This window comes from Pseudomonas sp. XS1P51 (assembly GCF_054897845.1).
In genome coordinates, this window is the sequence record NZ_CM142707.1 from 3,134,303 (window position 1) to 3,249,645 (window position 115,343).

At 58.5% G+C, this 115,343-nt stretch carries 91 protein-coding genes, 4 tRNA genes and 10 pseudogenes (2 of these 105 running past the window's edge); 51 read left to right on the plus strand and 54 right to left on the minus strand.

From position 1 onward, the window contains the following. Positions 1-2,722 carry the 3' portion of a transporter substrate-binding domain-containing protein gene (locus ACYZUD_RS14470; protein WP_462024616.1) on the plus strand. The gene continues 923 nt to the left of window position 1, outside the view, so only the last 2,722 of its 3,645 coding nucleotides appear in the window; the start codon falls outside the window, past its left edge; it ends in the stop codon at positions 2,720-2,722. Between the two features lie 48 nt (positions 2,723-2,770). Continuing rightward, complete coding sequence (locus ACYZUD_RS14475) at positions 2,771-5,719, plus strand: HD domain-containing phosphohydrolase (RefSeq protein WP_462024617.1); 2,949 nt, start codon at positions 2,771-2,773, stop codon at positions 5,717-5,719. On the opposite strand, the gene ACYZUD_RS14480 is transcribed toward ACYZUD_RS14475, so the two are convergent. Next, positions 5,720-6,202: a GAF domain-containing protein gene (locus tag ACYZUD_RS14480; protein ID WP_462024618.1), complete on the minus strand. Its 483-nt coding sequence runs from the start codon at positions 6,200-6,202 to the stop codon at positions 5,720-5,722. After that, complete coding sequence (locus tag ACYZUD_RS14485; protein ID WP_462024619.1) at positions 6,199-7,089, minus strand: ATP-binding protein; 891 nt, start codon at positions 7,087-7,089, stop codon at positions 6,199-6,201. Before ACYZUD_RS14485 ends, ACYZUD_RS14480 begins: the two co-directional genes overlap by 4 nt. 166 nt (positions 7,090-7,255) lie before the next feature. On the opposite strand from ACYZUD_RS14485, the gene ACYZUD_RS14490 reads away from it, so the two are divergent. Beyond that, positions 7,256-9,577, plus strand: coding sequence for a hybrid sensor histidine kinase/response regulator (locus ACYZUD_RS14490; protein WP_462024620.1), 2,322 nt, complete (start codon positions 7,256-7,258; stop codon positions 9,575-9,577). Here ACYZUD_RS14490 and ACYZUD_RS14495 read toward each other — a convergent pair. The 3 genes from ACYZUD_RS14495 to msrB form a co-directional block, all read right to left on the minus strand. Next, positions 9,561-10,022: a MarR family winged helix-turn-helix transcriptional regulator gene (locus tag ACYZUD_RS14495; protein WP_462024621.1), complete on the minus strand. Its 462-nt coding sequence runs from the start codon at positions 10,020-10,022 to the stop codon at positions 9,561-9,563. The two genes, ACYZUD_RS14490 and ACYZUD_RS14495, sit on opposite strands and share 17 nt — an antisense overlap. After that, a complete protein-coding gene (locus tag ACYZUD_RS14500; protein ID WP_128608283.1) occupies positions 10,019-10,504 on the minus strand; it encodes a glutathione peroxidase in 486 nt (161 codons plus the stop codon). Before ACYZUD_RS14500 ends, ACYZUD_RS14495 begins: the two co-directional genes overlap by 4 nt. Positions 10,505-10,619: 115 nt before the next feature. Beyond that, a complete protein-coding gene (gene msrB / locus ACYZUD_RS14505; protein ID WP_309677132.1) occupies positions 10,620-11,015 on the minus strand; it encodes a peptide-methionine (R)-S-oxide reductase MsrB in 396 nt (131 codons plus the stop codon). Between the two features lie 226 nt (positions 11,016-11,241). Between msrB and ACYZUD_RS14510 the strand changes: the two genes are divergently transcribed. After that, positions 11,242-12,453, plus strand: a complete 1,212-nt coding sequence (locus ACYZUD_RS14510; protein WP_462025043.1) for a pyridoxal phosphate-dependent aminotransferase — start codon at positions 11,242-11,244, stop codon at positions 12,451-12,453. Positions 12,454-12,767: 314 nt separating this feature from the next. Continuing rightward, positions 12,768-13,655, plus strand: coding sequence for a protease HtpX (htpX, locus tag ACYZUD_RS14515; protein ID WP_462024622.1), 888 nt, complete (start codon positions 12,768-12,770; stop codon positions 13,653-13,655). A gap of 187 nt (positions 13,656-13,842) precedes the next feature. Here the strand turns inward: htpX and ACYZUD_RS14520 are convergent, their stop codons facing one another. Beyond that, positions 13,843-14,499: a thiopurine S-methyltransferase gene (locus ACYZUD_RS14520; protein WP_462024623.1), complete on the minus strand. Its 657-nt coding sequence runs from the start codon at positions 14,497-14,499 to the stop codon at positions 13,843-13,845. 103 nt (positions 14,500-14,602) lie between these two features. Between ACYZUD_RS14520 and ACYZUD_RS14525 the strand changes: the two genes are divergently transcribed. Further along, complete coding sequence (locus ACYZUD_RS14525) at positions 14,603-15,370, plus strand: DODA-type extradiol aromatic ring-opening family dioxygenase (protein WP_462024624.1); 768 nt, start codon at positions 14,603-14,605, stop codon at positions 15,368-15,370. Positions 15,371-15,398: 28 nt separating this feature from the next. Here the strand turns inward: ACYZUD_RS14525 and ACYZUD_RS14530 are convergent, their stop codons facing one another. Continuing rightward, complete coding sequence (locus ACYZUD_RS14530; protein WP_282380139.1) at positions 15,399-16,112, minus strand: UTRA domain-containing protein; 714 nt, start codon at positions 16,110-16,112, stop codon at positions 15,399-15,401. A 349-nt stretch (positions 16,113-16,461) separates the two neighbouring features. Here ACYZUD_RS14530 and ACYZUD_RS14535 point away from each other — a divergent pair, with 349 nt between their 5' ends. The 6 genes from ACYZUD_RS14535 (at position 16,462) to ACYZUD_RS14560 (ending at position 21,821) form a co-directional block, all read left to right on the plus strand. Then, the gene (locus tag ACYZUD_RS14535; protein ID WP_462024625.1) at positions 16,462-17,529 is read left to right on the plus strand and encodes an ABC transporter substrate-binding protein; all 1,068 of its coding nucleotides are present in this window, start codon (positions 16,462-16,464) and stop codon (positions 17,527-17,529) included. A gap of 182 nt (positions 17,530-17,711) precedes the next feature. Further along, on the plus strand, positions 17,712-18,518 hold the full coding sequence (locus ACYZUD_RS14540; RefSeq protein WP_462024626.1) for an alkaline phosphatase family protein: 807 nt from the start codon (positions 17,712-17,714) through the stop codon (positions 18,516-18,518). 5 nt (positions 18,519-18,523) lie between these two features. After that, positions 18,524-19,360: an ABC transporter permease gene (locus tag ACYZUD_RS14545; protein WP_462025044.1), complete on the plus strand. Its 837-nt coding sequence runs from the start codon at positions 18,524-18,526 to the stop codon at positions 19,358-19,360. Further along, positions 19,347-20,147, plus strand: a complete 801-nt coding sequence (locus tag ACYZUD_RS14550) for an ABC transporter permease (RefSeq protein WP_462024627.1) — start codon at positions 19,347-19,349, stop codon at positions 20,145-20,147. The genes ACYZUD_RS14545 and ACYZUD_RS14550 overlap by 14 nt, the downstream gene beginning before the upstream one ends. Continuing rightward, positions 20,144-21,133, plus strand: coding sequence for an ABC transporter ATP-binding protein (locus ACYZUD_RS14555; RefSeq protein ID WP_462024629.1), 990 nt, complete (start codon positions 20,144-20,146; stop codon positions 21,131-21,133). Before ACYZUD_RS14550 ends, ACYZUD_RS14555 begins: the two co-directional genes overlap by 4 nt. A gap of 34 nt (positions 21,134-21,167) precedes the next feature. Next, on the plus strand, positions 21,168-21,821 hold the full coding sequence (locus ACYZUD_RS14560) for an HAD family hydrolase (RefSeq protein WP_462024630.1): 654 nt from the start codon (positions 21,168-21,170) through the stop codon (positions 21,819-21,821). A gap of 115 nt (positions 21,822-21,936) precedes the next feature. Here ACYZUD_RS14560 and ACYZUD_RS14565 read toward each other — a convergent pair whose 3' ends face one another. Next, positions 21,937-22,899, minus strand: a complete 963-nt coding sequence (locus ACYZUD_RS14565) for a zinc-binding dehydrogenase (RefSeq protein ID WP_462024631.1) — start codon at positions 22,897-22,899, stop codon at positions 21,937-21,939. Positions 22,900-23,037: 138 nt separating this feature from the next. Between ACYZUD_RS14565 and ACYZUD_RS14570 the strand changes: the two genes are divergently transcribed. Both ACYZUD_RS14570 and ACYZUD_RS14575 read left to right on the plus strand, forming a co-directional pair. Next, positions 23,038-25,119 (plus strand): carboxy terminal-processing peptidase, encoded by a 2,082-nt coding sequence (locus ACYZUD_RS14570; protein ID WP_462024632.1) that lies wholly within the window; start codon positions 23,038-23,040, stop codon positions 25,117-25,119. A gap of 148 nt (positions 25,120-25,267) precedes the next feature. After that, entirely contained in the window at positions 25,268-27,058 is a 1,791-nt protein-coding gene (locus ACYZUD_RS14575; protein WP_462024633.1) for a bifunctional diguanylate cyclase/phosphodiesterase, read from the plus strand. A gap of 10 nt (positions 27,059-27,068) precedes the next feature. Here ACYZUD_RS14575 and ACYZUD_RS14580 read toward each other — a convergent pair. The 6 genes and pseudogenes from ACYZUD_RS14580 to ACYZUD_RS14605 all read right to left on the minus strand — a co-directional run. Continuing rightward, a pseudogene (locus tag ACYZUD_RS14580) lies at positions 27,069-27,338 on the minus strand (hypothetical protein); the annotation flags it as partial. Positions 27,339-27,733: 395 nt separating this feature from the next. Further along, positions 27,734-28,141 carry an SEL1-like repeat protein gene (locus ACYZUD_RS14585; protein ID WP_462024634.1) on the minus strand — a complete coding sequence of 136 codons (408 nt, stop codon included), beginning with the start codon at positions 28,139-28,141 and terminating at the stop codon, positions 27,734-27,736. Beyond that, positions 28,142-28,513, minus strand: a complete 372-nt coding sequence (locus ACYZUD_RS14590) for a hypothetical protein (RefSeq protein ID WP_003223109.1) — start codon at positions 28,511-28,513, stop codon at positions 28,142-28,144. It abuts the gene before it with no gap. After that, positions 28,510-28,851 (minus strand): helix-turn-helix domain-containing protein, encoded by a 342-nt coding sequence (locus ACYZUD_RS14595; RefSeq protein ID WP_462024635.1) that lies wholly within the window; start codon positions 28,849-28,851, stop codon positions 28,510-28,512. The genes ACYZUD_RS14590 and ACYZUD_RS14595 overlap by 4 nt, the downstream gene beginning before the upstream one ends. Positions 28,852-28,965: 114 nt before the next feature. Then, a complete protein-coding gene (locus tag ACYZUD_RS14600; RefSeq protein ID WP_462024636.1) occupies positions 28,966-29,421 on the minus strand; it encodes a YkvA family protein in 456 nt (151 codons plus the stop codon). A gap of 292 nt (positions 29,422-29,713) precedes the next feature. Continuing rightward, on the minus strand, positions 29,714-30,430 hold the full coding sequence (locus ACYZUD_RS14605; protein ID WP_214377591.1) for an FKBP-type peptidyl-prolyl cis-trans isomerase: 717 nt from the start codon (positions 30,428-30,430) through the stop codon (positions 29,714-29,716). A 268-nt stretch (positions 30,431-30,698) separates the two neighbouring features. On the opposite strand from ACYZUD_RS14605, the gene ACYZUD_RS14610 reads away from it, so the two are divergent. The 4 genes and pseudogenes from ACYZUD_RS14610 to ACYZUD_RS14625 form a co-directional block, all read left to right on the plus strand. Next, the gene (locus ACYZUD_RS14610; protein WP_462024637.1) at positions 30,699-32,507 is read left to right on the plus strand and encodes a di-heme-cytochrome C peroxidase; all 1,809 of its coding nucleotides are present in this window, start codon (positions 30,699-30,701) and stop codon (positions 32,505-32,507) included. A gap of 28 nt (positions 32,508-32,535) precedes the next feature. Next, a complete protein-coding gene (locus ACYZUD_RS14615) occupies positions 32,536-33,672 on the plus strand; it encodes a catalase family protein (protein ID WP_462024638.1) in 1,137 nt (378 codons plus the stop codon). Positions 33,673-34,039: 367 nt separating this feature from the next. Continuing rightward, a pseudogene (locus ACYZUD_RS14620) lies at positions 34,040-34,415 on the plus strand (site-specific integrase); the annotation flags it as partial. Between the two features lie 377 nt (positions 34,416-34,792). After that, positions 34,793-35,037, plus strand: a pseudogene (locus ACYZUD_RS14625) (transposase domain-containing protein); the annotation flags it as partial. Here ACYZUD_RS14625 and ACYZUD_RS14630 read toward each other — a convergent pair. Beyond that, positions 35,023-35,904 carry a LysR family transcriptional regulator gene (locus ACYZUD_RS14630; protein WP_462024639.1) on the minus strand — a complete coding sequence of 294 codons (882 nt, stop codon included), beginning with the start codon at positions 35,902-35,904 and terminating at the stop codon, positions 35,023-35,025. The pseudogene ACYZUD_RS14625 and the gene ACYZUD_RS14630 overlap by 15 nt on opposite strands. A 97-nt stretch (positions 35,905-36,001) precedes the next feature. On the opposite strand from ACYZUD_RS14630, the gene ACYZUD_RS14635 reads away from it, so the two are divergent. From ACYZUD_RS14635 to ACYZUD_RS14650, 4 genes and pseudogenes are all read left to right on the plus strand, one after another. Continuing rightward, positions 36,002-37,381 (plus strand): MFS transporter, encoded by a 1,380-nt coding sequence (locus ACYZUD_RS14635; protein ID WP_462024640.1) that lies wholly within the window; start codon positions 36,002-36,004, stop codon positions 37,379-37,381. A 48-nt stretch (positions 37,382-37,429) separates the two neighbouring features. Further along, entirely contained in the window at positions 37,430-38,014 is a 585-nt protein-coding gene (locus ACYZUD_RS14640; RefSeq protein ID WP_462024641.1) for a carboxymuconolactone decarboxylase family protein, read from the plus strand. A 548-nt stretch (positions 38,015-38,562) separates the two neighbouring features. Beyond that, positions 38,563-38,892 (plus strand): hypothetical protein, encoded by a 330-nt coding sequence (locus tag ACYZUD_RS14645; protein ID WP_462024642.1) that lies wholly within the window; start codon positions 38,563-38,565, stop codon positions 38,890-38,892. Positions 38,893-39,023: 131 nt separating this feature from the next. Next, positions 39,024-39,625 (plus strand): annotated as a pseudogene (locus tag ACYZUD_RS14650) (ArdC-like ssDNA-binding domain-containing protein); the annotation flags it as partial. A 170-nt stretch (positions 39,626-39,795) separates the two neighbouring features. On the opposite strand, the gene ACYZUD_RS14655 reads toward ACYZUD_RS14650, so the two are convergent. Next, the gene (locus tag ACYZUD_RS14655) at positions 39,796-39,993 is read right to left on the minus strand and encodes a DUF7740 domain-containing protein (protein WP_007901093.1); all 198 of its coding nucleotides are present in this window, start codon (positions 39,991-39,993) and stop codon (positions 39,796-39,798) included. Between the two features lie 327 nt (positions 39,994-40,320). After that, entirely contained in the window at positions 40,321-41,331 is a 1,011-nt protein-coding gene (gene adhP / locus ACYZUD_RS14660) for an alcohol dehydrogenase AdhP (RefSeq protein ID WP_462024643.1), read from the minus strand. A 487-nt stretch (positions 41,332-41,818) separates the two neighbouring features. Here adhP and ACYZUD_RS14665 point away from each other — a divergent pair, with 487 nt between their 5' ends. From ACYZUD_RS14665 to ACYZUD_RS14675, 3 genes are all read left to right on the plus strand, one after another. After that, entirely contained in the window at positions 41,819-43,210 is a 1,392-nt protein-coding gene (locus ACYZUD_RS14665) for an NAD-dependent succinate-semialdehyde dehydrogenase (protein ID WP_462024644.1), read from the plus strand. 50 nt (positions 43,211-43,260) lie between these two features. Further along, complete coding sequence (locus ACYZUD_RS14670; protein WP_462024645.1) at positions 43,261-43,716, plus strand: VOC family protein; 456 nt, start codon at positions 43,261-43,263, stop codon at positions 43,714-43,716. Positions 43,717-43,887: 171 nt separating this feature from the next. Then, complete coding sequence (locus ACYZUD_RS14675) at positions 43,888-44,688, plus strand: beta-propeller fold lactonase family protein (RefSeq protein ID WP_462024646.1); 801 nt, start codon at positions 43,888-43,890, stop codon at positions 44,686-44,688. Between the two features lie 778 nt (positions 44,689-45,466). Here the strand turns inward: ACYZUD_RS14675 and ACYZUD_RS14680 are convergent. Together ACYZUD_RS14680 and ACYZUD_RS14685 are read right to left on the minus strand one after the other, a co-directional pair. Then, a complete protein-coding gene (locus ACYZUD_RS14680; protein ID WP_462024647.1) occupies positions 45,467-46,828 on the minus strand; it encodes an aminotransferase in 1,362 nt (453 codons plus the stop codon). Positions 46,829-47,001: 173 nt separating this feature from the next. Beyond that, on the minus strand, positions 47,002-47,727 hold the full coding sequence (locus tag ACYZUD_RS14685) for an IclR family transcriptional regulator (protein ID WP_462024648.1): 726 nt from the start codon (positions 47,725-47,727) through the stop codon (positions 47,002-47,004). Positions 47,728-48,074: 347 nt separating this feature from the next. Here ACYZUD_RS14685 and ACYZUD_RS14690 point away from each other — a divergent pair, with 347 nt between their 5' ends. The 5 genes from ACYZUD_RS14690 to ACYZUD_RS14710 all read left to right on the plus strand — a co-directional run bounded on the left by ACYZUD_RS14690 (position 48,075) and on the right by ACYZUD_RS14710 (position 53,651). Next, entirely contained in the window at positions 48,075-49,229 is a 1,155-nt protein-coding gene (locus ACYZUD_RS14690) for an extracellular solute-binding protein (protein WP_462024649.1), read from the plus strand. Between the two features lie 72 nt (positions 49,230-49,301). Further along, positions 49,302-50,393: an ABC transporter ATP-binding protein gene (locus tag ACYZUD_RS14695; protein ID WP_462024650.1), complete on the plus strand. Its 1,092-nt coding sequence runs from the start codon at positions 49,302-49,304 to the stop codon at positions 50,391-50,393. Beyond that, positions 50,390-51,403: an ABC transporter permease gene (locus tag ACYZUD_RS14700; RefSeq protein ID WP_462024651.1), complete on the plus strand. Its 1,014-nt coding sequence runs from the start codon at positions 50,390-50,392 to the stop codon at positions 51,401-51,403. The genes ACYZUD_RS14695 and ACYZUD_RS14700 overlap by 4 nt, the downstream gene beginning before the upstream one ends. Then, complete coding sequence (locus ACYZUD_RS14705) at positions 51,400-52,308, plus strand: ABC transporter permease (protein WP_462024652.1); 909 nt, start codon at positions 51,400-51,402, stop codon at positions 52,306-52,308. Before ACYZUD_RS14700 ends, ACYZUD_RS14705 begins: the two co-directional genes overlap by 4 nt. A gap of 8 nt (positions 52,309-52,316) precedes the next feature. Further along, complete coding sequence (locus tag ACYZUD_RS14710) at positions 52,317-53,651, plus strand: NAD(P)/FAD-dependent oxidoreductase (protein WP_462024653.1); 1,335 nt, start codon at positions 52,317-52,319, stop codon at positions 53,649-53,651. Positions 53,652-53,704: 53 nt separating this feature from the next. Here the strand turns inward: ACYZUD_RS14710 and ACYZUD_RS14715 are convergent, their stop codons facing one another. Beyond that, on the minus strand, positions 53,705-54,349 hold the full coding sequence (locus tag ACYZUD_RS14715) for an MmgE/PrpD family protein (protein WP_462024654.1): 645 nt from the start codon (positions 54,347-54,349) through the stop codon (positions 53,705-53,707). A gap of 40 nt (positions 54,350-54,389) precedes the next feature. Between ACYZUD_RS14715 and ACYZUD_RS14720 the strand changes: the two genes are divergently transcribed. Continuing rightward, positions 54,390-54,587 carry a hypothetical protein gene (locus tag ACYZUD_RS14720; protein ID WP_462025217.1) on the plus strand — a complete coding sequence of 66 codons (198 nt, stop codon included), beginning with the start codon at positions 54,390-54,392 and terminating at the stop codon, positions 54,585-54,587. 40 nt (positions 54,588-54,627) lie between these two features. Here ACYZUD_RS14720 and ACYZUD_RS14725 read toward each other — a convergent pair. The 4 genes and pseudogenes from ACYZUD_RS14725 to ACYZUD_RS14740 form a co-directional block, all read right to left on the minus strand. Then, positions 54,628-54,996: pseudogene (locus ACYZUD_RS14725) on the minus strand (MmgE/PrpD family protein); the annotation flags it as partial. A gap of 317 nt (positions 54,997-55,313) precedes the next feature. Continuing rightward, positions 55,314-55,652: a hypothetical protein gene (locus ACYZUD_RS14730; RefSeq protein WP_462025218.1), complete on the minus strand. Its 339-nt coding sequence runs from the start codon at positions 55,650-55,652 to the stop codon at positions 55,314-55,316. A 383-nt stretch (positions 55,653-56,035) separates the two neighbouring features. After that, the gene (locus tag ACYZUD_RS14735; protein ID WP_462024655.1) at positions 56,036-56,287 is read right to left on the minus strand and encodes a hypothetical protein; all 252 of its coding nucleotides are present in this window, start codon (positions 56,285-56,287) and stop codon (positions 56,036-56,038) included. Between the two features lie 419 nt (positions 56,288-56,706). Continuing rightward, on the minus strand, positions 56,707-59,025 hold the full coding sequence (locus ACYZUD_RS14740) for a molybdopterin-dependent oxidoreductase (protein WP_462024656.1): 2,319 nt from the start codon (positions 59,023-59,025) through the stop codon (positions 56,707-56,709). 215 nt (positions 59,026-59,240) lie between these two features. Between ACYZUD_RS14740 and ACYZUD_RS14745 the strand changes: the two genes are divergently transcribed. Further along, positions 59,241-60,734, plus strand: a complete 1,494-nt coding sequence (locus ACYZUD_RS14745) for an aldehyde dehydrogenase (RefSeq protein ID WP_462024657.1) — start codon at positions 59,241-59,243, stop codon at positions 60,732-60,734. 13 nt (positions 60,735-60,747) lie between these two features. Beyond that, positions 60,748-61,776, plus strand: a complete 1,029-nt coding sequence (locus ACYZUD_RS14750; RefSeq protein WP_462024659.1) for an AbrB family transcriptional regulator — start codon at positions 60,748-60,750, stop codon at positions 61,774-61,776. A 32-nt stretch (positions 61,777-61,808) separates the two neighbouring features. On the opposite strand, the gene ACYZUD_RS14755 is transcribed toward ACYZUD_RS14750, so the two are convergent. Continuing rightward, positions 61,809-62,885 carry an aminotransferase class III-fold pyridoxal phosphate-dependent enzyme gene (locus ACYZUD_RS14755; protein ID WP_462024660.1) on the minus strand — a complete coding sequence of 359 codons (1,077 nt, stop codon included), beginning with the start codon at positions 62,883-62,885 and terminating at the stop codon, positions 61,809-61,811. Continuing rightward, positions 62,882-63,160 (minus strand): hypothetical protein, encoded by a 279-nt coding sequence (locus ACYZUD_RS14760; protein WP_462024661.1) that lies wholly within the window; start codon positions 63,158-63,160, stop codon positions 62,882-62,884. Before ACYZUD_RS14760 ends, ACYZUD_RS14755 begins: the two co-directional genes overlap by 4 nt. 190 nt (positions 63,161-63,350) lie before the next feature. Between ACYZUD_RS14760 and ACYZUD_RS14765 the strand changes: the two genes are divergently transcribed. Further along, positions 63,351-64,313: an NAD(P)-dependent oxidoreductase gene (locus ACYZUD_RS14765; RefSeq protein ID WP_462024662.1), complete on the plus strand. Its 963-nt coding sequence runs from the start codon at positions 63,351-63,353 to the stop codon at positions 64,311-64,313. Positions 64,314-64,328: 15 nt separating this feature from the next. Here the strand turns inward: ACYZUD_RS14765 and ACYZUD_RS14770 are convergent, their stop codons facing one another. Beyond that, on the minus strand, positions 64,329-65,054 hold the full coding sequence (locus tag ACYZUD_RS14770; RefSeq protein ID WP_462024663.1) for an IclR family transcriptional regulator: 726 nt from the start codon (positions 65,052-65,054) through the stop codon (positions 64,329-64,331). 285 nt (positions 65,055-65,339) lie between these two features. Here ACYZUD_RS14770 and ACYZUD_RS14775 point away from each other — a divergent pair. Continuing rightward, positions 65,340-66,548 (plus strand): annotated as a pseudogene (locus ACYZUD_RS14775) (IS3 family transposase). 48 nt (positions 66,549-66,596) lie between these two features. Here ACYZUD_RS14775 and ACYZUD_RS14780 read toward each other — a convergent pair. Continuing rightward, positions 66,597-67,558: pseudogene (locus tag ACYZUD_RS14780) on the minus strand (tyrosine-type recombinase/integrase); the annotation flags it as partial. Positions 67,559-67,757: 199 nt separating this feature from the next. Between ACYZUD_RS14780 and ACYZUD_RS14785 the strand changes: the two are divergent. Then, a pseudogene (locus ACYZUD_RS14785) lies at positions 67,758-68,388 on the plus strand (aminotransferase class III-fold pyridoxal phosphate-dependent enzyme); the annotation flags it as partial. Positions 68,389-68,490: 102 nt separating this feature from the next. Here the strand turns inward: ACYZUD_RS14785 and ACYZUD_RS14790 are convergent. Further along, positions 68,491-69,108, minus strand: coding sequence for a helix-turn-helix domain-containing protein (locus ACYZUD_RS14790; RefSeq protein ID WP_462024664.1), 618 nt, complete (start codon positions 69,106-69,108; stop codon positions 68,491-68,493). Positions 69,109-69,141: 33 nt separating this feature from the next. Then, complete coding sequence (locus tag ACYZUD_RS14795) at positions 69,142-70,560, minus strand: FAD-binding oxidoreductase (protein WP_462024665.1); 1,419 nt, start codon at positions 70,558-70,560, stop codon at positions 69,142-69,144. 141 nt (positions 70,561-70,701) lie between these two features. On the opposite strand from ACYZUD_RS14795, the gene ACYZUD_RS14800 reads away from it, so the two are divergent. From ACYZUD_RS14800 to ACYZUD_RS14820, 5 genes are read left to right on the plus strand one after another with little or no spacing between them, the layout of a single operon-like run. Then, positions 70,702-71,793 (plus strand): extracellular solute-binding protein, encoded by a 1,092-nt coding sequence (locus ACYZUD_RS14800; RefSeq protein WP_462024666.1) that lies wholly within the window; start codon positions 70,702-70,704, stop codon positions 71,791-71,793. A 20-nt stretch (positions 71,794-71,813) separates the two neighbouring features. Continuing rightward, a complete protein-coding gene (locus ACYZUD_RS14805; RefSeq protein ID WP_462024667.1) occupies positions 71,814-72,908 on the plus strand; it encodes an ABC transporter ATP-binding protein in 1,095 nt (364 codons plus the stop codon). Continuing rightward, entirely contained in the window at positions 72,905-74,713 is a 1,809-nt protein-coding gene (locus ACYZUD_RS14810; protein ID WP_462024668.1) for an ABC transporter permease subunit, read from the plus strand. Before ACYZUD_RS14805 ends, ACYZUD_RS14810 begins: the two co-directional genes overlap by 4 nt. A gap of 24 nt (positions 74,714-74,737) precedes the next feature. Beyond that, positions 74,738-75,640 (plus strand): 4-hydroxy-tetrahydrodipicolinate synthase, encoded by a 903-nt coding sequence (gene dapA, locus ACYZUD_RS14815; RefSeq protein ID WP_462024669.1) that lies wholly within the window; start codon positions 74,738-74,740, stop codon positions 75,638-75,640. After that, entirely contained in the window at positions 75,637-76,716 is a 1,080-nt protein-coding gene (locus ACYZUD_RS14820; RefSeq protein ID WP_462024670.1) for a malate/lactate/ureidoglycolate dehydrogenase, read from the plus strand. The genes dapA and ACYZUD_RS14820 overlap by 4 nt, the downstream gene beginning before the upstream one ends. Before the next feature lie 85 nt (positions 76,717-76,801). On the opposite strand, the pseudogene ACYZUD_RS14825 reads toward ACYZUD_RS14820, so the two are convergent. The 7 genes and pseudogenes from ACYZUD_RS14825 to ACYZUD_RS14855 all read right to left on the minus strand — a co-directional run. Beyond that, a pseudogene (locus tag ACYZUD_RS14825) lies at positions 76,802-77,146 on the minus strand (IS630 family transposase); the annotation flags it as partial. A gap of 301 nt (positions 77,147-77,447) precedes the next feature. After that, positions 77,448-78,176 carry a sulfite exporter TauE/SafE family protein gene (locus ACYZUD_RS14830; protein WP_462024671.1) on the minus strand — a complete coding sequence of 243 codons (729 nt, stop codon included), beginning with the start codon at positions 78,174-78,176 and terminating at the stop codon, positions 77,448-77,450. 128 nt (positions 78,177-78,304) lie between these two features. Then, on the minus strand, positions 78,305-79,066 hold the full coding sequence (locus tag ACYZUD_RS14835; RefSeq protein WP_462024672.1) for an SDR family NAD(P)-dependent oxidoreductase: 762 nt from the start codon (positions 79,064-79,066) through the stop codon (positions 78,305-78,307). 44 nt (positions 79,067-79,110) lie between these two features. Continuing rightward, entirely contained in the window at positions 79,111-79,884 is a 774-nt protein-coding gene (locus tag ACYZUD_RS14840; RefSeq protein WP_462024673.1) for an amino acid ABC transporter ATP-binding protein, read from the minus strand. Then, positions 79,877-80,539 carry an amino acid ABC transporter permease gene (locus ACYZUD_RS14845; RefSeq protein ID WP_462024674.1) on the minus strand — a complete coding sequence of 221 codons (663 nt, stop codon included), beginning with the start codon at positions 80,537-80,539 and terminating at the stop codon, positions 79,877-79,879. The genes ACYZUD_RS14840 and ACYZUD_RS14845 overlap by 8 nt, the downstream gene beginning before the upstream one ends. A gap of 12 nt (positions 80,540-80,551) precedes the next feature. Further along, positions 80,552-81,193 carry an amino acid ABC transporter permease gene (locus ACYZUD_RS14850; RefSeq protein WP_462024675.1) on the minus strand — a complete coding sequence of 214 codons (642 nt, stop codon included), beginning with the start codon at positions 81,191-81,193 and terminating at the stop codon, positions 80,552-80,554. 121 nt (positions 81,194-81,314) lie between these two features. Beyond that, a complete protein-coding gene (locus tag ACYZUD_RS14855; RefSeq protein WP_462024676.1) occupies positions 81,315-82,208 on the minus strand; it encodes a transporter substrate-binding domain-containing protein in 894 nt (297 codons plus the stop codon). A gap of 314 nt (positions 82,209-82,522) precedes the next feature. On the opposite strand from ACYZUD_RS14855, the gene pdxR reads away from it, so the two are divergent. Further along, positions 82,523-84,019: a MocR-like pyridoxine biosynthesis transcription factor PdxR gene (gene pdxR / locus ACYZUD_RS14860; protein ID WP_462024677.1), complete on the plus strand. Its 1,497-nt coding sequence runs from the start codon at positions 82,523-82,525 to the stop codon at positions 84,017-84,019. A gap of 30 nt (positions 84,020-84,049) precedes the next feature. Here pdxR and ACYZUD_RS14865 read toward each other — a convergent pair whose 3' ends face one another. Further along, a complete protein-coding gene (locus ACYZUD_RS14865) occupies positions 84,050-85,372 on the minus strand; it encodes an aminotransferase class III-fold pyridoxal phosphate-dependent enzyme (RefSeq protein WP_462024678.1) in 1,323 nt (440 codons plus the stop codon). Between the two features lie 233 nt (positions 85,373-85,605). Here ACYZUD_RS14865 and ACYZUD_RS14870 point away from each other — a divergent pair, with 233 nt between their 5' ends. After that, a complete protein-coding gene (locus ACYZUD_RS14870) occupies positions 85,606-86,391 on the plus strand; it encodes an aldolase (RefSeq protein WP_462024679.1) in 786 nt (261 codons plus the stop codon). Between the two features lie 625 nt (positions 86,392-87,016). Here ACYZUD_RS14870 and ACYZUD_RS14875 read toward each other — a convergent pair. From ACYZUD_RS14875 to ACYZUD_RS14900, 6 genes and pseudogenes are all read right to left on the minus strand, one after another. Continuing rightward, positions 87,017-88,037, minus strand: a pseudogene (locus ACYZUD_RS14875) (IS110 family RNA-guided transposase). 110 nt (positions 88,038-88,147) lie between these two features. Beyond that, positions 88,148-88,528 carry an Arm DNA-binding domain-containing protein gene (locus tag ACYZUD_RS14880; RefSeq protein WP_462024680.1) on the minus strand — a complete coding sequence of 127 codons (381 nt, stop codon included), beginning with the start codon at positions 88,526-88,528 and terminating at the stop codon, positions 88,148-88,150. Positions 88,529-88,761: 233 nt separating this feature from the next. Continuing rightward, positions 88,762-88,838: transfer RNA gene (locus tag ACYZUD_RS14885), tRNA-Asp, on the minus strand. 15 nt (positions 88,839-88,853) lie between these two features. After that, a tRNA-Val gene (locus ACYZUD_RS14890) sits at positions 88,854-88,929 on the minus strand. Between the two features lie 187 nt (positions 88,930-89,116). After that, positions 89,117-89,193 (minus strand) — tRNA-Asp (locus ACYZUD_RS14895). A 19-nt stretch (positions 89,194-89,212) separates the two neighbouring features. Beyond that, positions 89,213-89,288 (minus strand) — tRNA-Val (locus tag ACYZUD_RS14900). A gap of 160 nt (positions 89,289-89,448) precedes the next feature. Between ACYZUD_RS14900 and rdgC the strand changes: the two genes are divergently transcribed. The 3 genes from rdgC (at position 89,449) to sugE (ending at position 91,911) form a co-directional block, all read left to right on the plus strand. Continuing rightward, positions 89,449-90,369 carry a recombination-associated protein RdgC gene (gene rdgC / locus ACYZUD_RS14905; RefSeq protein ID WP_462024681.1) on the plus strand — a complete coding sequence of 307 codons (921 nt, stop codon included), beginning with the start codon at positions 89,449-89,451 and terminating at the stop codon, positions 90,367-90,369. A 143-nt stretch (positions 90,370-90,512) separates the two neighbouring features. Further along, positions 90,513-91,478 carry a bile acid:sodium symporter family protein gene (locus tag ACYZUD_RS14910; protein ID WP_462024682.1) on the plus strand — a complete coding sequence of 322 codons (966 nt, stop codon included), beginning with the start codon at positions 90,513-90,515 and terminating at the stop codon, positions 91,476-91,478. Between the two features lie 118 nt (positions 91,479-91,596). Next, complete coding sequence (sugE, locus tag ACYZUD_RS14915; RefSeq protein WP_027922462.1) at positions 91,597-91,911, plus strand: quaternary ammonium compound efflux SMR transporter SugE; 315 nt, start codon at positions 91,597-91,599, stop codon at positions 91,909-91,911. Positions 91,912-91,992: 81 nt separating this feature from the next. On the opposite strand, the gene ACYZUD_RS14920 is transcribed toward sugE, so the two are convergent. Together ACYZUD_RS14920 and ACYZUD_RS14925 are read right to left on the minus strand one after the other, a co-directional pair. Next, positions 91,993-92,754, minus strand: a complete 762-nt coding sequence (locus ACYZUD_RS14920; protein ID WP_462024683.1) for a TenA family transcriptional regulator — start codon at positions 92,752-92,754, stop codon at positions 91,993-91,995. 78 nt (positions 92,755-92,832) lie between these two features. Next, positions 92,833-95,292: an EAL domain-containing protein gene (locus ACYZUD_RS14925; protein ID WP_462024684.1), complete on the minus strand. Its 2,460-nt coding sequence runs from the start codon at positions 95,290-95,292 to the stop codon at positions 92,833-92,835. Between the two features lie 219 nt (positions 95,293-95,511). On the opposite strand from ACYZUD_RS14925, the gene ACYZUD_RS14930 reads away from it, so the two are divergent. Further along, complete coding sequence (locus tag ACYZUD_RS14930; protein WP_462024685.1) at positions 95,512-99,678, plus strand: hypothetical protein; 4,167 nt, start codon at positions 95,512-95,514, stop codon at positions 99,676-99,678. Between the two features lies 1 nt (position 99,679). Here the strand turns inward: ACYZUD_RS14930 and ACYZUD_RS14935 are convergent, their stop codons facing one another. The 5 genes from ACYZUD_RS14935 to ACYZUD_RS14955 form a co-directional block, all read right to left on the minus strand. Further along, complete coding sequence (locus ACYZUD_RS14935; RefSeq protein ID WP_462024686.1) at positions 99,680-101,497, minus strand: ABC transporter ATP-binding protein; 1,818 nt, start codon at positions 101,495-101,497, stop codon at positions 99,680-99,682. Then, positions 101,490-102,092 (minus strand): DsbA family protein, encoded by a 603-nt coding sequence (locus ACYZUD_RS14940; protein WP_462025045.1) that lies wholly within the window; start codon positions 102,090-102,092, stop codon positions 101,490-101,492. Before ACYZUD_RS14940 ends, ACYZUD_RS14935 begins: the two co-directional genes overlap by 8 nt. A 39-nt stretch (positions 102,093-102,131) precedes the next feature. Further along, the gene (gene trhO / locus ACYZUD_RS14945) at positions 102,132-103,073 is read right to left on the minus strand and encodes an oxygen-dependent tRNA uridine(34) hydroxylase TrhO (protein WP_462024688.1); all 942 of its coding nucleotides are present in this window, start codon (positions 103,071-103,073) and stop codon (positions 102,132-102,134) included. A 219-nt stretch (positions 103,074-103,292) separates the two neighbouring features. Beyond that, positions 103,293-103,592, minus strand: coding sequence for a BolA family protein (locus ACYZUD_RS14950; protein WP_008151216.1), 300 nt, complete (start codon positions 103,590-103,592; stop codon positions 103,293-103,295). Positions 103,593-103,604: 12 nt separating this feature from the next. After that, entirely contained in the window at positions 103,605-104,129 is a 525-nt protein-coding gene (locus ACYZUD_RS14955) for a DUF2059 domain-containing protein (protein ID WP_033055281.1), read from the minus strand. Positions 104,130-104,321: 192 nt separating this feature from the next. On the opposite strand from ACYZUD_RS14955, the gene ACYZUD_RS14960 reads away from it, so the two are divergent. Beyond that, positions 104,322-105,716, plus strand: a complete 1,395-nt coding sequence (locus ACYZUD_RS14960) for a class II fumarate hydratase (protein WP_462025046.1) — start codon at positions 104,322-104,324, stop codon at positions 105,714-105,716. A 123-nt stretch (positions 105,717-105,839) separates the two neighbouring features. Here ACYZUD_RS14960 and ACYZUD_RS14965 read toward each other — a convergent pair whose 3' ends face one another. From ACYZUD_RS14965 to pap, 3 genes are all read right to left on the minus strand, one after another. Then, positions 105,840-106,799 (minus strand): DMT family transporter, encoded by a 960-nt coding sequence (locus ACYZUD_RS14965; protein ID WP_462024689.1) that lies wholly within the window; start codon positions 106,797-106,799, stop codon positions 105,840-105,842. Positions 106,800-107,107: 308 nt separating this feature from the next. Then, the gene (locus ACYZUD_RS14970; protein ID WP_462024690.1) at positions 107,108-108,292 is read right to left on the minus strand and encodes a thiolase family protein; all 1,185 of its coding nucleotides are present in this window, start codon (positions 108,290-108,292) and stop codon (positions 107,108-107,110) included. 102 nt (positions 108,293-108,394) lie between these two features. Beyond that, entirely contained in the window at positions 108,395-109,909 is a 1,515-nt protein-coding gene (gene pap / locus ACYZUD_RS14975) for a polyphosphate:AMP phosphotransferase (RefSeq protein WP_462024691.1), read from the minus strand. 160 nt (positions 109,910-110,069) lie between these two features. Between pap and mnmC the strand changes: the two genes are divergently transcribed. The 3 genes from mnmC to ngg form a co-directional block, all read left to right on the plus strand. Further along, complete coding sequence (gene mnmC, locus ACYZUD_RS14980) at positions 110,070-112,052, plus strand: bifunctional tRNA (5-methylaminomethyl-2-thiouridine)(34)-methyltransferase MnmC2/FAD-dependent 5-carboxymethylaminomethyl-2-thiouridine(34) oxidoreductase MnmC1 (protein WP_462024692.1); 1,983 nt, start codon at positions 110,070-110,072, stop codon at positions 112,050-112,052. A 123-nt stretch (positions 112,053-112,175) separates the two neighbouring features. Beyond that, entirely contained in the window at positions 112,176-113,948 is a 1,773-nt protein-coding gene (locus ACYZUD_RS14985) for an N-acetylglutaminylglutamine amidotransferase (RefSeq protein WP_462024693.1), read from the plus strand. 2 nt (positions 113,949-113,950) lie between these two features. Continuing rightward, positions 113,951-115,343 carry the 5' portion of an N-acetylglutaminylglutamine synthetase gene (gene ngg / locus ACYZUD_RS14990; protein ID WP_462024694.1) on the plus strand. The gene runs 356 nt beyond the window's last position, so 1,393 of the gene's 1,749 nt are visible here — the first part of the coding sequence; its start codon is at positions 113,951-113,953; its stop codon lies beyond the right edge, outside the window.

Genomic DNA, 115,343 nt, shown 5'->3' on the forward strand with positions numbered 1-115,343 from the left:
GGTGGTCAATGAGGCCTTTGCACCGCTGACGTTTTTCGACAGCGATGGCAACTTTCGTGGGGTTACCGCCGATCTGCTCGAACTGATCAGATTGCGCACGGGCTTGCGCTTCGATATCCGTCGCAGCCGAAGCGATGGCGAGATGATCGAGCAGATCAGAAACAATCAGGCCGACCTGATCGCCGCCCTGCTCCCCAGCGCCCAACGTGAAATGACGTTGAACTTCACCCGTCCCTATTTGCAAAACTCCTTTGTCCTGCTGACGCGCAAAGCCGCCGACAGCCCGTCAAGCCTTGCGCAGTTGCAGGACAAACGCTTGACCATTCCTCAAGGCAACCCACTGGTGGACTACCTGCGCAGCGAGTTCCCGCGGATCAAGCTGATCGAAACCCCGGACACATTCAGCGCCGTGGAGTTACTCGCCGAGGGCAAGGCGGAAGGTGCCGTGAACTCGCTGGTGATTGCCAACCATTTCATTTCTTCGCGGCTCTTCGAACATACCCTTCAGATCAGCACCACCATCGGTACCCGGCAGGCCGCTTTCTCGCTGGCGACCGGCCTTGATGCCAAAGAACTGAACGCCATCCTCAACAAGGCGTTGCTGAGCATCGCCCCGGAAGAACTGGGCATCATCAATAGCCGCTGGCGTGGCTATTCGGCGTCCTCGCAAAGTACCTGGCGCAACTACCATCGACTGTTCTTTCAAATCGTCACCGCTGCCGGCGTGCTGCTGCTGATTTCCGTGGCCTGGAACGCTTACATGCGCCGCCAGATAAAGCAGCGTCAGGCGGTCGAGCGCGCGCTGAACGATCAATTCGAATTCATGCGCTCGCTGGTCAACGGGACGCCTCATCCGATCTACGTGCGTGATCGTCAGGGCTTGCTGCAAAGTTGCAACGACAGTTACCTGCAGGCCTTCTGCGCAAAGCGAGAAGAGGTCATCGGCAAAAGCGTCATGCAGGGCAATATGAGCAACATATTCGAAGCCAGGGAATACCAGGCCGACTACCAGCGCGTCGTGGCCGAGGGCAAACCGCTGATTCTCGACCGTCCGCTGCACATTGGCGGTCGCAGGTTGACGATTTATCACTGGATTCTCCCCTACCGTGATTCGAGCGGCGAAGTGCAAGGCATCATCGGCGGCTGGATCGACATCAGCGAACGCCGGCAATTGTTCGATGATCTGCGCCGCGCGAAAGAGCGCGCCGATGACGCCAACCGGGCCAAAAGCACGTTTCTGGCGACCATGAGCCATGAGATCCGCACGCCAATGAACGCGGTCATCGGCCTGCTTGAGCTGACGCTCAAGCGTATTGAACAGGATCACCCGGACCGTCCGGCCATCGATGTGGCATACCACTCGGCGAAGGACCTGCTGGAACTGATCGGGGACATTCTCGACATTGCACGGATCGAATCCGGGCGCCTGAGCCTGAGCCCTGAACGCGTCAATCCAGCCGATATCGTGGGATCGGTGGTGCGAATCTTCGATGGACTGGCCCGCCAGAAAAATCTCGAACTGCTACTGGAATTTCACCCTGCCAATCCGGCGATCGATGTCTTGCTGGACCCGATGCGCTTCAAGCAGGTGTTGTCCAATCTGGTCAGCAACGCCATCAAGTTTACGGTGCAAGGCCAGATCAGGATCACCGTCGACCTGCGACCGACCGGCGAACCCGAGCGGGTTCAGATGCTGCTGCAGGTTCAGGACAGCGGCATGGGGATCAGCGAACAGGATCAGCAGCGGTTGTTCGAGCCTTTCGCCCAGGCCGACCACTCCGGGCAGTCAGGCAGAGGGGGGACCGGGCTTGGTCTGGTGATCAGCCGCAGTTTGTGCGAAATGATGGGCGGCAGCCTCCAGTTGAGCAGCCAGCCGGGGGTCGGCACCCGGGTTGAAGTTTCGCTGCATCTGGAAACCCTGCCGCTCGAACAGACACCGCAAACCGCTGAAGCGCCCATTCACACCACGATGGCTCCGCTGAACGTCCTGGTGGTCGACGATCATCCGGCCAACCGTTTGCTCATGTGCCAGCAACTGGAGTTTCTGGGTCATCGATTCAGCGTCGCACCGGACGGCGAGGCAGGATTCGAGGCGTGGAAAACCGGCTCGTTCGATCTGGTGATTGTCGATTGCAACATGCCCATCATGAGTGGTTACGAACTGGCCCGTGCCCTTCGCCAACAGGAACAACAATCGCACCGCCCACCCTGTACCCTTCTGGGCTTTACCGCCAACGCACAGCCGGAAGAAATACAGCGCTGCAAGCAAGCCGGGATGGACGACTGCCTGTTCAAGCCCCTGACCCTGACAGCCTTGAGTCAATGGCTTGAAGGCATCAAACCGGCCACCTGCGACCCGGCGTTCAGCCTGCAAGGGTTGCACCTGCTGACGGGGGGCAACCCGGTATTGAACCAGCGACTGTTGACCGAACTGTTGAGCAGCAATCGCCTGGATCGACAAGCGTTGCAGGCGCTGTCCCGGTCCAAGGACCCGCAGTCATTCCTCGATATCGCTCACAAAATCAAGGGCGCCGCCCGAATCGTCCAGGCGTCCAGGCTGATCGACAGCTGCGAGGCGCTCGAAAAAGCCTGCCATGCAGTGTTCCATCACGACGAAGTGGTCGACTGCAGTAACGCCATGGTGCGCGCCATGTTTGAACTGGAGCAGGCGTTGCAGCAACAGATTGGAGAAAACGACAAAAGCAGAATCAACGAGCCTTAACTATGCTTGGACGCTGAGCAGTGAGTAACCTTCATGGAGAGACCTGCAATGCCCAGCCCACTGCACGCGGATCAACGCCGCTTTCCCCTGCACGTGCATATCAGCGTGATGTTCACCTTCCTGCTGTTGCTGACCGGGGTGGTGCTGGGCATTTTCAACTATCGGCAGACCACGCAGATCATCCTGTCCGGCAGTGAAAAGCTGTTCAACCGCATCGAGCAGGACGTCCGCCTCGACCTGCACAACACCTACGAGCCTATTCGTCATTTGTTGAGCCTGCTGGCAGACAATCCGGCGGCGCAGGCGCCCGACCTGGAGCAACGCCTGGCGCTGCTCAAACCCTTCAGCCAGTCACTCAAGGACAACCCCGATCTGGCATCGCTGTACCTGGGTTACGGCAATGGCGATTTCTTCATGGTTCGTCCCTTGCGAACTTCCGACCTGAAAGCGCTGCTCAAGGCCCACGCTACCGCCGCGTATCAGGTGTGGAGCATCGAGCGAAACGACAGCAGCGGCCAAGTGCATTCCCGATCATTGTTTTTCGATCAGGACCTGAAGCTCATCAGCCGCGAGGACAACCCCGACGAAACCTACGATCCGCGTACCCGTGCCTGGTTCACCAGCGCCCGCAGCGACAACGATCAGATCACCACCGAACCCTACCTCTTTTTCTCCACCCACAATGTGGGCACCACCCTCGCCCGACGCAGCGGCGAGCGCGCCGTCATCGGCGCAGACCTGACCCTGGCCGAACTGTCCGCAACCCTGGCCAAACATGTCGTGACCCCCAGTACCGAAATCGTGCTGTTCGATGCCGAGGGCAATGCCATCGCCTATCCCGACAGCCGCAAGCTGATCGTCGACGATCAGACCGCCGGCCTGATCAAAGCGGCTGATCTGAGCCCCAGCCTCGGCGCGTTGCTCAACAGTCCCCCCGAAGGCAACCGGCTGGACGCCGCGGGGCGTCAATGGATCGTTGCCCGCAGCAGCATGCAGGAGGGCGGCCCCCAGGGACTGCAACTGGCCCTGCTGGTGCCGGAAGACGAGTTGCTCGCCGACGCTTACCGCATGCGCTGGCAAGGTGCACTGATTACCCTGGCCACGCTGCTGTTGTGCCTGCCACTGGGGTGGTTGACCTCCAGAATCCTGGTCAAACCCCTGCGCTCGCTGGTGCAGGAAGCCGATGCGATTCGCAGTTTCGATTTCAATTTTCCGGCCTCCCGTCGTTCCCCCGTGCTCGAAGTCGACCAACTGAGCGTGTCGATGGCCCGCATGAAGGACACCCTGGCGAGTTTTTTCCAGATCACCGACAGCCTGAGCGCAGAGACCCGTTTCGCTCCCTTGCTGGAACGGGTGCTGTTTGAAACCGTGAACATCGGCCAGGCCCAGGCCGGCCTGATCTACCTGCGCGAAAATGATGGCGATCGCATGGAGCCCCATGGGCTGGTCATCAATGGCACCTCACAGGCATTGCCGTCATTCGATGTTCAAGGCCACGACCTCAAGGATCCGCAGAGCCCTCCCTGGATGCAGCAACTGTCGAACGCCGACAATGTCGTCACCGGCCTGGGTTTCGAACAGGCGGCGGATTTGCAGAAAGTATTGCTCGCGCTGGAATGTCCGCGGGTTCATCTGATCGGGATCCGACTGCACAATCGTCATAACGAAACCGTGGGCCTGCTGGTCCTGCTGTTGGCCGACAGCGGCGCGCACAGCGATCTGGAAAAACTGCGTCCGGACCGTATCGCGTTTCTCCAGGCCGTGTCCGGCGCGGCCGCCGTGAGTATCGAAAGCCAGCGCCTGCAAGCCAAACAGAAACAGTTGCTGGACGCCTTCATTCAACTGCTGGCCGGTGCGATCGACGCCAAAAGCCCCTACACCGGCGGGCACTGCCAGCGGGTGCCGGCGCTGACGCTGATGCTTGCCCAGGCCGCCGCGGCCAGCCAGGCACCGGCCTTCAGCAGTTACCAACCCACTGAAGATGAGTGGGAGGCGTTGCACATCGCCGCCTGGCTGCACGACTGCGGCAAGGTCACCACCCCGGAATACGTCGTCGATAAAGCCACGAAACTGGAAACCCTGAACGACCGCATCCACGAAATCCGCACCCGCTTCGAAGTGCTCAAGCGCGACGCCTGGATCAGCTATTGGCAAGCCATTGCCCAGGGCGGTGACGAGCAGCACCTGGCCGAACTGCGCAATGCCACGCTGGCGGGGCTGGACGATGATTTCGCATTCGTTGCCCGCTGCAATCTGGGCGGCGAGGCGATGGCCGAATCCGATCTGCAACGCCTGCGTAGCCTGGCCCAACGCACCTGGACCCGAACCCTGGATGACCGGTTGGGCGTTTCCTGGGAAGAGAACCGCCGCCAGGCGCGAACACCGGCGCCAACCCTGCCGGTCAGCGAACCGCTGCTGGCGGACAAACCCGAGCATCTGTTCGAGCGCGCCGAAGCCGAACTGATTCCGCAAGACAATCCCTGGGGTTTCAAACTCGATGTGCCGCGCTACAAGTACAACCGTGGCGAGCTCTACAACTTGAGCATCGCCCGAGGCACCCTGACTCGCGAAGAGCGTTACATCATCAATCACCACATGGTGCAGACGATCCTGATGCTCAGCCACCTGCCCTTCCCCGGCCACCTCGACAACGTCGCGGAAATTGCCGGCGGCCACCATGAAAAAATGGACGGCACCGGTTATCCCAAACAACTGAAGCGCGAAGAAATGAGCCTGCCGGCACGGATGATGGCGATAGCCGATATTTTCGAAGCCCTGACCGCCGCCGATCGCCCCTACAAGAAAGCCAAGTCCTTGAGCGAAGCGCTGGGCATCATGGCCACCATGTGCCGTGACGCCCACATCGACCCGGAGCTGTTCGGGCTGTTCATCAACGCCGAAATCTATTTGCAGTACGCCGATCGATTCCTCGATCCGCAACAGATCGATGCGGTGAATCCTTCAAGCGTGCTGCTCAAGGCAGGCTTGAAGGCATGATCAGCAGTCGGTCAGGCGCAGGAAAATCGCCGCCAGTTGCTCGATACCGGCCTGATCGTGCTCGGTAAAACGCGCCAGTTTCGGGCTATCGAGGTCCAGCACGCCGATCAGCCGGCCGTCCTTGACCAGTGGCACCACGAGTTCGCTGTTCGACGCGCTGTCGCACGCGATATGCCCGGGAAACGCGTGGACGTCTTCGACACGCTGCGTCTGCAAGGTCGCCGCAGCAGCCCCGCACACACCGCGAGCGAATGGAATCCGTACGCAGGCGATCTGCCCCTGAAACGGGCCCAGCACCAGTTCTTCGTTGCGATTGAGGTAGAAACCGGCCCAGTTCAGGTCATCGAGCTGGTTGAACAGGAAGGCCGAAAACTGCGCCGCGTTGGCGATGAAATCCCGCTCGTCCGCCAGCAAGGATTCCAGTTGCGCGTGCAGCATGCCGTAGCCTTCGAGGCCCTGGCCGCTCTTTTGTAAATCGATCATGCCTTGTGCTCCAACAGCTTGAGCCCGACCCAATAGCGGGCAAATTGATAGGCGCAACGTCCGTTGCGATTGCCCCGGCCCGTGGCCCAGCGCACTGCGAGGATGTCCAGCTCCTCGTTTCGCTGCCACTTGAGGCCAGCCTTGTCGGCCAATTGGCCGATCCAGTGCTCGACCACGTTGAGGAAGTGTTCCTGGGTAAACGGATAGAACGACAGCCACAGGCCAAAGCGGTCCGACAGTGCGATCTTGTCTTCCACCGCCTCGCTGGGGTGCAGTTCGCCGTCGACCCTTTTCCAGTTTTCGTTATCGCTTTCCTTTTCCGGCACCAGGTGGCGACGGTTAGACGTGGCGTACAGCAACACGTTGTCCGGCGCCTGTTCGAGGGAGCCGTCGAGCACGCTCTTGAGCACGCGATAGTCGCCCTCGCCCGACTCGAACGACAGGTCATCACAGAACAGCACGAAACGCTGGGGCAACCTGGCGATCTGTTCGACCACTCGCGGCAAGTCGGCCAGGTGATCACGCTCGATCTCGATCAGTCGCAGACCGGCCTCGGCGTGTTCGGCCAGCAAGGCGCGCACCAGCGATGATTTGCCGGTGCCACGCGAGCCCCAGAGCAACGCGTGGTTGGCCGGCATGCCGTCGAGGAACTGCTGGGTATTGCGCCCCAGTTGCTCCACTTGTCGGTCGACACCGATCAGGTCGGTCAACCGCGTGTCGAGGCTGACTTGCAGGGGCAGCAGAAAACCGCTGCGCCCTTCGCGCTGCCAGCGTGCGGCCAGGCAATGCGTCCAGTCGATGGCTTGCCGAGGTGCGGGCAAGAGCGGTTCGATACGGGCCAGAACGGCATCGGCGCGTTCAAGAAAAGCATTCAATCGGGAATCCACGTCTTCTCCTCGGGCACGTTCACAGTAATGATGGCGGTACAGCGACGAAACTCAGCGCTTGGTGTCCGCAGCCCCCAGGTTACAAGGGCTGTGCGAGAACCTCGGTATCCATGCATGATCGACTATGCTTGAGCAGCGAAGGGAAACGGAAGTGGTTCAACACCCCATGGATATCAAGTTCACCAACCGGCTGTCCTACAAGCAAGCCCGGCTTACCGTGCTGGTCGGTTTCATTCTGGGCACGCTGCTCAGTCTGCTGCAAATAGGCATCGATTATGCCAGTGAAGACGCCTCCATCAACCGTGAAATCCTGTCTTTGCTGGAAATCAGCCATAACCCCGCGTCCCGCATCGCCTACAACATCGACGCCGAACTGGCTCAGGAACTGACCCTGGGCCTGCTGCGCTCGCCAGCGATCATCGGCGCGCAATTGATCGACAACAACGGCACCGTGCTGGCCAGCGTCAAGCGCCCTGGCGTGCAAAGCAATTATCGGGTGATCAGCGACTTCCTGTTCGGCGCCAACCGCCAGTTCGAAGACCGCCTCTATCTGGATCATTTGCCCAGCGAATCCCTCGGCACGCTGCGACTGGATGTGGACACTTACTCCTTCGGCAACCGGTTCCTGCGCCGGGCCGAAGTGACCCTGCTCAATGGCTTCGCCCGCAGCCTGCTCCTGACCGGCATTCTGCTGGCGCTGTTCTACGTGATGCTGACCAAACCGTTGGTACGGGTCATCCGCGAACTCAGCAGCCGCGATCCGCGCAGCGCGGAGCCGACGTCGCTGGAGTGTCCTACGAATCATGAAAACGATGAAATCGGTGTACTGGTCAAGGTGGCCAACCAGCAATTCGAAAACATCGCCACCGAAATCCAGCAGCGGCGCAACGCCGAAAACCGTTTGACCGATTACCTCGGACAACTGGAAAACATCGTCTCGGCCCGCACCGCGGAACTCAAGGCGATCAACACCCGGCTCAGCCAATCCAACGATGAACTGGAAGTCGCCCGCAGCACCGCCCTGGACATGGCTGAAGCGCGCTCGGTATTTCTGGCCAACATGAGCCATGAAATCCGTACGCCCCTCAATGGTCTGCTGGGGATGATCGCGCTTTCCCTCGACGGCCCGCTCAACGCCGAGCAACAGCAGCAACTGTCCATCGCCCATGACTCGGGCAAAGTGTTGGTGGAGTTGCTCAACGATATTCTCGACCTGTCGAAGTTCGATGCCGGCCAGCTCGAACTCGAACACATTCCGTTCGACCTCGGCTCACTGATCGAGGACACCGCCAACCTGCTGTCGCAGAACGCCGCACCAAGCGTCGAGCTGACCTGTCTGATTGATCCGTATTTCCCGGCGCTGGTACTTGGTGACCCGACTCGCGTGCGGCAGATCGTCAGTAATCTGTTGTCCAACGCCCTCAAATTCACCCGTTTCGGTCGGGTCGATGTGCGCCTGTCGACGTTCGAAGAGGGCGTCAGAATCGAAGTCTGCGACACCGGCATCGGGATCGCCCAGGATGCTCAGGTCAAGATCTTCCAGCCGTTTACCCAGGCCGGCGCTGGAATAACCCGGCAGTTCGGCGGTACCGGGCTGGGCCTGGCCCTGACCTACAACCTTTGCGAAGCGATGCAAGGGCGCCTCACCATCAGCTCGGAAGCGGGCTTCGGCAGCCAGTTCTGCGCCGACCTGCCACTGCCTTGCCACACCCGAGCCCTGCCTCCGGCCTCTTTGCGGGGCAACGTCATCGCGATCACCGCCGCCAGCAGTGGCCTGGCCGAACTGTTGAAGAGCCTGTTGCCGGGGTGGGGACTCGATTATCAGCAGCGCTCGATCGATGACTCGATGATCGGCCTGGAGCCCGACATGGTGATCACCGATTGCCCCGAATGCCTGTTTGGCCTGCGCCCTGCCTGTACCGCGCCGATTCTGTTGGTGACTGCTTACGGCAGTTTCATGCCCAGCGAACAAGCCAGCGCCCTGGCACCCTTGCAGCAGCAGGCACGCCCCCTGGCGCGCAATGCCCTGTACCAGACACTGCGGCGAATCCTGCAGCCGGAAATCAACACCATTAACGATGCCAGGCTGGAGGCGCTCTCCCCCCAACGACGCGGACGCGTGCTGCTGGTGGAAGACAACCCGGTCAATCAACTGGTGGCCAAGGGAATGCTCGGAAAACTCGGCTGCGAGGTGATCGTCGCCGCTCACGGTGGCGAGGCGCTGGATCAGCTCGAACACAGCGAATTCGATCTGGTGCTGATGGATTGCAACATGCCGGTGATGGACGGCTACGAGGCCAGTCGACAAATCCGTCGCAGCGGGCGCTGGCCGCAGTTGCCCATCGTCGCCCTGACCGCCAACGCCATGTCCGAAGAACGCGAACGCTGCCGTGCCGCGGGCATGAGCGACTACCTGGCCAAACCCTTTCGCCGGGAAGAACTGGCCGCCCTGCTGGACGTGTGGATGCCGACTATGACAGTCCTTTGATTTGCCCCAACAGGTGATCCAGGCCATCGCGCAGATCATTCAGGCGATCCAGATCAACGCCGCTATCGCACAGCAAACGAGCCTTGAGCGGCCCGACCTGATCGCGTAAGGCCTTGCCGGCCGGCGACAGGCTCAGGTGCACTTCACGCTCATCCCGCGCCGAGCGCTGGCGCTGAACCAGTTGCAGTTGCTCAAGACGCTTGAGCAGCGGCGTCAGCGTGCCGGAATCCAGCGCCAGGCGCTCGCCCAACGCCTTGACCGTCGGCTGCTCCGGTGCCACCTCCTGCCATTCCCACAACACCAGCATCGCCAGGTATTGCGGGTATGTCAGGCCAAGCTGATCGAGCATCGGCTTATAGGCGCGGATCACCGCCCGGGAGGCGGCGTACAGCTTGAAGCAGAGCTGGCTGTCGAGCTTCAGGGAATCGACTGACAACGTGTTCATTTGAGCAAGGCTTCGATCTCGCGGCTCAGGTCCTGCGGCTTGGTCGCCGGAGCGAAGCGTTTGACCAACTGACCGTCCTTGCCGATCAGGAACTTGGTGAAGTTCCACTTGATGCCTTGGGAACCGAGCACGCCTGGTGCGCGTTTTTTCAGTTGAACGAACAGCGGATGGGCGCTGGCGCCATTGACCTCAATCTTCTTGAACAGCGGAAAACTGACACCGTAGTTCAGCTCGCAGAACTCGGAAATCGCCCCTTCGTTGCCCGGCTCTTGCTTGCCGAACTGATTGCAGGGAAAGCCCAGCACCACCAGCCCCTGATCCTTGTAGGTCTGCCACAGTTCTTCGAGGCCCTTGTATTGCGGGGTGAAGCCGCACTTGCTCGCGGTGTTGACCACCAGCACGGCTTTGCCGGCGAAATCCGCCAGGGTCTTTTGCTCACCCTTGATGGTGGTGCAAGGGATGCTCAGCAAATTGTCGCTCATGGCACAGGCTCCATAGGAAGGAAGAGAAGACAAACATAGCGAGCAATTGAATTGCGTGCAATTTAATAAATCAATCTGATCGGTTGTGAACGACAAATCCGGTACGGGGCCCGCATTACCCGCGCGGTACCAGGTCCAGGCACACCGAGTTGATGCAGTAACGCAGACCGGTCGGCGGCGGACCATCCGGGAACACATGCCCCAGGTGCGCATCGCATTTGGCGCAGACCACTTCGGTGCGGATCATGCCGTGGCTGACGTCACGGATCTCGACCATGGCGCTGTCGCCGATCGGTGCGTAGAAGCTAGGCCAGCCGCAGCCGGAGTCGAATTTGGTCTTGGAGTCGAACAACGGCTCGTTGCAGCAGATGCAGTGGTAAACACCGTCGACCTTGCTGTCATTGTATTTGCCGGAGAACGGCCGTTCGGTGCCCTTGAGGCGGCAAACGTTGTATTGCTCCGGATCGAGCATGGCTCGCCATTCTTCCAGGGTTTTTTCCAACTTTTCCATCGTCACACCTCGGCAGCTGAAAAAGCCCGATCTGTACCTTTTCCACAGATCGGGCGGCACGTATGATTGCGCCTCGTCAAACGCCAGTCTGGCAGCCAGACCACGCGCATTCAAACGGATTTATGGGTGCTGCTTCTCAAGGCGTCAGGCCTGTGTGAGTACGCAGGATTCCCAGTACGGTCGTTCATACGCCGCCTGGATCGTTCATTTTCGGGAACACATCGCCATGCAGGTCAGCAAATCGAACAAGCTCGCCAACGTCTGCTACGACATTCGCGGCCCAGTGCTCAAGCACGCCAAACGCCTGGAAGAGGAAGGCCATCGCATCCTCAAGCTGAACATCGGCAACCCGGCGCCTTTTGGTTTCGAAGCGCCGGATGAAATCCTCCAGGACGTGATCCGCAACCTGCCGACCGCCCAGGGCTACAGCGACTCCAAGGGCCTGTTCAGCGCCCGCAAGGCCGTGATGCAGTACTACCAGCAAAAGCAGGTGGAAGGCGTCGGCATTGAAGACATCTACCTGGGCAACGGCGTTTCCGAACTGATCGTGATGTCGATGCAGGCCCTGCTCAATAACGGCGACGAAGTGCTGGTACCGGCTCCGGATTATCCGCTGTGGACCGCTGCGGTGAGCCTGTCCGGCGGCAACCCGGTGCATTACCTGTGCGACGAGCAGGCCAACTGGTGGCCGGACCTGGCCGACATCAAGGCCAAGATCACGCCGAACACCAAGGCGCTGGTGATCATCAACCCGAACAACCCGACCGGTGCGGTGTATTCCAAAGAAGTCCTGCTGGGCATGCTGGAACTGGCCCGCCAGCACAATCTGGTGGTTTTTTCCGACGAGATCTACGACAAGATCCTGTACGACGATGCCGTGCACATCTGCACCGCTTCGCTGGCGCCGGACCTGCTGTGCCTGACCTTCAACGGCCTGTCCAAGTCCTATCGCGTGGCCGGTTTCCGTTCCGGCTGGATCGCCATCTCCGGTCCGAAACACCACGCCCAGAGCTACATCGAAGGCATCGACATGCTGGCCAACATGCGCCTGTGCGCCAACGTGCCGAGCCAGCACGCCATCCAGACCGCCCTCGGTGGTTATCAGAGCATCAATGACCTGATACTTCCGCAAGGTCGCCTGCTGGAACAGCGCAACCGTACCTGGGAACTGCTCAACAACATTCCGGGCGTGAGCTGCGTCAAGCCGATGGGCGCGCTGTATGCGTTCCCGCGGATCGACCCGAAAGTCTGCCCGATCCACAACGACGAGAAATTCGTGCTCGACCTGCTGCTCTCCGAGAAGCTGCTGGTGGTTCAAGGCACGGCCTTCAACTGGCCATGGCCGGATCACTTCCGTGTCGTGACCCTGCCGCGGGTGGACGATCTGGACATGGCCATCGGGCGTATCGGCAACTTCCTCAAATCCTATCGCCAGTAAGTGGCCCGTCACCGTGCGACGTTTGCAAGTCGCACGCTGATTGATTCAGCAACATATCTTTCTGCCTTGTCGGACATTGCAGCTTCAATCGCTGGCTGATGCCATGCCGCATGCTCGTCTCCAGCAACGACAGGGGCTGCGACGTTAATTGGCTGACAAACCCTTCCTGTATCGACGTCGGAAATACCCTGCAGGCAGCTAGACTGTTGCTGTAGGACACAGTTTGAAATAGTCACCCGGTTGAATAGCCCGGTGCAGCACCTTATATACCCCGCAGTACGCTACATCTTTAGTATGAGGAGATTTCTACAACCATGATGCGCATCCTGCTGTTTTTGGCCACTAACCTGGCGGTCGTGCTGATTGCCAGCATCACCCTGAGCCTTTTCGGCTTCAACGGGTTCATGGCGGCCAACGGGGTTGATCTGAACCTCAATCAGCTGCTGATTTTCTGTGCGGTCTTTGGTTTCGCCGGTTCCCTGTTCTCGCTGTTCATCTCCAAGTGGATGGCGAAGATGAGCACCAGCACCCAGATCATCACCCAGCCGCGCACACGTCATGAGCAATGGCTGCTGCAAACGGTCGAGCAACTGTCCCGCGAAGCCGGGATCAAGATGCCGGAAGTCGGGATTTTCCCGGCCTACGAGGCGAACGCTTTCGCCACTGGCTGGAACAAAAACGACGCACTGGTCGCGGTCAGCCAGGGCTTGCTCGAGCGATTCTCGCCCGATGAAGTGAAAGCCGTCCTGGCCCACGAAATCGGCCACGTGGCCAATGGCGACATGGTCACCCTGGCATTGGTCCAGGGCGTGGTGAACACCTTCGTGATGTTTTTCGCGCGGATCATCGGCAACTTTGTCGACAAGGTGATCTTCAAGAACGAAGAAGGCCAGGGCATCGCCTACTACGTGGCGACCATCTTCGCCGAACTGGTCCTGGGTATCCTGGCCAGCGCCATCGTCATGTGGTTCTCGCGTAAACGCGAATTCCGTGCAGACGAAGCCGGTGCACGTCTGGCCGGCACCGCCGCCATGATCGGCGCCCTGCAACGCCTGCGTGCGGAACAGGGTCTGCCGGTGCACATGCCGGACACCCTGACGGCTTTCGGCATCAACGGTGGCCTGAAACAAGGTTTCGCCCGCATGTTCATGAGCCACCCGCCGCTGGAAGAGCGCATCGACGCACTGCGTCGTCGGGGCTGAGAGGCTCGGCACTAAAAGAAAAGGCCCGCAGCGATGCGGGCCTTTTTTTGTCTGCTGATTGATGAGGTGTTCATTCTGCCCTCATCGCGAGCAGGCTCGCTCCCACATTAGACAGCGCCCGCCTGAACGGCTCGGTCAACTGTGGGAGCGAGCCCGCTCGCGAAGGGGCCAGCACTGACAACATCAATTACCGAGCAGAAATCCGATAAACCCGCTCCTCAAGCCGCGTCACCCCGCTCTCGATAAACTTCCAGCTCTCACCCAGAACATCCTGATCTTCCAGAATCTTCAGCGCCCACGAAGCCCCGAACAATCGCTGCACTTCATCATCGAGTACGGCAAACGGCGGCCCGTCCTTTTGCGTCTGGTCGTAATCCAGGGTAATCAACAACCCCAGCGCGTCCTTCGGCAGAATCCGGTTCAGATGAGCGGCGTATTGCTCACGCATCGCGGGTGGCAGGGCAATCAACGCGGCGCGGTCATACAGCGCGCTGCAATCGGCAACATCACCCGCCGTCAACTCGAAGAAATCGCCACACCACAGCTCGATCGACCCCGCGCGGTAGACCTTGAACGGCCCCTGCTCACTGACGTCAGGATCAAATTGATGCTCACTGAAGAAGTCCTCAACGGCCTTTTCCGACAGTTCGATCCCCAACACCTCATGCCCCTGGTGTGCGAGCCACAACAGATCCAGACTCTTCCCACACAACGGCACCAGCACGCGCGCGCCCTCTTCCAGCTCCAATTGCGGCCAGAACCGTTGCAGATAAGGATTCACTTGCGTCAGATGAAAGCCGATCTGATTCGACTGCCACCGCTTGTGCCAAAACTCCGGCTGCATAAATAACCCCGAAAATTCGATCAAAACACCCTAAAACTTATATTAGATTTAGATCAATGATCTGACTGAAGATGACGCCATCTTAACTCTCAGGAGCTCATTCATGTTCCCTAGCCTGTATATCTCTCATGGTTCCCCCATGCTGGCCCTGGAACCCGGTGCCAGCGGGCCGGCACTCGCGCGCCTGGCCGCCGAATTGCCGAAACCCAAGGCCATCGTGATTGTTTCCGCGCATTGGGAAAGCAATGAGCTGCTGGTCAGCGGCAACCCTCAGCCTGAAACATGGCATGACTTCGGTGGCTTTCCGCAGGCCTTGTTCAACGTGCAATACCCGGCGCCCGGCGATCCCCAACTGGCGGCAGAGGTCGTCGAACTGTTGAAAACCGATGGTCTGCCTGCGCGCATCGACACCAAACGGCCGTTCGACCATGGCGTTTGGGTGCCGTTGTCGTTGATGTATCCGCAGGCAGACATTCCGGTGGTGCAAGTCTCGCTGCCCACCCGCGGCGGCCCGGCCCTGCAAACCCGCGTCGGTCATGCACTGGCCAGCCTGCGCGAACAGGGTGTGCTGTTGATCGGCTCCGGCAGCATCACCCATAACCTGCGGGAACTGGACTGGCACGCCGGCCCGGAAAGCGTCGAGCCCTGGGCCAAGGCATTTCGCGACTGGATGATCGAAAAACTCCAGGCGGACGACGAAGCCGCGCTGCACGACTACCGCCAGCAAGCACCGAACGCCGCGCGCAACCACCCGAGTGATGAACATTTGCTGCCGCTGTATTTTGCCCGCAGCGCCGGAGGAACCTTCAGCGTGGCCCATCAGGGATTCACCATGGGTGCCCTGGGCATGGACATTTACCGCTTCGGATAAAGAAAGGAGCGTCCTGTGGCGGCCAGGCTCACACCACATCGACCCCGACATGAATCGCATCGTGCCGCCAAAACTCCAGATCACAATCGATCAGCCGTTCATGCTGATCGTAGTTGACCCGCGCAATCCGCAATCCCGGGCTCCCCACCGTCACCCGCAAGGCCGCCGCCGCATCCACCGACAACGCCGTCGGCACAATCTCGAAACGCACCCGCCCATAGTGCAAATCGTAATGCCGTGCGTACAGCTCGGTAATCGACTGATTCAAATCGAACTCCAGGATCCCCGGAAAAAACTGCGGATTCAGATAGTGCTCCACATACAAAACCAGTCGTTCATCGATCCGCCGCGCCCGGCAGATCTGAATCACGCTCGACAACGCCGGCAACTGCAGCCAGGCACAGACCGCCGCCGACGCCGGCTGCAACCGCGCTGAAATCACCTCGGTGGACGGCACCCGTCCCTGAGCGCTGACCATCGCGTGAAAGTGACTGCGCTGCATCAGGTTATAGGCCAGGCGCGGTGGCGAGACGAACCAGCCCCGACGCTCCTCGCGATAAATCTGGCCCTGGGCCTCCAACTGCAACAACGCCTCACGCACGGTGATCCGGGTAGTGCCAAACAACTCACTGAGTTTGCGCTCGGCCGGTAACTTGCTGCCGGGCGCCAACAACCCGTGATCGAGCTGTTCCTGAAGAACCTGCCCGATGGCTGTCACCGCTTTGGTTGTCTCGATGCGCATCAACGTTACCTATCTGGACTAGACCAGCACTGTTTCGGGGCAGAACCGTGACTCCAAACGGCTCCATCAACTTCCTGCAAGCCTAGGCACTGCTTATGACTGGCAGATGACAAAGCCGCCGAACGGTTGCGCCAGAGGCCTGCAATTTCACGGCCAAGTCCTTTCATATCAGCCCTTTAGCCATGGTCTACGCTTACTGCGAAGCCTGAGCATTGTCGTGCAAAAAATATAGGCAGACCGGTGGTCGACATCAAAATGTCATCAGAGGCGCTTAGATTGGCTCAGGTATTGCTGACCTAGACCAACACAACCGCAATCGCAGCGTTGAAAACGCCCAAAGGAGCTTCGGATGAAAAAGCTTTTCCTGGCATCACTGTTAGGCTCGACCATTGCCATGTGCACCGCCGCCATGGCCGCTGATACCGATTTGAAAACTCTGGAAGCCGCTGCGAAAGCGGAAGGTGCGGTCAACAGTGTCGGGATGCCCGATGACTGGGCCAACTGGAAAGGCACCTGGGAAGACCTGGCCAAGAAATACGGCCTGAAACACATCGACACTGACATGAGCTCGGCCCAGGAAATCGCCAAGTTTGCCGCCGAGAAAGACAACGCCAGTGCCGACATCGGCGATGTGGGTGCAGCCTTCGGCCCGATCGCGGTCAAGCAAGGCGTCGTGCAACCTTACAAGCCAACGACCTGGGAGCAGATTCCGGACTGGGCGAAGGATAAGGACGGCAACTGGGCGCTGGCCTACACCGGCACCATCGCGTTCATCGTCAACAAGAAGTTGCTACACGGCTCCGACGCACCGACCAAGTGGGCTGACCTCAAGACCGGCAAATACAAGGTCTCTATCGGTGACGTGAGCACCGCCGCACAGGCTGCCAACGGTGTACTGGCTGCCGCGCTTGCCAACGGTGGCGACGAGAAAAACCTTCAGCCGGCCCTGTTGCTGTTCGCCGACATCGCCAAACAAGGTCGTCTGTCGATGGCCAACCCGACAATCGCCACCATGGAAAAGGGTGAAATCGAAGTCGGCGTGGTCTGGGACTTCAACGGCCTGAGCTACAAAGCCAAGATGGCCAATCCGGATGACTACACCGTGCTGATTCCATCCGATGGCTCGGTGATTTCCGGTTACACCACCATCATCAACAAATACGCCAAGAACCCGAACGCCGCCAAGCTGACCCGCGAATACATCTTCAGCGACGCCGGCCAGATCAACCTGGCGCGCGGCAACGCCCGTCCGATCCGCGCCGAGCACGTCAAACTGCCGGATGACGTCAAGGCCAAACTGCTGCCTAACGAGCAGTACAAAGGCGTGACACCGATCAAGGATGCGGACGCGTGGGAGAAAACCTCCAAGGCCCTTCCTCAGAAGTGGCAGGAAGAAGTCATCATCAACATGCAATAACGCTGTAGCCCACCCTTTGGAGGGCTAGTGGAGATCCCTGTGGGAGCGAGCCTGCTCGCGATAGCGGACTTGGATTCAACATCAATGTTGAATGGACAACCGAGATCGCGAGCAGGCTCACTCCCACAGTGGACCGTGGTGAATCCAAGTTTCTGACACCTGTTTTGCGGAGTTCCGCCCCTATGAAGCACAACGTCATCCTTGTCGTGCTCGACGGCCTCAATTACGAGGTCGCGCGCCACGCCATGGGGCACCTGCAGGCTTACGTTGGCGCAGGACGCGCGGCGCTCTACAAACTGGAGTGCGAACTGCCGGCCCTGTCCCGACCACTTTACGAATGCATCCTGACCGGCGTCACGCCGATCGACAGTGGCATCGTCCACAACAATGTCTCGCGCCTGTCCAACCAGCGCAGCATCTATCACTACGCCACCGACGCCGGCCTTAAAACCGCCGCCGCGGCCTATCACTGGGTCAGCGAGCTGTACAACCGTTCGCCGTTCGTTGCCGCCCGGGATCGTCACACCGACGACCCCAAACTGCCGATCCAGCACGGTCACTTCTATTGGAGCGATCACTACCCGGACTCGCACCTGTTCGCCGACGCAGAAAACCTGCGCCTGCGTCACGCACCGAACTTCCTGCTGGTGCACCCCATGAACATCGACGACGCCGGGCACAAGCACGGTCTCGACACCCCGCAATACCGCAACAGTGCCCGCTTCGCCGACATATTCCTCGCCGACTACCTGCAAGGCTGGCTCGATGCCGGATACCAGGTGCTGGTGACCGCCGACCACGGCATGAACAACGACCGTTCCCACAACGGCCTGCTGCCGGAAGAACGCGAAGTGCCGCTGTTCGTCCTCGGCGACGCCTTCAGTTTCAACGCCGGCGCCGCACCGAAACAGACTGAAATCTGCGGCACCGTCTGCGAACTGCTGGGTGTGGCTCACGACAAACCTGTGTGCCGGGAGCTACTCAAGTGAACGCCATGACTCGCGGCAAATGGCTGGCGGCGCTGTGCCTGGTGCCCTTCGCCCTGTTCTTCATCGTGTTCCAGATCGCCCCGCTGCTCTGGGTGATGATCAACAGCCTGGAATCGGAAGAGTTCGGCTGGGGCCTGGCCAACTTCACCAAGATCTTCAACTCGAAGTTCTATCTGCAGGCGATCCAGTACAGCCTTGAGATCAGTTTCTGGTCCAGCGTGTTCGGGATCATTATCGCGGTGCTCGGCGCCTACTCCCTGCGCCGGGTCGACTCGAAACTGCGTAATTTCGTCAACGCCTTCGCCAACATGACCAGCAACTTCGCCGGCGTGCCCCTGGCCTTCGCGTTCATCATCCTGCTGGGTTTCAACGGCAGCATCACCATCATGCTCAAGCAGGCCGGGATCATTCAGGACTTCAACCTGTACTCGAAAACCGGGCTGATCATCCTCTATACCTATTTCCAGATTCCCCTCGGCGTGCTGTTGCTCTATCCGGCTTTCGACGCCCTGCGCGAAGACTGGCGTGAATCCGCTGCGCTGCTGGGCGCCAACGGCTGGCAGTTCTGGCGACACATCGGCTTGCCGGTGCTGACGCCTGCGCTGCTCGGCACGTTCGTGATCCTGCTGGCCAACGCCCTCGGCGCCTATGCCACGGTGTATGCCCTGACCACCGGTAACTTCAACGTGCTGCCGATCCGCATCGCGGCGATGGTCTCTGGCGACATTTCCCTGGACCCGAACCTGGCCAGTGCCCTGGCCGTGGTGCTTGTGGCGTTGATGACCCTTGTGACCATCGTCCATCAGCTGCTGTTGAAGAGGAGCTACCATGTCTCGCGCTGAACTGGGCCCTGTCGGTGTCTACCACCGGGTCGTGGTCTACCTGCTGTTTGCCATTCTGCTGTTGCCGCTGTTCGGAACGCTGATCTACTCGATCGCCAGCAGTTGGTCAGCGACTATTCTGCCCAGCGGCTTTACCTTCAAGTGGTACATCCAGCTGTGGAGCGATCCACGGTTCCTCCACGCGTTCGGGCAATCGCTGTTGGTCTGCGTCGGCTCGCTGATTCTGTCGGTGGTGCTGATTCTGCCGCTGCTGTTCGTGGTGCATTACCACTTCCCGAAACTCGACGCGCTGATGAACATCCTGATCCTGCTGCCCTTTGCGGTGCCGCCGGTGGTGTCGTCGGTGGGGCTATTGCAGCTCTACGGCTCGGGGCCGTTCGCGATGGTCGGGACGCCGTGGATTCTGATCGGCTGCTACTTCACCGTGGCGCTGCCGTTCATGTATCGGGCAATCACCAACAACCTGCAAGCGATCAACCTGCGCGACCTGATGGACGCCGCCCAACTGCTCGGTGCCAGCACCTGGCAAGCGGCATTCCTGGTGGTGCTGCCGAACCTGCGCAAGGGCCTGATGGTGGCACTGCTGCTGTCGTTCTCGTTCCTGTTCGGTGAATTCGTGTTCGCCAACATCCTTGTCGGTACCCGTTACGAAACCCTGCAGGTCTACCTCAATAACATGCGCAACAGCAGCGGCCATTTCACCAGTGCGCTGGTGATTTCCTACTTCTTCTTCGTGCTGGTTCTGACCTGGGCTGCCAATATCTTGAACAAGGACAAAAGCGAATGAGCTATGTCAGCGTCCAACACCTGCAAAAAAACTATGCAGGCACTACGGTTTTCAGCGACATCAACTGCGAAATCCAGAAAGGCGAATTCGTCACCCTGCTCGGCCCGTCCGGTTGCGGCAAGTCCACGCTGCTGCGGTGCATCGCCGGGCTGACATCGGTGGATGGCGGCAAGATCCTGCTCGATGGTCACGACCTGGTGCCGCTGAGCCCGCAAAAACGCGGGATCGGCATGGTGTTCCAGAGCTACGCACTGTTTCCGAACATGACGGTGGAACAGAACGTCGCCTTCGGTTTGCGCATGCAGAAGGTCAACGGCGACGACAGCCAGAAGCGTGTCGCCGAAGTGCTGAAACTGGTGGAGCTGAATGATTTTGCTGCGCGTTATCCGCATCAACTGTCAGGCGGCCAATGCCAGCGAGTCGCGTTGGCCCGGTCCTTGGTGACCCGACCGCGGCTGTTGTTGCTCGATGAACCGCTGTCGGCCCTCGATGCGCGGATTCGCAAGCACTTGCGCGAACAGATCCGTCAGATCCAGCGTGAACTCGGCCTGACAACTATCTTCGTCACACACGATCAGGAAGAAGCGCTGACCATGTCTGACCGGATTTTCCTGATGAATCAGGGAAAGATCGTACAGAGCGGCGACGCCGAAACCCTTTACACCGCCCCCGTGGATGTTTTTGCCGCCGGCTTCATCGGCAACTACAACCTGCTGGACGCCGACAGCGCGACGAAACTGTTACAACGGCCGATCTCCCATCGCATCGCTATTCGCCCCGAGGCCATCGAACTGAGCCTGAACGGCGAACTCGATGCACACGTGCGCAGCCACAGCCTGCTGGGCAACGTGATTCGCTACCGGATCGAAGCCCGGGGCGTGGAGTTGGTGGTGGATGTGCTGAACCGCTCGGCGGCCGACCTGCATCCCGATGGTCAGCGCCTGGCGCTTTCCATCGATCCGACGGCCCTGTGTGAGGTAGCCTGATGCCTTTGCTGATGTTGAAGAGAGAACTGCACTGATGGCCCTGGCAATTTTTGATCTGGACGAAACCCTGATCCACGGCGACTGCGCCACCCTCTGGAGCGAGCAAATGGGCCGCCTGGGCTGGGTCGACCCCGAGTCGTTCATGCGTCAGAACAACGAACTGATGGACGCTTACAGCCATGGCAAACTGCGGATGGAGGACTACATGACCTTCAGCCTGGAGCCGATGATCGGGCGCACGCCGGAAGAGGTCGACCATTTGGTCGGGCCTTGGGTGGAAGACTTCATCGAGCCGATCATCTTCAGCGACGCCACCAAAGCCATCGCCGCGCACCGCAAGGCGGGTGACCGGATTCTGGTAATCTCGGCATCGGGCACGCACCTGGTCAGGCCGATTGCCGACCGGTTGGGCATCGACGAAATTCTCGGGATCGAGCTGGAAGTGACGCATGGGGTTTATAGCGGCAACACCGTCGGCACCCTGACCTACCGCGAAGGCAAGATCACGCGCTTGCTGGAATGGCTGGATGCGGAAGAAGAAAACCTGGAAGGCGCGAGTTTTTATTCCGACTCGCGTAATGATTTGCCGCTATTGCTGAAGGTAGATTTCCCACACGTTGTGAACCCGGATCCGGTATTGCTTGAGCATGCCGAAAAAGCCGGCTGGCCCATCCACCTCTGGAAGTAACCTGGCCCATTGTGGGAGCGAGCCTGCTCGCGATTCAGGCGACGCGGTTTATCTGTAAGACCGCGTTATCGTTCATCGCGAGCAGGCTCGCTCCCACAGGTGCAGCGCATTGTCGTCAGGTGAGGCTTTCGTCGATCACCAGCACCAGTTTTCCAGCCACCTTGTTGCTCGCCAATTCGGCAAACGCCGCTTCGGCATCCTTGATCGGGAACGTCTTCGCCAACTGCGGGCTCAAGCGCCCTTCGGCAAACAGCGGCCAGACATGCTGACTCAGATCACTGAACAAATCGGCCTTGAACTGCTCGTCGCGGTTGCGCAGGGTCGAACCCAGCAATTGCACGCGCTTGGCCAATACCTGCGCCAGATCCAGTTTTGCCTCACGCCCCCCCATCAGGCCAATCAGCACCCAACGGCCATCACGGGCCAGCAGCTTAAGGTTGAGCTCTGCATAGTTGCCGCCGACCGGATCGAGAATCACATCGAACGGTCCCAGGTCGCTCAAACTGTCCAGATCTCCGGTGCGCACCACCCCTCCCTGTGCCCCCAGCGCTTCGCAATAAGCCAGACGCCCGGCCGAGCCGACGCTGACCCAGCACGGATTACCAAATGCCTTGCACAGCTGAATGGCAGCTGAACCGATTCCACTTGCTCCGGCGTGCAGAAGAACTTTCTCACCGGGCTTGAGCGCAGCCAGTTGAAACAAATTCAGCCAAACGGTCGCGTACACTTCCGGCAACGCCGCTGCTTCGGCCAACGACATTTCGTCGGGAACCGACAACACATGCCGTCCGTCGACAACCACTTCCTCAGCCATCCCGCCCCCGGCCAGCAAGGCGCAGACCCGATCACCGACCTGCCAGGACGACCCGGGACCGACCTCGCTGATCACCCCCGAACACTCAAGACCCAGCACCTGACTGGCTCCCGGCGGTGGCGGATAAAGGCCGGCCTTCTGTAACAAATCGGCGCGATTGAGACCCGCTGCCGCCACTCGGATACGAACTTGTCCTACATCACATGTAGGACTCGGCTCTTCAAGCCACTCCACTTGACCTTCCACGCCTTGCAATGCTTTCACAGTGCCTCCATAGTGAGTCTGGACTGAGCCCGAAGCTGTATCGCCGGGCTTTTTGCATTATGCGACCGGCCCTTGTGGAACCGGCGACTTCAAAGACGGCCTAATATGCGTTATCAATTGTCCCCGCGTCGAATCAGCATGAAGCATTTGTTCCCCAGCACCGCCCTCGCCCTATTTATTGGTATCGGCCTGATGCCGATGTCGAACAATACGTTCGCAGCCAATAGCTGGGACAAGCTTCAGCCCGATCGTGACGAAGTGATCGCCAGTCTGAACGTCGTCGAGTTGCTCAAGCGTCACCATTACAGCAAGCCGCCGCTCGATGACGCGCGCTCCGTGATCATCTACGACAGCTACCTCAAGCTGCTGGATCCATCACGCAGCTACTTCATGGCCAGCGACATTGCCGAATTCGACAAGTGGAAAACCCAGTTCGACGACTTCCTCAAAAGCGGCGACCTCAACGCCGGGTTCACCATCTACAAGCGCTACCTGGACCGCGTCAAGGCGCGTCTGGACTTTGCCCTTGCCGAGCTGAACAAGGGCGTCGACAAGATCGACTTCACCACCAAGGAAACCTTGCTGATCGATCGCAAGGATGCCCCTTGGCTCAAATCCAATGCAGAACTCGACGACCTGTGGCGCAAACGCGTCAAGGATGAAGTCCTGCGGATGAAAATCGCCGGTAAAGACTCCAAGCAGATTCAGGAAACGCTGACCAAGCGCTACAAGAATCAGCTGGCACGTCTGGACCAGACCCGTCCGGAAGACATCTTCCAGGCGTACATCAACACCTTCGCCATGTCCTACGATCCGCACACCAATTATCTGTCGCCGGATAACGCGGAGAACTTCGACATCAACATGAGCCTGTCCCTCGAGGGCATCGGCGCCGTGTTGCAGAGCGATAACGACCAGGTCAAAGTCGTGCGTCTGGTACCTGCGGGCCCGGCCGACAAGACCAAGCAGGTTGCACCGGCCGACAAGATCATCGGTGTTGCCCAGGGCAACAAAGAGATGGTCGACGTGGTCGGCTGGCGCCTGGACGAAGTGGTCAAGCTGATCCGTGGCCCGAAAGGCACCGTGGTGCGCCTGGAAGTGATCCCGGCCAGCAATGCGCCGAACGACCAGACCACCAAGATCGTCCCGATCACCCGCGAAGCGGTGAAGCTTGAAGACCAGGCGGTGAAGAAGTCGGTCCTCAACCTGAAACAGGACGGCAAGGACTACAAGCTCGGCGTCATCGAGATCCCGGCCTTCTATCTGGACTTCAAGGCCTTCCGCGCCGGTGATCCGGACTACAAGAGCACCACTCGCGACGTCAAGAAACTGCTGACCGAGTTGCAGAAAGACAAGGTCGACGGCGTGGTCATCGACCTACGCAACAACGGCGGCGGTTCCCTGCAGGAGGCCACCGAGCTGACCAGTCTGTTCATCGACAAAGGTCCGACCGTTCTCGTGCGTAACGCCGACGGCCGGGTCGATGTACTGGAAGATGAAAACCCGGGCGCGTTCTACAAAGGCCCGATGGCGTTGCTGGTCAACCGCCTGTCCGCCTCGGCCTCGGAGATTTTTGCCGGCGCCATGCAGGACTACCACCGCGCACTGATCATCGGCGGCCAGACCTTCGGCAAAGGCACGGTGCAGACCATTCAGCCGCTGAACCATGGCGAACTGAAGCTGACCCTGGCCAAGTTCTACCGGGTTTCCGGTCAGAGCACCCAGCATCAGGGCGTACTGCCGGACATCGATTACCCGTCGATCATCGACACCAAGGAAATCGGCGAAAGCGCCCTGCCGGAAGCCATGCCGTGGGACACCATCCGTGCGGCCATCAAGCCTGCGCTCGACCCGTTCAAACCGTACATCTCGCAGCTCAAGTCCGAGCATGACGTACGTACAGCCAAGGACGCAGAGTTCGTGTTCATCCGCGACAAGCTGGCCTTGGCGCAGAAACTGATGTCGGAAAAAACCGTCAGCCTCAATGAAGCCGACCGTCGTGCACAACACGCCGACATCGAAACCAAGCAGCTCGCCATGGAAAACCTGCGTCGCAAGGCCAAGGGTGAAGAGCCGCTCAAAGAGCTGAAGAAAGAAGACGAAGACGCCATTGCGGCCGAGCAGGACAAGACCAAACCAGAAGACGATGCCTACCTGAGCGAGACCGGGCGGATTCTGCTGGACTACCTGAAACTCAACACCGCGGTCGCCAAGCACTAAGTTGTTACAAGCAAGATGATGGCAATTTAATGCTGACGCTCCCTGGAGCGTCATCAAACAGTCATCATTCTGTCGTGAAATAAAGGACTGGGAGCCCTCTTCAACCAAGAGTGTGCTCCCAGTCCTTTTTTTATCGCCAGAGATCGCCATGACCACGACCGAACAGCTGAGTGCGTTGAGTTCAATACTGGCTCAAAGCGGTTTGCACAGCCTGTTCCAGCCAATCATCTCCCTCTCTGAACGACGAATTATCGGCTACGAAGCCCTCAGCCGAGGCCCCTCCAACAGTCCGTTGCACTCCCCTGTCGCGCTGTTTGCCGTTGCACGTCAGGCAGGCCGCCTGAACGAGCTGGAAATCGCTTGTCGCGAGAGCGCTTGCCGACGCTTCAATGAACAACAGCTGCCCGGCAAACTCTTCCTTAACGTTTCACCGGAATCCCTGCTCGAAGCCGCCCACCAACCTGGGCGCACACTGCAATTGCTGCAGGACTTCGGCATACCGCCGAGTCAGGTGGTGATCGAACTCACAGAACAGACCCCGACCGACGATTTCCAGTTACTGCAAAACGCGCTGCATCACTACCGGGCGATGGGCTTTTCCATTGCGCTGGATGATCTGGGTGCGGGTTATTCGAGTCTGCGCTTGTGGTCCGAACTGCGGCCGGACTATGTGAAGATCGACCGGCACTTCATCGACGGTATTCATCAGGATGCCCTCAAACGCGAATTCGTCGGTTCGATCCTGCAAATCGCCAAGGCCTCGCGGGCGAAAGTGATCGCCGAAGGCATCGAGTTGCCAGAAGAACTCGCGGTGTTAACCGAGATGGGCGTCGATCTGGTCCAGGGCTATCTGCTTTGTCGCCCGCAAGAGCACCCGCCCCGGGATGCACGAACCTTGATGCCCAAACACGACAGCTCCGCCGTGGCGCTGAACGACGAAGGCAGCGACCTCAGCGCCCTGCTCAACGACCAACCGGCAGTGGGCCGCAACACTCCGACCGCCACGGTCCTGGAAGCCTTCCGTCGCCAGGCCAACCTGAACTCGCTCGCGGTGCTCGACGAGCAAGGCCAGCCCTGCGGCATCGTCCACCGACATTCGCTCTCTGACGCCCTGCTCAAGCCCTTCGCCACCGACCTGTTCGCCCGCAAGCCCATCAGCCGTTTGATGAACGACGACTTTCTCGCCGTCGAGATGAGCCAGTCGCTGCAACAGGTCAGCCGCCTGATCACCAGTCGCGCCCGACAGCGCATCGAAGAAGACTTCATCATCACCCTCAACGGCGGCTATCTGGGCCTGGGCCGGGTAATCGACGTGCTCAAGCTGATTACCGAACTGAAGATTCAGCAGGCTCGCTATGCCAACCCGCTGACCCTGCTGCCGGGCAACGTGCCGATCCAGCAATGCCTCACGCGGTTGCTGCAACAGAAACGGGAATCGGTGATCTGCTACGTGGACATCGACAGTTTCAAACCCTTCAACGACATCTACGGCTACGGTCGGGGGGATGAGGTCCTGCTGTGCCTGGCGCAATGTCTGAATGATCGCGTCGACCCGTCCCGCGACTTTGTCGGCCATATCGGCGGTGATGACTTTTTGCTGGTGCTCGGCCCGGAAGACTGGCGCAAACGCCTGAACCAATTGCTCGACGACTTCCAGAGCCAGTGCCGGCGGTTCTACCGCAGTGAACACCTGGAGGCGGGTTGTTTCATTGCCCCCAATCGCCAGGGTGTGCGGCAGGAATTTCCGTTACTGTCGCTGTCGATCGGCGTGGTGCATTTGCATCCACAGGCCTGTGGACAACTCGATGCGAGCCAGTTGGCGGAGATGGCGTCTCAGGCCAAACACCACGCGAAGAATGTGCCGGGGTATAGCGTGCATGTGATTGATAGCCTGGCGGTGCCTGGACGAGAGGATGAATTGCTGATGGGGCAGCGCTGAATCTGCTGACGCCATCGCGAAGTGGGATGGCGCAAAGCAAGGCAAAGTCGCTGAGGATGAAGGATTCGCACTCGATCGATCCACGCATGGACAGGTTCTCAAGCACTTGGGTTACAGCGCGAATTCGATAGCCGGCGGCATCATACAAAACATCAAGCGGCGCTTGCGTATCGACGAACAGGGTGGGCATGTCGGTGCAGTTGCTGGTGAGCGCCATGAAGCGGTTTTCGGGGTGGGGAATGGGTTTTTCGTAGGGTGGATCGGGATGCAGTGTTGGCATTTGGAACCCCTAAAAGTGTGATAGGAACTACCATCCGCCTTCCTACAGGTTAGGGCGGGGTAGGAATATCGAGACTTTTAGGGCGAAAACTCGACCACGCCGAAGCGTGCCCACACATAGCCGCCGCAACGAATCTTACGGACGCATTTCAACGGCCGCAATCAAGTATCGACGCCATGTCACCTTAAAAGTCTTGAAGGGTTCCTACACCCTGTCACTGAATATGCAGCGACCACCAAAGCCTATCGATTGAACTCCCTGCGCACCAGTTCACGAAAACCGCCACAACTTGAAGGACACTTCCGAGGACCTTGCCCAGAAATTTCGCGCCCCAAACGCAAAACGTGGCGGGAGGTTTCCCTCACGCCACGTTTGCTTATCGGACAATCAACGAATTACTGCGAAGAACCACCAGCCGCCAACTCTTTAAGTTTGATCTCGGCCAATGGATGTCCGGCTTTGGCAGCTATTTGCCAAAACCGCGCCGCTTCAGCCGCATCCGGCGCCTTGCTCGCCGTCCCCGCCAGGCTGATCATGCCCACCTGATATGCCGCTTTGCCATCGCCCGCCAAGGCCGCCAGACGCAGCAATCGGACACCTTCCTCACGAGCCCCAAGGCCGACACCGCGGAAGGTCAGGATGTGGCCATAGAAGCTCTGAGCGCCGACATCACCTAGGTTGGCCATGCGCGCGAACTGACCCTCGAGCCAGCTCCAGCCGCGCGGCTGGCGCACAAACCACGACCAGTGAAACAGCCTGCGAGCCAGCCAGTAACCCGCCCGCGCCTTGAGTCGTAAAAACACTCAGGCCTCCGCCGATTCGGGGTACTCGTATTCGAACACTCTCACCACTTCCGAGGCATGCCAGGACGCGGCGGCAACACCATCAGACGGCCCGGAGAAACGCCCCAGACGCTCGACACATTCAAAGAAACCGGTGCGCGGCAGACGACTGGCGCCCTGGCTGATCACCAGCGAACTACGCAAGGGCTGTTCGGCCTTGGCGTCCAGCGCGGCCAGATGCTCAAGGGCAGCGGTCAACGTTTGCATGGCGGGCGTCGGGAGTTGCAAACGCTCCAGCAACGCTCGATAAGTCAGCAGATGGCGCTGGCGGCGCGCCTGATCCAGCTCGCCCAGCAATCCGTCCCAATGTTGACGACTGATGCGTACGCTCACGATTCTTCCCTCCACCCTGGCACCGTCAATTCCCAGGCCAGGCTGCGGCGAATCGCAGCGTCGGGTTGACGCTCGCCACTTTCGATCAAGGCCAGATAAGACGGGCTGATGCCTACCGTGCGGGCGAGCGCCTCGATGGCGATGCCCTTCCCTTCGCGCAAACTGCGTAGTTGATCCAGACCCGGAAGAATCTGGTCTGGTGTTGCTGCGTGACGCTCTGGGGCGACCCGCGGCGGTTGCTCGTTGATGCCTGCTGCTTTCAGTAACGCTTGATACTGAGCCCACGGCAGAACCGCATATTCGGGCTCGCCTTCGCGTGTGATTATCTGAATATCCATGACTTCCCCGTAGGACAACGACACTTAGCGAGTCGGCACTTTTCCCTAGAAGTGTAATCCTAACAGCGGCCAAGGTCGCGAGGGGTTTGAATATAAGGATGATCCTGAATCGGCTCAGTTTTTCTTCGGTCCCTGAAGCTGAAGTTGCTCAGGTGTATCGGGCAACCGTTCGACCACGGCGAGCTTCTCCGGCAATTGGCGATTGCGCCAGGCACGGAACGCGTTGAGTTCGTCGTCGAGGACTTTCATCAGCCACGCCAACACGGCGATGTCATCAAGCATGCCGAACACCGGAATGAAATCCGGAATCGCATCCACCGGGCTCAGGAAATACATCAGGCCTGCGACCACCGAGATCAGCGCTTTCGGGCTGATGGCCCGGTACTCACCGCGCCAGTAGGCAAGGCAAAGAGCCTGCAACAAGCGAAGGTCATCCTTGAGTTTACCCAGCCGGTTGCCTTGGCTGGCACCTTTGCTGGCCACCGCGAACAACAGCGTCGGCAATCGTCCACGGGCGAGCAGGCGTCCGGCCAGTGGCAGGAAACGAGCAAAATTCCAGGGTGTTTTCATGATTCCTCCCGCCTAAATGTTATCCACACAAATTGTGGATAACCTTGTGAACAGAGCTGCTTTTCACGGCTGAAAGCCCCGTTTCATAAGGGCCTGACTCAGATCGGGCATTTTTTACTCACATAAAAAAACCCAAGATTTCATTGACTTGGCGCTCTGGCGCGGATAGCCCAGCGCCCTCAATGGCTCTGACTCCAGCGTACAGCATCCGTTCGCTTTGTTTACCCTCGCTGAACGCCAGATGCAACAACGCCCCGCATAAGCGGGGCGTTGTTTTTAGAACAGACGCTGATTACTTGGCGGCGTCGTCTTGCTTGGCTGGATCCTTGATCGCCAGCAGTTCCAGGTCGAATACCAGCACGGAATTGGCTGGAATCGCCGGGCTTGGGCTCTGGGCGCCGTATGCCAGTTCGCTAGGGATGTACAGTTTGTACTTCTCGCCAACGTGCATCAGTTGCAGGCCTTCGACCCAACCCGGGATCACACCGCTGACCGGCAGATCGATCGGGCTGCCGCGCTCGACGGAGCTGTCGAAAACGGTGCCGTTGGTCAGGGTGCCGGTGTAGTGAACAGTCACTACGTCGGTCGGCTTAGGCTGTGCGCCATCGGCTTTTTTGACCACTTCATATTGCAGGCCCGAAGCGGTGGTCGTTACACCGGCTTTCTTGGCGTTGTCTTCGAGGAATTTCTTGCCAGCGGCTGCCGACTCTTCGCTCATTTTGGCCATACGCTCTTCAGCACGCTTTTGCAGCGCTGCGAAGGCTTCGACCAGCTCTTCATCCTTCAGCTTCTGTTCTTTCTTGCCGACGGCATCTTCGATGCCCTGGGCAACGGCTTTGGAATCCAGATCATCCATGCCTTCCTGAGCCAGGCTCTTGCCCATGTTCAGGCCAATCCCGTAGGAAGCTTTTTGCGCCGGGGTTTTCAGCTCTACGCTGGTCTGCGAATCACAACCCGCAAGTACCAGGCTAACCAGGGCCACCGCCGCCGCCAACCGATGCTGTTTCATGCTATTTCCTTGTTCATGCGCCTAAAGGGCAATCGAGTAAAGCCGCGAGCTTATCAGGCGGCCACGACCAATGGCTACCGGCATGAGAGCAGGAAACTTCTGATAAGTTCAGGTGTTTTAACGCATTTCCAGAATCGGAGGATGAAGCTTCTGTCATCTTCGCCTCACAGAGGCAACTGTCCTGCCCACGACATCTGACGTAATGGCCACTTGCCCCTTCTTTGCAGCTGAGGCATAAGAGAACAATAAATCGACAAGGACGTTTATCTTGCGCCTCTTTTACCGCTTGCTGGTTCTGATCGCTGCGCTGCTGGGGCTGCTCCTGGCCGTGGTTCTGTACTATGTCGCCAACCCGAAACTCCCGGACTGGCCACCCGCGCAACAGGTGCATTACCTGGAGCAGTGGAGCGCGGCTGACCGCCAGACCTATTACTTCACCCCTCAGGGCACTCAAGTCAAAGGCTTGCGCTACGACTGGTTCAACGCCCTTGAACTGCCCTTTTCGCAACAGCGATTCGCCGCCCCCGAATACCTTGCGCGCTTCGGTTTTCTGATCGACCCCAACCAGAAAGCGACGCCGAACAACCCCGGCAACCTGCCAGTGGGTTTTGCCCGTCATCAAAACCCTGGCAGCCCGGATCAGTTTCTGGACATCACCTGCGCCGCCTGCCACACCGGCGAATTGCGTTTCAAAGGCCAGGCGGTGCGCATTGACGGTGGTTCGGCGCAGCATGTTCTGCCGTCCAGCGTTCCTACCCTGCGTGGCGGCAGTTTCGGACAAGCACTGGTAGCCAGTCTGACCTCGACTTACTACAACCCGTGGAAATTCGAACGTTTCGCACGCAACGTGCTGGGCCAGGACTACGACACCCGCCACGAACAACTGCGCAAAGACTTCAAAACCTCTCTCGATACGTTCCTGAAAGTAGCCTGGAACGACACCCACCGAGGGCTCTACCCGACCGAGGAAGGCCCCGGCCGTACCGACGCTTTCGGGCGCATTGCCAACGCCAGTTTCGGCGACGCGATTTCCCCCGCCAATTACAGGGTGGCCAACGCGCCGGTCGACTATCCACAGCTGTGGGAAATGTGGACCTTCGACTGGGTGCAATGGAACGGCTCGGCGCAGCAGCCGATGGCCCGCAACATCGGTGAGGCCCTGGGCGTGGGCGCCACGCTGAACTTCTTCGACAGCAACGGACAGCCGCTCAAAGGCGACAACCGTTATCCATCGAGTGTCCGGGTGCGCGATTTGCACCTGATCGAAGAAACCCTGCAACGACTCAAACCGCCAGCCTGGCCGGAAGAGCTGCTGGGCGCGATCGACAAGCCCTTGGCCACCAAAGGTCGCGCACTGTTCACCGAGAACTGCGCCGGCTGCCACGTACCGCGCGTCACCCATAGCGACGGGCGTCCGGTGCAAGAGCTGAAAATGCTTCCGGTGGAAGTCATCGGCACAGACCCGGGTGCGGCCAACAATATCGCCGACCACCGCTTTGATCTGACGGCTTTGCAGTGGAGCCCCGCAGAACTGGCGCAACTTGACGTTCAGTTGCATCCAGCCCCCACCGAACCACTGGACCTCAGCAAATTATCGGTCGCCAAAGGGCTGGCCTACGTCACGGCATTCGTCGAGAACCGGGCGTATCGCGACGCGGCCATCACCCCGGCCGAGCGACCGGCGATGGATGGCTTCGGCCTGCCGATCGGTGTCCGTGAGTTGCGCGCCTACAAGGCCCGGCCACTGGCGGGGGTATGGGCGACAGCGCCGTTTCTGCACAACGGTTCGGTGCCGAGCATTTATCAGTTGCTCTCACCTCAGGACGAACGCGCGACCACCTTCTACAAAGGCACCTTCGAGTACGACCCGAAACATCTGGGCTATCGCACCGAAGCCTTCACCAATGGTTTCGTTTTCGACACGCGGATCACCGGCAATCACAACAGCGGCCACGAATTCCGCGCAGGCAAGCGCGGCAACGGCGTCATCGGGCGCTTGCTGCAGCCCGAAGAGCGTTGGGCGCTGCTGGAATACCTGAAAGTATTGGGCGGTCCGCTGGAGTCACAACTGCCATGACCGTCGCCATGACCAAAAGGACTTACCCATGCTGATCACCCTCTGGCTGCGCCTGGGCGCTTTTCTTGGCAAGGCGCTGCTTTGGTTGCTGACTATTGGATTACTCGGCTGGGCGCTGGCCGCGGCGTGGTTCGCCTGGCAGCAGCGCGGACCGGTGTCGGCCGAAGAACTGATTCCTGACGGTGAAGCGGCGATGACCCGGGACATCATTCAGACGGCCGTACGCATCGTCGACCAACACCGCGAAAGCACTCGCTATCTGCGCGATGCTCACGCCAAGGCCCATGGCTGCGTGAAAGCCGAGGTTCAGGTTTTGCCGGATCTGGCGAACGAACTGCGCCAGGGCGTATTCAGCGAACCCGGCAAAACCTGGCAAGCGACGATGCGCTTATCCAACGGCAATGCTTACCCGCAATTCGACAGCATTCGCGATGCTCGGGGCATGGCGATCAAGTTGCTCGATGTGCCGGGCAAACAACTGCTGAGCGATCAGCAAAGTCGTGGCGAACAGGATTTCGTGATGTTCAGCCATCCGAATTTCTTCGTCAGTGATGTCGCCGAATACCGCCAGAATGTGGCCGCCCAGGCTGACGGCAAGAAAGTGATGGCGTTCTTCCCGGGTTGGGACCCGCGGACCTGGCAGATTCGCCACCTGTTTATCGCCCTGGCGACACTGTCACCCGCCCCTGACAGCCCGACCCGGACCACTTACTTTTCGGTTTCGCCGTACAAATTTGGTGAGGCCAATGCCAAATTTCGCGTCATGCCGGATCCTGATAGCTGCCCGGCCTACACCCTGCCTGCGCAAAACCAGAAGTTGCCGAACTTCCTGCGCAGCGCGCTGAACCAGCAGCTGTCGACCGATCGGGTGCCGGCGTGTTTCGTCTTGCAGATCCAGCATCAGGACCCGGACAAGTACATGCCAATCGAAGACACCAGCATTGAGTGGCGTGAAAGCGATGCGACCTTCCAGACGGTGGCGCGGATCAACGTGCCCGCCCAGGACTTCGATACACCCGCGCTGAACCTGCAATGCGATAACCAGTCGTTCAATCCATGGTTTGGCCTCGAAGCACACCGCCCAATTGGCGGCATCAACCGGTTGCGCAAAGCCGTGTACGAAGCGGTCAGCGATTACCGACACAGTCGTAACGCCGAACAATAAGAAAGCAGAAACGAAAAAAGCGACCCAAGGGTCGCTTTTTCAATGAGGCTGGCACAAAGCCAAACCCCAGACAGCAAAAAGCCCGCATCAAGCGGGCTTTTTCCGTGGTGACCTGGCGTTCAGCGTTCCAGGTTACCGAATATAGCGCAGCGGACGGGATCATAACTCATCCTCTAAATCACTGAAAGATTGAGGTTTCCATAGTCTAGCGTGTCGTTGATGGACTTGATTATGTACTTCTAATGAACGGCTGGCAATCTGAGGACCGCATCGTCTCGATGCAATGCCCGAGCGTATATAGAACCTCAAACCATCAGAACCAACCGCACGCACTATGATCCGGTGTAATCCAAGAACCTGGACCGGCAAGCAGGTGGGTGACCGCCAGGCCCGATTCAAAAACCGCAAAGCCTCTCAAGACGTCGTCATAACGATACCCTGATGCTTGCCGTCGGCCAGAACGGGTGACTGGACGCCTCATGACCTGCGCCGCACAGGCGCTAAGATGATGCAGGCTTTGAGGTCAGCCTGGACGTTATCGATCGCTGTCAAAATCATGTACTGGCCGGCTCCCGGGTGAGGCGCCACTACCTGCATCAGGACTATGCAGAAGAGAAAAACGCGCTTGGAACTTATCGGGTGATCGACTCAGCGAGGTTTTGTCCTCGACCTACGAATATCAACCCTCCCAGATGATGAGATTTCCAGCGTACGCCGCCACTGGATCCCCGCCGCCTTCATAGGAAAGATTCTTTAATACTTAATCTTTCCTAGTTTTTGTAGAGATGCGATACGTAATGGAGAATTGCCCTATGGCTGTCTCGGTATTTCCGTTCCCAGGGGAGGTTACGTGGAGCCCTTTCAACTGACGATACGCCACTCTGATTTGCGCCACTGGATGCAGGTTTACTATCCCGATCAGAAGCCCGGCTTTCTGTTTGAGTCCGGCAGAGACGCTGATCAAAAATTCAGTTTCGGAACCTTCCTTGCGCTACAAGCGGATAGGGATACCCTCCTACGAGAGCTGAACACGCTACAGCATCACCTCCAAGATATTTTGGTAGACCTCCGGGCAATCGGACTTGAACGAGATGACCTCAAAGCAATGGTCAAGACGCATGGGCGCTCGAACTGGCTGTTTGCTGGATCGCTACGCATCGGGAAGCGGGCGGCGGCGATCATGAGTTTGATCCAGTCCGCACGCATGAACGGACATTATCCGTATGCTTATTTGAAGGACGTGCTGAATGTTTGCCGACGCAGCGAGCCAGTATGATTAATCAACTGCTGCCGCATCAATGGAGCGCGTCTGAGTCAAGAAAGGGTCGGCGTGTTGGCAACAGCTGGGGCTCAACTAGCATTTGAAGGCAACCCCAAGCCAAGGGGTTCAAGTAACTGCAAAATTTCATCTGCGGTCTTGCGTACCACCGTGTCGCTACGGCGATCAGGGTGCATGGCGACCCAAATGTCGAGGCTGAGCATAGGAAGATTGCTGTCGAGCTTAACTAGGCGATTGTCCCGATCACCGATAAAGCATGGCAGTCCTGCAACGCCAATTCCGGTACAAGCCGCTTCGTATTGGTGGCTCAAATCAGTGACCTCGCAGGCAACGCGCTTCGAACCGATTACTTCGTAAAGCCAACGCTTGTGCGCAAAGTCACCTTGCCGGTCGGTGTAGCCGACGAACTCCCATTTTTGCTCATCCAGTGCATTCGAATAGTCTCGCTGCGCGTAAAGAGCAAACTGCATGAGGCCCACCTTTTTGACGATGTCCGTATCTTCAATTGGTGGCGACAGACGCAACGCCAAATCTGCCTCCATGCGCGACAGAGACACGAAATGAGGCTCGCTAAGAATTGAAAGCTGCACCATCGGTGACATTCTGGCCAACGCAGCCAAATTAGGGGTTAAAAAATGCCTGGCGAGGATCGGGGGGGCCGTGATCGTTACCTTCGTCCGCACAGCAGCCTTGGACGATGAACACTTTCGCTCAATGGCGAAAGCCTTTGCTTCAATGTCCAAAACGTCCTGGAAGATCTGCTGGCCTATCGCAGTCAGGCGCGACTCACGCGGGAGTCGATCAACCAAACGTACATTGAGTTGAGCTTCCAATGCGGCCAACCTTCGGCTAACGGTGGCTTGATTGACGTTGAGCACACGTGCAGCTCCCGACAGACTGCCTGCCGTTGCAACGGCTAAAAAAAATCGCAGATCTTCCCAGTCCATAGCCATGCAAATATGCAATGAATGTGTGCGAATTCTAGTATTTACGCATGACTTGTCAACGGTTACCGTCCAGTCATTGATATAACACTGCGACTCCAAACTCATGACCAGCACTGCACGTAAGACCACCTCATTAGCCGCGATCCAGATCGCAGCTTGCTTGGGTTTTCTAGTCGTCCAACTCGATGTCAGCGTGGTCAACGTCGGTTTAGGCGCGTTAAAAACCGCATTTGATACAAACTTGACGGGGCTGCAATGGGTCATCAACAGCTATGCACTAGCCTTCTCGGCATTGCTGATCCTTGGGGGCGCGGCGGGTGACAAGTTTGGCGCCAGAACCGTGTTCGCGTTCGGATTCGCACTGTTTACCGTGGCCTCCATAGGCTGTGGCTTGTCAAATAGCATGAGCATGCTCATCTGTATGCGTGTGGTTCAAGGGGTGGGGGCAGCCCTGTTGGTGCCTACCTCCCTGACGCTGATAAGGCTAGCTTTCGACGATCCTGCCAAACGCAGGTCAGCCGTGGCAATGTGGGGAGCTTGTGGCGGTATCGCTTTGGCTGCTGGGCCGGTCATGGGCGGCCTGCTAATCGAGTGGCTCGGGTGGCGGAGTGTTTTTCTACTCAACGTCCCCATCGGCATTCTCGCCATCGGATTGATCATGCGGTATGCACCGTCTTCCCCTCGCATCGATAAGAAAGTGGACGTACCGGGGCAAATCAGTATTGGTATTTGTCTCGCGTCGTTGACGTATGCGCTGACCGAATCAAGTTCTAAAGGCTGGGTGACTGAAACCATCTCGACCATGGCCGTTGCCGTGTTTTGCGCAATTGCGTTCGTTTTAATTGAGCAACGTGTAAAAAACCCAATGCTCCCAACACGATTGGCCCGAAACAAAACCCTGGCAACCACGGCATTGGCCGGCGCCGCCATCAACCTCACCTTCTACGGCACGGTGTTCGTATTCAGCATCTACTTCCAGTCGTTTCTACACTACGACGCTTTTAGAACCGGCCTGGCATTTATACCGCTCACAGCGGTACTGACTATCTCCACGATGGCCTCGTCTCGGATTGCCAAGAGAGTCAGCGCACAACGCATCATCAACGTAGGCTTCTTGATTCAGGCAGTCGGCTTCCTGGCGCTGGCCCGCGTCACTTCAGAGACTTCGCTTTGGTACCTGAATATTGCTTTGATGATAGTGGGTATCGGCAGTGCCTCGTCCGTGCCCTCTATTACCAATTCGATGCTAGCGTCGGTGTCTTCGCATGACGCCGGTATGGCGTCGGGATTGATGGCGTCGGCCAGACAGCTAGGCGGCGTGATCGGTGTTGCCGTGTTTGGGGCCATGATCACCAGCACCGACCCTGCTGCTTTTTCCAAAGGGTTATCTACTGCGATGATAGTCTCAGCATTGGTTTTGTTGGTCTGCATCGCTGTGAACCATTGGGTCAGCCGTACGTCCCAACTGCCAGTCAGCACCTGATTACCAATAAACCTCTCAACCATCAACTTGAGTTTACAGGAGTACCTTATGGCCAACCCAACCGGCTCCAATGACAAAATCAGTTCGAAGGTCGAAATCGATTACCCCGATTTTACGAAGTTGCCTGATCACGTCCGGGAAAAGTTCGAAAAGCTGCCAACGAAGGTCAACTTCTTCCGGATGCTGGGTTACAGCCCAGGAGCATTCGTTCCGATGATTGATCTGACCAATGCAATATTCAGGGATCTGACCATCTCTGATTATCACAAGGAGATGATGGTTCTACTCTTGGCTGCACATGAAAATGTTGCCTACGAATGGGAGCAGCATGTCTCCATCGCGCAGGCTGCGGGCGTTCGCCAGGATCAGTTCGTTGCCATAGCAGAGGGCTGTCTGGAGGATGTCAAAGCGTTTAAAGAGGACGAGCGCGTCCTGCTCCGGTTCGGCCAAGCGATTCTCGACAAAGGTAAAGCCCCGGGCGTGCTGTTCAAACACGCCTTGGAACATTTCTCGCTTCAGGAATTGAGCGATGCAATTATCGTCATCGGGTACTACCGGATGTTATCAGGCTATATCCAGACCTTCGATATCGCCATTGATGCACAAAAGGATGGAAACTGGATCAAGGGTTGAGACTGATCCGAGCACGGTGTTCAGGGCGGCAGTGATGACTGCATCAATATCCGCTTGACGGGCTAGGACGGGCGCGCACCTACTTTGACCCCTAGCCCGTCCGCGCCTCAGGGGCTTAGATAGGCGCCTGTGTCTAAGCCCCTGTGTCGGAAGGTCACTCCGAGCCTAACCGTTTGTCAGTCAATCCGGCCAAAAAAACAAGGCTGGCCTTCAGTAGGCTTAGTTCGTCTAACGCGTTGGTTTATCTCGTTGCTATTCACGAACAGCTCGGCTAAACCCGAGGTATGGATCGCTGTGATCGACAGCACCTGCCCAGGTAGCCAGAACCTTCAAGGCTACGTCACTTCGGTGATGGTTCTCCCCAAGTGCGATTAGCGTTCGGTGGCTCGCACGGTGACCGTTGCTACGGTGATGAACGCCTACTGCTCTCCTGAGCGCCTTTCGAGCGCTGCTCGTGAGATAAGCCCTCTTGATTTTCTTCAACCCACTGCGGGGAAATCTTTCCCCGCACAGGACAGGTTTCTTCGCGTTTTCAACGGAGACATACCATGCCCGACTCACTTACACCGGAAACACTGAACACCCTTCGGTTGCCCATCGTGTTCACTCCTGGCGCGTGGCAACGCGCAGTACTGCTCGAGCGTTCCGATCACGCTGAGAAGCTGAAGGTCGATCGGCTGAGCCACGTATTGCGCGCAGCCTTCGAGGCTCACCTCGCCTCTCCACACGAGCCCTATGTGCTGTTCGAGGTAGTCCACATTGAGCCAACCGATCACCTCAACCACGACCCGTTGCTGCAATTGAGCCTGAGCCTACTCCAGGAACTGGGTCAGCCTGGCGCCTTGCTGATAGCGCTTGCAGGAGAACACCAGCGCTAAGCGCAATTGGCGGCGCCCACCTCCACATTCGGACGGCATGCAAGACCTGCATCAATCCAGTACATCACCCAACCGGGGACCCCTCCCCGACGGGCAAGGCGTTCCTCCGTTTTTCTCTCGAGGAAAATGCCATGCGCGATATCTACCAAGACGTGACTGACAAAATCGTTGCCGCTTTGGCCCACGGCGCAGCTCCCTGGATCAAACCCTGGTCCTCCAGTGGCTCCGCTTACATCGGTCATCAACCCTACCCCATCAACGCCATCACGCGACGTCCGTATTCGGGCATCAATTTACCGCTGCTCTGGCCGAGGCCAGGTTGCAGGGGCTCACTCAAGATCGTTGGCTGACCTTCAACCAAGCCAAAAAGGCCGGTGGGCATATCCGTAAGGGTGAGCACAGCACTCTGGCGGTGCTCTACAAGCCGATGGAGCGCGAGGAACAGACCGAGTCAGGCCAACCCGTACTCGATGAAAACGGTCAGCCTAAGGTCGCTCACTTCGGCATTCTCAGGACGCATTTTCTGTTCAACACCGAGCAAACGGAGGGGCTCGAAATGCTCAATGAAACCCTACTCGAGACGAAACAGAGTGATCCCTTCCAGCCCAACAGCGCCGCGGAAAATCTGCTGTTACGTTCGGGTGCACACATCGTTCATCGATCTGCCGACGAAGCCTTTTACCACCCGATCAGGGATCTCATCCAACTGCCGACAAAAGCACAATTTCACGATGTAATGGATGACTCACGATGCATGAACGATGGAGTTTGATCGTTACCTCACCGTTGCAATCGCATCACAGGGCCCAACGCGAGTTGGGCCCTTTTTCTGCGCCCAGAAAAATCCCCATGCCGCGGGGCTCTGATGCAAAGAGTCAGGGATGGGCACACACCCGCAGCCTGTCATTCCGCATCCAGGTTCTGCGCCAGAAAATCCACCAACTCGAGCGGACTTCGGCTATCGATTACCTTGTAGATCAGATCACGCTTACTGCGCGGCAACTTCTTGACCACGCTCTTCGCCGAGGCACGGACGGCTTCGTCAGTCCCATGGATACGTGCCGCGAGCAGCAGCACGAGCGTGGCGTCAGTGAGGTTCATGGCAAGACCCAAAAATTTGCCCTTCAATGTACCTACAATTGTGTGCGCCGTAATCCCCGCAACAACCTTTGCCTGGTAGACTAAGGTCTCTTGCCTTCACCTCAATCAACCAGTCGGGGCGGTGACCATTTCTTGGAGTTGCCCGGTGGCTACCGCAAGATGCGGCATATGCCAGCGCGTGCTTTGAATATGTGCAGATCAAGCACCTTATCCTTGCCAAGCGCAGCGGGCGAAATTGTGTGAAAGTTGAAAATCATGTAGTAATCAAAGATACGTGAGCCAATAGAATTGGCATTGGCAGCCGGTTTAGCGACTGCCAATGGCCCCTTAATTACTTAAATCAATCACCATACGACCTTTGATTTTACCCTGCTGCATTTCGTCGAAAATCTCATTGATATCCTCGATAGGGCGCAATGTCACTTTAGGCACCACCTTGCCTTGCGCGGCAAACTCGAAGGCTTCAACGAGGTCTTGTCGCGTGCCGACCAGTGAACCAACCACCTCGATCCCGTCAAGCACCAACCGAGGAATATCGAGGCTCATGGCTTCAGGCGGAAGCCCGACTGCGACCAGGCGTCCACCGGCACGCAGGGCATCCACCGCAGAGTTGAACGCGACCTTGGCGACGGCCGTCACGACAGCGGCGTGGGCGCCGCCGACCTTCTCCTGAATAACTTTTGCGGCATCCTCGTTACGTGAGTTGATGACCAGATCGGCGCCCATGTCCCTGGCGAATTGAAGTTGATCGTCGTTGATGTCCACGGCAATCACTCTGGCGTTGAACACATTTTTTGCATACTGCAACGCCAGATTCCCCAAGCCGCCCAGCCCGTAGATCGCGATCCATTGCCCGGGGCGAATATTGGAAACCTTCACGGCTTTGTACGTCGTCACTCCGGCACAGGTCACGCTGCTCGCTGCAGCAGAATCAAGCCCATCAGGCACTTTCACGGAGTAATCGGCGACGACAATGCACTCTTCGGCCATGGCGCCATCCACGGTATACCCGGAGTTTTTTACCTCGCGACAGAGTGTCTCGTTGCCGCTGTTGCAGTATTCACAATGCCCGCACCCTTGGAAGAACCACGCGACGCTGGCCCGATCGCCGGGTTTCAGCGAGGTGACGCCTGGCCCTACCTCCTGCACGATACCGATGCCTTCATGGCCCAGGATCACCCCGGTTTTGTCACCGAAATCGCCATTCTTGACGTGCAGGTCAGTGTGGCAGACGCCGCAGCACTGCATTTTGAGGAGCGCCTCACCATGCTTCAGAGGCTGTAATGTTTTTTCGGTCACATTCACGCGATGCCCTTGGGCAACAACTGCAGCTTTCATACTTATCTCCTTGTATTCGTGAGTGAGCTTGCGTTACAGCAGTCCAACAAGTGCCAGAACAGTACAGCACCACCCTTCAAGCGGTCCGAGGTCTGGCGCAATGCCCGCAACCCGGCCCAGGATCGGGGAGTCAATGGATGCTATTGCTGCGCCATCGGGTCGCCGACGCTACCGTTCTTATGGCACAAGTCGCGGAAAAGGGGGATGCCTATTAGTCAGGCAACCCGCGCAAGGACGCCTCTTCTTTGCCTTTCTATGACAAAGATCAACTGGCGAGGCTGATCGGCAGAGCATCGTGGCCTCTTTCAGTGACCGTCGCCGCGGCCCTTGAAGCCAAGTGATGTCCCAGGCATGTCGCGCTTACAGGCACGTGCGACCTTACGTTCCATGCTTGAAACCTGTTACCGGTGTACCTTCGTCAGTCCCGGCACATGCACTCAGCGGTGGGTTGACCCATTAGTCGAAACGGTTATGGAGTAGCGTTTACATGGCGTACGCAACGATCAATCCCTATACGGGCGAGACACTGCAAACCTTTCCCGATGCCACCGATGCAGAGGTGACCGAGGCCATCGGCAAGGCCCACGAGGCTTTTCTGGTCTGGAAGGACACGCCTTTCGCCGAGCGTGCACGCATCCTGCAGAATGCGGCCCATCTTCTGCGCAAGGACAGCGACGCCTTTGCCAAGGTGCTGACGCTGGAGATGGGCAAGCTGTTTGCCGAGGCGAAAGCCGAGGTCGAGTTGTCGGCAAAAATCTTCGAATACTACGTGCGCAATGCTGAAACCTTGCTCAAGCCGGAGAAACTCCCGGTTCTCGATCCTGCCGAGGGCGAGGCGGTGGTCGTGTGCGAACCGCTCGGCGTGCTGCTGGCGATTGAGCCGTGGAATTTCCCTTATTACCAGATCGCCCGCATTCTGGCGCCGCAGCTTTCTGCCGGTAATACCGTGCTGCTGAAACACGCGGCGAATGTGCCGCAAAGCGCGGCGCGCTTTCAACAGTTGATGAAAGATGCCGGTCTGCCCGACGGCGCCTTCCGTAACCTGTATGCCACGCGCTCGCAGATCGAGCTGATCATCAACGATGCCCGAGTGCAGGGCGTCGCCTTGACCGGCTCGGAAGGCGCCGGTGCGGTGGTTGCGTCACAAGCGGGCAAAGCGCTGAAAAAATCCACCCTGGAACTCGGCGGCGCCGACGCCTTCGTCGTGCTGGCTGACGCCGACCTGGCGAAAACAAGCCAATGGGCGGTGTTCGGCCGGCATTGGAATGCCGGGCAGGTCTGTGTGTCCTCCAAGCGCATGATCGTGGTCGATGCGGTCTATGACGACTTCCTCGCGCTCTATCGCAAGGGCGTTGCGGAACTGGTGGCCGGCGATCCCTTCGATGCGAAGACGACCCTGGCGCCGCTCTCCTCGCAAAGCGCCGCCAATGAGGTCAAGCAAAAGATCCTCGAAGCCGTGAAGCTTGGCGCCAAGGCCGAAGAGGTCGGGCCGCCCGTACCGGTCGAAGGGGCATTCGTGCAGCCGACGATCCTGACCGATGTCGCTGAGGACAACCCCGCTCGCTACTGGGAGTTCTTTGGCCCGGTGTCCATGGTGTTCCGCGCCAAGGATGAGGACGATGCGGTGCGCATCGCCAACGACTCGCCCTTCGGCCTCGGCGGTTCGGTGTTCACCTCGGATACGGCGCATGGCGCAGAAGTCGCGAAGAAAATCTCCACGGGTATGGTGTTCGTCAACCATCCGACCAAGGTCGAAGCCGATCTGCCTTTCGGTGGCGTGCGCCGCTCGGGGTATGGCCGCGAGCTGATCGGGCTGGGGCTCAAGGAGTTCGTCAACCACAAGCTGATTGTCGTGGTCGATATCGACGCACCGTTCTGAGTTCCAACGCAGCCCTTTGTCCCTGGAAATCGAAATCGAGGAGACCTGACATGGTGAACGTCATCGGCATCGATCACTTGGCCATTCGTGTCAGTGATCTGGAACGCTCCAGGGCGTTCTACGATCAGGTACTCGGTTTCCTGGGATTCACCATGGAGTGGGAGTTCGACCGGGTTATTGGTTGGACCAACGGCGAAACCATGTTTTGGATCACCGAAGCCGATGCCCAGGGTCGCAAACATAAGCACCGGACCGGCGATGTGGGCTATCACCACTATGCGTTCGAGCTGGCCGCGCGTGAGGACGTCGACGCGCTCTACGCGTTCCTGCTGGATCAGGGGATTACGATTGTCGACGCACCCGCTGATTATCCGGACTATGGCGAGGGCTACTATGCGGTCTATTTTCTCGACCCCGATGGTCTGAAGCTTGAGGTGATGTTTTTCCTGGAAAAACAAAAGCGGCGCATGCTCGGAAAATCGCGAAGAAGTGACCGCCAGAAATGAATATCTTTATTCACGTATGCTATTGAAAGCTTAGATACCCCCCCACGGTTCGCATTTCAAATGTTTCAGGAAGAAGTGATAGCGGCCCCTACCCGTTACGATCAGGCAAGCAAACAACTGTTGATGGATACCTTCCTTCAAGTGGTCAACCTGAACAGCAGTCCTTAGAAGGTGACGAGGCTCGAACTGGGTAGCCATCCTCAGGCGGTGGCGATCGATCGCAGCGGCCAATGGGGGCTGGTCACGTGTGTGGACGGTGGAGTGCGGCCGTTGCGGATCGATGGACAGAACGTTTCGCTGATGGACAACATTCAGATCGGCGCCAAGCGTCTGGCGGGTGTAGTTTTTACCCACGACGGTCAGCACGCCCTGGTTGCGTTACGCGACGAACAGGGCATCGCGGTGCTTAATCTGAAGGACGGCAAATGGGTGGACAACGGTGATCGCGTGTCCAGCGGCGTGGCGCCTTACGCCATCGATATTTCAAGCGTCGGACATTGGGCGGTGGTGGGTAACGCGGGGTTGGCGGGCCTGTCTTACAAAGGACGCCTGGCAGGCAACGAGGACAGCGTGACACTGATCGATGTTTCGAAAACCCCATTCCGGGCTGTACAGCAGATCAGTGCGCCCTCGCGGCCTGAAGGCGTGGCGATTTCTCCGAATGGCAAATGGATCGCCGTGCAGTCAATCGACGGTTCGAATCTGACGCCCGACAACCCTGGCGCTCGCGCTCATGGTCGGGTGACATTGTTTTCAATTAACGATGGCAAAGCTGAGAAAGTGTCTGAGGTCGCCAACGGGATAGCATCCCAAGGCATCGTTTTCAGTGCCGACAATAAGCATGTGATAGTGCAATACAACGTCGAACGTCAATTGGGTTTATTCAATCTCGAAGGCCGGCAACTGGTGGATACCGGCATGCGAATCCAACTCACCGCGGGCCCATCTTCGATTCGCAGCGCGCCACGCTGAGGCCAGCCGATAAACGGGGCGGGTACTTGAATTCTGCTTCCTCAACGAAGCGTTTAACCGGGCCCTGCCTCACCATTGCCGCGTCCCTTCGACTAACAAAACACCTCATTTCAACTGATTGAAGTGTGGACGGTGACGCTCCTCTAGCACTTGTTCCTTCGGGCTGCTTCACGTACACCTTCAAGACCCATCGACGCGCAACTGATCCGGCTCTGTGTCCGGGGCGCGGGAGGCGTGTCGGTGTTCCCCTTGGCTACGTCCCCTTCCTCCACTATCTCCGCAGGGCCAGGCCCTTTGTTCGATGGCTTCTCAGGTACTACGGACGTATCCGACTTCTCAGCAACGTGGACAGCAGGGTTACGGCTTTTGGCCTTTCCTGCACCGGGCGGAGCTGAGATCTCCCAGCTTCTGTGCGAAGGACTTCCCGACGTGCACAGGGTCTCCGACCGCGCGGGATCAGAGCATGACTGGCGTATAACGCCATGCTCCGTGCTGCCTTCTGCTTCGCTTAACAGCATCGGCATCTCGGACTTCTGATTTCGCGGCTCAATGGCTGGCCCATCGGTTCCCCCTGTCAACGCCTCACCCTGCACCTCACGGTGCAGCATGCATGATTCGGGGTCTGGTTGATTCGCCATTCTTACCAGTATCGAACTTTCATCGACTATCCTCCGCCAGCTTTAACTGGCGCACCAAGCGTTCGATGAGTGCTTCACTTTCTGTCGGATCCCAGCCCACTATCGAGGGGTTCTGCAGGAAGTTGGCGTACAGCACGGTTTCAGTTTATATCCGCGAATGTTGCGTCCAAGGCGTCTTTAAGAATCGCGGCCATACTACGCAGCTCATCGCCAGTTATGATCAAAGGCGGGGAAAAGGCGATGCGATTTCCCACAAAACGCAGAATCAGGCCGCGGGCACGGCAGTGATCATCAATACGCTGGGCGATCTTCAAGTGCGCAGGGTGCATTTCGCGAGTGGCCTTGTCTGCCACGATTTCCAAGCCGCCTATCAACCCGCAACCACGAAAATCACCAACCAATGGATGCTCGATCAGGGCCCCTATGGCGCCCAGGAAAACAGGTTCCATGGCTTTGACGTGGCCGATCAGATCCATCTCTTCATAGATGCGCAGCGTCTCCAGTGCCACGGCGGTCGTTGCCGGATGGCCAGCGTAGGTATAACCGTGAACAAACCGGCCCATCCGGTCGCTTTGCACGGTCATACCCTGGAGAATTCTGTCGTTGAGCAGCACTGCGGAGATAGGCTGCATACCTGCTGACAGTGCTTTGGCACAACAAATCATGTCTGGGTTCAGGCCGAAAGTCTGGGTCCCCCACATTTCCCCGGTACGGCCGAACCCGCAGATGACTTCGTCCGCCACCAGCAGGATGTCGTATTTGCGCAGGATCTTCTGCACCTTATCAAAATAGTTGCTCGGCGGCAGAACCGCACCGCCCGCGCCCATTACTGGCTCAGCCCAGAAGGCCGCAATCGTTTCTGGCCCCTCTTCAAGGATCATTGCTTCGAGCTTTTCAGCGAGGCGCGTCGCGTACTCCTCCTCGGTTTCGTTTTCGAGTTGGTTGCGGTAGTAGTTAGGGAAATCGGTGTAGAGGAAGCCGGGGAATGGCAAACCAAATCCATCATGGAATTCGCTCTTGCCGGTGAGGCAAACACCAATAGCAGTGGAGCCGTGATAGCTCATACGCCGCGAGATGATTTTGCGCTTCAGCGGCTGGTTCTGGGCATTCCAGTAGTACCAGACTAATTTGACAGCGGTGTCGTTGGCCTCGGAGCCCGAGCACTGCAGCAGCACATGGGACATGCCCTGCGGGGCAATCGCCAGCAGCGCCTCACTCAAGGCCAAGGCGTGGGGCGAGGTCGCGTTGCGAAAGGTGTGGTAGTAACCAAGGTCTTTGATGGCGTCATAGGCCACTTTGGCTAATCGCTCACTACCAAATCCGAGGGACGCACACCACAAGCCTGCAGCGGCTTCGAGATAGCGCTTGCCCTGGTCATCGTAAACGTAGACGCCTTGACCGCGCTCGATTACGAAAGGATTTGAGTCCATGCCTGCCTGCACGTGGGTGTGCGGGTGAAGCATGCCGCCGGAGGAAGTCTTGCTGCTGTCGCGGGTATTCATAGTCACTCCAAATGATACGGATTTGGCAGAAGACAAGAAAAAGAGAAGCAAAGACCGCAAAAATAATAATTATAGTTTCATACAGTAGAATCTGCTATTATACAGCGGAATATAACAACCATATCTAGATGACGTCAATTGGCAGGGACAGCTATCAAACCCAGGGCACGGACTCACGACTCACCATAAAAGCGTGAGCCCAGGTCTATACTCAAGGCCGCAGCCTTGTTGAACACCAGCCGACGGTACTCATTGACCTTCTCTGGAGTAAAACGAGTGCTTGGCCCTGACAACGTAAGAGCGCCAACCAGCCCCTGACCCGCGGCAAATACCGGCGCGGCGATACCCGTGATATCTGGCCCGCGCTCGCCCGTTGACATCCTCGGCAGGCTGGCAAGCACCTCGTTGCTGGCGGCTGTCGCGCCATCCGTGGCGGTGTAGGAAGTCAAGATATGTCCTGCAGCACCACGATCCAGCGACACCGCCTCACCCTCAGCCACGTGTTCGCGCAGAATCTGGACGGAGTCTTCACGGAACAGGCAGACGCGCATATCCCCTTCTCGACGGAAAAACGAAGCGCTCTCCCCCGTGGTCTGCATCAGCTCGTAAAGCGCGGGACGGATCACCGACTCCAGACGGAAGTTGCGCTGATAAAGCGCGCCTAGTCGCAAAGCCTCCGCTCCCACGCGGTATTGCTTGTCAGCGGAAAGAATCACCAACCGCGACTGCTGTAACGACGTCAACAGGCGCATGGCCGTACTTTTGACGTAGCCACTGCGGCGGCTGATCTCGGTCAGGTTCAGGGATAGGGATGCGTCGCTGAACAGGCTCAGGATGTGCAGCGCTTTATCTACAGCTTCGACGCCTTTGGTCTTACGCTCGGGAGGAACTGAACTCATGTTAGGGGAGGTCCATTGTTGAATGGTCGACTCAGGTCGCGCGGGCATAGCTCTGAAAAGGCGGCGCACGGACGAAAGAAATCAGTACTTGACACATGACGATTGTTTTATGATTCTATTATCATAACATAAATTCTACCTAGTAGAACCTTTCTGTATTTACATTCCCTTCTTATCGCTGCGCGCAACAATTATCCCGATCGGACCCCAGAGCTCCGGCGCTTGCATCATGACTTGCTACTGTTCGCTGCCATCCTGAAATTGATGCCTTGCACGGCATGAGTTCGAGTCCCGAGATCGGGCTCAGCCTCTGCCAAGCGAGGGTATGACTCTCCAAGGGGAATTTCATGAAGGATGTAAACGATACCAACACTCAAGCTTCCCCAACCGTCAGCCGTCGAAGTGTGCTCAAGGGCGCCATGGTTGCCGGTGCTGCGATAGCCGCAGGGCCAGCATTCATCCGCAACGCGTTTTCATCGTCCGGCGAGCTCAATTTGCTACGTTGGACTGATGAAATCCCCGCAACAGTTATCGAGGCGTTCACCAAGAAAACCGGGATCAAGATCAACACCACGCCCTTCGGCCAGAATGAAGAACTCATCAACAAGATGATGGCAACCGGTGGCGAGGGCTTTGATTTGTGCATGCCCTCCAACGGACGCTCCCCCCAATTCAAAGAGCTGGGCCTGCTAGCCCCATTCGACGAGTCCAAGCTATCGCTGGACAACATAACTCCATCGATGATGAGCAACTCACTGAAGTGGTGGACGTGGGAAGGTAAGCTTTACAGCCTGCCCCACTGTTGGGGCTCTGAAGCGATTGGTTGGCGCACCGATCAGTCCACTCTTGAATACCCTACTTTAAGTTATGGCACCCTCTGGGAGCCGGAATATATGGGCAAGATGCAGGCGCGCCCGCACTCGCTGATACTCGGTACCGGCTTGTGGATGGACGCGACTGGCAAGCTGCCAAGCAACCGCATGCTCGACAGCTACAAAGACGAAGCCACCATGCGCAAGATCTACGACCAGATCCTTGCCTTCATGGTGCCAAAGAAATCGCAGATCAAGCAGTTCTGGGACAACGCCGACAGCACCAAGGCCGGTTTCATGAGCAATGGATGCAGCATTGGTCAGGTATGGGACGGTCCGATCATTTCCCTAATGAAACAAGGCTCTCCGGTAAGGATGATGGCCCCCCAAGAAGGCGCTATTGCCTGGATCGACGGCTGGGCATTATCCATTGGTGCGACCAATAAAGAACAAGCCTACGAGTGGCTGAACTTCCTGTTCACCCCTGAAGTGAACGCCATGGTGGCCAACGGCACGGGATACAACCCGATCATCAAAGGCGCCGATCAGTTTCTCACTGCCGAATCGAAAAGGATTTTCGCCGAGACCTACCCAGGCGATGCCCTCGACCGTCTATGGCAACGCCAACCCGAGTTGCCTTGGTACGCCGAGATTCGCAACCAGTATGCGGAAAAATTCAAGGCTGCCTGACCTCAGTTTCCGCGCATCAAGCGCGGGACCGAGCGAGCGAAGACGAGTGCAACCGCGTAGATGGAGATTGATATGGCAGTTACCGTAGAGTTTGACCAAGTAGGTGTAAGTTACGGCTCTTTTAACGCAGTGAAGGACGCCAACCTGACCATCGAGCCAGGAGAGTTCTTCAGTTTTCTGGGACCGTCGGGCTGCGGCAAGACCACCTTGCTACGCACCGTATCGGGCTTTACCGAGCCCACTGCCGGCACAGTGCGCATCGGCGGCAAAGACATGCGCGGCATAGGTCCGAACCAGCGACCCACCGCACTGATCTTCCAGAATCTGGCGCTGTTTCCCTTCATGAGCGTGGCCGAGAACATCGGCTACGGCTTGCGCGTGAGGGGTGTCGGCCGCTCGGAAAGAGATCAGCGGGTGCGCACCCTGCTTAATCAGGTCGCCTTGGCTGGTCAGGGCGACAAGCGTGTATCCGAGCTGTCGGGCGGCCAGCGACAGAGGGTTGCGATCGCTCGGGCATTGGCAGTCGAGCCATCGGTACTGCTGTTGGATGAGCCGCTTTCGGCACTTGACCTCAAGCTTCGCCAACACATGCGTAAAGAGCTGCGCGACATTCAACAGCGTGTGGGCATCACCTTTATCTACATCACCCACGATCAGGGTGAGGCCTTGACCATGTCTGATCGTATTGCGGTCATGAATGGCGGGGTCATAGAACAGGTGGGGGATGGGCGAAGCATCTACAACGAACCGCGCACGCCTTTTGTCGCCTCCTTCGTGGGCGAAAACAATGCATTGATCGGCCGGATAGTCAGCGTCGATGACCAGTTCGGCATGCTCGACACTGCCCAAGGACAGCTGAGCGCGCGCAACCCGCTGCACTTGTCCGCAGGCGCTGCAGCAACTTTGTTTGTCAGGCCCGAACGCCTGCATCCGGGAACGCACCCTCAATTTCCGATGATTACAGGGGTGGTTCAGGATATAAGTTTCGAAGGCCATATGACTCATCAGCGGCTGCGGTGCGCTAACGGCCTGATCCTTTCGCTGAGCCTGCCTGCCAGCAGTGCGCAGGCTTGTCGAAGCACGGGTGAGAGCATGACAGTGAACTTCGACCCGATGCACGCCTGCCTGCTGCCCGATAACATCGGGCGAGGCTCCAGCCAATGAACATTATCCCGGTGATATTCATTGCCGCTACCTTGGTGGTGGCAGTCTATACAGTGGCTGCATTGATCGAACGGCGACGCGATCCCCACCCCCCGGCCCATTTCTTCCGGCGCAATGGCTGGGTCATGGGCGTGGCGATCCTGTTGCTGGTCGTCATCTGGGCGCTGTTCAGCATTGTGCTGCCACAATTCTTCATGATCGATCTGTCGTTCCACCACATGCTGCCACCGTCCCAAGTAGGTGGGCCACGGGACGTCTACACCCTGGAGAACTACCGATACTTTCTGTTCGGCAGTACTGTCAGCACGGCCGAATGGAACGATATTCACCTGCGCGCCTATGGCGTCACAATTGTAGCGAGCATTGCGATAACCCTGCTTAACCTTGCACTTTGCTATCCGCTGGCGTTTTACATGGCGCAGTCGGCCTCGTTGACGACCAGCCGAATCCGCCTTTTTTTCCTGCTGCTGATCACCCCTTACTGGGTCAACGACCTATTGCGAGCGTTCGCCATTCGCATCCTCTTGAGTGATCAAGGGGTGTTCAACCAAATGCTCATGGGGCTGGGCATCATCAGCTCACCAGTGGACTTCATCGGTGCCAATGTCGGGCTTTATATGGGCCTGAGCTATGCGTACCTGCTGTTGATGATTTTCCCTTTATACAACGCCATCGAGAGCCTGGATCGCAACCAGATAGAGGCCGCCCGCGACCTCGGTGCCCCGTGGTGGCACATTCACTGGTTCGTTGTAATACCCCACGCCAAACCAGGTATCGCTTCGGGTTGCACGCTGGTGTTCATGCTGTGCTCCGGCGCTCTGGCCGCGCCGTTGGTACTCAGCGGCCCACGCACGCTGTGGTTTACGCCCATTGTTTATGACCGTTTTTATCAGGCGTTCAACTGGCCACAAGGAGCTGCCTACGCTTTTATCCTGCTCGCTGGCTGCATCGTCTTTGTGCTGGCAGTGCTGCGTTTGACGCAGCTGAAACTTGGAGAGGTGGCAAAATGATCAAGCGCTTATTGCCCAGGCTGTTGTTCTGGATTTACTTGCTGGCCTTCTTTGGCTTTTTATTGGGCCCACTATTGGTAATGGGCGTGACAGCTGTCAATACCCCAGCGTATCCACAGGTATACCCGTTCGAGGGCTTCACGCTGCACTGGTTTTCGGCTTTGCTTGGAGACCGGCAGCTGATCAACGGGATGAGGACAAGTCTGTGGATCGGCTTGATCGTGACGCTTATCTCCGTACCCACAGGACTTGCCGGCGCGATTGTCATGACCCAGATCTACAAGCGCGCACGGTCGGTCTACTACCTGGTTGTAGTATCACCCGTGCTGACACCGGGGATTATCATCGGCATCGCTACCGTGGTGTTCTGGCGACAGTTCGCAACATTGACCGGCATGAAGCTCGCCTACAACGGCATCTTTCTCACGGTTATGGCTCAGGCCAGCTTCATCTCGGCCTATTGCATGCTGATCATCCTGGCGCGTCTTCAGCGCTTTGATCGCACCCTGGAGGAAGCGGCGCTGGACCTGGGTGCCAGCTACCCTCAAGTGTTTCGGCATATTCTCCTGCCGTTTCTGGCCCCAGCGCTGTTCTCGTCCGCGATGCTGGCGTTTCTGTCTTCCTTCGAAAACTACAACGCGACGACATTCGCCATCCTCGCCGATAAAACCTTGACCACAGTGATCGGTGGCTGGTTGCGTAGCGGCACCACGCCAGCCTTGAGCGCTCTGACAGTGCTCATCGTCGGCACCACACTGGCGGGCGCCCTGGCTTTCGAAATATATCGCCGACGCACCGACCCCAACCGACCCAAACGGGCTCCGCGCAGCAAGCGGGCCACTAGTCAGGCGGCCGTCGCGCCTCTGGCCTCATCCCCCCTTTCCCAACCGCTCTCGAACACATAGGTCCTGACATGTTGAATCTGGCAGACGCAGTAGCAAGTGGTGGACCGTTACCTGCAAAGGTTGACGTCGTTGTCATCGGAGGTGGAATTGTCGGTGTGTCGGCCGCCTATTACCTGGCGAAGAAGGGTCACTCGGTGGCCTTGATTGAAAAAGGCAAGATCGCCGCCGAACAATCGAGCCGCAACTGGGGCTGGTGTCGTCAGGGTGGACGCGCGCTGGCCGAAGTCCCGTTGGCGCGAGAAAGCGTGCGTCTTTGGCAGGGCCTTGAGCACGAGACCGGAGAAGAAAACGGTTTCCACCAGCCGGGTGTCCTGGTAGCAACAAACGATCTTGCTGAGGTCGCGGCGTGGGAGAAATGGATTGAAGATACCCGCGCCTTTGACATGGGCGCCTACATCATAGGGCGCGAGCAAGTAGCGGCTATGACGCCGAACTGCAAGCAGCCCTACCTCGCCGGTCTGTACTCCAAAGTCGATGGACTGGCAGAACCGACCAAAGCCGCACCAGGTATTGCCCGGGCGGCACAACGGCTTGGGGTTTCGCTCCATCAAGACTGCGCCGCCCGGGGTATGGAAACCAAGGGAGGCAAAGTGTCGGCGGTAATCACTGAAAAAGGCGTCATCGAAACCGACGCAGTGATCTGCGCAGGTGGCGCCTGGTCGTCAATGTTCTGTGCGCATCATCAGATCCGCCTCCCACAAGCTGGGGTATTCGCGAGCGCATGCCGCACTAGCGTCGCCCCGCGCATCACCATGGATACCGACGCAGTAGGCAGTGACGGATTTTCTTTTCGACGCCGTACCGATGGCGGCTACACCCTGGCCATGCGCGGTCGCGGCCGAGTCGAAGTAACGCCCCAGGGGCTGCGCTATGCCAAGTGGTTTTTGCCCCTGTTCATGCAGCGAGGCAAAAGCCTCACGCTTGGTCTGGGCAGATCGTTTTTCGAAGGACCGGAAAGCCTGCGGCGCTGGTCAGACAGCGCAACGTCTCCCTTTGAACGAATGCGGATTCTGGATCCGGCACCTGACATGGCATTGCTGGAGCTGGCATTCAAACAGTTTCAGGCGGCTTATCCGGCTCTTGAAGGGGTAAAGATCGTCCAGGCCTGGGGCGGAGTGATCGACTCGACACCGGATGCAGTACCTGTGATTTCTGAAGTGGAAAGCCTGCCCGGCTTTCTCCTGGCCACGGGATTCAGCGGTCACGGCTTCGCCTTAGGTCCTGGTGCTGGACGGTTGGTCGCGGATCTGGCGTGCAATGACACACCTTTAGTCGATCCGCGTCCCTATCGCCATGGTCGATTCTTCGATGGCACCCAGCACAAAGCGGCGGCATGGGTGTGATTTGCATCCGACCTCCGCGACAGCTTTTCAGTACCCGAAACCCTTAGCAGAGCTCACCTCAGCCCGTGCAGCGGTGCCAGCAGCGCGGAAACTGGCGCGCTGCCATCGAGCCGACGTAGTCGGTCAAGCAGTGCCTGCGCCACGTCCGGGCTGATCATCAGAGTCGCGCTGCTGAGAAACTTGCTTTCCAGCTCGGCATCGCTCAACGGCTGTTCGGGGTTACCTTTGCGATGTAGCTGGAAGTGCTCCAGGACCCTGCCGTCGGCGAGAAACACACAAACCCGTGCACTGCGCTGTGAAGGGAAGCCGCTCTCGATTGCGGCGTCCTCGCGCAAGATTACCCGTGCCATCAATCGGCGCGTTTGCGGATCATTCAAGCGCACAGGCTCAAACGCAGACACACCAACCTCGCCATGACACAACGCAGTGGCGACCACATAGGGCAAGCTGAAACGCGCCATCGCGGCTTCAGAAGGCGCCGGCTCGCTGGCCATGGCGATTGCCTGGCGGTAAGTGTCAATCTCGATACGCTCGATCTGATCAATAGCCGGTAGCACCTGCTCACGCAATGCGAGTACCGCATCCACCGCGGCGAAGGTTTGCCCGCAACACGCATGGGCCTTGAACGTGGTATCGGCTGTGTTGCAATACTCGCCAAGCCCGGCGACTGCTATGGACCAGTCCGGAGCGTCACCCATGGCGACACCAAAGCCTGCCTCACCTTCAAAGATATCCAGGATGCCTGTGACACCTGCCGCCAGCCTGGGCTGTCCATACCCCGGTATCTGCAGCATGCCCGGCGTGCAATCGTTTGGTCATGGCCGCGGAGCGGAAGGCCTGCTGAAGCTCGCAATCCAGCAGAGTGGCGCACGCTGCTGCCGCGCCGATGCACCCGACGGTGCCAGTGGTGTGCCAACGCCGGTAATGCAGGGTTGATAGCCTTGGTCAAGCGGGTGGATATCTCGTAGCCGACAAGTATGGCGTGCAGCAACCCGTCGACGCTGGCACCCCGCGCCTCGGCCAGCGCCAGCGAAGCAGCGATCACTGGTGCACCGGGGTGATAAAGCCCGTCACGGTATATGTCATCCAGTTCCAGCGCATGGGCGGCCACGGCATTTACCAGCGCCGCATTGCGCACGCCGTCACGGCGACCATGCAACAGACGAGGCTCGCCGTCTAGACCCTGGCTGGCACGCAACTGCGGCACAGGGTCACAATTAACGCCTGCCAATGCACACCCCAGCCAGTCCATCAACACTCGTCGCAGCGCAGCGCGCTCAATGTTGCTCAACGGGCGATCACGCTGAGTGACGGCATAGCGGGCATATTGGCTGCCGGGGGTCATGGATGAGTTCCGAAACGCAAAGGTATCAGTGCAACGACCGAGCACCTGTTGTGAAAGCCTCTGACTTCGCCATCCTTGCCGCGTATCAAAATGACCGAAGTCTTTGCAAAAGCGAGCATCGGGGGGGCAAATTTATGTTTCTACCGTCTGTAAAGCCCAGATAGACCCTTGGTGAAATGTTCTTTGGATATTTTGACTTTCTGCGGTACCTCGACCGTTTCGCGCCCTCCCACCAACGAGCACCCGGGTGACAACGGGAGCTCGCCGAACGTAATCAAATCAATAGCAAGCGCCGTCAAGCACTCAAAGATGGAACATTAGCTCGAGCCCAAGGCACTGCAGACAATCCTGGCAGTAATTTCGAAATTCCCCAAAGTGAGTCCATCAATCGGCGAATGACTTTTTAGTCGCTCATGAGGTTTACACAACGTCCGATAAAGCCTCCATGCATCCATATCAGGAGACCGCGTCAATACCGTGGTGCCGTAACGGATCAAGCTGCCAATCCGGAATTCGCTGCCCGCGATTACCCGGACAAGGTGGTCTTCAGGAATCAAGTCTTCCAGCGAAGCCGGGAATAGACTGGTCTGGTTGCGTGGCTCACCCTGGATGTAGGCCATAACGAAAAATGCTCCGCATCTTTCGATACGGAGCATTTTCTTTGAACCTCACGCAGATTGCTAGGTTTTCACACAGTCTGCGAAGGTCCTGATTTCAATCACTTACAGAATTCAGTGGAACTCTGCAGCGCAATAATTGGAGCGGGAAATGAGACTTGAATCTAGCCCCTAACCTTTTGATAAAGAATGATTTTCTGCATTATAGCCTTAGGAAGGGACACGATTTTTTGACTCGTTCGACAAGCCTGTCAATAGCTACCGCAAAAAATATTCCATCCTGAGCTACGGAAGGCCATGCGCAGCCATTAGGTATCGAAATTGCTGCCCCCTCACTCGCCGGGCTCCAGACTACCCCACCTCGCTGGCAGCAATAGAAGCTCCAACCTGCAGCGCCTTCTCGTACCTATGGATGTGTAGCTTCAATCGATGGTGCAAGCTCCTAGGCTCGGGTCAACAAGTCCGCTGGCGCTGTCGAACATGGCATAGATCCATGATGCTCCTTTACGGGTGATCTGGATAAAGCCACTCCGCCAGCACCCATTTTTCAATGGTTGAAATGACTCATGGCAAGGAAGAAGGCAAAAAAACTCCAGTGGCACCGGCATCCTGATTATTTTTGCACTGGCCTTCGGCGCAGTCACCTCGATCCCGAAGAATACTTGGATCGTCATTGGTGTCATAGCCGGCATCGGCGTGATTATGTGGCTGCTGACTCGACGCGCAAAGCGACAGCTCAATCAAATCCCGACATCGCCTCCTGAGCTAACTCACCCGCAGAACTCACAAGGTATAGGCCTTACGTTCTTGCGCTTCTCGGGAGGCTCAAAAACACGCTTTACGCGAGGCTTGATGCGCACAAGCCCGCCAGCTTCAACGTAGTTGTAAACGTCGCCGGATGAGTGGATATACCAGTCTTCACCGTGAACATATCCATCAGTTCGGCTTGCGTCGAGAGGGGATTGGTTTATGCCAATTCGACTAAAAGCGAGTAGTGCTGTGGTGCGTTTCTCGGCGGGCGTCCTGTTTTGTCCATCATCAATGATTCAAAGAGGGGGGGGTCGACAATCTACTTTATGTTGTCTGCATTCTCCTAAGCGATACCATGTGGCGGCGTGTGCGCGCTGAGCTCCGGAACGCCCCCTTCAGAAGCCCTGATCGCCTCGACCTGCACTAGACAGGTCTGGGCACTGCACCCTTGGGAAAACGACGATGCCGGCAGATCCTTGGTCAGCACATTGGGATTGCCATGTTTTTCCAGCGGTTGATCAGCGGTCCAGTCCACCGGGTCAAACCAAGCGCCAGTGGATAGCTTGACCACCCCCGGGCGCATCGCATCGCTCAACACCACGCCGGCTAAGCAACTGCCACGGTCGTTGAACACTCGCACCAACTCACCGGCCTGGATACCTCGTGCCCCGGCGTCAGTCGGATTGAGCCAGATCGGCTCGCGCCCCTGGATCTTGCTGGCAAGGCTGTTGGGGCTATGGTCGAGCTGGCTGTGCAAACGGGTGGCCGGCTGATCGGTGATCAGGTGCAGCGGATAGCTCTGCGCCAACGGGCTGCCAAGCCATTCATCCGGTTCCAGCCAGCAGGGAAAACCCGGGCAATCGGCATAGCCATAGTCGGCAATGGTCTGACTGAACAGCTCGATCCTGCCCGAGGCGGTCGCCAGCGGATGGGCCAGTGGATCCCCGCGGAAGTCTTCGAGCATAATTACCGGCCGATCAGCCTTGGGCAACGCCACCAGGCCTTCAAGCCAGAAGGTCTCAAAGTCGGGCATATTCACGCCGCTCTCGTGCATATACTGTTGCCAGCCACCATAGAGATGCTCCAGCCATTGCTGTGCAGTTCGGCCCTCGCAGAATTTATCTTCGATACCCAGTCGCTTCGCTAACTCACTGAAAATCGAGTAGTCGTCGCGCGCACTAGCATGCACCGGCAACGCCTGCTTCATGGCTCCGATAAACGGCTCGCGAGACGCATGAAAGATATCGTTGCGCTCCATCGGTACGGTGGCCGGAAAAACGATATCGGCCGCCTTGGCCAGGGCAGTCCAGAACGGCTCGTGGACGATCACCGTCTGCGGCTTACGCCAAGCCTGCATAAGTCGGTTGAGGTCCTGATGATGGTGGAACGGATTGCCACCGGCCCAGTACACAAGCTTGATGTTCGGGTACTGGTGGGTCTCGCCGCAATACGTGAACGACTCTCCGGGATGCAGCAGCATGTCGGCGATGCGTGCCACCGGGATAAATTTCTTGACCGGATTGAAGCCTTGAGGAAAGGTCGGGCCTTTAACCAGTGGATGACTGCTGCCCATCATGTTTTCTGCGCCGTAACACAGGCCGAAGCCTCCTCCTGGCAGGCCGATCTGCCCGAGCATCGAAGCTAGCGCCACCAGCGCCCATACCGGTTGCTCACCGTGGTGGGCACGCTGCAGGGACCAAGCCATGTTGATCATGCTGCGCGAGGCGAACAGATCCCTCGCCAACTGGCGAATGTCGTCTGCGGGCAAGCCGCAGATCGCCGCCGCCCAGTCCGCGGTCTTGACGATGCCGTCGCGGGCTCCCGTCAAGTAATCCCGATACACATCAAAGCCGACACAGTACTTTTCGATAAAGGGCTGATCGACCTTGCCCTCAATGACCAAGGTGTGGCATAGCCCGAGAAGGAGTGCCGTATCGGTGTTGGGTATGATCGGCCACCATTCAAAGCTGGCGCCGGTTTCCAGATCACTGCGCACTGGGCTGATATTGACGAAACGCACACCCGCCTCGGCCATTTTTGCCAAAGCACCCGGGATTCGATGCTGCACAGTACCGCCCACCGCGATCTGCGCGTTTTTTGCCGGTACTCCGCCAAAGGTCAGGAATAACTGGGTGTGCGCGGTGAGGGTCGGCCAGTCTGTGTGCTCCGCCATAAGCCGCTCCATCGGCGCGACCACATAGGGCATCAAGGCACGGGCAGCACCCAGACTGTAGGAGTCCATGTGCCTAACGTAGCCGCCGAAACTGTTGAGAAACCGGTGGATCTGGCTTTGTGCATGGTGAAAACGCCCTGCGCTGGACCAACCGTAGGAGCCGCCAAAAATCGCCGAGTTGCCATGCTGATCCCGTACCTGCTTGAGCTCTTCGGCGGCCAGGCTCAGGGCCTCGTCCCATTCGAGTTCGACGAACGGGTCGCTCCCGCGCACCCCATTGTCGCGACCTCCGCGCCGCGCCGCCAGCCACCCGGCACGAACAGCCGGTTTGCGGACACGCGTCTTGAGCAGTGCCGGAGCAGCGGCATAGTCGCCGATAGACGTTGGGCTGGGATCGTCGACGTAAGGCTTGACGGTCACATCTGCGGTCATGGCATTTTCGACTTCGTAAAGACCCCAGTGAAAGGCCATATAGGTTTTGGTCGTCACCGAACACCTCTATAACGGAATTTAATTCCGTACTATGGAACATCACCCTTACAGTCAATCAAGCCCATTGAACTGCTTGAATGGCACTGTTGATAGCAGTTGACAGCATCGTACATTATTTTATACCGTAGAATCATATTTCACACAGTAGAATACTAATCAGTAAATTACTCGTTGCCATCGGCGAGTGCCCACATTAATTAGAGGAACTCACCATGACCACCTCTGCAACACCGCTGCCACGCTATGGCCTGTTCATCGATGGCAAAGAATGCGCCGCTCTGGACGACGCTTGGTTCCCATCGTGCAATCCTTTCGACGGCCAACCTTGGGCGGAAATCGCTCGGGGCGCGGCGGCCGATGCGGAACTGGCGGTTGACGCTGCAAACCGCGCGCACAGTCAGGGCGCCTGGCCACAAATGACCGCTAGCCAACGTGGTCACTGCCTGATGCGCCTAGCCGACCTGATCGTCGAGCATGCACCACGACTGGCCGCAATCGAAATGCGCGACAACGGCAAGCTGGCCAGCGAAGTCACCGGGCAGGTTCGCTACACCGCCGAGTACTACCGCTATTACGGTGGCTTGGCCGACAAAGTCGAAAGTGCAGTGCTGCCTACCGACAAGAAGGGTGTGTTTGCCTATACCCGCTACGAGCCCAAAGGGGTTGTTGCGATTATCACACCTTGGAATTCGCCTCTTTCATTGACCAGTTGGAAGTTGGCTCCCGCCTTGGCTGCGGGCTGCACTGTGGTGATCAAACCGTCGGAGTTCACCTCGGCCTCGATGATCGAGTTCGTCAAGCTGTTTGAATTGGCAGGTTTCCCCCCAGGCGTGGTCAACGTCGTGTGCGGCTTCGGCCAGGAAGTGGGCGAACCATTGGTTACCCATCCTCTGGTCGCCCATGTTGGTTTTACCGGTGGGGAAGCGGCAGGCCGACGAATCTATGAACTTGCGGCCCGCCATTTGAAAACCGTTACCCTTGAATTGGGCGGCAAATCGCCGAACATCGTGTTCGACGATGCCAACCTTGAGCAAGCACTCAACGGTGTGGTGTCCGGGGTTTTCTCCGCAGCGGGCCAGACCTGTGTCGCCGGTTCACGATTGCTGGTGCAAGCGTCGATTCACGATGCCTTCGTGGAAAAATTGGTCACAATGGTGGAAAACGCTCAGCTCGGTGACCCCTTGCAAACTTCGACCCAGATCGGCCCGATCGCAACGCCCGGACAATTCGCCAAGATCGTCGACTACATCAAGATTGCCAAGGACGAAGGTGCCGTATGCGCGGTCGGTGGCAAGACTCGGCCGGACATTGGAGCCGGCTGTTTCGTGGAACCGACCATCTTCACCGGCGTCGATAACAGCATGCGCATCGCCCGTGAGGAAGTTTTCGGACCGGTGCTGGTAGTGATCCCATTCAAGGACGAAGACGATGCACTGCGCATCGCCAATGACACTATCTATGGCCTGGCCGCCGGGGTCTGGACCCACGACTTGCATCGCACTCTCTATATGGTCGACCGACTCAAGGCCGGTACGGTGTGGGTCAACAATTACCGTTCAACCAGCTACACCTCTCCGTTCGGCGGCTACAAGAATTCCGGCATCGGCCGGGAATCGGGTGTACAGGCCATTCACGAATTCCTGGAAACCAAGTGCGTGTGGATTTCCACTGATCTTGAGGTCGCCAACCCTTTCGCGCAGCGCTGAGCGGAGGTTTACCGTGCAATTGCTTCGGTCTCTAGCCATTGGCGCGTTGGGTGGTGCGCTTTTCGGTGCACTGAGCATGCCCCTGGCATGGATGCTCGGGCCACTGATTGCCAATCTGATAGCCGCTGTCGCTGGTGTTCGAGTCGCGGTGCCCAATCGCTTGCGCGAGTATTTTCTGGGTGTGCTGGGCTTGCTGCTGGGCGGCCAGGTGACCGCCGAATTGGCAGCTCGTGCGCTGGAATGGCCGTTGTCGGCAGCTCTGCTGTTGGCAGGAATCGCCGGATCGACCGCGGTAGGCGCCTGGTGGTATCGCCATTGCGGTTTTGATCGCGTCAGCGCATGGTTCTCCGCTGCCCCTGGAGCCCTGACAGCAATGATCATGCTGGGCGAAAAGGCCGGTGGAGACCCCCGTCGTATCGCCGTGGCGCAATCTCTGCGAGCCTTGTTCATCGTATTAGTGCTGCCACCATTTTTTGTCCCCTACGGCCAGTCCGCCAGCGGCGCGGAGCCGGGTATGCCGGCCACGCTGTCTGCCAGTTGGTCACTGCTGGCCTTACCTCTGCTGATTTCGGTGGGTACTCGTCTGCGCTTGCCCAACCCGGCGCTGCTGACACCCATGCTGTTCGCGGCTGTGCTGGGGGCAACCGGCAACGCTCACCTGGCGTTGCCGCCCTGGGGAGTGGACGGCATGCTCTGGGTGTTGGGCAGCGCTATCGGCGCACGGTTTCAGGGACTAAAGGTTGCCGAAATTCTGCGCTACGCCTGGCAGGCAGCAATCTCCAGCCTACTATCCTTGGCCGTGCTGGCGGCCTTTGCCTGGGTCGCCCATTGGGCGCTGGGGATTCCCTTGCATGTGGTGATTCTCGCCTTCGCACCGGGAGGGATCGGCGAGATGGCGCTGCTAGCGGTGACCCTGCACATCGATCCGGTGTTCGTGGCATTTCACCACTTGTTGCGGCTGATCGCGCTGCTGCTGATCGCCCCTGTGTGGATGAGCCTGATATCAGGCAGTCGCGCACCCACCAATCCGGCAGATCCTTAGCCAAGCCTGCATCAGGCTTGGCTAAGGCGCTATCAGAGCTCCACCAAGACCGCGTCCAATGCCTCTTCAAGAATTGCGGCGACAGTGCGCAGCTCATCTGCGGTGATGATCAACGGTGGCGAGAACGCAATGCGGTTACCGACAAATCGCAGGATCAGTCCGCGGGCGCGACAATGATCATCGATTCGCTGAGTGATCTTGAAGTCCGCAGGATGCATTTCACGAGTGACCTTGTCGGCAACGATCTCGAGCCCACCAATCAGCCCACAACCGCTGAAGTGGCCGACCAGTGGATGGTTGACCAGGGCACCGATACTTTCCAGGAACACTGGCTCCAGTGCCTTGACGTGGCGAATCAGGTCCATCTCTTCATAAATACGCAGGGTTTCGAGGGCGACTGCAGTGGTCGCCGGGTGGCCCGCGTAGGTGTAACCATGCACGAAGCGGCCCATACGGTCGCTCTGCATCGTCATGCCCTGGAGGATTCGCTCGTTGAGCAATACCGCTGAGATAGGCTGCATGCCCGCAGAAAGAGCCTTGGCACAGCAAATCATGTCAGGCGCCAGGCCGAAGGTCTGGGTGCCCCACATTTCACCGGTGCAGCCGAAGCCACAGATGACTTCGTCGGCCACCAGCAAAATGTCGTACTTGCGCAGGATCGCCTGCACCTTGTCAAAGTATCCGGCCGGCGGCAGCACCGCCCCACCCGCCCCCATCACGGGCTCCGCCCAGAATGCACCAATGGTTTCCGGCCCCTCCTCCAGGATCAGCGCTTCCAGCTTGTCGACCAGGCGAGTGGCGTACTGATCTTCGCTTTCACCGTCCAGATGATTGCGGTAATAGTTGGGGAAATCGGTATAGAGAAAGCCTGGAAATGGCAGGCCAAAACCGTCATGGAATTCACTCTTGCCAGTGAGGCACACACCAATGGCCGTGAAGCCGTGGTAGCTCATTCGGCGGGAGATGATCTTGCGCTTGAGCGGCTTGTTCTGGGCATTCCAGTAGTACCAGACCAACTTCACCGCAGTGTCGTTGGCCTCGGAGCCTGAGCACTGCAGGAGCACGTGGGACATCCCCTCCGGAGCAATAGCCAGCAAGGCCTCGCTCAAGGCCAGCGCCTGTGGTGAGGTGGCATTGCGAAAGGTGTGGTAGTAGCCCAGTCCTTAATCGCGTCATAGGCCACCTTGGCCAGGCGCTCGCTGCCAAAGCCCAGCGAAGCACACCACAGGCCGGCCGCGGCTTCGAGGTAGCGCTTGCCTTGGTCATCGTAAACGTACACACCTTCGCCGCGCTCGATCACAAAGGGCTTCCCGGCCTGCACATGGGTGTGTGGGTGAAGCATGCCGCTGGTGAGCAGTTCAGTACTGCTGTCACTGGTATTCATGGTCACTCCAAGTGATGTGGACTTGGCAGGGGACTTGAAAAACAAGAGCGTATTGCGCCGTTGGTATAATTATTATAGTTTCGTACAGTAGAATTTATATTTACCAGACGGAATACAGCAATCATACAATCACCTCGTCAATCGAGTGGGCCTGCGAGCCCTCTTCAACACCTACCCTGGAGAACCTCCAATGCCCCCTGCCGTAGACCCCAGGCCACTGATCATCAACCAGAGCACCCAAGCGCTTGGTGAGCGCTTGCGCCAGCACCACAGCCGCCCGCAGGTCCTGGACAGCCCCGCCGACCCGCCGTGGATCATCGATCAATGCGCCGAAGTGCTGCTGCTCGGTGGCGCCACACCCTGGCGGCAGGCACCCGCTGCGCCTCCACTGGGCTGGCCCCATCGATTGCGCTGGGTGCAGGCGCAATCGGTGGGCATTGACGCCTACCCACAATGGCTGCTTGGCAGCGTGCTGTTTACCCTGGGTAAGGGCCTGACAGCAGGACCGATCGCCGAATACGTCTGCGCAGCAATCCTGCGCCAGGAGCAGCCATTGAACCGACTGGCTGTGCACAGCGTGGCCGAGTGGGTCGCGTGGCAACCCTCCGGCCTGCAAGGCAAGACGCTTGGAATACTCGGCTACGGGGCCGTGGGCCAGGCCGTTGCGATACGCGCCAAGGCCCTCGGCATGGCCGTGCAGGTCATGCGCAGTGGTCCTTGGCTAGACCCGCCCGTCGGTGTGACGGTAGCCACCTGCGCGCAACAGTTGTTCGCGGACTCCGATCACTTGGTACTAGCCGCCCCGGTGACCCCGCAGACACTGCGGATGGTCGACGCGACACTCCTTGCCTGTGCTCGGCCAGGCCTACACTTGATCAACGTGGCGCGTGGTGAATTGGTCGACCATGACGCGCTGCTTGATGCCCTGAGAAGCGGGCGGGTTGGCGCCGCCACCTTGGATGTCACCCATCCGGAACCGCTGCCCGACGAACATCAGCTCTACACGCTGAACGGAGTGCTGATCACACCGCATTGCGCTTGGTACAGCCCGGCCTACGAGCAAGGTCTGGGCGACCGGATGCTCGAGAACCTACGACGCTACCTGGCCGGCGAGAGCTTGCTGTACACACTCGACCTGGCACGTGGCTATTGAGCAAAGGGCCCCGGCTCAGGGCTCGCCATAGAATCGCGACCCCAGATCGGCGCTCAGTCGTGCAGCCGTGTCGAACACCATACGGCGGTATTCGACGACCTTCTCCGGGGTGAACCGAGTACCGGGGCCCGACAATGTGATAGCGCCAACCAACCCCTGACCGGTGGCGAACACCGGTGCGGCAATCCCGGTGATGTCCGGACCGCGCTCCCCTGTGGACATGCGCGGCAAGGTTTGCAGCACTGCATCGCTGGCGGTGACCGCGCTATCGGTGGCGCTGTGGGCTGTCAGGATATGCCCGGCAGCGCCGCGATCCAGCGACACCGCTTCACCCTCGGCGACATGCTCGCGGAGGATTTGCGCAGAGTCCTCGCGAAACAGACAGATACGCATGTCGCCTTCGCGACGAAAGAATGAAGCGCTCTCACCGGTCACCTGCACCAGGTCGTACAACGCCGGACGAATCACTGACTCCAGGCGGAAATTGCGCTGGTAGAGCGTGCCCAGGCGCAATGCCTCGGCTCCGATTCGATACTGCTTGTCGGCGGTCAGGGTCACCAGTCGCGCCTGCTGCAAAGAAGTCAGCAGGCGCATGGCCGTGCTCATCACATAGCCGCTACGCCGGCTGATGTCGGTCAGGTTCAGGGACGGCGTGGCATCGCTGAACAGGCCGAGTATGCGTAACGCCTTGTCGACGGCCTCTACGCCTTTGGTCTTTCGCTCGGGAGGGGATGAAGTCATGTGGACGGACACTCGATAGCTTGAGGATTCAGCGTGTGATCAGCGGCCAGCGCGCACATGGTAGTGGCACTGGTCAGCAGTAAGGATGAACGCTTGGCACCCAGTTGTTGTTTTAAGATATTCTATTATCTGAACATTAATTCTACCAGGTGAAATTATTAATTTCCTCCAGTGGTTCGCTTTAACTGCTCTTTATAACAAGAAATGCCGATCAGGCCCCAGACTGACCTTTCCCCTGAAAAACGTATCCCTTGCCAGCTGTCTCAATAGCCGCAAGGATACGACATGACTAAGTCCAAGACAGACCGCGTTAAATACACCCTTGAGTTCAAGCTTGAGGCCGTGCGACTGGTTGATACCGGCCTGACGCTTGCTGCTGCCGCTCGTTCACTGGGCATGTCCGATCAAACGCTGTTCAACTGGGTCAAGGCTCCTCGACAAGGCAGGCTCACCGGCGCTGACATCAAGCCTGTCACTCCCGAGCAGATGGAGATAAGCCGTCTGCGGGCCGAGCTGACGCGCGTCAAGATGGAGCGCGACATTCTGGAAAAGGCGACGGCGTACTTCGCAAAAGCATCCAGCTGAAGTACGCATTCATCTTTACTCATCGGCGTCTCTGGCCTATTGGCGTGCAATGCCGGGTGCTGGGCGTCAGTGCTACCGGCTTTCACGGTCACCAAGTCCGCTGTGCAGCCAATTGCCCTCAACGAGGAGTCAGCGACACGGCATTGCTCGTACACATCCGCGTCGCTCATGCCCGCAGCCGTGGCAGCTATGGCTGGCCTCGGATCTGGCAGGGTTTGCTGGCCGATGGTGTTCGTGTCGGCAAGGAGTGTGTGCAGAAGCTGATGCAGCTCCACGGTATTTACGGCAAGGGAAAACGACGTTTCAGGGTCACTACTGATAGCGCCCACGACTTGCCTATTTCACCCAACCTGCTGGATCGCCAGTTTGCCGTGACGGAGCCTGACAAGGCTTGGGTTGGCGACATAACCTACATCCCGACCGATGATGGGTTGGTTATTTTTTGCAGTCGTTATCGACCTGTTCAGCCGTCAGATTGTGGGTTGGTCGATGGATGAGCGGATGAAAAGCAGCCTGGTGACCGATGCGTTGCGCATGGCCTGGTTCAAGCGCCATCCGTCAAAGGACTCGGGGTTGCTGTTCCATAGTGATAGGGGAAGTCAGTACGCCCAGCTTCGACTTCCGAAATGCCCTCCAGGCCTACGGCATCGCCAGCTCCATGAGTCGACGTGGCAACTGCTGGGATTCTCAGTTCACTATGCTCAGGAACGTCAGTTCAATCTGACCCATGCTGGGATTGGCTCGTTGAAGGTGGAGCGCCTGCATGGCCTGAGATTCAAAACCCGGCGCGCCGCCAAGGACGAGGTCATTAACTGGCTGCTGTGGTACAACCAGGATCGTTTGCACTCGACACGGCTTTACGTAAGCCCGATGCAATACGAGAAGAACTGGCAGATGCTACAACCTTAGATACCCAACCCGGACGCCGGGTTAAGGGATACGCTTCTCGGGGGCAAGGTCAAGCGCCGTCGAAATCGTAGCCCTCATCCCATGCCCGGTCAGTTGGTCGGCATACCCCATTCGACGCAACGCTCCATTCAAGGTGTTCTCGCTAATGCGCTTGCTTAGGTCGCTCCGGTGCGCGAACAAATAACGCTGCGCGGGGACAACCTGGCTCAGCATCTGGCGCACTATTTCAAGCGTTTGGACCGACAATGGCACGACGTAAGGCGGTATGTTTGAGGTCTGTTTCCCTGCCTTGCGCATCCCCATCTTAAGCTGCTTCACTACTTCCGGCGGGATGATCCACAACCGCTGCTCCAGATCAAACTGGTCGGGCGTCGCCAAGCGCAGCTCGCCGGTACGCACCCCCGTCAGCAGCAACAAGCGAAGACCTAGACGTGTTTGGATTGCGCCACCGTAGCCACGAAGTGCAGCTAGCAATACAGGCAGCTCGTCCATACGAAGAAAGGGATTGTGTGCGACAGGAAGTCTGGGAAGCGCTACCACATCAAGGTCCGACTCGGGATTCTGGTCAAGCCCCTCCACCTTCACCAGGGCGTATCGGAACAATTGTTTGAACCAGGTCCGACATTTTTCCGCTGTCGTTAACGCCTTGCGTTGTTCGATTCCGCTCAGTAGGTGCATCAAGTACGCGACCCATTGATCAAACACCGCTTCAAAGGTGTGCTCTGCCGCATTACGAACAGAGCGACGCTGCTGTTTACGATACTCATAAGGATTGATGCCTTGAGCAACCAAGGCACGCGCCTCATCACGGCGTCCACGCCTTCTTTGAGACTTATCTGCGGGTAACTGCCCAGAGACATGCGCTTCTGCTTGCTTGCCCGGTAGTAACGGAAAAGCCAGACTTTTCCACCGCTGGCCGTCACATTGAGTGTGAGACCATCACTGTCACCGAGGGTGTAGTCATTACCTGTGATTCGGGCGTGCCGAACAGCCATTTCTGAGAGTGCCATCGCGAGCTCCTGATCAGAGTCAGGGCCAGATGCTCATCTCGCTATCCAAGCTGCTCCAGCAATAAACCGATTCAGTACGCGTCAGAATCCTGGACTTAAACGCACCGGATGGTGCTGGCGGGCAGCGTCGTGACGGCACGAAGATCCAGGCACGCCGAACCATTCCGACTTATCGGAATACAGGGTGCCTTTATTTCCTTTGGACCCCGAGTTTGCCCAGGCCCTGCGGCGGTTTTGCGATGAGCACGGCATCCGGATCATCATTGACGAAATTCAATCGGGCTTTGGTCGCACCGGGCAGCGCTTCGCGTTTTCCCGACTGGGCATCGAACCGGACCCGCTGCTGGTCGCCAAGAGTATCGCCGGGGGTATTCCGCTCAGTGCAGTGGTCGGCCGCAAGACGCCGTTCGACTCACTGCCTAAGGGAACCCTGGGCGGCACCTATTCAGTCAACCCGATCGGCTGCGCTGCAGGTCTGGCCACGCTGGCGCAGGTGAGTGACGAGAATCTGGCGACCTGGGGCGAAAGGCAGGAAAACGCCATCGTCAGTCGCTACCACGCATGGCAGGGAAAACAAGCTTTCTCCCTACCTTGGACGTCTGACCGGGGTTGGCGCGATGCGGGGTATCGAACTGACCACGCCGGAGGGCAAGCCCGCGACGCAACAGTTGGCAGCGCTGGTCGCCGCAGCCAGAAGCGCCGGGCTGTTGTTGATGCCCAGCGGCAAGGCCCGCCACATCATCCGCCTGCTCGCGCCGCTGACCATCGAACCGCAGACCTTGAACGAAGGCCTGGACATCCTGGAGAACTGCCTCGCAGAGCTGGCTTGATACGCTCTGGCGCATTGTCGGACAGGCACTGAATCCGTGGGGGTTCATTGCCTGGCCGCAAGCGCTGCCTTCACCTGTCGCGCACCGATTTATACGGTACGGTTAGCTGGCAAACACCCACAGCACTTCGGCGTCTTCCTCGCCATCGCTGGTCCACTTGTGCCCAAAACTGGAGTCGTAATACAGGCTGTCTCCAGGATCTAGAAAGACCGGTGCATAGAGTTGCGAATGCACCACCAGTCGTCCTGAAAGCACGTAGACGAAGATCTCTCCGACATGCACCGGCCACTCCGAGTATTCCCCCGGCAGCTTGGCCGTCACCCGGGTTTTGAGCGGCAGCATTCGCTTGTGCTTGAGATCGGCAGCAAACCAGATATTTTCGCAGGTGCCGGTGCTTGATACCAAGCCATGGGAATGCCGGTTCACGCTGCGTCGTCCCAGTGATGCCGGCGCATCGTCGTCCGACAGCAAGGTCACGACATCGATACCAAAACCGCTGGCGATCTTGCCGAGACTCATGAGCGTCGGCGACAGCTCGTTACGCTCTATTTTTGACAAGGCTGAAAGCGACAGCCCGGTGTGTTTGCTGGTTTCCACCAGCGTCCATTTGCGCTCCCGGCGCAGGTTGTTCAACCTGGCACCGATGTTGATAGCGGCTTTGTCGACCGTCATTTCGCTGTAGTCGGCCTGCGACCGAGCAATATCCAGATCTATGTCCATGGGGCAGCAGTACCTAAAGTATGTAAGTGAACGTCAGTCCAGGATTTTTCCGGGGTTCATCCGGCAGTCAGGATCGAATGCCGCTTTTACCCTCTTCATCAAGGCGATTTGCGCATCGCCTTTGCTGTGTTTGAGTCGTGTCTTGTTACTTTGGCCGATGCCGTGTTCAGCGCTGATCGCACCGCCCAGGGCCAGGGTTTCTTCGTCGACGATCCTGTTGATGCGCGCCGCAGCCTGCTTCAGCGCATCCCCCTCGTAGTCCGCAGGGTTCAACATATGAATCACATGCAGGTTGCCGTCGCCGATGTGCCCGACGATCAACATCTGCCCGTCCGCAAACTCTTCGTTCAAGCGCCGTTCGACGTTACGCACGAATATCGCCTGGCCACTCAATGGCACTGCTGTGTCATGGGTCACCCCGTACCCGGCGCGTTTGTTCGCTTCTGAAACGTTATGACGAACACTCCACAGGGCTTGCTGCTGGGCCGTGGACGACGCCAGGACCGCATCGTCAATGACCCCGTCCTCCAGCGCTTCACCCAGCAATTGCTCCAGAGCATCGCGCAGGTTATAGCTGTCCAGGGTTTCTGTGACCTCGATAATCAGCGCCCAGGGCGGAACCTCGGACAGCGGCCAGGTCGGACCCTGCATATGGGTCAGCACCGTCTCGATCTGCGCGCGGTTGATGACTTCACAGGACAGCAAGCGGTCGCCAAGCCGCGCACGCAGCCGAGTCAGCAAGGTCAGTGCCGATTCGATCTCCTGAAAGCTCACCATCGCCGATTCACGGTGGCGCGGCGCTGGAAATACTTTAAGTGATGCGGCAGTCACGATACCGAGCGTGCCCTCGGCACCGATAAACAGATGTTTAAGGTCGTATCCGGTGGTGTTTTTGCGCAACGGTGCCAGCCAGTTGCACAGCGTTCCGTCCGCCAGCACCACCTCCAACCCCAGGACCAGATCGCGCATGGGGCCATAGCGCAGCACTGCCGTGCCACCGGCATTGGTGGAAATGTTGCCGCCAATCTGGCAACTGCCCTCCGCCCCCAGGCTCATGGGAAAAAAGTAGCCATGCTCGGCGGCAAATTCCTGAATGCGCTGCAACACGGCACCGGACTCGACGACCATGCAGCCATCCACCTCATTCAATTCGCGTATTCGATTCAGTCGCCCGAGCCACAGCACCAGCGCAGTACCCGACGCATCTGGCGTGGCGGCACCACAAAGACCGGTGTTGCCACCCTGGGGCACGACCGCAATGCCATGCTCGGCGCACAGACGCATGAGCGCGACCACTTCCTCGGTTGATCCAGGTCGCGCCACGGCGCACGCATCGCCCTGGTAGCGATCACGCCAGTCATTGACGAACGCTTGGATATCGCTGGCTTCGGTGAACAGGTTTTCAGGCCTGACAATGGCACTCGCCGCACGAATAAACTCACTGTTTTGCAAAGCAAATCCTCCAGATTTCTGACCTTTCGGGCGTTTTCCGAAAGTATCCGGTTCCAAACACGGATCGAAAATAACGCTTGCATCCACTAAAAGCTACCTTTATCACTATAGGAGAATTTTTATCGCCAAAGGTGAAGTGAAATGTCTGATACGAGAAAAACAGCAGGCGGTAAAGGCGCGTCGCGCCGTGACTTTCTGAAGACTGTTGGCGTGGCCGGGGTCGGGATCGCGGCGGCACCTTACTTCATCGGATCCGCTCGGGCAGAAAGCAAACGCATCATGGTTCGGGACCCTGGCGGCACCTGGACCAAAGGTTTCAAAGAGTCGTTTTTCGATCCGTTCTACAAGGAAACCGGCATCGAAGTGGTGGGGATTACTTCGGCGGCAGAACCCACCGCAGAAATCCGCAGCATGGTGGAAACCGGCAATTACACCTGGGATATCGGCGGTTCCATGAGCCTGTCGAGCATCAACCAATTGGCTGCCGCCAACCTGATCGAACCGCACAAGCTCGATGATCACCCGGTGATCAAGACTATCCCCGCGCAATACCGCACGCCCTACGCCGTCGGCTCGGATATTTACTCCACCGCCATTGGCTACAACACCGAAAAGGTCAAGAAAGTCCCGCAGTCCTGGAAGGATTACTGGGACGTGAAGAACTTCCCCGGCCGCCGTGGCCTGCGCAAATATCCGTTCGACAGCATCGAACAAGCGCTGATGGCCGACGGTGTCGCACCGGCTGATCTCTATCCCTGCGATCTGGATCGCGCCTTCAAGTCACTGGACCACATCCGTGGCGACATCTCTGCGTGGTGGACCTCCGGCGCCCAGGCGACGCAGATGTTCAGCAGCGGCGAAGTGGACATGATGCCAACTTGGGTGGCGCGCATCTTGGCAGCACGCGACGCCGGCGCGCCGGTGGCCATTTCGTGGAATCAGCACATTTGGGGCGTCGATGTGTGGGCCATCCTCAAGGGCACGCCAAAGGCCGATATCTGCCGCCAGTTCATTGCCTTTGCCTGCGATCCCCAGCGTCAGGCCAAGCTCACCGAGTACGTGATGAACGGTCCGACCCAACCCGAAGCCTTCAAGTACATCCCGACCGAACGTGCCCGGGACCTGGCCACTCACCCGGACAACATCAAGCTCGGCATCGGCATCGACAACGACTATTGGGCCGAGAACAAAGCCGAAGCGCTGGACCATTTCAATGAATGGATTCTGGGCTGACTGACCTGAGGAGAGACGCAATGGCGACGACTATCAAATTGCGGGTCGATGGCGTGCACAAACGCTTCGGCTCCTTCGTGGCATTGAAGGAAACCAGCCTGGAGCTGCATGAAGGCGAGTTCCTGACCCTGCTCGGCCCCTCCGGCTCGGGCAAGACCACGCTGCTAATGATGGTGGCCGGCCTGATGGAACCGGACGGCGGCAACCTGTGGATCGACGGCCGCCTGGCGACCTACTCCCCGCCGTACGAACGTGATATCGGCATGGTATTTCAAAGCTATGCCTTGTTTCCGCACCTGACCATCGCGGAAAACATCGCCTTTCCGCTGCGCATGCGCAAGCACCCGGCGGCGCAGATCGACAAGCAAGTCAAAGACGTGCTGGAACTGGTTCAGTTGCCGCAAGTCGCGCAACGCTTCCCCCGGGAACTGTCCGGTGGCCAGCAGCAGCGAATCGCGCTCGCCCGCTGCATCGTTTATCAGCCAAGCATCATCCTCATGGATGAACCGCTCGGCGCGCTGGACAAGAAACTGCGCGACCAATTGCAGATCGAGATCAAACGACTGCACAAACAGCTGGGCACCACCATTTTGTACGTTACCCACGACCAGCAGGAAACCCTGACCATGTCGGACCGCGTGTGCCTGATGAATCATGGTCACATCGAACAGCTCGGCACGCCCAACGACCTTTATTTCCGTCCGCGCACCGTGTTCGCTGCGGACTTTCTCGGCGAGTCGAACATCCTCAGCGGTGAAGCGGTCAGCCAGGACGGTTCGGTCGTGGCGATTAACAGCACCGAACTGGGCGGCTCGCTGCACGCATCCGGCAACCAGAGCGGTACGCTGAACTGGATGGTGCGCCCTGAGCGGATGCGGCTGGCCAGCGCACCTGAGCCAGGCTTCAACGCCATACAGGGCATCTTGAACGAGGTGGTTTTCACCGGTGGCGTAACACGGTCGCTGATCACCACCCCCGGAGGCGCAATCCTGATGGTTGCCGGGCTGACGTTCGAGCAAGGCCTGGCCAGTCAGCCAGGCCAGTCGGTGTGGGTGCTTTGGCATCCGTCGGACACGGTGCTGCTGCCGGCGACGCCCAATCAGGAGGCCGCATGACCCTGGCCGCCCTCGACACCAAACTGGCGAATGCATCCATGCGGCGTCCGTTTCGCATCAAGCCATGGATGATGGTGCTGCCCGCGCTGCTGTTTCTGGTGCTGTTGATGGTCTACCCGGTGGTGGAGTTCCTCGGTCTGAGCGTGATCCGCAAAGGCGAGTTTTCGCTGTACAACTATCAGCGTCTGTTTTCCCGGGACATTTACTGGCGAGTGCTGGTCATCACGCTGCAATGTGCTGGCTGGACCACTTTGTTTGCCATTCTGTTTGGCTATCCGGTTGCCTATCTGATCGCCACCACACAGAACAAGACCCGCGCCAGGCTGATGTTCTGGCTGATGCTGCCGTTCTGGACCAGTTTTCTGGTACGCACCTTCGCCTGGATCGTCCTGTTGGGCCGCAACGGCCTGTTCAACCAGTGGCTACAGGCGGTGGGGCTGACCGACGCACCGGCCGAGCTGCTGTACAACTTCAGCGCCGTGATGATCGGCATGCTCCACGCGCTGATGCCGTTGTGCGTGATCACCATGCTCTCGGTGCTCGACAATATCGACGCCAATCTGTCCCGCGCCTCGATGACCCTCGGCGCTCCACCGGGCAGTACCTTCTGGCATATTTACTTTCCGCTGTCGATGCCGGGCGTCGCAGCCGGAGGCCTGCTGGTGTTTATCACCGCACTGGGTTTCTTCATTACGCCGGCACTGCTGGGCAGCCCACGAGACATCATGCTGCCGCAGCTGATCATTCAGCAGGTGCAGGAGCTGCTCAACTGGGAGTTCGCCGGTGCTCTTTCCGTGCTGCTGTTGGTCGCAGTGCTGGTGGTGTTTTTGGTCTATGACCGGGTGTTCGGCATGTCGACCCTGGCGGGCGGATCCAGCACGCCGACCAAACCTGGACGCCTGCGCATTCTGTCGCGCCTGGGTAACCTGCTCCTGGCAGGCCTGGGTCGGGCCAGCGATCTGTTGATTCGCCTGCTCTCGCCACTGGCGGGCTCTTCGGCAAATCGTCGCAGGCGTCCAATTGGCCGCTGGTGCCTGTGGCTGGTGGTATTGGTGATCCTGTTCTTTCTGGTGGCCCCGGCGTTTGTCATGGTGCCTATTTCGTTCACTGAAACACCGGTCCTGGACTGGCCACCGAAGGGTTTCAGCCTGCAATGGTACGACGCGTACCTGGAATCGCCGGCGTGGGTCGCCGCGACCTTGCGCTCGGTACAGGTGGCGCTGCTGACCGCCGCGCTGTCGATGCTGATCGGTACGCCCGCCGCCTTCGGCTTGATGCGCGGTCTCAAGCGCGGCAACGCCCTGGTGCTGGCCTTCTTGCTGTCGCCATTGATCCTGCCGCGAATCATCATCGCCGTCGCGCTGTTCTATCTATTTTCGAAATTGTCACTGATCGGCAGCATCACCGGCCTGGTGCTGGGCCACACCATTCTGGCCGTGCCCTACGTGGTGGTCAGCGTGATGGCGGTGCTGAAGAACTATGACCAGCGCTACGACAACGCAGCCTGGAGCCTGGGTGCCAACCGCTGGCGCGCGCTGCGCTATGTGACCCTGCCATTGCTGCGCGGCGGCTTGCTGGCGGCCTTCCTGTTCGCCTTCGTGACCTCGTTCGACGAGCTGACCCTGTCGCTGTTCGTCAGTGGCGGCATGCAGTCCACATTGCCCAAACAAATGTGGGACAGCGCGATCCTGCAGGTCAACCCGCTGCTCGCCGCCGTTTCCACCTTGCTGCTGGCGTTGATCGCCGTGGTGTTGCTGCTGGCCAATCGGCTTAGCAGCCGCGACCGCAAACGCCAGACCAATTGACCCCTATTTGAAAGGAACACCACCATGTCAGTACCCCAGTTGCATGGCATCCTGCCGCCCTTTCCAACGCCGGTCACCGCTGACGGCCGCGTGGATGAAAAAGCCCTGCGCAAAATGCTGCACATGCTGATCGAGGCCGGTGTTCATGGCCTGGTGCCCATCGGCGGCACGGGTGAGTACACCGCCCTGTCCCCTCAGGACCGCGAGCGTGTCGTCGCCATTACCGTAGAAGTCGCCGATGGCCGTATTCCGGTCATCGCTGGCATGGTTTCCCCAGGCTTCGCTGAATCGGTGACCGCTGGTAAAGCATTCAAGGCCGCCGGTGCCGACGTATTGCTGGCGGTCACGCCGTTCTACGTCTCGCCGACCCAAAGCGGTATCCGCGAATACTTTCGCGCCTACCGCGAGGCGGTCGACCTGCCGATCCTGTTTTATGACGTGCCCTACCGCACACGAATCGTGACCGAGGCACAGACCATCGCCGAGATGGAAGCCGACGGCTCGATCTTCGGCATGAAAGCCTGTAACACCGACATGGCTCACTTCAATCAGGTGCTGAACCTTACCAGCCTGGATTTCCAGATGCTCTCCGGCGAAGACCTGCTGTACCCGGCCCATGCCGCCCTAGGTGCGCAGGGCGGTATCCTCGCCTCGTCGCCGCTGCTGCCGCATTACTGGCTCAAACTGTACGAGACCTTCAAGGCCGGCCACATCGAAGAAGGCATCGCCGGGCAACGACGCCTGCTGCCGTTGTTCGACGCTCTCTTTACCGAATCCAATCCTGGCCCGCTCAAGGCAGCCATGAAAATGATCGATCAGGATTGCGGCGATGTGCTGTCGCCGCTACAAGCCCCCAGCGCAGCGACCGTCGAACAGCTGCGCAAAGCCATGGGCGATCTGCGCAGCGCCGGAGTACTGCCGGCATGAGCCAGAACCTCAAGCTGAACGCTGCGGGAGCGGCGGATGACCTGCGCGTCCCCCGGGGCGAGCTGCACGCTTACGTCTGCACAATATTCGCGGCGCTGGGCTCTGACGCCCGCGAGTCCGGGCTGATGGCTGATCATCTGGTCAAAGCCAATCTGTACGGCCACGACTCCCACGGCATCAGCCTGATTCCGCTGTATGTACGTATGGTGTGTGAAGGCAAGGTCAAACCCAACACCCGCGTGAGCACGGTACTGGACAATGGCAGCCTGATGACCCTGGATGCCGGTCGCGGCTTCGGCCAGGCGGCAGGCTTTGAGGCCATCTCCATGGCCATTGACCGCGCCAAGGAGACCGGCTCGCTGATCCTTGCCTTGCGCAACAGCCATCATCTTTGCCGGATTGGCCATTGGGCCGAACAATGTGCCGAAGCGGGTCTGGTCTCGGTGCATTTCGTCAATGTGCTGCATGGCGCGCCGGTCGTGGCACCTTACGCGGGGGCGGACGCCCGGTTGCACACCAATCCATTCGCTGCAGGGGTGCCGCGCCAGGGTAAGACACCGCTGGTGCTGGACTTCGCCACCAGCCGCGCCGCCCAGGGCAAAATGCGTATCGCCATGAACCGGGGCATCGAGGTGCCGCCCGGTTATCTGATCGACGAGCATGGCGAACCGACCCTGGACCCTGGGGTGGTCTATCGCTCCCCCATTGGCGCTCTGCTGCCGTTTGGCGATCATAAAGGTGCCGGGCTCGCGTTTGTCTGCGACGTGCTCGCCGGGGCATTGAGCGGCGCGGGAACACTGCACGAAGGCAACCTGGAGGATGGGGTGTATATCAACAACATGCTGTCGATTCTTATCGACCCTGCGCGACTCGGCGGCTGCGCGCAGTGGCAGGCAGAGCTGGAGGCTGGCGCGGCTTATGTCCAGTCTTCTCCCCCACGCCCCGGAATGGGCGAAGTGCTGCTGCCTGGAGAAGTCGAGCAACAGGTTGCGGCAACACGGCTAGCCAATGGTATTCCTGTCGATCCGACCACCTGGCGTTTGATCGCTGAGGCGGCAGCGCTGGCGGGCGTATAGACAAAAAAGAGGGAGCGAATTCATTCGCGAAGGCGGTATTTCAGGCGCTACACATGCGTCAGACATATGGCCCTATCGCAAATGTCTAGTGCCCTGAGCGGTTAATCAATTCATTTTTTGTCACGCTCAGCTTTGCTTTATGCACCAAGCTTATGAAGGCCTCAGTCGTTTTACTCCATTTGAATAGCTTGGCTGAATGCTCGTTATAAGCTTCGGTAAATTGACGGATAGCCGTTTTCAAATCGGCCACGCTGGTGAATGTGCTCCGGTACGCTCGTCGCTCCAGCTGCGCGAACCAGCCCGCGGCGTTCCGCCAGGACGCACTGCTCGGGGTGAAGTGCAATTTGATGCGTGGATGCTTTCCAGCCACGACTTGATGGCGACAGTTTTTGTGGGTCGAACTTTTATTTAGAATCACATGCAAATCCAGTCACTCCATCGGCCAGCAAAAGCAGGATGCGAGACGGCTCGGCGAGGACCTGACCCAGGATACTCATCCTCATCCAACCTTGCAGGTTAACGAGATCAGAAGACGTTAAAGCAAAGGGAGAAGCTGGCTGAGGCATGCGTATAACCAATCCATGACATTGGGCGTCTAGCATGTCGTCGCTTGTAAGAAAATGAATTAACCGCTCGGATAACTAGTGCTCGGAAAATCGGCTGTTGTGCCACAAGGTACTTTGATCATGGCAGGGATAAGGGTATACGGCGCAGGTTCGGGGGGCGTTCCGCTACAGGGGGCCCAGAACAAGGCGACTGGCCAAAGTAGCGGTAGCCATCAGCACCAGTAAACCGCCAATGACGCGCTGCAAGGACATTGGCTTGCGGCGAAACAGCCATTGGCCCAGCACACCACCTGCCAGCGAGGGCAGTACCAGGGTGGCGGCCAGTTCCAGATGGGCAGGGCTTAGTACTTTTAACGCTGCCAGCACGGCGAGCGAGCTGGCGCTGCTGATGGCGAAAAAACCGATAGCGGTGCCGCGCACTTGAAGGGCCGGCAAACCACTGCGCAGCAAATACACGATGAGTGGCGGCCCCCCCGCCGAGGCCATTGCCGTGGCAAGCCCTGAGGCCGCCCCTGCTGGCAGTGCCCATTGAGTGGCCAGGGTCTTGGGCGGTGAGCGGCCTCCCGTTTTGATCAACGACAGCACCCCGCCCACCAAGCACAGCGCCGCAGCCACCGGTGCCGTCCATTGCTCCGGCAATCTGGCCAGCGCCAGCCCCCCCAGCGGCAATACTAGCCACATCCCAACTATCAACCGTATTCCCACTTCGCGGTGAAAGGTCTTCAATGCACCAGGCCATAAGCTGATGCTGCCGACGAGGTCGAGCAGCAGCACCACCGGTATCACAAGTTTCGGGGCAAGACTGGGCAGTAAACCAAGGGTCAACATCATGGCAAAGCCAAACCCGCTGTAGCCACGCACCACACCGGCCACGAATGCCAGAACCATGAACATGTTGTACTACCCCCGCAGCAAACTCCGCCATCCCGACTCCCTGGCCCATAGCAAGCGCGTCAGCCGCGTCAAGCTTCACTCCGTCACCCAGCATGATTGCGGGGCTGTTAACTCGGATGAGTCTGCGGCTACAGGTCTCTATCGACGGCGAACGGTGACCAGGCTTGCCGTGAGGGCATGACTTCCAGGCGATTGATATTGATGTGATCGGGCAGCATGCTGACGTAGAAAATCTGCTCGGCGATATCTTCGGCAGTCAGCGGCGTGGTGCTCCCGTACATCGCATCCGAGGCGGCCTGGTTGCCTTTGGTGCGTACTAGCGTGAACTCGGTTTCTGCCATGCCGGGTGCGATATCAGTGACCCGCACGCCAGTGGCAATCAGGTCGCAGCGCAGGTTGAAACTGAACTGTTTGACGAAGGCCTTGCTGGCACCATACACATGGCCTCCTGGGTAGGGCCACTCGCCGGCCACCGAACCGATGTTGACGATGCTCGCGCCCTTACCGGTGTCCAGCAGCCTGGGCAGCACGGCATGCGTCACGTTAACCAGGCCGGTGATGTTGGTGTCGATCATCGTGTGCCAGTCTTGCAGGGCAACGTTTTGCGCCGGTTCCGGTGCCAGCGCCAAACCAGCGTTATTGACAAGGCAATGGATGTTGCGAAACCCTTCGGGCAGTTCATCGACCATCTGCTGTACGGCCTTGGCGTCGCGTACATCCAGTGAGGCAACATGTACCGGAACCTGAATACCAAGCTCCTGCTGTAATATCTCCAGGCGTTCCAGGCGCCGGCCACTGAGTACCAGTGACCAACCGGCTTTGGCAAACCGCCTTGCCGTCGCTCGGCCAAATCCCGATGTTGCACCTGTAATGAATACCACCTTGCTCATGGATTACCTCGTGGGTAGTTCGATAAAAGACATAAACCGGCCGGTCAGGCCGAGATTTCAAGGAACTTGCGTACCCGTTCGGTATCCGGGTTGCTGAAGAATTTTGCCGGCGGGGCTTTTTCGATGATCAGGCCCTTCTCCAGGAACACCACCTGGTCGGATACCGCACGGGCGAACTCCATCTCGTGGGTCACCACGATCATGGTGTAGCCCTCCCGAGAGAGGTTCTTCATTACCTGCAGCACTTCGCCGACCCGCTCCGGGTCCAGTGCCGAGGTGGGCTCGTCGAACAGGATCACTTCCGGGCTCATGGCCAGCGCGCGGGCAATTGCCACTCGTTGCTTCTGACCGCCCGAGAGGGTGAAGGGATAGGCCTCATGTTTGTCGGCCAGGCCGACTTTTTCCAGCAGTTCCACGGCATTCGCTCGAGCCTGATCCTTGGGCATGCCCTTGACATAGATGGGCGACTCCATGACGTTCTGGATTACGCTCAAATGCGGCCACAGGTTGAATCCCTGGAAAACCATGCCCGTTCTGGCGCGCAAGGTCGCCAGCTCTTTGTTGCTCATCTTGCGGCCGGTCTGTTCGTTAATGCCAATGCGCTGCCCCGCGATATGAATGGTGCCGCGGTCAGGCACTTCCAGCCAGTTGATGCAGCGCAGCATGGTCGATTTGCCAGAGCCGGATGAGCCCAGCACGCTGACCACTTCGCCCTTATTCACCACTAGGTCAATATCGCGTAGCACCTCGATGCCGCCAAAGCTTTTGGACAGTTTCTTGATGCTCACTGCGGGGATGCCGTTGCTTTGCTCAGACATGATCGAATCCTCTTCTAGCACCGAAACGGCCGGCGCGCTTGAGCGCCAGCTCCAGGCAGATGCTGATCAGCCAATACATCACGATCACCACGACGAACGCCTGGGTGGGTATGAAATAGGTGGATTGCACCGAATTGGCGGCGGCGGTGAGTTCCTGCACGGTGATGATGGTGAGGAAGGCGGTGTCTTTAAGGGCGATGATCAACTGGTTGCCCAACAGTGGGCGAGTCTTGATCATTAACTGCGGTAAGGTGATGCGCAGGTACAGGCGCAGTGGCGTGAAGCCGTGCGCCTTGGCCGCTTCAATGTAGCCTTCCGGCATCACCAATCGGCTGCCCCGCAGGATCTCCGCGAAGTAAGCTGCGTGGTAGATCACTAGCGCCAGTAACCCGGAGGTCCAGGCGCTCAGGCGCACGCCCAACTCCGGAAAACCGTAGTACAGCAGGTAGGCGAGGATCAGGAACGGCAAAGTACGCATCACGTTGATCGACACCCGCAGTACCTTCGACAGCCGGTTGCCTTCTTCCAGTAGGAACACGATCACGCAGCCCAGTACAAACGCGCAACTGATCGACAGCGCAAACAGCCCCAGGGTCGCCAGCAGACCATCGATAAACAGATCGCGTGCCCCCCACAGAATGCTCCATTCAGTCATGTCGATGGCTCCTTACATGGCCAGCCGGTTGGCTTTTTTTTCCGCTAGGCCCTGTAGTTTAAGTAGTGCGCTGATGATCAGCATGTACAGCACGGCGGCGGCGAGGATGGGCGGAAGGGGGTCGTAGGTCACCGCCGAGATACGGTTGGTGACCCGGGTCAGCTCGACGATTCCGATCACCGCAACCGCTGGGCTGCCCTTGATCAGGAATGACATCTCGTTGACCAGCCCCGGCAGGCTGGTAGTGAACATCTGCGGCAGCATGATGCGGCGGAAAAACACCCCACCGGTCATGCCACAGGCCAGTGCCGCCTCGCGCTGGTCGCGGGAGAAACTCAGGAAGGCCGCACGCCAGATCTCGGCGTTGAAGGCCGCAGTATTCAGAGTCATGGCGACGATGGCGGCGGTGTTGCGGTTCATGTTGATGCCGAAGGTCGGTGCAGAAAGGAACAGAAACAGCACTAGGGTGACCAATGGTGTAGCGCGCGCCAGGCTGATATAGAGCACCAGCAGTTGTTCGACAAAAGGGATCTTGGCCATGCGTAACAAGGCGATGCCCAAGCCCAGAGCCACTCCGATGGCGATGGCGATACCACACAGCCATAAGGTGGTCCAGGCACCTTCCAGCAACAGTAGCCAGGCTTGCGTATTCATGGCTGGATCCTTATGAGGCTTTGGACGATTAGGTGTTGCAGAAGGTGAGCTTGTCGGTGTTTGCCGCTTCGCGGATTGATCCACGAAGCAGGCATGCACTGACACAGCAAGACTCAGGAAATCAATTCATCCCGGCCAGTGTGTGGAACTGCTCGACGTTGGTGATCGACTCTTTTGGCATATCCGGGAAAGCTTCGCCGAACCACTTGGTCTGTAAGGCCGCCAACCGGCCATTTTCACGGATGTGATCCATGAAGCCGGTCAAAAACTTCAGCAACTCGGGGCTGTTTTTCGGCACTGGCCAGGCGGCGAAACCAGCACCCGACACCGCGATGCCTTTGGCAAAGGTGTCTCCCCTTGTCTTGATCAGATCGTTCACTGAAATAAGAGCGTTGATCGCGTAGTCCAGGCGACCATTGGCCAGATCAGCGTAGATCTCCGGATAGGACGGGTATTCAACCACCTTGCCGATTTTGCAGCTCTTGGCTTCCATCATTTTCTTCAGCTCTGGCAGACGGGCCAGCAGTGCACTGCCGGCCTGCACCCCCACTGTCTTGCCGCACAGGCTGGCAATATCGCTGAGGGTCTTGTCATTGGCGCGCTTGACATAGAAGTGTTGGGCGGAAGCGAATGGCGGGGCGAAGTTGAACACCCGCAGACGCTCGTCGGTCACCAGTGCACCGGTGAATGCGACGTCGTATTGGCCGGCGGAAACCGAAGCGAGCAGGCCGGTCCACGGCAGGATGTCTTGCTTAACGTCGAAGTTCTGCTGTTTGGCGTACGCCTTGAGGTCTTCCAGCAGCTCCTTGTGAAAGCCCTCAGGCTTGCCGTCGACGATGAAGTTGAACGGTGCATAGTCATCCTCGGTAGCGACGCTGAGAAAACCTTTGCTTTTCGCGTTTTCGAGGTCAGCGTGTGCCGCAAACGGCATAGACAGTACTAGCGTCGCCAGGCTCAGCTTGCGTAGCAGGCCCATGGATTTACCGGTCATCGAACTCTTGCTTGAGTACTTCATGGATGCTGCTCCCGATTGATCGAAAAGTAGTGGCCGCCCTCTTGGCGGAGGCGTTCATTAGCTGCACCAACCATAGTGAGGCGCTTGGGCACAGCGATAGGGGCAGTTCGGTACATTCCCCTGGCCAGTTGAAACGGGCAAAAAGCATGGCGCGCTATTTGCTTCGTCCATCGGTCAGCATCCTGTTACATCGGCTTTAGCCGCGTCATTGGTCTGGGCGCAAGGCGAGTGGGTGCTGACTGACGGTGGCTGAGGTTGCTGTCACAAGAGCCGGACTGGCCGGACATGTGGCAAGAATTGCGGAGCACAAGACCATGATCGATCACTTGTTCCACCTGGATTTCAACCATCAGCGTGGGCTCCAGGAACAGCTACGTGAGTCACTGGTATCGGCCATTCTGGGAGGCGGCTTCCCGGCGGATGAACCTTTGCCATCGTGCCGCAAGCTGTCTCAGCAGCTGTGCATTTCACGCAATACCGTCGCGTTGGTGTACGAAAGTCTGCTGGATAACGGCTATCTGGTCAGTCGCCCACGCAGCGGCTATTACCTGCATGCCGACTACTGTGGCGGCGACCCGCGGACCGACTTGCCACACTTCACACGCAGCCAACCCAACGGCTACAGCGACGCCAGTGAAGAAGAGCGCGCTCTGGATTGGGCCGGGCGCTTCAAGATGCTCCCCAGTTTGAAGCATGGGGTGTTGCGGCCCAGCGACTGGAGCGGCTTCACCTACCCATTCATCTACGGCCAGCCCATCCGCGACCTGTTTCCGTTGGAGCGCTGGCGCGAGGTATCGCGCAATATCCTACGCAGCGAGCGTGATCAGGGCTGGATGCGCGACCGCTTTGACCGCGATGATGAAATGCTCATTGAGCAACTGCGTACACGCGTGCTGCCCAAACGTGGCATCTGGGCTGGCTCCGACGAAATTCTTGTGACGCTCGGCTCGCAAAATGCCTTGTACCTGTTGGCCACCCTATTAATGAGTAACGGCATCAAAGTCGCTATCGAGAACCCGGGTTTCCGTGACGCCCTGAGCATCTTTGAGCTGCAAGGCGCTCAGGTGCACAAGCAGGACATCGACGAGCAAGGCTTGGTCGTCGACTCGCGTATCAACGATTGCGAGTACCTATACGTGACGCCCGGCCATCAGGTTCCCACGGGCATCTCCATGAGCACGGCCCGTCGTGGCCAGTTGCTGCAGCAGGTCCGCCAGCACGACCAGATCCTCATCGAGGACGACTACGACGCCGAGCTTAATCTCGATAACCATCCGCTGCCGGCGCTCAAGGCCAGCGACAGCAGCGGACGGGTAATTTACCTGAGCAGCCTGTCAAAAGCCTTTTCACCAGGCTTGCGAATGGGCTACATGGTCGCCGACGCCGAACTGATCAACGAGTTGCGAGCCCTGCGACGCCTTATGTACCGACATCCACCGTTGAACAACCAACGCATGCTCGCCGAGTTTCTCGCACAGGGGCATTATGACGCCCACCTGCGGCGGTTTCGCGAAGAGCACGGGCGTCGTCGCACTGCCATGAGTGACGCAGTCAGCCAGCATCTGACCAATTGCCAGCACCTGGGCAGCGATGGCTCCAGTGCCTTTTGGCTAAAAACCCCGGAAGGCGTAGACACCCAGAAACTGGCCTGGGCGGCCGCGCAGAAAAGCATTCTGATTGAGTCGGGGGCGCAGTTTTTTTTCAACCCTGCACCTCCGGCTAACTTCATGCGCCTGGGCTTTCATGCCATTGATGCTGAGAGGATTGGGCCAGGAATCGACCAGTTGGCGCAGGTGCTCGACGGCTTTTGATTCGTGCTGGCCCTTAATCGGGCCGCACGCTCAACGTGCATGTTTGGCGGAAAACTCGCCAATTACCTCCTCGAAGATACCTAGCGCCTTAGCGACCTGTGCTGGTTTGACGATGCACGGCGGCACCACATGCAAGCGGTTTTCCACGATGAATGTGAGTAAGCCGCGAGCCTGGAACTCCGCCTTCATCTGCGCCATCACCGGTGCCGCCAGTGGCGTTTTCAGCTTCACATCACTGACGAACTCCAGCGCCCAGAACAGTCCGATGCCCCGCGCCTGACCAATCAGTGGGTACTTCGCCGCCAATGCCTGCAAGCCAGGCCCCAACACTTCATGGCCAATCTGCCGGGCATTGTCGACGATGCCTTCATCGGCCATCACATCCAAAGTGGCGACAATGGCCGCCATCCCCAGCGGATGTCCGGAATAAGTCAGACCACCGGGGAAAAAGTGATGCTCGAAATAGTCGGCGATCGGTTTGGAAATCATCACGCCACCGGCTGGGACGTAGCCCGAGTTCACGCCTTTGGCGAAGCAGATCAGATCCGGGACGATATCGAAATGGTCCAGCGCAAGCCAGCTGCCCGTGCGGCCGAATCCAGCCATTACTTCATCCAGGATTACCAGAATGCCGAACTCGTCGGCCAACACCCGCACGCCCGCCATATAACCTTTGGGCGGCACCAATATGCCCGCTGTACCCGGTACGCTCTCTAGCAGAATTGCCGCGATCGAACCTGGCCCCTCGCACTCAATCACCCGGCGCAAATGCTGCAGCGCGCGCTCACACTCCTCCTGCTCGGTAGTGGCATGAAATTCGGTGCGGTACAGGTATGGGTTAAAAAAGTGCACGTGTCCACGGGCAAACTCGTTCGGCACCCGGCGCGGATCACCTGTGGCCACGATCGCTGCGCCGGTGCTGCCGTGGTACGAGCGATAAGCCGATAGAATCTTGTCTCGGCCGGTGAACACCCTGGCCATGCGCATGGCATTTTCGTTGGCATCGGCACCGGCGTTGGTGAAAAACACCTTGCTGAAGTTACTCGGCGCGTGGGAAAGGATGCGCTTGGCGGCTTCGCCACGCATCAGGTTGGCCGTTGCCGGAGCCACTGTCACCAAGCTGCGGGCCTGCTCGACGATGGCTGCGATCACCTTGGGGTGCTGGTGTCCAATGTTGGTGTTGACCAACTGGCTGCTGAAGTCCAGATATTCACGTCCGTCGTAGTCCCACAGTTTGCAGCCCTGGCCGCCGGCAATTACCAGCGGGTTCAGTGCACCTTGGGTGGACCAGGAGTGGAACACATACTCGCGGTCCAGCGCGTAGACGTAATCGTTGGAAACAGGTGTGCTCATGCTCTACCTCTTTGCCGGATTTTTGCCAGCGTTTGATCAGTAATGGGCCCGCGACTGCACGGCTGTGGCATCACCATAGAAACAAACGGCGTAAGGCTCGTAGGGCCAGATGCTGGAAAAAGTTGGGTCAGGTCTAGGAACTGGCCAACGCAAATCACGCAACTGTCCCTTGGCCTGAGGGCTGACTTGGCTAGTCTTGAGGTCACTTACCCGTTTCTTCAGGACGCCCGACAATGGCTCACAGCTTCGAAATCAACACTGCTCCTAGCAAGCTATCGCTCGCTGGGAGCCTGGACAGCCCCGAGATTCGTCAGGCCCGTGGCGATCTGGCGGCATGCTTTCGGATGGCAGCAAAGCTTGGCATGGCCGAAGGTATCTGCAATCACTTTTCCTGCGTACTGCCGGGGCATCCACAGTTGTTCCTGGTCAATCCTTTCGGCTTGTCGTTCTCGGAAATCACTGCTTCTTCGCTGTTGATCTGTGATTTCCAGGGGCGTGTGCTGGCGGGGGACGGCAAACCTGAAGCCACCGCATTCTTCATCCACGCCCAACTGCACCGGCTGAACCCGCGGGCCGTAGCGGCGTTCCATACCCATATGCCCAATGCCACAGCGCTGTGCATGCTAGAGGGCGAGCCATTCATCTGGGCCGGGCAGACGGCATTAAAATTCTATGATCGTCTAGTGGTGGATGAGCATTACAACGGCCTGGCGCTGGACTATGCCGAGGGCGAACGGATCTCGAGAGCCGCTGGGGATGCGGATATCGTCATGCTGAAAAACCACGGCCCGCTGGTGCTGGGGCCGAGCATTGCCGAGGCGTGGGATGACTTGTATTACCTAGAGCGGGCCGCCGAAGTGCAACTGAAGGCGATGGCCGGCGGCCGATCCCTGAAGCCTGTTGCGAATGAAGTAGCCAGCGCGACGTGCAGGCAGATGATGATGGGCAATGCGGAAAACGCACGATTGCACCTGGAAAGCGTAAAGCGAGGCTTGTCGGACGCAGGCTTTGAGACCTGAAATATCTGCTTATCATTCAGAGCCTCGTTGTACTCTGCATTTGGAGGATTCGCCGCAAGATGAACGGATTTTTTCAACTGCGAACTGCAAAGAGGGCTTGTGGATGATCCGCCGTAATCAAAAACGGCGAAGCCGATCGCGGCGCAAAGCACAGTGGCAGCTCCCAGGGCGTCGACGTCAGCACCCAAACATAAGATGGATATGGATAACCTTCTTCCAGCCACCGTTTCAGCGGGCTGGTGTGATCTGCCCTGGTGATGAATCAGGCCTTTCGCGCGCCATCACGCTTGAACAGCTGGCTAGTTATTTGGTCGCGGTAGGGACGGCAGTTACCTGCCGTCCCTCCGCACATACATGGACGCCCCGGGTTGCCAAGCTTTCAATCTGTGACGGCTCGATGGTAGAGATTGCACTCATACATCCGGACTTTCGGTGCGGCGTTGCCGCTGTCCCTGATGGAATCCGCTGGCCGAGTTCTCAATAGATCGTGTGCTCATGGCACGCTGTGCGGGTCAGATTTTCTTGGCCACAGTCTTACCAGTTTTGCCATCAATGCATGATCACGTGAGCAATCAATAGCGTTGGTCTACTACAGGGTTGAGTTGACGTCTTCAAGCCGCTCCGATTACGCGACGACCGTCGTGTAATCGAAGTGGAACTCGCGGTCACCGGCCAACAAGGCCGCATATAATGCGGGCGTTTTTATTCGCAATTGCAACGGCTGCCACATCGGCGTTACGCCGCTTAAGTAGCCGGCCAAGCCAGCTGTCAGAGATATCTTTTCGTTGTGCTGCGTAGATCATCGACCGTGCCCCCTGGATCAGTAGCGTCCGTAGATAGGAGTCCCCTCGCTTACTCATCCTCAACAGCACCGTCTTACCACCAGTGGAGTTCTGCTTCGGCACCAGCCAAGCACTCACCTGCCGGCCATTCTTGAAACTCTTGGCATCGCCAAGAGAGGCTACCATCGTACTGGCCGTGATCGGCCCGATGCCTGGAATCTTGGCCAGCTTGCGACTGTTTTCGTTCACGCGATGCCAGGCGACAATTTGACTCTCGATCTCATGAACCTGATGATCGCCCCCCTTCAACTGTTCCAGTAGACGCTGCACAAGCAGACGAAACGAGCCCGGCAACTCGTTGTGCTCATCCTCAATAAGCTCCGGAACACACTTGGCGATATGTGCGATGCCCTGTGGGATTACAAGACCAAATTCGGCTAGCAGCCCACGGATCTGATTAGCCTGCGCTGTCCGTGCCCTCACGAATCCCTGACGAACCCGATGCAGCGACACCACAGCCTGTTGCTCAATGTCCTTAATCGGCACAAACGCATGTTTGGCCGACCTACCGCTTCGCAGATAGCCTCAGCACCAGCTACATCGTTTTTGTTCGTTTTCACATATGGCTTTAAGAATTGCGGGGCCATCAGCCTCACATCATGACCAAAGCTGCGCAGTTTACGAGCCCAATGGTGGGCGCTTCCACAGGCCTCCATACCGATCAGGCACTGCGGCATGATGGCAAAAAATGGCGACCTGGTCGCGCTTGAGTTACTTCCTCAGCACGGTCTTGCCATGTTCATTAATACCATGCACCTGAAATATATTTTTCGCCAAGTTGATACCAACGGTCATAATCTTCATGCCGCATGCTCCTCTTGGTTTGTGGTTTCTGAAGCCCCTCTACTATGGCATGTTGAAGCCACTGATTTGTGGATGGGGGCGTCCATACCAATAGATCCGTACGTGCGGAACTAGCGCATACGGCTCCTGTCTCGGGTATGTGACGCGAAGCGATCCTCAGGGTAAGGATGTGCATTTCTGGGTCTTGGCATGTAGAGGTAGGCACGGCGTCCGTAACGTGACCATTGAAGCCGATTACGCTGGCTACGACGTTTGAGGGCTTGTCGACATAGGCGGCAGACTGCCAATCGAAACCCGCAAAGACGTATCAGATTCCCCGGCACCGCGTGGTAATTGAAGTAACCGCTCAACACGCGTTTGAGCCAGTGCCCTTGAACCCAGCGCTTCGAACCAGTCGTAGGCACCTGCAGAGATAAGCCATCCCCATCAGTTAACGTATAAGGCTTGCTGGCGGGCTTGGCTTGCTTGATCGCTGTATCTGTCAGAGCCATCAGACACCTCCTTTTAGATCAAGGAGGGGAATACAACCCAGCGGTAGACGAACCAATACGAAAATTGATGCGCAAGAAATCGTAAAAGGTTGTGCCAGCGGTGTACTTAAATGTGTACTTAAAAACCGTGGCTGGAGATGGATTCCAGTGGAATTCAGAAAACGAAAAAAGCGGCACAAGGCCGCTATTTCCGTGGCTTCCAGGCGTTCAGTGGGCCTTAGTGGAAGCAAATATGGCGCAGCGGACGGGACTCGAACCCGCGACCCCCGGCGTGACAGGCCGGTATTCTAACCGACTGAACTACCGCTGCGCGTAGCGTTGAAAGTGGTGGGTGATGACGGGATCGAACCGCCGACATTCTGCTTGTAAGGCAGACGCTCTCCCAGCTGAGCTAATCACCCTTTACCTTCGTTGCGGGGCGCATTGTGCCACAAATTTTCATAACGTGTTGATTTAATTGATAAATATTCAAAAAAATCTGAAAATCGATGAAACGATACATCCTGCAGGAACTTCAGGCAGAAAAAAACCCGCGTTAGCGGGCTTTTCCGTGGTGACCTGGCGTTCAGCATTCCAGGTTACCGAATATGGCGCAGCGGACGGGACTCGAACCCGCGACCCCCGGCGTGACAGGCCGGTATTCTAACCGACTGAACTACCGCTGCGCGTAACACTTGAAGCGAATGGTGGGTGATGACGGGATCGAACCGCCGACATTCTGCTTGTAAGGCAGACGCTCTCCCAGCTGAGCTAATCACCCTTCACTTTCGGTGTGGCGCGCATTCTACGGAGCGACCTCACCTCTGGCAAGCACTTTTTTAAATAATTTTTTCAGGCCTTCCAAAGGCTTAGAGAAGGGTTGGCCTATGGCGCCACGAAGAGAATAATGCCCCCCTTTGTATAAAGGAGAGACTCGCCCCATGTGGTTCAAAAACCTGCTTATCTATCGCCTGACCCAAGATCTGCCTTTTGATGCCGAGGCGTTGGAAACTGCACTGGCCACCAAACTGGCGCGTCCATGTGCAAGCCAGGAGTTGACCACCTACGGTTTCGTCGCGCCGTTCGGCAAGGGCGAAGATGCACCGCTGGTACACATCAGCAATGATTTCCTGCTGATCGCCGCCCGCAAGGAAGAACGCATCCTGCCGGGCAGCGTCGTGCGTGACGCGGTGAAGGAAAAGGTCGAAGAGATCGAAGCCGAGCAAATGCGCAAGGTCTATAAAAAGGAACGCGATCAGATCAAGGATGAAATCATCCAGGCCTTCCTACCGCGCGCCTTTATCCGTCGTTCATCGACCTTTGCTGCCATTGCGCCGAAACAGGGCCTGATCCTGGTCAACTCGGCCAGCCCGAAACGTGCCGAAGACCTGCTGTCCACGCTGCGCGAAGTGATCGGCTCGCTGCCGGTGCGTCCGCTGACCGTGAAAATGGCCCCGACTGCAACCATGACCGACTGGGTCAAAACCCAGAAAGCTGCGGACGACTTCTTTGTGCTGGACGAGTGCGAGCTGCGCGACACTCACGAAGACGGCGGCATCGTACGTTGCAAGCGTCAGGACCTGACCAGCGAAGAAATCCAGCTGCACCTGAGCACCGGCAAGGTGGTTACCCAGCTGTCGCTGGCCTGGCAAGACAAGCTGTCTTTCGTCCTCGACGACAAGATGGTGGTCAAGCGTCTGAAGTTCGAAGACCTGCTGCAGGATCAGGCGGAACAGGACGGTGGCGACGAAGCCCTCGGCCAACTGGATGCCAGCTTCACCCTGATGATGCTGACCTTCGGCGACTTCCTGCCGGCATTGGTTGAAGCGTTGGGTGGTGAAGAGACGCCGCAGGGGATCTAAAGGGTAATGGTTACCCCTGTGGGAGCGAGCCTGCTCGCGATAGCGGACTATCAGTCGACATAGATGTTGCCTGTAATGACGCTATCGCGAGCAGGCTCGCTCCTACATTGTTTTTGTGGTGTTACTTAAATAAGGATCAGGCCATGCGTGCACTGGCTGCATTGAGTCGTTTTGTCGGCAACACCTTTGCTTACTGGGTATTGATTTTCGCCGTCGTGGCGTTCCTGCAACCCGCATGGTTCATCGGTCTCAAAGGCGCCATCGTTCCGCTGCTGGGGCTGGTGATGTTCGGCATGGGCCTGACCCTCAAGCTCGAAGACTTCGCCGAAGTCGCTCGCCATCCGTGGCGCGTGGCCCTGGGCGTGGTTGCCCATTTCGTGATCATGCCCGGTGTGGCGTGGTTGCTCTGCCAGGTCTTCCATTTGCCGCCGGAGATCGCCGTCGGCGTCATCCTGGTCGGCTGCTGCCCAAGCGGCACCTCGTCGAACGTGATGACCTGGCTGGCCCGTGGGGATCTGGCGCTGTCGGTGGCCATCGCCGCCGTCACCACCCTCCTCGCTCCACTGCTGACGCCGGCACTGATCTGGCTGCTGGCCTCGGCCTGGTTGCCGGTGTCCTTCATGGAGCTGTTCTGGTCGATCCTGCAAGTGGTGCTGTTGCCAATCGTGCTCGGTGTGGTCGCTCAGCGCCTGCTCGGTGATCGGGTTCGCCATGCGGTGGAGGTGTTGCCGCTGGTGTCTGTGGTGAGCATCGTGATCATCGTCACCGCCGTCGTTGCCGCCAGCCAGGCGAAGATTGCCGAGTCCGGCCTGCTGATCATGGCCGTGGTGATGTTGCACAACAGCTTCGGCTATCTGCTGGGGTATTTCACCGGACGCCTGTTCAAGCTGCCGCTGGCCCAGCGTAAATCCCTGGCACTGGAAGTCGGCATGCAGAACTCCGGGTTGGGTGCTGCCCTGGCCAGTGCGCACTTCTCGCCGCTGGCGGCGGTGCCGAGCGCATTGTTCAGCGTCTGGCACAACATCTCCGGGGCGTTACTCTCGACGTACTTCCGCCGCATGAGCGAGAAAGAAGATCGGGAAATAGCGGCTCAGCAGGCCACAGACTGACCTGAAACTTGATCCCCAGGTTAATGATGGGCACTATACTGCGCAACGCGAGGACGACCTCGCGGCTCGATCGAGTCATTAATCTGGGGACGACCCCGTCAATCGACGGAGGTCTCTCATGTCCTGGATCATTCTGTTTTTTGCCGGCCTGTTCGAAGTGGGCTGGGCCGTCGGCCTGAAATACACCGACGGTTTCAGCCGCCCTCTCCCCACCGCATTGACCGTCGCCGCCATGGCCATCAGCCTTGGCCTGCTTGGCCTTGCCATGAAGGAACTGCCGCTGGGTACGGCCTATGCCATCTGGACGGGTGTGGGCGCAGTCGGGACGGTGATCGCCGGGATCATTCTGTTTGGTGAGTCGATGGCGCTGTTCCGGCTGGCCAGTGTGGCGTTGATCATTGCCGGGCTGGTTGGACTGAAAGTCAGCGCCTAGTTATTTGCCACTACGAAAAAGCCCACCCCCTTATCGACACAGACCAAGGGGAGCGGGCTTTTTTATTGAAGTGAAAACCGATCAGCTTTCGGCCAGCGCCATACGCTCGCGCTTCACCAGGGCCTTTTCCGCATGCTCAAGCTGCATGCAGCGTTCCAGGAACAGGAACATGTAGTCGTAGCTTTTGCAGACGGCCTGACGCAATTCCACTTGCAGGGATTTACTTGGGTTGGTGCCTGCCAGCGTACAGATGATTTCCAGCGCCTCCCACGGATGGGCATCGTCATACTGGGCGTGCATCTTCAACCACTTCATGGCCCGCTTGCGCTCTTCCTCGGGGAACGATGCGGGGTAGATGCCATTGGAACACACCAGCGCCGACCACTCCCCGGTCGCCCCCTCGATGGCGTAGTTGGTGGCGGCAATGGCAACGATCAGCGAATCCGCCGAACTGGTGTGCCAGCACCAGTGACTCAAGGCGTGAAGTTCAGGGGCAACTTGTTGCGCTTGCAGATCCTCCAGGCTGACACCGTGAGCACGGCTCCAGTGCACCCAGTAATCGGCATGGTTCAATTCGACGCGTATGTTGCGCATCAGCCAGCGACGCGCCATGTCCTCGCCGGGATGACGGGCAAAACGGGTCTTGGTCAGGTTCTGTGCCATATATAACGCGAACTGTTCGACCACCGGCCAGCCACCAATCAGGTAGTGACGCATGGTCTTTGCGCCGAGTTTGTTATCACGCATGCGCCTATACAATTCGTGTTCGACAACCCGGCGTTTACTCTCGCTGCAATCCTGGATCAGTTGCTGAGCCCAGGCGGGGTAACTTGCAGCTTCCATGAGGGGTCCGGTTCGGTTGAATGCATCGATCACTGTCGGGTTCCTTTTGATTGTGATTGTAAGGATCAGCAAGAGATTTCAACGGAACGTGCCAGGTGCCTTGAATAACAAAGGCTGAGGCCTGGCAGGACGACTTTGCAAACTATCGCAGGTAAACAGATGCGGGCGTTCAATCACATACCCTTGAGCGTAATCGACCCCGATCTCCAGCAATGCCTGCTCGATCTGGGGTGTCTCAACAAACTCGGCAATCGTACGCTTACCCATGACATGACCGATGTGATTGATCACTTCGACCATGGCGCGGTTAATCGGGTCGTCCAGCATATCCTTTACGAAACTCCCGTCGATCTTCAGGAAGTCTACAGGCAAATGTTTCAAGTACGCGAATGAGGACATACCGGCGCAAAAATCATCCAACGAAAAGTGACAACCTAACCCTTTGAGTTCATTAATAAATCTGATTGCACTTCCAAGATTGGATATAGCGCTGGTTTCAGTGATTTCAAAACAAATCATTTCAGGCGGAATTGAATAAGCAACAAACTGTTCACGCAAGAAGTCCAGAAACGCCTCATCTCCGATAGTTGTGCCTGACAGATTAATCGCACACATCGCTAACGGCCCTTTGCGCTGTTCGGCCATGCATTGGGCAATAACCTTGAAAACGTTCTGCACTACCCAGCGGTCAAGGGAAGTCATGAGGCCATAACGTTCGGCGGCCGGAATAAAACTGTCGGGCAATATCATGCGCCCGGCTTCGTCATGCAGGCGCAGCAGAATTTCGATATGCCCGCCACCCTGCTCGACATGACCCAGGGCCGCGATTTCCTGGGCGTACAGACAAAAGCGGTCTTCTTCCAGCGCCATGTGCAAGCGCTGCACCCAGGCCATCTCGCCGAAGCGCAGGGACAGTTCCGAATCATCGGCGTGATAGACCTGAACCCGGTTGCGGCCCTTTTCCTTGGCCATGTAGCAGGCCATGTCGGCCGCGCGCAGCGACGCTTCGAGGGTGGTCGGATTCTGCGCGACATGCACCAGCCCGATGCTCACGGTGGTCACGAACGGGCGGCCTTTCCAGACAAAGTGCAGATTTTGCACGGTCTGACGCAGGCTCTCGGCGATTTTCTCCGCGGCCTCCGGGGCACAGTTCTCCAGAAGGATGCCAAACTCGTCGCCGCCCAGCCGGGCCAGGGTATCGCTTTCGCGCAAACCGGATTGCAACAATGCACAGATATGCCGCAACAACTCGTCACCTGCCGCGTGGCCGCAGGTATCGTTGACCAGTTTGAACTGATCCAGATCGAGGAACATCAGGGCATGGCGCCCCGACTGCCGCGTCAGATGGTGCAGCGCCTGTTCCAGGCGATACTCGAACTCGCGACGGTTGGCGAGCCCGGTCAAGGCGTCATGCGTCGCCTGCCAGGACAAATTGGCGATGTATTGCCGCTCCTGGGTCATGTCGTGCAGCACCAGCACGGTACCGCTGACCTTGCCGGCGTTGCTGATCGGCGCACCGACCAACGTGACCGACACCGTGCTGCCATCCAGGCGTTGAATCAATTTGGAGTGTTCGCTGCCCCCACTGAGTTGACCGCTCAAGATGCGCTCGATCAGCGTAAACCCATCGGCCTGAGCGTTCTCGTCCAGCAGATTGAACAGCGCTGCCAGTGGCAGACCCGTCGCGTGTTCGGCCTTCCAGTGAGTCAACGCCTCGGCGGCGGGGTTCATGTAGGCAATCGCACCCTCGACATTCGTGGTGATCACGCCATCGCCGATCGATTGCAGGGTGATTTGCGCCCGGTCTTTCTCCAACTGCAGTGCATCGGCGAACGCATGGCGCTGCTTGAGCAGCTTGTGGGTGCGCATCAGGGCCAGTGCAATCAGGCCCAGGGCCGTAGCGAGGTTGGTCACCAGCAACAGCCGCAGGATCATCCGCGAGCCTTCGCCCAAGGCGTCACTGAAGGCCTTCGCCGCCGGTGTCACGCCATCGTTGATGACAAATATCTGGTCCTTCCAGCGCTTGATATCGGCATCGGTGGCCTGACCGAGCGTGATGCGTTGATGCATATCCCGCGCAACGTCATCGAGACGTACCAGGTACGCGTCGCCCACCGTCCAGAGGTCGATGGCTTTCTCGAGGTAACTGAAGTGCCGGAAGTTCAGGTACAGCCAGATCACACTGGCAACGTCATCCGGGTGGTTGCCACCCTTGAGGATCGCCAGGCGTGCCGCCTCGATATCCGGTGGCTGATGGTCCAGCGCCAGACGCAACTCGTGACCACCCTGCGGTACGGCAATCGCGTTCTGGTACTTATTGAATATCGTCTCGTCGCGACTGTCGGCGTAGAGATTGAGGTAATAAATGGCGTCTTTCTGGCCCTTGGACCACAGGCTTTCACCGGCTACATAGCCGCGAACCGCCGACAACACGTACAGGCTGACACCACCCAACAGCGCTTGAAACAGCACGACGGCGATAAATGGCCAGACGATGCCCAGCAACCGTGGCGTTCCGAGAGTCCGCGTTTGATTCATGAGGTCCCTTGTTTTAGCACTGCCAGATCAGCATCCCGACGTGATCGCTACAGCTAGACTAGGGTGCGTTCCCGGTTCCGGCAAGCAGAGGATCGGGCTCAATGCCGTACACGTGCGCCCCCTATAGATATATACCGCCAAAGCCGGTCTGGAGATCTGTTTACTGGGCACTTCGGGCTCCCCCTATCCGTTGCGGGAACCCTTTCAAAGGAGTGCAACATGACAGAGACGTCTTTACCTTCACCTGATCAACGCCCCCTGTCACCGGCGGACGAAGAATTTCGCGCCAGACAGGCCCTGGGACTCGACGATGGCCCGGATATCGAAGGCTTGGGCCTGCGCCCCACTGCCCAGGATCGAAGAGGGTTCAAGGCTATTCAGCGCGCGGCCCCCAACCTCGCGCAACACATGACCATCGACACTTTCACGGCAAAACGCATCAATGCCCAAATCACCGACATCGTGAAGGCTTTCCTGAATGGCAAGCGTTCGTTAATCGGTCATCTCGGCGCCTCTGTACTGGCTTCCGCCTCCATGGATCAACTGCGCGCGACGCCATCTGTATTCCTCCAGCGAATACTGAACACGGTCGAAGCAAAAGAGCTGGGCGACAGGTTGCTCAGGACGCTCAAGTGGTATGGCACAGGCCCTGGCGAACAGACTTCGGCGTCCGTGCGCCATCAACTGGTTTGCAAAGCCATATGCCTTTACTTGCACGCCCCGTCAGCGGATGAGCCGCAGGAAGTCGCCGGATTCCGCTGGCAAGACACGGCTCACTGGGGCAAAAGCTACCAGACCCTGCGAAACGATTTTGAACAGCACTTGCTGCGCACCAAACGGGTCACTGATGCAAAAGAGGCGGCCTTTCTCGCGCGAGCGTTCGAGACCCGCCTCTCAAAGGACTTCGCTGTGCGCGATATCCCGTCCGACCTTCCTTACAAGAGTTCGGTGGTGTGGGTGAACTTCATGCACGGCGTGCTGCTGGCAGATGAACTCGGCCTTGATCGATTGCAAACGCTGTCCTTTCAACAACTCGTCGACTTGCCCCTGGCCCGGAGCGCCGACGCCTCGCCCGAACAACTTGAGCAAATTGCGCGATTGAGGATGGGGCCGGCACTGGAATGGGCGGTCTGCTGCGGCATCGTTCAATCGCGAACAAAATCCGATTACGACGAAGATGATATGAAACGGGCGATGGCGGCTTTGGAAAGCCATAGCGAGAGCCTGAACAACGCCGTTATGACACTGGATTTGCCGCCCCCTGAAAGACTGAAGATGGCCAAACGGGTAAAGGATGATCTGTTTGGCGATGCAATGTTCGAATCGGACGGGCGCAAGTTGCTGCGCGATGACCCACCGAGCGGCGGATCCAGAGACACGCCCTCATTGAAGCTGCCAGGCTATGCATTCCTGGATGTCTATGCCGACGGCCAATTCGATGACAAGAGAAAATGGTTTGTAACCCAGTCCGACGGGAAAACACGAACAAGTCGCTGGATTAAGATCGACGACAAGCGAACTCTGCAACATGAAGAGTTTCGCAAAGATCAAATGGGGATCGAAAGGCGCGTTATTACCACATACGGTGGCAAGACGCTGCCTGATATCAACAAACAGTTTGAAACAGACTTCACAAACTACCTCTCGAAAGTCAGGCCGGCCTATCAGACCCTGATCACCAGTCTACTGACCTCACTGCCACTGGCCGACCGCCAAGCCCTTGAATGGGGTGACGTCCGCTTGCTGAGCCTGCACTTGGAAGAAAATCTGATCAAGGTAAGGGGCGACATCCGGCCAAGAAAAGGTTTCGTTCTACAGGTGACCTACAATCATGAAATCACCTATTACGAACTGATCCCGAGTGCTGGCGTCATTCGTTGCCGCCCCCACCTGAGAGTTTCAACAGTCAACGGGGTTCGCACCACGTTCCCGTTGCACGCCTCGATCCCCGGACAAACATATACTGCCGAAATCAGCACTACGCTGCTTCTCGATTGGGCCGCTCACTTAAATGGCACACAGCCCGCTGACAGGGCGCACTGCATAGCGATCCTCGGCGAGGTAGGTAACGTGCCCGCGGCTGTATCGCCAAACGCAGCCGTTAGCGAAGTGACAACGCAGGCATCTGCCCGCTTGAATGAAGTGGCCCACTACATTGCAACGAATTTCCTGTTCGTCGATGAACAGCAGTTGCATACCCAGGCCCGCGGCATGACGGCATTCGACATCATCAGGACTAGAAGCGAACAACGGGTCAATACGGCCATAGAAGTAGCCAAAGGGTTTGTGCCTTTCTGGGGCAGTATCGAGGACATTTTGTCGGGCAAAATTGACCAGATACTCATAGGCGTGGCCGGACTCGTGCTGGACCTGGCTTCATTCCTCACCCCTGTCGGGAAATTCATGTCGGGCTCGGTGCGGTTGATCCGGGCCGGGGCCACAGCCTCGCGTATGACCGTCAAAGCAAGTCTGCCTTCCTTTTCAACATTGACCCGAAAACTCCTGACTACTTCGCTGAGCAACCTCAATCCGCTGGGCGGGATTCCGACACTACTCAAGACAATGGGAAGCGGTGCGTGGAAAGGACTGCGCACGGCGGGACGCATTGGTGTTAGCGGGTTCAAGAAACTGACAGGACACGCCGACAGCTATCGACTGGTGCATAACCTGCCCCAGACAACCGATCCGGGGCGCTGGAAGCCGCTGACAAGCAATGATCGCCTGGCAACGGTCAACGGTGTCGATGATGTACTTGTGCGCAATACCAGCCCGTCGGACCTGACCCGATTCCACCCCGTCGACCCGGTGACGTCCTTGCCCTATGGCCCCCGCCTGCACAATCACAGCGACAACCTCATACAGGGCCGGTCAACCTTCAAAACGTTACCGCCTACCGAATCCCATGTCCTGGTAGAACTCCCGGAACACGCCCATGTCCGTGAAGTACTTGAGGTCAATGGTCGAACCACGCTGTTCGTTGATGACATTCCCTATCGTCTGGACGGCAACCAACTGCGCCGTGCCGACTTGATTGATGATCAGGCGATGTTCAGACCCTTGCCTTGCCGGGTACGACGTAGCCCGGGTGCCAAGGTATGCACGACCACATTCGTCACCCGTGATCCGGCACCGACGCCGGCCACTGGCAGTGTCGACGAAAGCAAAGGCTGGGCGCCGTGGTTCGGAGACAGTATCTATACGCCGGCCATTGCGGATCGGGCGATGTTGCTGAAAACCTTGAAGAAAAAAAGTCGGCTCCCGGCCACAGTGGAATTCCAAAAAGGGATTTATGGCAGGATCAAGGTGAGTATTCCCTACGGGACCCAGAATCAATTTGATACCTTCGAGGCCGGTGCCACCATCATCCCGGCGATGGACGATTCGAAGCGCTATGTGTTCACCCGACTGGATGCAGGAAATTTTTACGTCGCCGAACTGGCACAAGGTCAAAGCATAAGAGACACGCTGAATTTCAAGAAAGCGTCCACATTACCGGAAGATCTCAAAGCAGAATTGCTGACTGTCTACGCCGGATCGTTGAATGCCAACAATATGGCAAGGATTCACGGTACGGAAGCGGTGGAACGTGCGTTGAAAACAATGGACGAAATTGCCATTCCGATTGGCGGCCACGTGAACCCGCCCGATACGCTCAAGCTGCTCAAGGTCGATACCAGTCCAGGCGAAGCGGTGCTGTTCGATCACTCGACCCGAATGATTGTCACCCAGCTGCCGAAAGGTGCGACAAGCTGGTCGCGCAGCAAGGTCGCACCAGAAGCCTTCCGTCAAAGAACAGTGGAAGTGTTCGATACATTGTTCCTTGAACCGAGCATCGTGCTGAAGAATCCCGACAGCGCATTGAGGATCGACAGCACGATGGATAAGCTTCAGAACCTTATCCCTCGTCACGAGCGCCCGTTCAATGCTAGAAACATCGCCTATGCCGAAGTAGTCACCGCCACCGGGAAGCGGGAGGTTTATGTAAGTGTTTCGGGAGCGCAGGGGGCGACCGGACATCTGCCTTTGTTCAGACATAATCTTGGCGCAGATCAGGTCAAGGTTGGTGAAACGACCTACTTCAATGTTGATATGAACGAAGTTTTTCCCAGCACATCACTCCGTGTGTCTGATGAAGGCAAATTACTCGCTGTGCCAGCGACAATAAAAGAAATTGAAAGCTATAGCCCGACACTGACTCGCAAGCCCACGTCACTGGACAGCGAAAGCAAGTTGATCAGCGTGATTCGCGAAAAATACCCCGATCCCGGATCGATCGAAACGGTTAACGTCGCCACCACCATGCCACCCTGCGAATCCTGTTCAGTTGTTATCAAGGAATTCGGTTTCGATGGCGGTGAAAATGCGCTGAACGTCCTGTGGCACTGATCTAATGTTGCTGCAAATGCCCATACAGTTTGGCGTACAAACCACCCTCGGCAATCAACTGCTGGTGGTCGCCATCCTCGGCAATTTGCCCACCATCGAACACCAGCACGCGGTCGGCCTGCTTCACCGCAGACAAGCGGTGCGCAATGATCAGCGTGGTACGGTGGCTTAGAAACCGCGCCAGTGCCTGATGCAGGTTGTACTCGGTGGCGGCATCCAGCGCCGAGGTGGCCTCGTCGAGGATCACCACTTTCGGTTCGGCCAGCACCATCCGTGCAATCGCCAGGCGTTGGCGCTGACCGCCGGACAAACGCACGCCGGAACGCCCGACAATACTGTCCAGGCCGTTGGGCAGGTCTCGAACGGTCTGGTGCAGCTGCGCAATTTCCAGCGCTTGCCAGCAGGCTTCGTCGCTGCGCTCGCGGCCCATGGTCAGGTTGGCACGAATGGTGTCGTTGAACAGCGCCGGGTGTTGCAGAACCACGGCGACATTTTCGCGAACCGTTTCCAGACCGATTTCCTGCTGGGTCGAACCGCCGAAGCGGATCGTCCCGGCCAGCGGTGTGTACAAGCCCAGCAGCAATTGCACCAAGGTACTTTTGCCACCGCCGCTGGCGCCGACAATCGCGACTTTTTCACCAGGAGCGATCGACAGGTTCATCTGATTCAACACCAGCTCGTCGCCGTAACCGAAACTCAATCCCTGGACTTCGATGCCAACGGTTTCACGACCGTTGAACGGGTCTACACCACCGGGGTATTCAGGCTCATCGGCTCGGGCCAGCAGTTCGTTGATCCGCGACAGCGCGCCACCGGCGGCGTAGTAGGCGTATTGCAGATTCAGCAGCTGTTCCACCGGACCGATCATGAACCACAGGTAGCTGAACACCGCCAGCATCTGGCCGATGGAGAGGTCAGAGAACAGCACCGTGAGCATCGCCGCGGCGCGAAAAATATCGATACCAAACTGGAACAGCAAGCCGCTGGCGCGGTTCGAGGCATCGGTTTTCCACTGCGAGGTCACCGCGTAATCGCGTACTTCCCGGGCGCGTTGGCCGAGGCGACCGAGGAAGAAACCCTGACGGTTACCGGCGCGTACTTCCTGAATCGAATCGAGGGTTTCCGTCAGTGCCTGGGTGAAACGCGAGGTGCTGTCGTTCTCGAGTTTCTTCAGGTGTTTGACCCGTTTGCCCAGCAGCACCGTGGCGTAGATCACCAGCGGGTTGAACAGCATGATCAGCAACGCCAGCTTCCAGTGCATCCAGATCAGAATGCTCGCGGTGCCGACCAGGGTCAGCATGGCGACGAGGAATCGGCTGAGGGTTTCGCCGACGAATTTGTCCACGGTATCCAGGTCGGTGACCAGGTGCGTGGTCACCGTGCCGCTGCCCAGGCTTTCGTATTCCCCCAGGGAAATGCGCTTGAGCCGCTCGATCAGCCGTGTGCGAATGCGATAAACAATGTCTTTGGCCAGTGCCGCGAACAACTTTGCCTGCACCACATTGAAGAGCAAGGCGCCACAGCGCAGCAACAAGGTCACGAGCAGCATCAGGCCGATGTAGCCCGCCGCTTTCTGCCAGCCTTCGGGCAGCGCGTGGTTCATCACCTTCAGCGCCGCGTCACCGTGGCCCAGCAGCACTTCGTCCACCAGCAACGGCAAGAGCAAGGGGATCGGCACGCTGCACAGGGTCGCCAGCACGGCCACGCCATTGGCGATCCACAGGGATTTTTTGTGATGCAGGGCGAGGCGACGGATTTCCGCCCAGCTCAGACGGTCGACACGTGCAGCGGTGGGGGTGTCGTCGGGCAGGTCATGCACAGGCAGCGCGCTCCAGCCAGCGGCCGAGCAGCGGTGACAATACGCTGAGAGGCTGATAGCCATTGGTCAACAACGCCAATTGACCATCACGCTCAGCCAGCAAGGTAGGGAAACCGGCAATGCCCAGGTCCTGCACCCACGTGAAATCGGCAGCGGTTGCGGCGTGCTGATCCGCACGATCAAACGCGGCGGCGAACTCGATGCGCGGCAGACCGGCTTGCTCCGCCAGCTCCACCAGCACACTGGCGTGGGTGACGTCGCGGCCTTCTGCGTAAAACGCGTGCTGAATCAGCCCGAGCAGTTTCCACGCACAATCCGGCGCCAGACTGCGCGCGGTGACCAGTGCCCGACAGGCAGGCTCGGTGTCGTAGACAAAACCGTCAGGCAACGCACCTTCGATTTTGAACGGTTGGCCGGTGGCCTCAGTGACCGCCTGCCAATGTTCAAGGATGTAGCGCCGGGTAGTCGGCTCCAGTGCCGAACCGCTGCCGGTGCGCAAACCGCCCACCACCAGATGCACGTCCACGCCTGCCGCCTGCGCCTGCTCGACCAGCGCATTGGCCACTGGCGCAAAGCCCCAGCACCAGGAACACATCGGGTCCATCACATAGAGCAGGCGTTGCGCAGACATGATTCAAGCCTCGGAAGGGGTTTGCTTGTAGTTGTAGCCGATCGGGTGAGGCAGGTTGCGCGCCTTGGCCAGTTCGATCTGCTTTTGCCGGTCGATGGCGCTGCGGCGGGTTTTCTCACTCAGCTTATCCCAGCAATGCGGGCAGCTGATGCCGGCCACGTAGTGCTCGGACGCGCGGTCTTCGACGCTAACCGGTGTACGACAGGCGTGACATTGATCGTAGTCACCTTCGCTGAGGTCATGACGAACGGTCACGCGGTTATCGAACACGAAGCAGTCGCCCTGCCATTTGGTCTCTTCCTGCGGCACCTCTTCGAGGTACTTCAGAATGCCGCCCTTGAGGTGGTAGACCTCGTCGAAACCCTGGCTGAGCATGTAGCTCGACGCCTTTTCGCAGCGAATGCCGCCGGTGCAGAACATCGCGACTTTCTTGTGCACGGCCGGGTCGAAGTGGGCTTTGATGTAGTCGGGAAATTCGCGAAAACTGGTGGTCTTCGGGTCGATGGCGCCTTCGAAGGTACCGATCGAGACTTCGTAGTCGTTGCGGGTATCGATCAACAGCACTTCCGGATCGCTGATCAACGCGTTCCAGTTCTCTGGATCGACGTAGGTGCCGACCTTTTTGTTCGGGTCCACGCCTTCGACGCCGAGGGTGACGATTTCTTTCTTGAGTTTGACTTTGGTGCGATAGAACGGCTGCTCGTCGCAGTACGACTCTTTGTGGTCGATGTCGTCCATGCGCGGGTCGTTCTTGAGCCAGGCCATCAGCCCGTCAATGCCTTCGCGGCTGCCGGACACGGTGCCGTTGATGCCTTCTTCGGCGATCAGCAGCGTGCCTTTGATGCCATTGTCGACCATCGCTTGCAGCAGTGGCTCGCGCAGGGCGACGTAATCTTCCAGGGTGACGAACTTATACAGTGCCGCCACGACAATCTGTTGTGTCATGGGTGATTCTCCAGGTGGCTACCCTCGTAAAGGGTGAACCGGATGCGAAAAAAAAAACGCGCCGGGTAAGCGGCGCGTTGCGGATTCTAGCAAAACCGGCAGCGATTGGCTTTAGATGGCCAAGATCGCAGCCTGCGGCAGCTCCTACAAAAGCCCGATCCTGCGCAACCCCGTAGGAACTGCCGCAGGCTCGGGCCGCGTTCGGACGATCTTTTGATCTTAATGCTTGCTGCCGCCGGCACAGGTTGGCGAGGCCGGAGCTGCGTCGATCTGCGCCCATTCCTCTGGCGTGTAGGTATGCAGCGCCAACGCATGGAACTCGCCCATCAGTTCGCCGAGCGTACCGTAGACTTTCTGATGACGCTTGACGCGGTTGAGCCCTTCGAACTGCTGGCTGACCACCACGGCCTTGAAGTGGGTTTGCAACCCACGGCTGTGCATGTGGCTTTCATCCAGCACTTGCAGATGCTGCGGCTGCAACAGGCCCAGCGTCGATTCGATGCGTTGTTGCATGGTCATGCCGAACTCCGCTTAAGGCTTTTTCTTGGCTGGAGCGGCGGCGCCTTTAGGCTCCAGCTCGGCCGTCATGTCAGCCAGCAGTTTGTTGACCACAGGCACTGCGCTTTCCAGCTTGGCTTGGGTCATCTGGGCCGATTGCTGGGTCAGCTGCGGCATTTTTTCCAGGACTTTCTTGCCCAGTGGCGACTGGTAGAACGCGACCAGGTCTTTGAGCTCGGATTCGCTGAAGTTGGTGGTGTACAGCTTGACCATGTCCGGCTTCAGCTTGTTCCAGCCAATGGCTTGGTCCAGAGCGGCGTTGGCTTTGGCCTGGTAGGTTTCCAGCAAGGCTTTTTTCGATTCGGGGGCTTTGGTCTGTTCAAAGCGCTGAGCGAACATTTGCTGCACTTGCATGTACACCGGAGTGCCCAATTTGTCAGCGTGCGCCAGGGTCAGGAAAGCTTCGGCACTGGCGTTGTGGCTGGCGGTATCGGCAAAAACAGGGCCGCTGGCGCAAACCAGTGCAACCGCGGTACAGATGGCACGAAGACGAGTCATCGAGTTTCCTTTTCTAGCAGGCGAGGTAAAACCCCAAGGGCGTCCATTCTGCGCCTAAAAAAGTGTGTCGCTCAACCCCAAGCCTTGTCGGGCCTGATTTAGAGGGGTTGAATGGTCAAAATCCAGACCGATGGAACCACGGCCGGCGATCACGGCCTAAACTGCGCTATCAGACTGACAGGAGTGTGCATGATGAGCCGTATCGAAACCGACAGCCTTGGCCAGGTGGAAGTCCCGGATGAGGCCTACTGGGGCGCTCAGACGCAACGCTCGCTGATTAACTTCGCCATCGGCAACGAACGCATGCCGCTGGCGGTGCTGCATGCGTTGGCGCTGATCAAGAAAGCCGCGGCGCGGGTCAATGACCGCAACGGTGACCTGCCCGCCGACATCGCCCGGCTGATTGAACAGGCCGCCGACGAAGTGCTCGACGGCAGCCACGACGACCAGTTCCCGTTGGTGGTCTGGCAGACCGGCAGCGGCACCCAGAGCAACATGAACGTCAACGAAGTGATCGCCGGGCGCGCCAACGAACTGGCCGGCAACCCGCGCGGTGGCAAGACCCCGGTGCACCCCAACGACCACGTCAACCGCTCCCAGAGCTCCAACGACTGCTTCCCCACCGCCATGCACATCGCCGCCGCTCAAGCGGTGCAGCACCATTTGCTGCCGGCGATCAGCGAACTGTCTGGCGGGTTGGCCGAGTTGTCCGCGCGGCACATGAAGCTGGTCAAGACCGGCCGTACCCACATGATGGATGCGACACCGATTACCTTCGGTCAGGAACTCTCGGCGTTCATCGCGCAACTGGATTACGCCGAACGAGCGATCCGCAGCGCGTTGCCTGCGGTTTGCGAACTGGCCCAGGGCGGCACAGCGGTCGGCACCGGGCTGAATTCGCCTCACGGCTTTGGCGAAGCAATCGCCTCCGAACTGGCCGCCCTCTCCGGCCTGCCGTTCGTCACCGCACCGAACAAGTTCGCCGCCCTGGCGGGCCATGAACCGCTGACCACCCTGTCTGGCGCGCTGAAAACCCTCGCCGTGACCCTGATGAAAATCGCCAACGACCTGCGCCTGCTGGGCTCCGGGCCGCGGGCCGGTTTCGCCGAGGTGAAACTACCGGCCAACGAACCCGGCAGTTCGATCATGCCTGGCAAGGTCAACCCGACCCAGTGCGAAGCGCTGTCGATGCTTGCGTGCCAGGTGCTGGGCAACGACGTCGCCATCGGTTTCGCTGCGAGCCAGGGTCACCTGCAACTGAACGTGTTCAAACCGGTGATCATTCATAACCTGCTGCAATCGATCCGCCTGCTGGGCGATGGCTGCAGCAACTTCCAGCAACACTGCATCGCTGGCCTTGAGCCGGATGCGGAGAAAATGGCTGAACACCTGGAACGTGGGTTGATGCTGGTGACGGCGCTGAACCCGCATATTGGCTACGACAAATCGGCGGAGATTGCCAAGAAGGCTTACGCCGAAGGGCTGACGTTGCGTGAAGCGGCGTTGCAGCTGGGGTACCTGACCGATGAAGAGTTTGATGCGTGGGTAAGGCCGGAGAATATGCTGGAGGCCGGTGCCAAGGGTTAAGTTTTGCAGTGACAGTTATCCGCCATCGCGAGCAGGCTCGCGCCCACAATTTTGACCGCACCTCCCTGAAAGAGCTCGGTCACCTGTGGGAGCGAGCCTGCTCGCGATGAACGATAACGCGGTCTAACCGGCCTCCATCCGCATCCGCCGCGCCCGAAGCCCTGCGATCAACGAAGGCCCCAACGCCACCAGCGCCGACCCCACCACCACCAACACCGCCCCGCCATAACCCAGACCGTTGATCGTCTCGGCATGCACAAACTCTGGCCACAACCACGCGGCCACGGCCACCGCAGCGAACGTCACCAATGGCGTGATCGCCAGCGTCGCACTCACCCGCGAAGCTTCCCAATGGGCCAACGCCTCGGCAAACGCGCCATAGGCAATCAGGGTGTTCATGCAGCACGCCAACAGCAACCAGCCTTGCAGCGGATTCAGTTGCAGCGCTTCCAGCGGATGAACCCACGGCGTCAGCAACAACCCGCAAAACAGGTAGATCACCATCATCACCTGCAATGAATTCCACACCGTGAGCAATTGCTTCTGGCCCAGTGCGTAGAAGGTCCAGACCGTGGACGCCAACAACACCAACAGCACGCCGGCGGTGTAGTCGGTCAGTGAAGTGAGCAACTCACTCAAGCGCTGATTGAAAAACAGTGCGAAGCCGATCAGCAGCACCAGCAAGCCGATCCCCTGCCCGACGCTGAACCGCTCCTTGAACACAAACAGGCTGGCGATCAACAACATGATCGGGCCCATCTGCACCACCAGTTGCGCGGTGCCGGGGCTGAGCAGGTTCAGGCCCATCAAATACAGCACGTAGTTACCCACCAGCCCGAGTACTGCCATCAACACCAGCCAGCCTCCGCGCGGGCCGAGGACTTTGCGGCTCGGCAGGCGTCTGGTCGCCGCCAGGTAAATGAACAGGCAACCGCCGGACACCATCAGGCGAAACCAGGTCACCGTTACCGGGTCCATCACCAGCAGCACTTGCTTGAGTTTGATCGGCAGGATTCCCCACAACAACGCGGTCAACAAGGCCAGGAACAGACCATAAACCCAGCGACCCGATGAAATGTGCATGCGTACCCCGAAGCCCAGTGGCGAGAACCGCCATTCTAGGCTCACTGTCCGGCGGCACACAGGGGCAGTTGGCGACTGGCCGCAAATGAAACTGTGCAGGTCGAAGCCGTAAATTGGCGATGCGCCGTCGATCAGTTGACCAGGCCCGGGCGATTGAGGCTTACATCGAGCGGGTGCCGCTTTTGCGTAGGAACCTCTATACCGCGGCGGCGCCATTCGCGAGCAGGCTCGCACAGTTGATCGCATTCCAATGTGGGAGCGAGCCTGCTCGCGATAGCGATTAATCAGCCAACACAGATTTTCCGACCTTAACGCACCGCTTCAAACAACCCGGTCGCCCCCATCCCACCGCCAACACACATGGTGACGACGCCGTAACGCAAATTGCGCCGCTGCAACTCACGCACGATATGCCCGACCTGACGCGAACCGGTCATGCCAAACGGATGACCGATGGAAATCGAGCCGCCATTGACGTTGTACTTCTCGTTATCGATCTCCAGCCGATTGCGGCTGTACAGGCACTGTGAGGCGAACGCTTCGTTGAGCTCCCACAAATCGATATCCGCAATCTGCAGACCCTTGGCCTTGAGCAACTTCGGCACCGAGAACACCGGGCCGATGCCCATTTCATCCGGCTCGCACCCCGCCACGGCAAAACCACGGAAGAAGGCTTTGGGTTTCAACCCCAGCTCCAGTGCTTTTTCCAGGCTCATCACCAGGGTCATGGAGGCGCCGTCAGACAGTTGCGAAGAGTTGCCGGCGGTCACCGAGCCGTCCTCGGCAAACACCGGTTTCAAACCGGCCAGGCTTTGCAGCGTGGTGTCCGGGCGGTTGCAATCGTCGTGATCGACGATGCCGTCGAGGATTTGCACCTGGCCTGTGGCCTTGTCTTCAACGCGATACTTCACGGCCATCGGCACGATCTCATCGTCGAACAACCCGCCAGCCTGAGCCTGAGCCGTACGCTGCTGGCTTTGCAGGGCGTACAGATCCTGTTCTTCGCGGCTGAGGTTATAACGACGTGCGACGATTTCGGCGGTCTGCCCCATCGGGAAGTAGATGCCCGGCACCTGTTCTTTGAGCAGCGGGTTGATCAGGTTGTCGGTATTGACGCTTTTCATGGTCAGGCTGATGGACTCGACGCCACCAGCGACGATGATGTCGCTGCAACCCGAGGCGATCTGGTTGGCGGCAATGGCGATCGCCTGCAAGCCCGACGAACAGAAACGGTTGAGGGTCATGCCGGCGGTGCCGATGCCCAGACGCGACAGCACCGCGACGTTGCGACCGATGTTGTAACCCTGGGCGCCTTCGTTGGAGCCAGCACCGACAATGCAATCTTCGACGCTGGCCGGGTCGATGCCCGTGCGCGCCAGCAGTGCATTGACGCAGTGAGCCGCCATGTCGTCCGGACGGGTCTGGTTGAACTTGCCGCGAAAGGATTTGGCCAGGCCGGTCCGTACGCTGTCGACGATCACCACTTCACGCATGGCATACCTCATTGTTGTTGTCGGTTGAGAGTGGACCGAGCATAAGCCCCCCAAATGACCAACCGCGACAATCATTCACCTCGCGTATGCGTAACCATCGCCTCACTTCTTGCGCTTCTTCTCCTGTTTGTCGGATTTCACGAACGCCTCTTCCAATGCCTGGTTGAGGGTGCGCAGGACTTTGACACGAGCCCAGCGCTTGTCATTGGCTTCCACCAGGGTCCAGGCCGAGATCTCGGTACTGGTGCGGTCGACCATGTCGCCGACCGCGGCCCGGTAATCGTCCCACTTGTCGCGATTGCGCCAGTCATCTTCAGTGATCTTGAAGCGCTTGAAAGGGATCTGTTCGCGCTCCTCGAACCGCTCCAGTTGAGCCTGTTTGTCGATGGCCAGCCAGAACTTGACCACGATCACCCCGGCATCGGCGATCTGCTCTTCGAAGTCGTTGATCTCACCGTAGGCGCGTAACCAGTCCGCCTTGCTGCAAAAGCCTTCGATGCGTTCCACCAGCACCCGCCCGTACCAGGACCGGTCGAACACGGTGAATTTGCCCCGCGCCGGAATATGTCGCCAGAAACGCCACATATACGGGTGCGCCCGTTCCTCTTCGGTGGGCGCCGCGATCGGCACGATGCTGTATTGGCGCGGGTCCAGCGCCGCGGCCACCCGCCGGATCGCCCCGCCCTTGCCTGCCGCGTCGTTGCCTTCAAACACCGCGATCAAGGCGTGGCGGCGCATGCGTTTGTCGCGCATCAACCCGGAGAACCGCGCCTGCTCGGTGATCAACTGCTCTTCATAATCGTCCTTGTCCAGGTGCAGCGTCAGGTCCAGGCTGTCGAGCAGGTTCACCTGATCGACGCTGCTGGCCAATGGCGCGGCGCTGACTTTATCCGGGTGAATCCTGGGGCGTTTCAACGCACTTTGCAGGCCTTCGAGCAGAATCTTGCCGACCGCCAGGCTCCGATAGCGCGGGTCCATCCCGGCAATCACATGCCACGGTGCATAGTCGCGACTGGTGCGACGCAAAATACGTTCGCCATACTTCACGAACTTGTCGTAAGTCTCGGATTGCTGCCAGTCCAGCGGGCTGATACGCCAGCTGTGCAGAGGGTCATCGGCCAGGGCCTTGAGCCGCGCTTTCATTTGTTTTTTGGACAGGTGAAACCAGAACTTGAAAATCAGCGCGCCTTCGTCGCACAGCATCTTCTCCAGTCGCTCGGCCGCATTGATGCCTTGATCGAGCCTGGGATCCTTGAACACACCATGAACCCGGCCCTGCAACATCTGGCTGTACCAGTTGCCGAAGAAAATCCCCATGCGGCCCTTGGCCGGAAGCATCCGCCAGTAGCGCCAGGCCGGCGGTCGCGCCAGCTCTTCATCGGTCTGCTGATCGAACGTGCGGACCTCGATCAATCGCGGGTCCATCCATTCGTTGAGTAGCTTGACCGTTTCACCCTTGCCGGCGCCTTCGACGCCGTTGATCAGGATGATCACCGGAAAGCGTTTCTGCTGCTGAAGTTCGAACTGAGCTTCGAGCAAGGCTTCACGCAGCGCCGGCACTTCGGCTTCATAGGTTTCTTTGTCGATGACGTGGCCGATTTCGGCAGATTCGAACATAGGCGGCTCCCTTCCTGGATTGAGCAAGACTAGCGGATTGACCTCTCCAGTGTGGGAGAAATCCCATTTTCGCTGTTCGGGCCACCCCGGACGTTGCCATGGATCAAGCACCCCGCTGGCTATCGGCTAGAATGGCCGCCTTGCCGTTGCCGAGCCTGCCATGAAACCTGTATTGCCCCACGCCCAACTCGACTGGGACGACCAAGGTCGTCCGTATTCTCGCGTGTTCGATGATGTGTATTTCTCCGACAAGTCGGGGCTGGACGAAACCCGCTATGTGTTCATCGAACAGAACCGTTTGGCGGAACGCTTTGCCGAGTTGCCGGAAGGCGGGCGCCTGGTCATCGGCGAGACGGGTTTCGGCACGGGGCTGAACTTCCTGTGTGCCTGGCAGGTGTTCGAGCAACACGCGGTGGCCGGTGCGCGACTGCATTTTGTGAGTGTCGAAAAGTATCCGCTGAGCCTGCCTGATTTGCAGCGAGCGCTGGCCTTGTGGCCGGAGCTCAAACCATTTGCCGATCAACTCCTGGCGCAATACGTGGCGATCCATCAGGGCTTTCAGCGTCTGGTGCTGGACAATGGCCGTGTCACGCTGACCTTGCTGATCGGCGATGCACTGGAGCAGTTGCCTCAACTGGACGCCCAAATAGACGCCTGGTTTCTCGACGGTTTCGCTCCGGCGAAAAACCCGGACATGTGGACCGCCGAATTGTTTGCCGAGCTGGCCCGTCTGGCGGCACCCGGCTCGACCATCAGCACGTTCACCAGCACCGGTTGGGTGCGCCGCCTGTTGAATGCGGCGGGTTTCAAGATGAAGCGCACGCCAGGCATCGGCCACAAATGGGAAATCCTGCGAGGCGTGTTTCTTGGCTGGCCTGAATCGGTAGAGGCGCCCGCATTGGCCAAACCGTGGTTTGCGCGTCCGACGCCGCTGACCGGCGAACGACATGCCCTGGTGATCGGCGCTGGCCTGGCCGGTTGCGCCAGCGCTGCCAGCCTTGCAGCGCGGGGTTGGCAAGTGAGTCTGCTGGAGCGTCACGATGCGCTGGCGCAGGAAGCTTCAGGCAATCCTCAGGGCGTGTTGTACCTCAAGCTTTCGGCACACGGCACGGCGTTGTCACAATTGATCGTCAGTGGTTTCGGTCACACCCGACGCGTGCTTGAGCAGTTGCAACGGGGTGTCGACTGGGACGATTGCGGCGTGCTGCAACTGGCCTTCAACGCCAAGGAGGCCGAGCGTCAGGCGCAATTGGCGGCGGCGTTCCCCGCCGACTTGCTGCACCTGCTGGATCAACCCCAAGCGCAGGCTCAAGCCGGTATCGGCCTCGACCATGGCGGCCTGTACTTTCCCGAGGGCGGCTGGGTTCATCCACCGGCGTTGTGCCAATGGCAGGCTTCGCATCCGAATATTCAACTGCTCGCGCACCACGACGTGCTTGAACTGCGCAGGGCCGCTGGCCAGTGGCAAGCCTGGGATGGAGAGCGCTTGCTCGCCAGCGCGCCAGTCGTGGTGCTGGCCGGTGCTGCCGACATTCAGCGTTTCCCCCAAAGCGCCGACCTGCCGCTCAAACGCATTCGCGGGCAAATCACCCGGCTGGCACAAACCCCGCAAAGCCAGCACCTGGCCACCGTTGTCTGCGCCGAAGGTTATGTGGCACCCGCTCGCGTGGGTGAGCACACACTCGGTGCCAGTTTCGATTTCAAGAACGATGATCTGACCCTGACCGTCGCCGAACACCTCGGCAACCTGGCCCTGCTCGAAGAGATCTCGTCCGACCTGGCCGCTCGCCTGCATGTTCAGGATCTGGATCCGCAGCAACTTGAAGGACGCGCAGCTTTCCGTTGCACCAGCCCGGACTATTTGCCGATCGTCGGCCCGTTGGCCGAACAAGCAGCGTTCGCCGACGCCTACGCCGCTCTGAGCAAAGATGCCCGGCAAGTACCGGATATTGCCTGCCCCTGGCTAGAGGGGTTTTACGTCAACAGCGGCCATGGTTCTCGCGGCCTGATCACCGCGCCGCTTTCTGGAGAGCTGCTGGCCGCATGGCTTGATAACGAACCATTGCCCCTGCCGAAGGCCGTCGCCGAGGCTTGCCATCCCAATCGTTTTGCCATTCGCAAACTGATCCGCGGAAAAGTCTGACGGCTCGACTTATAACTTATCGGTCTAAAACTCCCACGATCCCACTGGGTCAGTTCCTGAGTACCCGCCATTTTGGCGCGGTATCGATTGACCCTCCCCAACGGAAAAACCGGTAAGGAATTTATGTGCGGATTAGCTGGCGAGTTACGTTTTGACAATCAACCTGCAGACCTCGCGGCGGTTGAACGAATCACCCATCACCTGGCACCTCGCGGCCCTGACGCATGGGGCTTTCAAGCCCAAGGGCCGATTGCCCTGGGCCATCGTCGCCTGAAAATCATGGACCTGTCGGACGGCTCGGCGCAGCCGATGACCGACAACCAACTGGGCGTGTCCCTGGCCTTTAACGGCGCGATCTACAACTTTCCGGAACTGCGCACCGAACTTGAAAGTCTCGGTTACGCCTTCTATTCCGGGGGCGACACCGAAGTGCTGCTCAAGGGTTATCACGCCTGGGGCGAAGCGCTGCTGCCCAAGCTCAACGGCATGTTCGCATTCGCCATCTGGGAGCGCGATGCCAAACGCCTGTTCCTCGCCCGCGACCGTCTCGGCGTCAAACCGCTGTACCTGTCGCGTACCGGCTCGCGCCTGCGCTTTGCCTCGTCGCTGCCGGCGTTGCTCAAGGGCGGCGACATCAACCCGATCCTCGATCCGGTGGCGCTTAATCACTATCTGAATTTCCACGCGGTAGTCCCGGCCCCGCGCACCCTGCTGGCCGGTATCGAAAAACTGCCACCGGCGACCTGGATGCGCATCGAAGCAGACGGCACCACCGAGCAGAAAACCTGGTGGACCCTGCCCTACGGCCCACACGCCGACGAGATGAATCTGACACTCGAAGACTGGCGTGACCGTGTGCTCGACAGCACCCGTGATGCCGTGGCGATCCGTCAACGGGCGGCGGTCGACGTCGGAGTCCTGCTGTCAGGCGGTGTCGATTCGAGCATGCTGGTGGGTCTGTTGCGGGATGTCGGGGTGGAAAACCTGTCGACCTTCTCCATCGGTTTCCAGGATGCCGGCGGCGAGCGCGGCGACGAATTCCAGTATTCGGACCTGATCGCCAAACACTACAACACGCAACACCATCAACTGCGCATCGACGAAAAAGAGATCATCGAGCAACTGCCCGCCGCGTTCCGCGCCATGAGCGAGCCGATGGTCAGTCATGACTGCATTGCGTTCTACCTGCTGTCTCGGGAAGTGGCCAAGCATTGCAAAGTGGTGCAGAGCGGCCAGGGTGCGGACGAGCTGTTCGCCGGTTATCACTGGTATCCGCAGGTGGACGGCGCTGCCGATCCATACGCGGCCTATCGCGATGCGTTTTTCGACCGCAGCTACGATGACTACGCCGCCACCGTGCAGCCGAAATGGCTGACAGCGAATGACGCTGCTGGTGACTTCGTGAAGGAACATTTCGCACAGCCCGGTGCCGACGACGCGGTGGACAAAGCCCTGCGCCTGGACAGCACGGTGATGCTGGTGGACGACCCGGTCAAACGTGTCGACAACATGACCATGGCCTGGGGCCTGGAAGCGCGCACGCCGTTTCTCGACTATCGCCTGGTGGAATTGTCGGCCCGAGTACCGGGCAAGTTCAAACTGCCGGACGGCGGCAAGCAAGTCTTGAAAGAAGCCGCGCGACTGGTGATCCCGAGTGAAGTGATCGACCGCAAGAAAGGTTACTTCCCGGTTCCTGGTCTCAAGCATTTGCAGGGCGACACGCTGAACTGGGTTCGCGAATTGCTACTCGATCCGAGCCAGGATCGCGGCCTGTTCAACCCCGCGATGCTCGACCGTCTCCTGACCGATCCGCAAGGTCAACTGACCCCGTTGCGCGGCTCCAAGCTGTGGCAACTGGCGGCCCTGAACCTGTGGCTCAGTGAACAAGGAATCTGATCATGAAACCCCACGCCACGGCTTACAGCCAACGTTTGCTGCGCGGTCAGGCGCCCTCTTACGAACGCTTGCAGGCGCGCCTGGCCGAAGACGGCAGTGAATTGGGCGCGGCGCCGATTGCCGTGCATTGCGGCTGGGGCCGGTTGCTGATCGGCCACACCTTCCCCGATGCGGCGAGCCTCGCCCAGGAACTGCTCAACGAGCAGACCGGCGAGCGCGACATCGCCCTGTACGTTGCGGCACCGCAGCAAGTGCTGGGGCTGGAGCCGGCCCAGCTGTTTCTTGACCCGTCCGACACCTTGCGTCTGTGGTTCAGCGATTACCGCCCGTCCACCCGGGTGTTTCGCGGCTTTCGCATACGCCGGGCACAGGCCGACACGGACTGGCTCGCGATCAATCAGCTGTACCAGGCGCGCGGCATGTTGCCGATCGACGCCAGTCTGCTGACCCCTCGCCATCAGGGCGGCCCGGTGTACTGGCTGGCTGAAGACGAGGACAGCGGCGCGATCATCGGCAGCGTCATGGGCCTGAACCACCACAAGGCCTACAACGATCCGGAAAACGGCAGCAGCCTCTGGTGCCTGGCCGTCGATCCGCATTGTTCGCGACCGGGCGTCGGTGAAGTGCTGGTGCGGCATTTGATCGAGCACTTCATGAGTCGTGGGCTGAGTTACCTGGACTTGTCCGTGCTGCACGACAACCGGCAGGCAAAAAGTCTTTATGCCAAACTCGGCTTTCGCAACCTCTCGACCTTTGCCATCAAGCGCAAAAACGGCATCAATCAACCGTTGTTTCTCGGCCCCGGCCCCGAAGCCGAATTCAACCCGTATGCGCGGATCATCGTCGAAGAAGCTCATCGACGCGGCATCGAGGTACAGGTCGATGACGCGGATGCCGGCCTGTTCACCCTGATCCATGGCAGTCGTCGCGTGCGTTGCCGTGAATCCCTGAGCGACCTGACAAGCGCCATCAGCATGACGTTGTGCCAGGACAAAAGCCTGACCCACAAAGTACTCAAGGCCGCCGGCCTGAACCTGCCGTCGCAGCAACTGGCGGGTAATGCCGATGACAATCTGGCGTTTCTCGATGAGCACGAACGGGTGGTGGTTAAACCCCTCGATGGCGAACAGGGTCAAGGGGTCGCGGTGGATTTACGCACCATCGAAGAGGTTCAGCAGGCCATCGAATCGGCCCGCCAGTTCGACAGCCGCGTGCTGCTGGAAAGCTTCCACGAAGGCCTCGACCTGCGGATTCTGGTGATCGGTTTCGAGGTCGTGGCTGCCGCGATTCGTCGCCCGGCAGAAGTGGTGGGCGATGGTCAGCATTCCATCGGCGCGCTGATCGAAGCCCAGAGTCGGCGTCGTCAGGCGGCCACCAGCGGTGAAAGCAAAATCC

Excerpts from the sequence above, each read along its gene's own strand:
- ACYZUD_RS14595 (WP_462024635.1), bottom strand. The coding sequence starts at position 28,851 with ATGGATATTCAGATAATCACACGCGAAGGCGAGCCCGAATATGCGGTT.
- ACYZUD_RS14600 (WP_462024636.1), bottom strand. The coding sequence starts at position 29,421 with ATGAAAACACCCTGGAATTTTGCTCGTTTCCTGCCACTGGCCGGACGC.
- ACYZUD_RS14920 (WP_462024683.1), bottom strand. The coding sequence starts at position 92,754 with ATGGAAGCTGCAAGTTACCCCGCCTGGGCTCAGCAACTGATCCAGGAT.
- ACYZUD_RS14540 (WP_462024626.1), top strand. The coding sequence starts at position 17,712 with ATGAAGCACAACGTCATCCTTGTCGTGCTCGACGGCCTCAATTACGAG.
- ACYZUD_RS14865 (WP_462024678.1), bottom strand. The coding sequence starts at position 85,372 with ATGAGCACACCTGTTTCCAACGATTACGTCTACGCGCTGGACCGCGAG.
- ACYZUD_RS14735 (WP_462024655.1), bottom strand. The coding sequence starts at position 56,287 with ATGACGATCCAAGTATTCTTCGGGATCGAGGTGACTGCGCCGAAGGCC.
- ACYZUD_RS14800 (WP_462024666.1), top strand. The coding sequence starts at position 70,702 with ATGTCTGATACGAGAAAAACAGCAGGCGGTAAAGGCGCGTCGCGCCGT.
- ACYZUD_RS14635 (WP_462024640.1), top strand. The coding sequence starts at position 36,002 with ATGACCAGCACTGCACGTAAGACCACCTCATTAGCCGCGATCCAGATC.
- ACYZUD_RS14925 (WP_462024684.1), bottom strand. The coding sequence starts at position 95,292 with ATGAATCAAACGCGGACTCTCGGAACGCCACGGTTGCTGGGCATCGTC.
- ACYZUD_RS14550 (WP_462024627.1), top strand. The coding sequence starts at position 19,347 with ATGTCTCGCGCTGAACTGGGCCCTGTCGGTGTCTACCACCGGGTCGTG.
- ACYZUD_RS14570 (WP_462024632.1), top strand. The coding sequence starts at position 23,038 with ATGAAGCATTTGTTCCCCAGCACCGCCCTCGCCCTATTTATTGGTATC.
- ACYZUD_RS14830 (WP_462024671.1), bottom strand. The coding sequence starts at position 78,176 with ATGTTCATGGTTCTGGCATTCGTGGCCGGTGTGGTGCGTGGCTACAGC.
- ACYZUD_RS14970 (WP_462024690.1), bottom strand. The coding sequence starts at position 108,292 with ATGCGTGAAGTGGTGATCGTCGACAGCGTACGGACCGGCCTGGCCAAA.
- dapA (WP_462024669.1), top strand. The coding sequence starts at position 74,738 with ATGTCAGTACCCCAGTTGCATGGCATCCTGCCGCCCTTTCCAACGCCG.
- htpX (WP_462024622.1), top strand. The coding sequence starts at position 12,768 with ATGATGCGCATCCTGCTGTTTTTGGCCACTAACCTGGCGGTCGTGCTG.
- ACYZUD_RS14790 (WP_462024664.1), bottom strand. The coding sequence starts at position 69,108 with ATGGACATAGATCTGGATATTGCTCGGTCGCAGGCCGACTACAGCGAA.
- ACYZUD_RS14605 (WP_214377591.1), bottom strand. The coding sequence starts at position 30,430 with ATGAAACAGCATCGGTTGGCGGCGGCGGTGGCCCTGGTTAGCCTGGTA.
- ACYZUD_RS14760 (WP_462024661.1), bottom strand. The coding sequence starts at position 63,160 with ATGAATACCAGTGACAGCAGTACTGAACTGCTCACCAGCGGCATGCTT.
- ACYZUD_RS14530 (WP_282380139.1), bottom strand. The coding sequence starts at position 16,112 with ATGCGCATCGAGACAACCAAAGCGGTGACAGCCATCGGGCAGGTTCTT.
- ACYZUD_RS14835 (WP_462024672.1), bottom strand. The coding sequence starts at position 79,066 with ATGAGCAAGGTGGTATTCATTACAGGTGCAACATCGGGATTTGGCCGA.
- ACYZUD_RS14870 (WP_462024679.1), top strand. The coding sequence starts at position 85,606 with ATGGCTCACAGCTTCGAAATCAACACTGCTCCTAGCAAGCTATCGCTC.
- ACYZUD_RS14670 (WP_462024645.1), top strand. The coding sequence starts at position 43,261 with ATGGTGAACGTCATCGGCATCGATCACTTGGCCATTCGTGTCAGTGAT.
- ACYZUD_RS14510 (WP_462025043.1), top strand. The coding sequence starts at position 11,242 with ATGCAGGTCAGCAAATCGAACAAGCTCGCCAACGTCTGCTACGACATT.
- ACYZUD_RS14910 (WP_462024682.1), top strand. The coding sequence starts at position 90,513 with ATGCGTGCACTGGCTGCATTGAGTCGTTTTGTCGGCAACACCTTTGCT.
- ACYZUD_RS14525 (WP_462024624.1), top strand. The coding sequence starts at position 14,603 with ATGTTCCCTAGCCTGTATATCTCTCATGGTTCCCCCATGCTGGCCCTG.
- ACYZUD_RS14535 (WP_462024625.1), top strand. The coding sequence starts at position 16,462 with ATGAAAAAGCTTTTCCTGGCATCACTGTTAGGCTCGACCATTGCCATG.
- ACYZUD_RS14850 (WP_462024675.1), bottom strand. The coding sequence starts at position 81,193 with ATGAATACGCAAGCCTGGCTACTGTTGCTGGAAGGTGCCTGGACCACC.
- ACYZUD_RS14730 (WP_462025218.1), bottom strand. The coding sequence starts at position 55,652 with ATGCTCCGTATCGAAAGATGCGGAGCATTTTTCGTTATGGCCTACATC.
- ACYZUD_RS14475 (WP_462024617.1), top strand. The coding sequence starts at position 2,771 with ATGCCCAGCCCACTGCACGCGGATCAACGCCGCTTTCCCCTGCACGTG.
- ACYZUD_RS14545 (WP_462025044.1), top strand. The coding sequence starts at position 18,524 with ATGACTCGCGGCAAATGGCTGGCGGCGCTGTGCCTGGTGCCCTTCGCC.
- ACYZUD_RS14575 (WP_462024633.1), top strand. The coding sequence starts at position 25,268 with ATGACCACGACCGAACAGCTGAGTGCGTTGAGTTCAATACTGGCTCAA.
- adhP (WP_462024643.1), bottom strand. The coding sequence starts at position 41,331 with ATGAAAGCTGCAGTTGTTGCCCAAGGGCATCGCGTGAATGTGACCGAA.
- ACYZUD_RS14695 (WP_462024650.1), top strand. The coding sequence starts at position 49,302 with ATGGCAGTTACCGTAGAGTTTGACCAAGTAGGTGTAAGTTACGGCTCT.
- sugE (WP_027922462.1), top strand. The coding sequence starts at position 91,597 with ATGTCCTGGATCATTCTGTTTTTTGCCGGCCTGTTCGAAGTGGGCTGG.
- ACYZUD_RS14480 (WP_462024618.1), bottom strand. The coding sequence starts at position 6,202 with ATGATCGATTTACAAAAGAGCGGCCAGGGCCTCGAAGGCTACGGCATG.
- ACYZUD_RS14805 (WP_462024667.1), top strand. The coding sequence starts at position 71,814 with ATGGCGACGACTATCAAATTGCGGGTCGATGGCGTGCACAAACGCTTC.
- ACYZUD_RS14955 (WP_033055281.1), bottom strand. The coding sequence starts at position 104,129 with ATGACTCGTCTTCGTGCCATCTGTACCGCGGTTGCACTGGTTTGCGCC.
- ACYZUD_RS14640 (WP_462024641.1), top strand. The coding sequence starts at position 37,430 with ATGGCCAACCCAACCGGCTCCAATGACAAAATCAGTTCGAAGGTCGAA.
- ACYZUD_RS14960 (WP_462025046.1), top strand. The coding sequence starts at position 104,322 with ATGAGCCGTATCGAAACCGACAGCCTTGGCCAGGTGGAAGTCCCGGAT.
- ACYZUD_RS14705 (WP_462024652.1), top strand. The coding sequence starts at position 51,400 with ATGATCAAGCGCTTATTGCCCAGGCTGTTGTTCTGGATTTACTTGCTG.
- ACYZUD_RS14630 (WP_462024639.1), bottom strand. The coding sequence starts at position 35,904 with ATGGCTATGGACTGGGAAGATCTGCGATTTTTTTTAGCCGTTGCAACG.
- ACYZUD_RS14615 (WP_462024638.1), top strand. The coding sequence starts at position 32,536 with ATGCTGATCACCCTCTGGCTGCGCCTGGGCGCTTTTCTTGGCAAGGCG.
- ACYZUD_RS14810 (WP_462024668.1), top strand. The coding sequence starts at position 72,905 with ATGACCCTGGCCGCCCTCGACACCAAACTGGCGAATGCATCCATGCGG.
- ACYZUD_RS14855 (WP_462024676.1), bottom strand. The coding sequence starts at position 82,208 with ATGAAGTACTCAAGCAAGAGTTCGATGACCGGTAAATCCATGGGCCTG.
- ACYZUD_RS14820 (WP_462024670.1), top strand. The coding sequence starts at position 75,637 with ATGAGCCAGAACCTCAAGCTGAACGCTGCGGGAGCGGCGGATGACCTG.
- ACYZUD_RS14555 (WP_462024629.1), top strand. The coding sequence starts at position 20,144 with ATGAGCTATGTCAGCGTCCAACACCTGCAAAAAAACTATGCAGGCACT.
- ACYZUD_RS14500 (WP_128608283.1), bottom strand. The coding sequence starts at position 10,504 with ATGAGCGACAATTTGCTGAGCATCCCTTGCACCACCATCAAGGGTGAG.
- ACYZUD_RS14770 (WP_462024663.1), bottom strand. The coding sequence starts at position 65,054 with ATGACTTCATCCCCTCCCGAGCGAAAGACCAAAGGCGTAGAGGCCGTC.
- ACYZUD_RS14520 (WP_462024623.1), bottom strand. The coding sequence starts at position 14,499 with ATGCAGCCGGAGTTTTGGCACAAGCGGTGGCAGTCGAATCAGATCGGC.
- ACYZUD_RS14685 (WP_462024648.1), bottom strand. The coding sequence starts at position 47,727 with ATGAGTTCAGTTCCTCCCGAGCGTAAGACCAAAGGCGTCGAAGCTGTA.
- ACYZUD_RS14655 (WP_007901093.1), bottom strand. The coding sequence starts at position 39,993 with ATGAACCTCACTGACGCCACGCTCGTGCTGCTGCTCGCGGCACGTATC.
- ACYZUD_RS14490 (WP_462024620.1), top strand. The coding sequence starts at position 7,256 with ATGGATATCAAGTTCACCAACCGGCTGTCCTACAAGCAAGCCCGGCTT.
- pap (WP_462024691.1), bottom strand. The coding sequence starts at position 109,909 with ATGTTCGAATCTGCCGAAATCGGCCACGTCATCGACAAAGAAACCTAT.
- pdxR (WP_462024677.1), top strand. The coding sequence starts at position 82,523 with ATGATCGATCACTTGTTCCACCTGGATTTCAACCATCAGCGTGGGCTC.
- ACYZUD_RS14495 (WP_462024621.1), bottom strand. The coding sequence starts at position 10,022 with ATGAACACGTTGTCAGTCGATTCCCTGAAGCTCGACAGCCAGCTCTGC.
- trhO (WP_462024688.1), bottom strand. The coding sequence starts at position 103,073 with ATGACACAACAGATTGTCGTGGCGGCACTGTATAAGTTCGTCACCCTG.
- ACYZUD_RS14965 (WP_462024689.1), bottom strand. The coding sequence starts at position 106,799 with ATGCACATTTCATCGGGTCGCTGGGTTTATGGTCTGTTCCTGGCCTTG.
- ACYZUD_RS14700 (WP_462024651.1), top strand. The coding sequence starts at position 50,390 with ATGAACATTATCCCGGTGATATTCATTGCCGCTACCTTGGTGGTGGCA.
- ACYZUD_RS14985 (WP_462024693.1), top strand. The coding sequence starts at position 112,176 with ATGTGCGGATTAGCTGGCGAGTTACGTTTTGACAATCAACCTGCAGAC.
- ACYZUD_RS14680 (WP_462024647.1), bottom strand. The coding sequence starts at position 46,828 with ATGAATACCCGCGACAGCAGCAAGACTTCCTCCGGCGGCATGCTTCAC.
- ACYZUD_RS14940 (WP_462025045.1), bottom strand. The coding sequence starts at position 102,092 with ATGTGTTCCTGGTGCTGGGGCTTTGCGCCAGTGGCCAATGCGCTGGTC.
- ACYZUD_RS14745 (WP_462024657.1), top strand. The coding sequence starts at position 59,241 with ATGACCACCTCTGCAACACCGCTGCCACGCTATGGCCTGTTCATCGAT.
- ACYZUD_RS14880 (WP_462024680.1), bottom strand. The coding sequence starts at position 88,528 with ATGGCTCTGACAGATACAGCGATCAAGCAAGCCAAGCCCGCCAGCAAG.
- ACYZUD_RS14690 (WP_462024649.1), top strand. The coding sequence starts at position 48,075 with ATGAAGGATGTAAACGATACCAACACTCAAGCTTCCCCAACCGTCAGC.
- ACYZUD_RS14720 (WP_462025217.1), top strand. The coding sequence starts at position 54,390 with ATGCCTGTGACACCTGCCGCCAGCCTGGGCTGTCCATACCCCGGTATC.
- ACYZUD_RS14765 (WP_462024662.1), top strand. The coding sequence starts at position 63,351 with ATGCCCCCTGCCGTAGACCCCAGGCCACTGATCATCAACCAGAGCACC.
- ACYZUD_RS14665 (WP_462024644.1), top strand. The coding sequence starts at position 41,819 with ATGGCGTACGCAACGATCAATCCCTATACGGGCGAGACACTGCAAACC.
- ACYZUD_RS14930 (WP_462024685.1), top strand. The coding sequence starts at position 95,512 with ATGACAGAGACGTCTTTACCTTCACCTGATCAACGCCCCCTGTCACCG.
- ACYZUD_RS14845 (WP_462024674.1), bottom strand. The coding sequence starts at position 80,539 with ATGACTGAATGGAGCATTCTGTGGGGGGCACGCGATCTGTTTATCGAT.
- ACYZUD_RS14840 (WP_462024673.1), bottom strand. The coding sequence starts at position 79,884 with ATGTCTGAGCAAAGCAACGGCATCCCCGCAGTGAGCATCAAGAAACTG.
- ACYZUD_RS14645 (WP_462024642.1), top strand. The coding sequence starts at position 38,563 with ATGCCCGACTCACTTACACCGGAAACACTGAACACCCTTCGGTTGCCC.
- ACYZUD_RS14710 (WP_462024653.1), top strand. The coding sequence starts at position 52,317 with ATGTTGAATCTGGCAGACGCAGTAGCAAGTGGTGGACCGTTACCTGCA.
- msrB (WP_309677132.1), bottom strand. The coding sequence starts at position 11,015 with ATGGAAAAGTTGGAAAAAACCCTGGAAGAATGGCGAGCCATGCTCGAT.
- mnmC (WP_462024692.1), top strand. The coding sequence starts at position 110,070 with ATGAAACCTGTATTGCCCCACGCCCAACTCGACTGGGACGACCAAGGT.
- ACYZUD_RS14560 (WP_462024630.1), top strand. The coding sequence starts at position 21,168 with ATGGCCCTGGCAATTTTTGATCTGGACGAAACCCTGATCCACGGCGAC.
- rdgC (WP_462024681.1), top strand. The coding sequence starts at position 89,449 with ATGTGGTTCAAAAACCTGCTTATCTATCGCCTGACCCAAGATCTGCCT.
- ACYZUD_RS14715 (WP_462024654.1), bottom strand. The coding sequence starts at position 54,349 with ATGGGTGACGCTCCGGACTGGTCCATAGCAGTCGCCGGGCTTGGCGAG.
- ACYZUD_RS14950 (WP_008151216.1), bottom strand. The coding sequence starts at position 103,592 with ATGACCATGCAACAACGCATCGAATCGACGCTGGGCCTGTTGCAGCCG.